The organism is Parapedobacter sp. 2B3 (genome assembly GCF_041925275.1).
GTDB classification, from domain to species: Bacteria; Bacteroidota; Bacteroidia; order Sphingobacteriales; family Sphingobacteriaceae; genus Parapedobacter; species Parapedobacter pyrenivorans_A.
Map to the genome: position 1 here is coordinate 1 of NZ_JBHEUZ010000004.1, position 115,343 is coordinate 115,343.

General features: G+C 48.6%; 99 protein-coding genes, 4 tRNA genes and 1 pseudogene (1 of these 104 running past the window's edge). 59 read left to right on the top strand and 45 right to left on the bottom strand.

Annotation, left to right across the window (positions count from 1 at the left end; genetic code table 11):
- Nucleotides 1–150: 150 nt before the first annotated feature.
- From ACEVG1_RS05845 to ACEVG1_RS05870, 6 genes are all read left to right on the top strand, one after another.
- Nucleotides 151–223: transfer RNA gene (locus ACEVG1_RS05845), tRNA-Thr, on the top strand.
- 358 nt (nt 224–581) lie between these two features.
- Nucleotides 582–1,496 carry a helix-turn-helix transcriptional regulator gene (locus ACEVG1_RS05850; RefSeq protein WP_374742648.1) on the top strand — a complete coding sequence of 305 codons (915 nt, stop codon included), beginning with the start codon at nt 582–584 and terminating at the stop codon, nt 1,494–1,496.
- Between the two features lie 181 nt (nt 1,497–1,677).
- Nucleotides 1,678–2,136, top strand: coding sequence for a MauE/DoxX family redox-associated membrane protein (locus ACEVG1_RS05855; RefSeq protein ID WP_374742649.1), 459 nt, complete (start codon nt 1,678–1,680; stop codon nt 2,134–2,136).
- A gap of 1 nt (nt 2,137) precedes the next feature.
- Entirely contained in the window at nt 2,138–2,404 is a 267-nt protein-coding gene (locus ACEVG1_RS05860) for a hypothetical protein (RefSeq protein WP_374742650.1), read from the top strand.
- 219 nt (nt 2,405–2,623) lie between these two features.
- A complete protein-coding gene (locus ACEVG1_RS05865; protein WP_374742651.1) occupies nt 2,624–2,845 on the top strand; it encodes a DUF6520 family protein in 222 nt (73 codons plus the stop codon).
- Between the two features lie 130 nt (nt 2,846–2,975).
- Nucleotides 2,976–3,947: a hypothetical protein gene (locus ACEVG1_RS05870; RefSeq protein ID WP_374742652.1), complete on the top strand. Its 972-nt coding sequence runs from the start codon at nt 2,976–2,978 to the stop codon at nt 3,945–3,947.
- A 3-nt stretch (nt 3,948–3,950) separates the two neighbouring features.
- Here the strand turns inward: ACEVG1_RS05870 and ACEVG1_RS05875 are convergent, their stop codons facing one another.
- The 6 genes from ACEVG1_RS05875 to ACEVG1_RS05900 form a co-directional block, all read right to left on the bottom strand.
- Nucleotides 3,951–5,117: a TlpA family protein disulfide reductase gene (locus ACEVG1_RS05875; protein WP_374742654.1), complete on the bottom strand. Its 1,167-nt coding sequence runs from the start codon at nt 5,115–5,117 to the stop codon at nt 3,951–3,953.
- A 104-nt stretch (nt 5,118–5,221) separates the two neighbouring features.
- Entirely contained in the window at nt 5,222–6,502 is a 1,281-nt protein-coding gene (locus tag ACEVG1_RS05880) for a RagB/SusD family nutrient uptake outer membrane protein (RefSeq protein ID WP_374742655.1), read from the bottom strand.
- Between the two features lie 127 nt (nt 6,503–6,629).
- Nucleotides 6,630–10,211, bottom strand: a complete 3,582-nt coding sequence (locus ACEVG1_RS05885) for a SusC/RagA family TonB-linked outer membrane protein (RefSeq protein ID WP_374742656.1) — start codon at nt 10,209–10,211, stop codon at nt 6,630–6,632.
- Between the two features lie 131 nt (nt 10,212–10,342).
- Nucleotides 10,343–11,464 (bottom strand): FecR family protein, encoded by a 1,122-nt coding sequence (locus ACEVG1_RS05890; protein ID WP_374742657.1) that lies wholly within the window; start codon nt 11,462–11,464, stop codon nt 10,343–10,345.
- A 72-nt stretch (nt 11,465–11,536) separates the two neighbouring features.
- On the bottom strand, nt 11,537–12,115 hold the full coding sequence (locus ACEVG1_RS05895) for an RNA polymerase sigma factor (RefSeq protein ID WP_374742658.1): 579 nt from the start codon (nt 12,113–12,115) through the stop codon (nt 11,537–11,539).
- A 308-nt stretch (nt 12,116–12,423) separates the two neighbouring features.
- A complete protein-coding gene (locus ACEVG1_RS05900; RefSeq protein ID WP_374742659.1) occupies nt 12,424–13,974 on the bottom strand; it encodes a YifB family Mg chelatase-like AAA ATPase in 1,551 nt (516 codons plus the stop codon).
- Between the two features lie 140 nt (nt 13,975–14,114).
- Here ACEVG1_RS05900 and ACEVG1_RS05905 point away from each other — a divergent pair, with 140 nt between their 5' ends.
- The 7 genes from ACEVG1_RS05905 to ACEVG1_RS05935 all read left to right on the top strand — a co-directional run bounded on the left by ACEVG1_RS05905 (nt 14,115) and on the right by ACEVG1_RS05935 (nt 18,414).
- A complete protein-coding gene (locus tag ACEVG1_RS05905; protein ID WP_374742660.1) occupies nt 14,115–14,474 on the top strand; it encodes a hypothetical protein in 360 nt (119 codons plus the stop codon).
- Between the two features lie 241 nt (nt 14,475–14,715).
- Nucleotides 14,716–15,309: a hypothetical protein gene (locus tag ACEVG1_RS05910; protein ID WP_374742661.1), complete on the top strand. Its 594-nt coding sequence runs from the start codon at nt 14,716–14,718 to the stop codon at nt 15,307–15,309.
- A 250-nt stretch (nt 15,310–15,559) separates the two neighbouring features.
- Entirely contained in the window at nt 15,560–15,796 is a 237-nt protein-coding gene (locus ACEVG1_RS05915) for a hypothetical protein (protein WP_374742663.1), read from the top strand.
- A complete protein-coding gene (locus ACEVG1_RS05920; protein WP_374742664.1) occupies nt 15,781–16,173 on the top strand; it encodes a type II toxin-antitoxin system VapC family toxin in 393 nt (130 codons plus the stop codon). The genes ACEVG1_RS05915 and ACEVG1_RS05920 overlap by 16 nt, the downstream gene beginning before the upstream one ends.
- 36 nt (nt 16,174–16,209) lie before the next feature.
- Entirely contained in the window at nt 16,210–16,371 is a 162-nt protein-coding gene (locus ACEVG1_RS05925) for a helix-turn-helix domain-containing protein (RefSeq protein ID WP_374742940.1), read from the top strand.
- A gap of 181 nt (nt 16,372–16,552) precedes the next feature.
- Nucleotides 16,553–17,038 (top strand): MauE/DoxX family redox-associated membrane protein, encoded by a 486-nt coding sequence (locus ACEVG1_RS05930; RefSeq protein WP_374742665.1) that lies wholly within the window; start codon nt 16,553–16,555, stop codon nt 17,036–17,038.
- Between the two features lie 299 nt (nt 17,039–17,337).
- Nucleotides 17,338–18,414, top strand: coding sequence for a hypothetical protein (locus ACEVG1_RS05935; RefSeq protein ID WP_374742666.1), 1,077 nt, complete (start codon nt 17,338–17,340; stop codon nt 18,412–18,414).
- A gap of 58 nt (nt 18,415–18,472) precedes the next feature.
- On the opposite strand, the gene ACEVG1_RS05940 is transcribed toward ACEVG1_RS05935, so the two are convergent.
- From ACEVG1_RS05940 to ACEVG1_RS05965, 6 genes are all read right to left on the bottom strand, one after another.
- Nucleotides 18,473–19,999 (bottom strand): TlpA family protein disulfide reductase, encoded by a 1,527-nt coding sequence (locus ACEVG1_RS05940; RefSeq protein WP_374742667.1) that lies wholly within the window; start codon nt 19,997–19,999, stop codon nt 18,473–18,475.
- A gap of 18 nt (nt 20,000–20,017) precedes the next feature.
- Complete coding sequence (locus ACEVG1_RS05945) at nt 20,018–21,388, bottom strand: RagB/SusD family nutrient uptake outer membrane protein (protein WP_374742668.1); 1,371 nt, start codon at nt 21,386–21,388, stop codon at nt 20,018–20,020.
- Nucleotides 21,389–21,396: 8 nt separating this feature from the next.
- On the bottom strand, nt 21,397–24,738 hold the full coding sequence (locus tag ACEVG1_RS05950) for a SusC/RagA family TonB-linked outer membrane protein (RefSeq protein ID WP_374742669.1): 3,342 nt from the start codon (nt 24,736–24,738) through the stop codon (nt 21,397–21,399).
- A gap of 130 nt (nt 24,739–24,868) precedes the next feature.
- The gene (locus tag ACEVG1_RS05955; RefSeq protein WP_374742670.1) at nt 24,869–25,975 is read right to left on the bottom strand and encodes a FecR family protein; all 1,107 of its coding nucleotides are present in this window, start codon (nt 25,973–25,975) and stop codon (nt 24,869–24,871) included.
- A 65-nt stretch (nt 25,976–26,040) separates the two neighbouring features.
- On the bottom strand, nt 26,041–26,628 hold the full coding sequence (locus ACEVG1_RS05960; RefSeq protein ID WP_374742671.1) for an RNA polymerase sigma factor: 588 nt from the start codon (nt 26,626–26,628) through the stop codon (nt 26,041–26,043).
- 905 nt (nt 26,629–27,533) lie between these two features.
- The gene (locus ACEVG1_RS05965; protein ID WP_374742672.1) at nt 27,534–28,577 is read right to left on the bottom strand and encodes a PLP-dependent cysteine synthase family protein; all 1,044 of its coding nucleotides are present in this window, start codon (nt 28,575–28,577) and stop codon (nt 27,534–27,536) included.
- A 192-nt stretch (nt 28,578–28,769) separates the two neighbouring features.
- Here ACEVG1_RS05965 and ACEVG1_RS05970 point away from each other — a divergent pair, with 192 nt between their 5' ends.
- A complete protein-coding gene (locus ACEVG1_RS05970; RefSeq protein ID WP_374742674.1) occupies nt 28,770–29,231 on the top strand; it encodes an Lrp/AsnC family transcriptional regulator in 462 nt (153 codons plus the stop codon).
- A 50-nt stretch (nt 29,232–29,281) separates the two neighbouring features.
- Here the strand turns inward: ACEVG1_RS05970 and ACEVG1_RS05975 are convergent, their stop codons facing one another.
- On the bottom strand, nt 29,282–29,611 hold the full coding sequence (locus tag ACEVG1_RS05975) for a YnfA family protein (RefSeq protein WP_374742675.1): 330 nt from the start codon (nt 29,609–29,611) through the stop codon (nt 29,282–29,284).
- Nucleotides 29,611–30,060 (bottom strand): hypothetical protein, encoded by a 450-nt coding sequence (locus ACEVG1_RS05980; protein ID WP_374742676.1) that lies wholly within the window; start codon nt 30,058–30,060, stop codon nt 29,611–29,613. Before ACEVG1_RS05980 ends, ACEVG1_RS05975 begins: the two co-directional genes overlap by 1 nt.
- 94 nt (nt 30,061–30,154) lie before the next feature.
- Between ACEVG1_RS05980 and ACEVG1_RS05985 the strand changes: the two genes are divergently transcribed.
- The gene (locus tag ACEVG1_RS05985) at nt 30,155–30,556 is read left to right on the top strand and encodes a MerR family transcriptional regulator (protein WP_374742677.1); all 402 of its coding nucleotides are present in this window, start codon (nt 30,155–30,157) and stop codon (nt 30,554–30,556) included.
- 68 nt (nt 30,557–30,624) lie between these two features.
- Here ACEVG1_RS05985 and ACEVG1_RS05990 read toward each other — a convergent pair whose 3' ends face one another.
- The 7 genes from ACEVG1_RS05990 to ACEVG1_RS06020 form a co-directional block, all read right to left on the bottom strand.
- Nucleotides 30,625–31,227 (bottom strand): hypothetical protein, encoded by a 603-nt coding sequence (locus ACEVG1_RS05990; protein ID WP_374742678.1) that lies wholly within the window; start codon nt 31,225–31,227, stop codon nt 30,625–30,627.
- Between the two features lie 79 nt (nt 31,228–31,306).
- Nucleotides 31,307–32,002, bottom strand: coding sequence for a hypothetical protein (locus ACEVG1_RS05995; protein WP_374742679.1), 696 nt, complete (start codon nt 32,000–32,002; stop codon nt 31,307–31,309).
- 88 nt (nt 32,003–32,090) lie between these two features.
- Entirely contained in the window at nt 32,091–32,708 is a 618-nt protein-coding gene (locus tag ACEVG1_RS06000; protein WP_374742680.1) for a hypothetical protein, read from the bottom strand.
- A 356-nt stretch (nt 32,709–33,064) separates the two neighbouring features.
- Nucleotides 33,065–33,319, bottom strand: a complete 255-nt coding sequence (locus tag ACEVG1_RS06005; protein WP_374742681.1) for a hypothetical protein — start codon at nt 33,317–33,319, stop codon at nt 33,065–33,067.
- Between the two features lie 56 nt (nt 33,320–33,375).
- Nucleotides 33,376–34,314: a helix-turn-helix domain-containing protein gene (locus ACEVG1_RS06010; RefSeq protein ID WP_374742682.1), complete on the bottom strand. Its 939-nt coding sequence runs from the start codon at nt 34,312–34,314 to the stop codon at nt 33,376–33,378.
- A 257-nt stretch (nt 34,315–34,571) separates the two neighbouring features.
- Nucleotides 34,572–37,970 (bottom strand): hypothetical protein, encoded by a 3,399-nt coding sequence (locus tag ACEVG1_RS06015; protein ID WP_374742683.1) that lies wholly within the window; start codon nt 37,968–37,970, stop codon nt 34,572–34,574.
- Nucleotides 37,971–37,977: 7 nt separating this feature from the next.
- Complete coding sequence (locus tag ACEVG1_RS06020; protein WP_374742684.1) at nt 37,978–39,999, bottom strand: hypothetical protein; 2,022 nt, start codon at nt 39,997–39,999, stop codon at nt 37,978–37,980.
- Between the two features lie 138 nt (nt 40,000–40,137).
- On the opposite strand from ACEVG1_RS06020, the gene ACEVG1_RS06025 reads away from it, so the two are divergent.
- Genes ACEVG1_RS06025 through ACEVG1_RS06035 form a run of 3 tightly spaced genes read left to right on the top strand, consistent with a single transcriptional unit; the run spans nt 40,138 to nt 42,935 of the window.
- On the top strand, nt 40,138–41,508 hold the full coding sequence (locus tag ACEVG1_RS06025; RefSeq protein ID WP_374742685.1) for a sensor histidine kinase: 1,371 nt from the start codon (nt 40,138–40,140) through the stop codon (nt 41,506–41,508).
- Nucleotides 41,509–41,515: 7 nt separating this feature from the next.
- A complete protein-coding gene (locus ACEVG1_RS06030) occupies nt 41,516–41,899 on the top strand; it encodes a response regulator (RefSeq protein ID WP_374742686.1) in 384 nt (127 codons plus the stop codon).
- A complete protein-coding gene (locus ACEVG1_RS06035) occupies nt 41,892–42,935 on the top strand; it encodes an adenylate/guanylate cyclase domain-containing protein (RefSeq protein ID WP_374742687.1) in 1,044 nt (347 codons plus the stop codon). Before ACEVG1_RS06030 ends, ACEVG1_RS06035 begins: the two co-directional genes overlap by 8 nt.
- Before the next feature lie 19 nt (nt 42,936–42,954).
- Here ACEVG1_RS06035 and ACEVG1_RS06040 read toward each other — a convergent pair whose 3' ends face one another.
- The 3 genes from ACEVG1_RS06040 to ACEVG1_RS06050 form a co-directional block, all read right to left on the bottom strand.
- The gene (locus ACEVG1_RS06040; RefSeq protein WP_374742688.1) at nt 42,955–43,839 is read right to left on the bottom strand and encodes a YitT family protein; all 885 of its coding nucleotides are present in this window, start codon (nt 43,837–43,839) and stop codon (nt 42,955–42,957) included.
- 4 nt (nt 43,840–43,843) lie between these two features.
- On the bottom strand, nt 43,844–44,413 hold the full coding sequence (locus ACEVG1_RS06045; protein ID WP_374742689.1) for an HD domain-containing protein: 570 nt from the start codon (nt 44,411–44,413) through the stop codon (nt 43,844–43,846).
- Between the two features lie 113 nt (nt 44,414–44,526).
- Entirely contained in the window at nt 44,527–46,068 is a 1,542-nt protein-coding gene (locus ACEVG1_RS06050) for a CotH kinase family protein (RefSeq protein WP_374742690.1), read from the bottom strand.
- Nucleotides 46,069–46,281: 213 nt separating this feature from the next.
- Here ACEVG1_RS06050 and ACEVG1_RS06055 point away from each other — a divergent pair, with 213 nt between their 5' ends.
- Entirely contained in the window at nt 46,282–47,646 is a 1,365-nt protein-coding gene (locus ACEVG1_RS06055) for a Gfo/Idh/MocA family protein (protein WP_374742691.1), read from the top strand.
- Nucleotides 47,647–47,734: 88 nt separating this feature from the next.
- Here ACEVG1_RS06055 and ACEVG1_RS06060 read toward each other — a convergent pair whose 3' ends face one another.
- Nucleotides 47,735–48,343 (bottom strand): YdeI family protein, encoded by a 609-nt coding sequence (locus ACEVG1_RS06060; RefSeq protein WP_374742692.1) that lies wholly within the window; start codon nt 48,341–48,343, stop codon nt 47,735–47,737.
- Nucleotides 48,344–48,441: 98 nt separating this feature from the next.
- Here ACEVG1_RS06060 and ACEVG1_RS06065 point away from each other — a divergent pair, with 98 nt between their 5' ends.
- A complete protein-coding gene (locus ACEVG1_RS06065; RefSeq protein ID WP_374742693.1) occupies nt 48,442–48,663 on the top strand; it encodes a hypothetical protein in 222 nt (73 codons plus the stop codon).
- A gap of 203 nt (nt 48,664–48,866) precedes the next feature.
- On the opposite strand, the gene ACEVG1_RS06070 is transcribed toward ACEVG1_RS06065, so the two are convergent.
- The 4 genes from ACEVG1_RS06070 to ACEVG1_RS06085 form a co-directional block, all read right to left on the bottom strand.
- Nucleotides 48,867–49,253 carry a type II toxin-antitoxin system VapC family toxin gene (locus ACEVG1_RS06070; protein WP_374742694.1) on the bottom strand — a complete coding sequence of 129 codons (387 nt, stop codon included), beginning with the start codon at nt 49,251–49,253 and terminating at the stop codon, nt 48,867–48,869.
- The gene (locus tag ACEVG1_RS06075; protein ID WP_374742695.1) at nt 49,253–49,465 is read right to left on the bottom strand and encodes a DUF2281 domain-containing protein; all 213 of its coding nucleotides are present in this window, start codon (nt 49,463–49,465) and stop codon (nt 49,253–49,255) included. Before ACEVG1_RS06075 ends, ACEVG1_RS06070 begins: the two co-directional genes overlap by 1 nt.
- A 696-nt stretch (nt 49,466–50,161) precedes the next feature.
- Entirely contained in the window at nt 50,162–50,329 is a 168-nt protein-coding gene (locus ACEVG1_RS06080; RefSeq protein WP_374742696.1) for a hypothetical protein, read from the bottom strand.
- A 4-nt stretch (nt 50,330–50,333) separates the two neighbouring features.
- Nucleotides 50,334–50,861, bottom strand: a complete 528-nt coding sequence (locus tag ACEVG1_RS06085; protein ID WP_374742697.1) for a hypothetical protein — start codon at nt 50,859–50,861, stop codon at nt 50,334–50,336.
- Between the two features lie 94 nt (nt 50,862–50,955).
- Between ACEVG1_RS06085 and ACEVG1_RS06090 the strand changes: the two are divergent.
- Together ACEVG1_RS06090 and ACEVG1_RS06095 are read left to right on the top strand one after the other, a co-directional pair.
- A pseudogene (locus ACEVG1_RS06090) lies at nt 50,956–51,599 on the top strand (DNA helicase); the annotation flags it as partial.
- 108 nt (nt 51,600–51,707) lie between these two features.
- On the top strand, nt 51,708–53,924 hold the full coding sequence (locus ACEVG1_RS06095) for a DEAD/DEAH box helicase family protein (RefSeq protein ID WP_374742941.1): 2,217 nt from the start codon (nt 51,708–51,710) through the stop codon (nt 53,922–53,924).
- Nucleotides 53,925–54,320: 396 nt separating this feature from the next.
- Here the strand turns inward: ACEVG1_RS06095 and ACEVG1_RS06100 are convergent.
- Nucleotides 54,321–54,408, bottom strand: a tRNA-Ser gene (locus tag ACEVG1_RS06100).
- Nucleotides 54,409–54,593: 185 nt separating this feature from the next.
- On the opposite strand from ACEVG1_RS06100, the gene gldG reads away from it, so the two are divergent.
- From gldG to ACEVG1_RS06135, 7 genes are all read left to right on the top strand, one after another.
- Nucleotides 54,594–56,990: a gliding motility-associated ABC transporter substrate-binding protein GldG gene (gene gldG / locus ACEVG1_RS06105; protein ID WP_374742698.1), complete on the top strand. Its 2,397-nt coding sequence runs from the start codon at nt 54,594–54,596 to the stop codon at nt 56,988–56,990.
- 47 nt (nt 56,991–57,037) lie between these two features.
- A tRNA-Arg gene (locus tag ACEVG1_RS06110) sits at nt 57,038–57,114 on the top strand.
- Between the two features lie 85 nt (nt 57,115–57,199).
- Nucleotides 57,200–58,207 (top strand): NAD(P)H-dependent glycerol-3-phosphate dehydrogenase, encoded by a 1,008-nt coding sequence (locus tag ACEVG1_RS06115; protein ID WP_374742699.1) that lies wholly within the window; start codon nt 57,200–57,202, stop codon nt 58,205–58,207.
- A gap of 7 nt (nt 58,208–58,214) precedes the next feature.
- Entirely contained in the window at nt 58,215–59,930 is a 1,716-nt protein-coding gene (gene ggt, locus ACEVG1_RS06120; protein WP_374742700.1) for a gamma-glutamyltransferase, read from the top strand.
- 12 nt (nt 59,931–59,942) lie between these two features.
- The gene (hemF, locus tag ACEVG1_RS06125) at nt 59,943–60,845 is read left to right on the top strand and encodes an oxygen-dependent coproporphyrinogen oxidase (protein ID WP_374742942.1); all 903 of its coding nucleotides are present in this window, start codon (nt 59,943–59,945) and stop codon (nt 60,843–60,845) included.
- A gap of 23 nt (nt 60,846–60,868) precedes the next feature.
- Nucleotides 60,869–62,116 carry a M16 family metallopeptidase gene (locus ACEVG1_RS06130; protein WP_374742701.1) on the top strand — a complete coding sequence of 416 codons (1,248 nt, stop codon included), beginning with the start codon at nt 60,869–60,871 and terminating at the stop codon, nt 62,114–62,116.
- Nucleotides 62,106–63,410 (top strand): M16 family metallopeptidase, encoded by a 1,305-nt coding sequence (locus ACEVG1_RS06135; protein WP_374742702.1) that lies wholly within the window; start codon nt 62,106–62,108, stop codon nt 63,408–63,410. The genes ACEVG1_RS06130 and ACEVG1_RS06135 overlap by 11 nt, the downstream gene beginning before the upstream one ends.
- Here the strand turns inward: ACEVG1_RS06135 and ACEVG1_RS06140 are convergent.
- From ACEVG1_RS06140 to ACEVG1_RS06155, 4 genes are all read right to left on the bottom strand, one after another.
- Nucleotides 63,407–64,690, bottom strand: coding sequence for an anthranilate synthase component I family protein (locus ACEVG1_RS06140; RefSeq protein ID WP_374742703.1), 1,284 nt, complete (start codon nt 64,688–64,690; stop codon nt 63,407–63,409). The genes ACEVG1_RS06135 and ACEVG1_RS06140 overlap by 4 nt on opposite strands.
- A gap of 7 nt (nt 64,691–64,697) precedes the next feature.
- Nucleotides 64,698–65,972 (bottom strand): adenylosuccinate synthase, encoded by a 1,275-nt coding sequence (locus ACEVG1_RS06145; protein WP_374742704.1) that lies wholly within the window; start codon nt 65,970–65,972, stop codon nt 64,698–64,700.
- A 199-nt stretch (nt 65,973–66,171) separates the two neighbouring features.
- Nucleotides 66,172–66,678 carry a Fur family transcriptional regulator gene (locus tag ACEVG1_RS06150; RefSeq protein WP_374742943.1) on the bottom strand — a complete coding sequence of 169 codons (507 nt, stop codon included), beginning with the start codon at nt 66,676–66,678 and terminating at the stop codon, nt 66,172–66,174.
- A gap of 215 nt (nt 66,679–66,893) precedes the next feature.
- Nucleotides 66,894–69,101, bottom strand: coding sequence for a bifunctional (p)ppGpp synthetase/guanosine-3',5'-bis(diphosphate) 3'-pyrophosphohydrolase (locus ACEVG1_RS06155; protein WP_374742944.1), 2,208 nt, complete (start codon nt 69,099–69,101; stop codon nt 66,894–66,896).
- Between the two features lie 202 nt (nt 69,102–69,303).
- Between ACEVG1_RS06155 and ACEVG1_RS06160 the strand changes: the two genes are divergently transcribed.
- On the top strand, nt 69,304–69,912 hold the full coding sequence (locus ACEVG1_RS06160; RefSeq protein WP_374742705.1) for a DUF4294 domain-containing protein: 609 nt from the start codon (nt 69,304–69,306) through the stop codon (nt 69,910–69,912).
- A 5-nt stretch (nt 69,913–69,917) separates the two neighbouring features.
- A complete protein-coding gene (bshB1, locus tag ACEVG1_RS06165; RefSeq protein WP_374742706.1) occupies nt 69,918–70,652 on the top strand; it encodes a bacillithiol biosynthesis deacetylase BshB1 in 735 nt (244 codons plus the stop codon).
- Between the two features lie 11 nt (nt 70,653–70,663).
- On the opposite strand, the gene ACEVG1_RS06170 is transcribed toward bshB1, so the two are convergent.
- Nucleotides 70,664–70,990 (bottom strand): HesB/IscA family protein, encoded by a 327-nt coding sequence (locus ACEVG1_RS06170; protein WP_374742707.1) that lies wholly within the window; start codon nt 70,988–70,990, stop codon nt 70,664–70,666.
- Between the two features lie 223 nt (nt 70,991–71,213).
- Here ACEVG1_RS06170 and ACEVG1_RS06175 point away from each other — a divergent pair, with 223 nt between their 5' ends.
- Together ACEVG1_RS06175 and ACEVG1_RS06180 are read left to right on the top strand one after the other, a co-directional pair.
- Nucleotides 71,214–72,521 (top strand): sensor histidine kinase, encoded by a 1,308-nt coding sequence (locus ACEVG1_RS06175; RefSeq protein WP_374742708.1) that lies wholly within the window; start codon nt 71,214–71,216, stop codon nt 72,519–72,521.
- Between the two features lie 109 nt (nt 72,522–72,630).
- Nucleotides 72,631–75,990, top strand: coding sequence for an SNF2-related protein (locus ACEVG1_RS06180; protein ID WP_374742709.1), 3,360 nt, complete (start codon nt 72,631–72,633; stop codon nt 75,988–75,990).
- Between the two features lie 28 nt (nt 75,991–76,018).
- Here the strand turns inward: ACEVG1_RS06180 and ACEVG1_RS06185 are convergent, their stop codons facing one another.
- Complete coding sequence (locus ACEVG1_RS06185) at nt 76,019–76,717, bottom strand: NUDIX domain-containing protein (protein WP_374742710.1); 699 nt, start codon at nt 76,715–76,717, stop codon at nt 76,019–76,021.
- Between the two features lie 406 nt (nt 76,718–77,123).
- Here ACEVG1_RS06185 and pfkA point away from each other — a divergent pair, with 406 nt between their 5' ends.
- From pfkA to gap, 3 genes are read left to right on the top strand one after another with little or no spacing between them, the layout of a single operon-like run.
- A complete protein-coding gene (gene pfkA, locus ACEVG1_RS06190) occupies nt 77,124–78,110 on the top strand; it encodes a 6-phosphofructokinase (protein WP_374742711.1) in 987 nt (328 codons plus the stop codon).
- Entirely contained in the window at nt 78,107–78,955 is an 849-nt protein-coding gene (locus tag ACEVG1_RS06195; RefSeq protein ID WP_374742712.1) for a hypothetical protein, read from the top strand. Before pfkA ends, ACEVG1_RS06195 begins: the two co-directional genes overlap by 4 nt.
- Nucleotides 78,956–78,962: 7 nt before the next feature.
- Complete coding sequence (gene gap, locus ACEVG1_RS06200; protein ID WP_374742713.1) at nt 78,963–79,958, top strand: type I glyceraldehyde-3-phosphate dehydrogenase; 996 nt, start codon at nt 78,963–78,965, stop codon at nt 79,956–79,958.
- 67 nt (nt 79,959–80,025) lie between these two features.
- On the opposite strand, the gene mnmA is transcribed toward gap, so the two are convergent.
- Nucleotides 80,026–81,114, bottom strand: coding sequence for a tRNA 2-thiouridine(34) synthase MnmA (mnmA, locus tag ACEVG1_RS06205; RefSeq protein ID WP_374742714.1), 1,089 nt, complete (start codon nt 81,112–81,114; stop codon nt 80,026–80,028).
- A gap of 186 nt (nt 81,115–81,300) precedes the next feature.
- Between mnmA and ACEVG1_RS06210 the strand changes: the two genes are divergently transcribed.
- From ACEVG1_RS06210 to ACEVG1_RS06225, 4 genes are all read left to right on the top strand, one after another.
- Nucleotides 81,301–81,373, top strand: a tRNA-Phe gene (locus ACEVG1_RS06210).
- Between the two features lie 703 nt (nt 81,374–82,076).
- Nucleotides 82,077–82,424: an ArsR/SmtB family transcription factor gene (locus ACEVG1_RS06215; protein WP_374742715.1), complete on the top strand. Its 348-nt coding sequence runs from the start codon at nt 82,077–82,079 to the stop codon at nt 82,422–82,424.
- On the top strand, nt 82,421–83,377 hold the full coding sequence (locus tag ACEVG1_RS06220) for an SRPBCC domain-containing protein (protein ID WP_374742716.1): 957 nt from the start codon (nt 82,421–82,423) through the stop codon (nt 83,375–83,377). Before ACEVG1_RS06215 ends, ACEVG1_RS06220 begins: the two co-directional genes overlap by 4 nt.
- 5 nt (nt 83,378–83,382) lie before the next feature.
- Nucleotides 83,383–83,781 carry a VOC family protein gene (locus tag ACEVG1_RS06225; RefSeq protein WP_374742717.1) on the top strand — a complete coding sequence of 133 codons (399 nt, stop codon included), beginning with the start codon at nt 83,383–83,385 and terminating at the stop codon, nt 83,779–83,781.
- Nucleotides 83,782–84,025: 244 nt separating this feature from the next.
- Here ACEVG1_RS06225 and ACEVG1_RS06230 read toward each other — a convergent pair whose 3' ends face one another.
- Nucleotides 84,026–85,063: a LacI family DNA-binding transcriptional regulator gene (locus ACEVG1_RS06230; protein ID WP_374742718.1), complete on the bottom strand. Its 1,038-nt coding sequence runs from the start codon at nt 85,061–85,063 to the stop codon at nt 84,026–84,028.
- Nucleotides 85,064–85,321: 258 nt separating this feature from the next.
- On the opposite strand from ACEVG1_RS06230, the gene ACEVG1_RS06235 reads away from it, so the two are divergent.
- The 11 genes from ACEVG1_RS06235 (at nt 85,322) to ACEVG1_RS06285 (ending at nt 101,299) form a co-directional block, all read left to right on the top strand.
- Nucleotides 85,322–86,815, top strand: a complete 1,494-nt coding sequence (locus ACEVG1_RS06235; protein WP_374742719.1) for an FAD-dependent oxidoreductase — start codon at nt 85,322–85,324, stop codon at nt 86,813–86,815.
- Nucleotides 86,815–88,080: an MFS transporter gene (locus ACEVG1_RS06240; protein WP_374742720.1), complete on the top strand. Its 1,266-nt coding sequence runs from the start codon at nt 86,815–86,817 to the stop codon at nt 88,078–88,080. The genes ACEVG1_RS06235 and ACEVG1_RS06240 overlap by 1 nt, the downstream gene beginning before the upstream one ends.
- 37 nt (nt 88,081–88,117) lie before the next feature.
- On the top strand, nt 88,118–91,315 hold the full coding sequence (locus ACEVG1_RS06245) for a SusC/RagA family TonB-linked outer membrane protein (protein ID WP_374742721.1): 3,198 nt from the start codon (nt 88,118–88,120) through the stop codon (nt 91,313–91,315).
- Between the two features lie 12 nt (nt 91,316–91,327).
- On the top strand, nt 91,328–93,211 hold the full coding sequence (locus ACEVG1_RS06250; protein ID WP_374742722.1) for a RagB/SusD family nutrient uptake outer membrane protein: 1,884 nt from the start codon (nt 91,328–91,330) through the stop codon (nt 93,209–93,211).
- Nucleotides 93,212–93,247: 36 nt separating this feature from the next.
- Nucleotides 93,248–94,462, top strand: a complete 1,215-nt coding sequence (locus tag ACEVG1_RS06255; protein WP_374742723.1) for a DUF5000 domain-containing lipoprotein — start codon at nt 93,248–93,250, stop codon at nt 94,460–94,462.
- A 23-nt stretch (nt 94,463–94,485) separates the two neighbouring features.
- Nucleotides 94,486–95,751, top strand: coding sequence for a DUF4998 domain-containing protein (locus tag ACEVG1_RS06260; RefSeq protein WP_374742724.1), 1,266 nt, complete (start codon nt 94,486–94,488; stop codon nt 95,749–95,751).
- A 33-nt stretch (nt 95,752–95,784) separates the two neighbouring features.
- The gene (locus tag ACEVG1_RS06265; protein WP_374742725.1) at nt 95,785–97,383 is read left to right on the top strand and encodes an alpha-L-arabinofuranosidase C-terminal domain-containing protein; all 1,599 of its coding nucleotides are present in this window, start codon (nt 95,785–95,787) and stop codon (nt 97,381–97,383) included.
- A gap of 333 nt (nt 97,384–97,716) precedes the next feature.
- The gene (locus ACEVG1_RS06270) at nt 97,717–98,085 is read left to right on the top strand and encodes an ATP-binding protein (protein WP_374742726.1); all 369 of its coding nucleotides are present in this window, start codon (nt 97,717–97,719) and stop codon (nt 98,083–98,085) included.
- 659 nt (nt 98,086–98,744) lie between these two features.
- A complete protein-coding gene (locus ACEVG1_RS06275; protein WP_374742728.1) occupies nt 98,745–99,953 on the top strand; it encodes an aminotransferase class V-fold PLP-dependent enzyme in 1,209 nt (402 codons plus the stop codon).
- A gap of 7 nt (nt 99,954–99,960) precedes the next feature.
- Nucleotides 99,961–100,746, top strand: a complete 786-nt coding sequence (locus ACEVG1_RS06280) for a carbon-nitrogen hydrolase family protein (RefSeq protein ID WP_374742729.1) — start codon at nt 99,961–99,963, stop codon at nt 100,744–100,746.
- A gap of 145 nt (nt 100,747–100,891) precedes the next feature.
- A complete protein-coding gene (locus ACEVG1_RS06285; protein ID WP_374742730.1) occupies nt 100,892–101,299 on the top strand; it encodes a VOC family protein in 408 nt (135 codons plus the stop codon).
- Between the two features lie 70 nt (nt 101,300–101,369).
- On the opposite strand, the gene ACEVG1_RS06290 is transcribed toward ACEVG1_RS06285, so the two are convergent.
- Nucleotides 101,370–102,143: a hypothetical protein gene (locus ACEVG1_RS06290; RefSeq protein ID WP_374742731.1), complete on the bottom strand. Its 774-nt coding sequence runs from the start codon at nt 102,141–102,143 to the stop codon at nt 101,370–101,372.
- A 75-nt stretch (nt 102,144–102,218) separates the two neighbouring features.
- Here ACEVG1_RS06290 and ACEVG1_RS06295 point away from each other — a divergent pair, with 75 nt between their 5' ends.
- Both ACEVG1_RS06295 and priA read left to right on the top strand, forming a co-directional pair.
- The gene (locus tag ACEVG1_RS06295) at nt 102,219–102,608 is read left to right on the top strand and encodes a DUF423 domain-containing protein (RefSeq protein ID WP_374742732.1); all 390 of its coding nucleotides are present in this window, start codon (nt 102,219–102,221) and stop codon (nt 102,606–102,608) included.
- 27 nt (nt 102,609–102,635) lie between these two features.
- Nucleotides 102,636–105,119, top strand: coding sequence for a primosomal protein N' (priA, locus tag ACEVG1_RS06300; RefSeq protein ID WP_374742734.1), 2,484 nt, complete (start codon nt 102,636–102,638; stop codon nt 105,117–105,119).
- Here the strand turns inward: priA and ACEVG1_RS06305 are convergent.
- A complete protein-coding gene (locus ACEVG1_RS06305) occupies nt 105,113–105,853 on the bottom strand; it encodes a hypothetical protein (RefSeq protein WP_374742735.1) in 741 nt (246 codons plus the stop codon). The genes priA and ACEVG1_RS06305 overlap by 7 nt on opposite strands.
- Before the next feature lie 99 nt (nt 105,854–105,952).
- Between ACEVG1_RS06305 and ACEVG1_RS06310 the strand changes: the two genes are divergently transcribed.
- Together ACEVG1_RS06310 and ACEVG1_RS06315 are read left to right on the top strand one after the other, a co-directional pair.
- Entirely contained in the window at nt 105,953–106,609 is a 657-nt protein-coding gene (locus tag ACEVG1_RS06310; RefSeq protein ID WP_374742736.1) for a protein-L-isoaspartate(D-aspartate) O-methyltransferase, read from the top strand.
- Between the two features lie 20 nt (nt 106,610–106,629).
- A complete protein-coding gene (locus ACEVG1_RS06315; RefSeq protein WP_374742737.1) occupies nt 106,630–108,438 on the top strand; it encodes a DNA mismatch repair protein MutS in 1,809 nt (602 codons plus the stop codon).
- 5 nt (nt 108,439–108,443) lie between these two features.
- Here the strand turns inward: ACEVG1_RS06315 and smpB are convergent, their stop codons facing one another.
- Nucleotides 108,444–108,899 carry an SsrA-binding protein SmpB gene (smpB, locus tag ACEVG1_RS06320; protein ID WP_374742738.1) on the bottom strand — a complete coding sequence of 152 codons (456 nt, stop codon included), beginning with the start codon at nt 108,897–108,899 and terminating at the stop codon, nt 108,444–108,446.
- A gap of 49 nt (nt 108,900–108,948) precedes the next feature.
- Complete coding sequence (locus ACEVG1_RS06325) at nt 108,949–109,611, bottom strand: metal-dependent transcriptional regulator (RefSeq protein ID WP_374742739.1); 663 nt, start codon at nt 109,609–109,611, stop codon at nt 108,949–108,951.
- Between the two features lie 87 nt (nt 109,612–109,698).
- On the opposite strand from ACEVG1_RS06325, the gene ACEVG1_RS06330 reads away from it, so the two are divergent.
- From ACEVG1_RS06330 to ACEVG1_RS06340, 3 genes are read left to right on the top strand one after another with little or no spacing between them, the layout of a single operon-like run.
- A complete protein-coding gene (locus ACEVG1_RS06330) occupies nt 109,699–110,796 on the top strand; it encodes a carboxylate-amine ligase (RefSeq protein ID WP_374742740.1) in 1,098 nt (365 codons plus the stop codon).
- A 29-nt stretch (nt 110,797–110,825) separates the two neighbouring features.
- Complete coding sequence (locus ACEVG1_RS06335) at nt 110,826–111,674, top strand: type 1 glutamine amidotransferase (protein ID WP_374742741.1); 849 nt, start codon at nt 110,826–110,828, stop codon at nt 111,672–111,674.
- 16 nt (nt 111,675–111,690) lie between these two features.
- A complete protein-coding gene (locus ACEVG1_RS06340) occupies nt 111,691–112,887 on the top strand; it encodes a hypothetical protein (RefSeq protein ID WP_374742742.1) in 1,197 nt (398 codons plus the stop codon).
- 81 nt (nt 112,888–112,968) lie between these two features.
- Here the strand turns inward: ACEVG1_RS06340 and sucD are convergent, their stop codons facing one another.
- Both sucD and ACEVG1_RS06350 read right to left on the bottom strand, forming a co-directional pair.
- Nucleotides 112,969–113,847 (bottom strand): succinate--CoA ligase subunit alpha, encoded by an 879-nt coding sequence (gene sucD / locus ACEVG1_RS06345; protein ID WP_374742743.1) that lies wholly within the window; start codon nt 113,845–113,847, stop codon nt 112,969–112,971.
- 68 nt (nt 113,848–113,915) lie between these two features.
- Nucleotides 113,916–114,455 (bottom strand): RNA methyltransferase, encoded by a 540-nt coding sequence (locus tag ACEVG1_RS06350; RefSeq protein ID WP_374742744.1) that lies wholly within the window; start codon nt 114,453–114,455, stop codon nt 113,916–113,918.
- A 168-nt stretch (nt 114,456–114,623) separates the two neighbouring features.
- Here ACEVG1_RS06350 and rpsT point away from each other — a divergent pair, with 168 nt between their 5' ends.
- Entirely contained in the window at nt 114,624–114,878 is a 255-nt protein-coding gene (gene rpsT, locus ACEVG1_RS06355; protein WP_374742745.1) for a 30S ribosomal protein S20, read from the top strand.
- A gap of 78 nt (nt 114,879–114,956) precedes the next feature.
- Here rpsT and ACEVG1_RS06360 read toward each other — a convergent pair whose 3' ends face one another.
- Nucleotides 114,957–115,343, bottom strand: partial view of a DUF1080 domain-containing protein gene (locus ACEVG1_RS06360; protein ID WP_374742746.1) — the 3' portion only. It continues 450 nt past the right edge of the window; the window shows 387 of its 837 coding nt (coding positions 451–837); its start codon lies off the right edge, out of view; the stop codon is at nt 114,957–114,959.

Genomic DNA, 115,343 nt, shown 5'->3' on the forward strand with positions numbered 1-115,343 from the left:
TTCATATCAATAATATTTGGGCGTAAAGCTACAGCGGATCAATTACTCAGAAAATATGCAGTTGGTCGGGCGGATACGTGAGCACCATCGGAAAACACTTGTAAGAAAAAGCAAGTTTATGTATGTTTGCATCGGCAAAATTTTGCCGATGCCGACGTAGCTCAGCTGGTAGAGCAACGCATTCGTAATGCGTAGGTCGTAGGTTCGAATCCCATCGTCGGCTCATAAATAGGTTTATGATTACCTGATAAATCATGTTGAAATGACAGCGTCATTCGTGCGTCATCTGAACAAATAAGCTTGAAAACCGTATTGGAAGGGCTAAAAACAAATAGGTTCGAATCCAATCCGGATCACAGAAAATGCTGTCAAAAGCTTGAAATGCCTGCAAACACTGGTTTTGCAGGCATTCTTTTTTGATGGGAGAAAGCCAAAATTTGCGAGAATAGCTAAAAAGAATGTGCGTCATCCGTGCGTCCTTAACACGTCAGGAAAAGACGCAGGAATTTTTGAATAACTGTTTGTTATTCAGTGTGTACATAAGGTGTACATCCTGTTTCGGATGCCATGAAACAAGATGCATGGATGCGGAAGAAATTCCGCACCAATACAAGCACCTGCTGATCCCCGGTGCCAACGTATACCTGACTGAAGGGAATTTTGGTTCCGTACTGACACAGGAAGTGAAGGAAAAGGAGTTCACCGTGTGGCAGCACCATTTTTTCATCGTACGGCCCTGTGTGCTGACCGCGAAAAACGATACGCCATCGGTCGTGGTGAATTACATGCTGCAGGGCAGCCCGTATGCAAAATTAAAGGGCAGGCATGAACCGTTGCTGGAAGAAAATGCCTATCGGTTATTCTTTGTCCCCACAGTTACACATCCCGTATCCTTTCTCGAAGGCGAATATTGGTGCATACATGTGAACTACGATGTCCCTACGCTCCGGGAGTACATCCGGCGGAACCAGCGGCTTACGCAATTGCTCGATTACATTATTCAAGATGAAAGTGAACTACTGCATTACCTGTCTGGTGAGATCGATGATTATATGAAGACAAGTCTGCTTGACCTATTGTGGTACAACCATACGGACAGGCGCCAATACGTCCGGCAACAGGCATACCGGTTGCTGTTCCTGTATGCCCGCAGGCATCATGCAATCAAAGATGATCTGTCCGGGCTGGAAAGCTACATCACACGGAACCTGGATAAATGCATAGAAATCGGTTACCTGATAAAGTACTGTGCCATGAGCAGTACCAAATTCCATAAAAAATTCCGCGCACAATTTGGAACCTCGCCTCACCAGTATATTCATTCCCAAAGAATGGAATTGGCACGCACAAGACTATTGGAGTCCGATATGCCGATATCAAGGATAGCAGATTTAGCAGGATATTCAAGCCTGTCAAGTTTTAGCACAGCCTTTAAGAGATATTGGGGAAGCTCTCCCAAGCAGATTAGAAATCCTTTGCCGGTTCTGTCCGCGTAGAAATGGTAAACTCAAAAATGTAGAAATGATAAACTGAATAATGTAGGAATGGTAAACCAACCTACCGAGCATACGGCTTACCTTTGTTTTGTCAATCGGTTAATAGACAGGACATCACCAACACACCGGAATAAGAACCACAGGCAGGCACGGAAATCAGAACCTCAAAAATTTCTTGCTGATGCAAACCAGAAAAACAACCATCGAAATCATCTCCGCACTTTTCGTTTTGCTATGGTGCTATGCCGCCATCAGTAAACTGCTGGATTACGGAACGTTCAGGGTACAGTTGGGCAAGTCTCCCCTGATTACGGAATTTGCGGGATTTGCAGCGATAGCTGTGCCGCTTTTGGAGTTGGTGATTGCGGGGATGTTATTGACAAAGCGTTTGCGGTTGCAGGGCATGTATGCATCCCTGTTTCTGATGACGTTATTTACGGCATACATCATCGCCATCCTGAATTTCAGCTATTACATTCCTTGTTCATGCGGTGGTATACTGAGTTCATTGGGTTGGACAGAACACGTGATATTCAACCTGGCTTTCGTGGTGATGGCGATTGTGGGAATCATATTGATGACCAAGAAACAGAATGTAAATAATACACCAACCTATATCCCCTTCTTAAAAACCGGATGATATGGAACGATGCAGTGCAACGGGTAAATCCATATTCCGTTCATTATCGGATGCCATGGAACGGGTAATGGATTTTAGAAAGAACATTCAACAACTCCGGAATGGGAGGAGACGGAAACACCGGCAGGGAAAGCCGAAGCAGAAACGGGTGTACTTGTGCGAACATTGCAACGGGTATCACCTAACGAGTTGGGAACGGTACATAAGGAAACGGAAACAAAACGATGCCGCTGTGCGTACACTGATTGTCCGCAGGCGGCCACGGTGAACATATTTTTTCAGGAACGTAGTCTTACAGCTTCAAGCCGGTTCAGGCGCCAGTAGGTATAAGTAAGCGGGCCTTCCTGGGAAGACGGCTGTTGAGGATAGAAAAACCCGCCTACCTCGTCAGCCGGAGGATAAGCGGGCATTCATTAACCGCCGCAATGCTTAAAACTCGAAGCATTGGGCCACATAACTAATTTTAAAATTACAAAATCTAATTATTATGGCTACAATAGCTAAAAAATTGAAAATATCGCTGACAGCGATAGCCTTTGTATTAGGCATTGGTGCTGCTTTTGCGACAAATACCAATATACAGAACGCATTGGCGGACTGCCAAACGCAAAACCCCGATGTTGATCGGCTTCCAAACGGTCAAATTGAATGTCCCGGGGACGGTCAATTGTGTTGTACTATAGGAACGACTGAGTACGAAAAAAATTAGTTGTCACAAGCGGTAGTTTCCTTTGAAGCTACCGCTTATATTCATAATTAATATGTTTAAGCATAAACTTATCTTAATTCCATTTACAATTCTCTTTAGTGTTTTATTGGTTTACTTATTGTTTCTTTCAATGGATAAACCCAACACGACAAAAAATGGTTTCAGCAGGAAATTTTCGGTGACGATTACACCGCTGAGGGTCGCTACTATGGATATTAAGAACCCAAGAATTGCAGGTATTTCAGCTGATGATTGTTTTTTGTATACAATCGATCAACCAGACATTTCAGTTTTTGACAAGCGGTTAGAGAAAAGTTCTTTCTTACGAGTACCGTTGACAAAATCTACTTTAAAACTTCGTGTATTTGTGGACTTTCCTAAAATTTATATATCCAATTCCAAATCATCTGATTTTTATATCTATGATTATAACACCGAAGAAAAGATTAGTTATTCACTAAAATACCGTACGGGCGAATATTCTGTCCTGCCAAATAAGACGATTGTAGGAGTTTACCTAAATGCTTCAGAAATGGGCACATATAGGGAAATAGGAATTTTCGACTTGAAAACGGACTCTTTTTATATGAATAAAAAGGGCGGTCTAAGTAAAGTTTACGACGGAGGGTTTTATCAGGATGGCATGTTACATTATGATGTATTTAATGATCTTATTGTTTACATTTTTCGCTTCAGGAACAAAGTATTGGCTTTTGACTCAGCATTAAACATAAGCTTCTCATTTTCAACTATTGACACTTTTAGTACCACTCAACTGAAAATATTGAAGGAAAGGAATAAATCTGACAATAAACTTTGGAACTATACTTTAGCTAAACCACCAAGGTCAGTAAACAATAAATCTTGTGTTGCGGATGGCTATGCTTTTGTTTGTTCGTACGTTAAAGCCGACAATGAGAATTTATCAGCCTTCGATAAAAACTCCGTAGTCGATGTATACCGTATAATTGATGGTGAATATGCCGGCAGTTTTTATATTCCACATCATGAAGGTAAACCTTTGTCTGACTTTATAGTTACCGACAATAAGCTACTCGTTGTATATGATAATAATTTGTCATTATTTCAGGTAATAATATAGTATTTAATGCAGTACCAATACTTCTATTTCTCTTTTAGCTCGGATCAGTTCCAAACCAGCTGTATTTAAATATTCATTTAAGATTTTTACGTCTTTCAAATCCACATTTAGCTCAATATCAATGTTTTTTGTCCAGTTTGTTTCATTGATTACATCTACATATAAATCTGAAGTTAGATACTCTCTAAGTATTTCGACCAATTTATCCAAAGGCTGATTTGATAGCTGTACATTGAATTGATTATATGTTGCATTAGGAGTCGAATCATTTGTCACAGGTAGTTGCGAATCATGACAGCGTTTCAATATATAACAGTTCATAAGACGCCTTTCAAATTTACACTTAATACTGAAATATCTTTTTAGATCCTTTCTCATAGTGCTATAAAGTAATGTTGTATCTGGAAAAGGAACGATAAGTTCATAGCAGTAGTAATTTGATATTCTTTTATCCATTGTCTCAACAATTACTTTATGTTGAGGATAATTATGAAAACGATGTGCGGGTGTACCGAAAGCAATCCTATATAGTCCCTTCAAGGATAAATTTGTAACGACCAACCTTCTATTCATATAATCTCCCGAAGACGATCTTGAAATCACAGAGCTTGCCCCCTTAAGATGGCTTGTAAGTAATGAGTTATGTTCAATATGCAACCTATTATAAACCTGGCTGTCTGAGAGTAATGTCTGAGAATAGTTGATTGGTATACGTTTCTCGTCTTGTTTTGCAGGCAGGAAAAAATTCTTATCGTGCAAAAAAGATTGAATATTTTGTGGAGTTACATGCTCAGAAGTGGTTTGAGCTACCACGATACCCGAAGAATTTAGCCATATATAGTGCGGTACAAACCTTATTTCAAACAGTGATATGAGTTGGGAATTACTATCTCTTAATACCGGTATCCTAAAGTCGTTATTGAACGGATTTTTTTGAATTGCATTTTTAAGTATATCTTTTTTTTCATTAGATACCATTAAAAATTGAAGGCTATCTGAGAACATCTTTTGTAAATCATTATTACTGGATATATCTGAAAGGCATGCTCCACACCAAGTGGCCCAAAGTTTGATTATCATCGGTTTCCCTTTAAATTCGGACAACTCGACATTGTACAAATTATTCCCAGAAATCCCTTCAAAAGACAAATTTGGGATTGTATCGCCCATCGAAATGTGACTATTTTGCCCATGCACCGAAAAAGTACTGAAGCACAATATGATTGCGATAATAAAAAGTCCTCTAACTGTTAAAGGGCCGACTATATGATTCATTACCATTTATTTTGCTCAATTCCACTTGCAATTATCTCAGAGGCAGGGATAGGTAAAGTGTACCTAAGATCATTGGGAGGTAACATATAGTGGTCACCCAACTCTCTGACTAAAATCGTGGCAAAGCCATCTTCCTGATTAAGACGACGTAAATCGCTCCATCTTATTCCTCTATACAATAATTGCTTCCTCCTTTCAACGAGTATTTTTGTTAGTGCATCGTTGTTGTCCGAGGTCTCAAAAGGAATATATGTGTCGGTCTTCCATCTTTTGATTAGTACCGCATTGAGGTCTTGCAGTGCGAGTTGTGTATTCCCAAGTCTTGCGTTACTTTCAGCTCTTATAAGATATATTTCATCAGTGGCTATGCCGGAGAAATTTGACAAAGCACCGGAATACATTCCTTTCCAAGTAATATTTTCACCATTTACATTAAAGAACGCAACTTTTCTAATATCATCGCTCTCGTAAGAATCGTATAATTCTCTACTAACTAATCCTTGAGATAAAGGAGAATAACTAATCATTGTATGGTAGAAAATTGTTTCATTATTAAACCTTTGGAAAGGTCTGCCGGTGCCGCTTGTGTTTAATGAATTATAATCTATAAGGTGGTTATATATCTGCAAGCATAAGTCTGCATATTCTCGTGCTTTATCATGATTACCGAGTATTAACATTATTCTCGCCAATAACCCATAACTTGAAGTTTTTGAAGGCCGTGTTTTATACAACGGTATTGGGGGAAGCAATGAAACTGACTCGATTAGGTCATTGATAATTTGGTTATAACATTCCGATACAGTAGAACGTTCGTACGTGTCCCAAACATCTGAAGTAGTTTTAAGTACTATCCCTAAATCAGTATTAGCCGTAGCATCAGTATATGGTACTCCAAACACTTGTAGTAGATTATAAAAAGCATGCGCCCGATAAAACAATGCACCTCCTCTAAGATTGTTAAGCGCCTCTGTATTTTCATTGTTTAGTGGTAGATCTTGGATACCATCCAATACGACATTCGCATAAAACACTTGTTGATACGGAAAATTCCAGTCAGATGTTACATCAGTGAGCGTTTGGCTTCTATCCCACACGTATATATTTTTCAAGCCTGCTGCGGTTGATTGCCATCTTGTTAAATCGAGGAAAATATTGTCGCCACTGATTTCACCAATTGCTGGACTTCCTGTGTTCATCACATTACTATTATCTAGAATTGCCTGAAAATCTTCTATTGTTGAGGGGACAACCAAAGCTTTATCAGGTCTTACGTCCATGAATTTGTCATTGCAAGACTGAATTAATAATATTATAATTGAACACAACGCTATTAATATTTTGTAAAGAGTACCGAAAGCGCTCGTGAGTCTGTATGTATCGAAGTGTAGTTTCATTGTGTTTTGATTAAAAATTAGCTGACAAACCAAAAGAATACGTTCTTGGATTAAGATAGGCTCCTGCATCTGGATCAAGTTTTTGTTTGTTTGCACGCCAGATTATCCCAAGGTTATTCATGTATACTGACAATCTGATATTCTTGATTGGATAATTTTTGAATGTAGAACCAGTAATCTGATAGTTCAAGGAAATATCCTGAAAGCGGATATGATCTCCCCTTTCCACAAGTATTTCTGAGAACCTATAAAAACTACTCCGATTGGCTGGTTCTGGGTAAATTAACGATGGAACATCAGTTTTCAACTCATCTCCAGTTTGTTTCCAACGATTCACAAAATCTTTATGGCCTATCCAAGAACGGAACAAATCATCATAGGATATTGAATTTCGTCTAAAATAATAGCCTGCTTTATAAACGACATTGAAAGAGAAAGAGAGATTTTTTATGAGTAGACTATTTCTAAATGATCCGAATACCGTTGGTCTGGCAGCACCATGATAAACTAAATCACTTATTTCCGAAGAAACGTATATGCTTGAATAATCTGTACTGACTTGACCGTCAAAATACCCTTTTGGATCTCCGGTTTGCGAATCCAGTCCAGCCCATTTATAACTGTACAGTGAAAACACAGGACGATTTTCAATTGGAAAGATTTGTAAACTTCTTACCCCATCAGAAAAGTTTACAAGTTGAGATATTATTGGTGAAGAATTATATTTTGTAACTTTATCAGTAGCATAGCTAAATAAAAAAACACTTTGCCAGCCAAAATTTTCTTTTCGGAGGGGATTTAATGTAAGGTTTAAATCTATACCATTGCCCTTAGTTGAGGCGACATTACCTCTAACGCTTGTAACTCCTGAAGCTGCTCCTGTGAGCATATTTCCTATTAAATCCAATCCACGTTTGGCATAGTATTCTATGCTGCCATAAGCCCATTTCCCTTTAAACTCGAAGTCTGCTCCAAAGTTCACCATATTAACCCGTTCCCATTGAATATCTGGGTTAGCCGGGTTAATGATAAATGCAGCTTTTGCCCCTGTAGATGAGTCCATTTGATACCGGGCGGTTGTATAGGCAGTCACACTTTTATCGATGTTACCGCTATAACCATATGTAACCCGAAATTTCAGGTGAGGAAGGATATTAAGAGCATAGAATTTCTCTCTTGAAATATTCCAACCTCCTCCAATTGACCATAATGGAACAGATTTTTGATTTGCATTAACACCAAACAGATTGGAAGCATCACTTCTGCCACTAACAGTTACTGTATATCTATCAAAAATAGAATATGATGCATTTGCATAAAAAGACCGAAATCTATCTTTAAGCTCTGAAAGTGTATTAACATCAGGTATAAATTGATTATTTAAACTATATGGATATACTAAATTATATCCCATAGCATAGTCCACTCTATCGGCTATTGCGTATTGGTCATCATAGCCATACTGACGATTTGTATTAGCTTTGATGTTTATCTCCTTAATCTCTATACCAGCTAAGGCATATAATGAATTGTTATTTCCCCATTCTTTGTCTATGTTTACCTGACCCCTCAACACATTGGATTGTAGGTTTCTCGATGATAGATCGAGTATGCCTCCGTTGGGTATTTTGTTTGAACCATCAGACAACGTAAATCTGTTTACTAAATCTCGGGTAAAATATGATGATGGGTTCATGAAGTTTCTCCCTGTGGTTATAGCTGTTTCATGTTGATATCTTAGCTCAGCTGTAACATCTTTTAGGATCGAATACCTAATCGCAGAATTAATGCGAAAATCATTGAGCTTTTGGGTCTGGTCAGAATAATGTAATTCTTCGTACGGTTTGTAATTCCAGTTTAGAAGACCATTTTCAATTGTAATTTCATCTTTATATTGCTGTCTGATGTCCTTGATGATGGCCAAAGGATTCCCATTATCATCCATAAAACTCGCATATGGATAAATATTATAATTTAAACTCCCCCCGGTATTAATAGCACTTGAACGCTCGTCGTTTCCCCAACCTGAATTGTTATTGTTAGTATTACTTTGGGCAAAATATACTGAAGCTGTAACCTCTAAATTCTTTGTCGGCGTAAATGTATCATACGCATTTAATGTTATTCTGTCAAATCCATTGTTGATGATGTTGCCTTGATTTTTGTCCAATCCTGCTGAAAACATATATGATGATTTTTCATCACCACCTTTGAAATTCAAAAAATACTGTTGATTCATACTGTGTTGGTACACGAATTTTTGAAAATCGTTTCTTATATCTACGGTTTTTAACGAGCTTAACTCTTCCTCAACGGCATTTGAGGTCAACAATCCGTCTCTTTGTTTTATCAATAATTCTACAACCGGTGAAATCGGCAACTTGTTAAATGAACCCTCGATTGAATTGTAGTAGCCGTTGCTGAATAGCATCCTTTCTATATCGATAAAATCGGATGAGTTTAAATAGTTGGGGTTGTAAAAAATATTCGGCTTCTCCCCATAGGTGAGATTTGAAGTGAAGTTTACGCTTAAATTTTGATTGAATGTTCCTCTTTTGGTAGTTATTACTATAACCCCATTCCCTGCTCTTACCCCCCAAATTGAAGCTGCCGCCGCATCTCGAAGTACAGTTATACTTTCTACGTCATTGGGGTTGATATTATTAATATCACCGTCATAAGGGAAGTTGTCAATTACGATCAATGGTTGATCATTTGCAAAAATGGTTGAACGACCACGGATATTAACATCCAGTTGATTTCTGAATTTCGTATTCACAGTATTTTGGTTGAAAATTAATCCGCTTGTGATTCCGTCAAGTCTGCTCATTATATCGCTACTAACACTACGGTTGATCATCTCGTTGTCAACTTGAACAAAAGACCCTGTTGCTCTTTCTTTTGGTATATTTTGGTATCCGGTACTAAGCGTTACTTTAACTTCTTTAATTTCACTATATAATAATCGAAGTATAACATTGATTTCCGGCCTGTTGGCTTGTGTTTCATAAGGCTCATAGCTAAGCAAACGGAAGTGTAGGGTCTCTGTTGGATAAACGCCTGTGATTTCATACTGTCCATTCCGATCTGTGATTGTTTGCCATCCACTTTCCTTGACCTGCACAGTGACACCTTGCAAGGGATTACCTAATGAGTCGGTGACTCGTCCACGGATGGTTTGTTGGATAGGCGTAACCTCTTTTGAAGATATCGGTTCCCCGGGCTTAGGCTTGATGATAACAGTCCTTTGGTCAATGACGTACTGTAGCGCGGGCTGTTTACTGAATATGCTTACCAATGCATGCTCAACGGGGACATCGTTCAGCGTCACGGTGACCCGCTCTGCGTTGGTCTTCAACAATTGTGGGTTGTAGATAAAGTCATAGCCGGTCTGGTTGCGTATTTCTTTCAGTACCGTTTCAAGAGTTTGGTTCCTGACATCGATATCCAGATTTTGTGCGGAGGCTTCCCGCGCATCGAGGTTAAAGAAGAGGAGGAAAATGCCGGCGATGATAAGCTGGATTCGCATCGCTACCTGCTTAATAGTTGTCACGGGATACAAATTCCCCATGACATCATGGTGAAAATTCATATATTTGAATCGTTAGGTTAGAAATTAACTTACTGTTGAACGTAATGGGATTTTTTTGCCTGGCAATCGCTGGAAGTGCTTCGAACCACTTCCAGCTTTTTTACATCACCAGGGCAAACACATGAAAGTCGTTATCTGCTGACCATAATCCTCCTTCCTTCTGTTTTGAACCGGACGCTTTCGGTTAGCTCGATTTTGCGGAGCACGTCGTGGATGTCATCGAACCGTGATACGGAACCGGTGAATGTGATGCCTGTAACGTCTCCTGTGTATTGTACATCGACGTCGTACCAACGGCTGATCCGGCGCATGATACTCCGGATGTCGGAATCGTTGAACATGAACTTGCCGTCCTTCCATGCAACGGTCTCCATCGCATCGACGGGAATGACTGTGATATCGTCTTGCCCGAGTAGTGCAGCCTCACCGGGTGCTAATGTGACGCTATGGATATGGCGACCTTGCTGTGGACGTACCAACACGCTTCCTTCCACCAATGTGGTCCGCACCGAGTTTTCATCACTGTAGGCATTGACATTGAACTTTGTACCCAGGACTTCGACAGTTTGTAGGGGATGGCTCACCACGAACGGATGCTTTTTATCGGGGGAAATTTCAAAATACACTTCACCTGTAATTTCCACCTCCCGCCTGTCTACATCGAATATTGCTGGATATCGCAATGTTGACGCGGCATTCAGCCAGGCGATGCTTCCATCCGGCAGGGTAATCCTATACTGACCGCCACGTGGCGTAGCAAGCGTCAGCATTTCAGTTGTTGCGGCCGCATCTACTTTGCTCAACATGGCTACAGATGAATGGTCTTCGTAAAGGATATTTTTATCGTTGACAATGATTCCTGCTTGCGTTTCGTCCAAGGCAATCGTCCGGCCGTCGGTTAGTGTAAGTGTCGCACGGTTTGTACCCGGTAGTATAGGACTGGTTACTTGCTCCGGGCCTCCTTGTGTTTGGATGCTCCAGATAACATACCCTGCTGCGATAATGGGCAGGACTACGGATGCGGCAATTGATGCCGTACGGCGCAATCGATGCAATTTCCGCTTCCGCAGGTTTTGCACCAATCGGTGGTGTACAGCGGCAAGGTCTGCTTCGGCAAGTGCCTCATTCAGTGAAAACGGTACTGTATCCTGCTGTTCATACCAAGACTCTACCCAACGCTTTTCCTCTTCGGTGGCAACACCGTTCGCATAGCGTTCAAGTATCTCTTTGGCGTTACCTCGTGGCTGTTCCATTTACCGCTGCATTTTTGGTAAGGATAGACAACTGAAAGGGAAACAGGGGGGTAAGAAATAGGGATAAAAATATCAAACGGCTGAAAACAAGGCGAATAAAATCACCGTCCCTAACCTAAGTCGCAGGATTTTGAGTGCTCCCTTGATGTGGCTTCTTACACTTTGCTCGGTAATGTTGAGCTGTCCGGCGATTTCTTTGTGGCTCAATCCATCCTGTCTGCTGAGTTCAAAAACCTCACGCATCCTTGGTGGAAGCGAGTTGATTTCTGTTTCGATAAGCGACATCATCATCCGCTCACGGACGAGATAATCGGTATTGCCCAGGTAATCATGCAGGAAGCCATCGAAAGACCGGATATATTCTGTTGCCCGTTTGTCCTTAAGTTGTCGGTTGATGATGGCATTCCTGACGGCACGGTAGAGGTATACGCCGAGGTTCTCTTTGATGTCAAGTGTTTTCCTGCTTTCCCAAAGGTTGGAGAATATATCGTGTAGGATATCCTGCACATCCTCCCGGTTGTTCAATCGTTTATAAGCATGGACGTACAGCAATCCTTTGTATCGGTGGTACAATACATCAAATGCTGTTTGATCCCCATCCCGCAATTGTTGAAGCAGTGCCTTTTCATCGGTGGCGTTCAGGGTTTTCACGTGAGTGAATAGTTAGTGGGTCAAATTTATTGATTTTAACGTAAAGTTGTATAATTGTTACGGATGTTTTAACAGAAGTCATCCATTTATTCCTGTAAGTTGTGCGTGCAGGGACATTTTTGTACCTTTCAGTAGATTTTTTGCAAGTATTTTTTTCGATTGTGAGTACTTTAACAGTTTCAATTGTAGTAGCCCGGTTGTCCAATCGGGCTATTTTCATATTTTTATGTTGGCATAATGAGTATTGTTCGGCATATGGGCAATAGCTAAACTAACGTACAGTCCGGTTTTTCAATCGGACTTTCAATTCAACGCTTTCTCGCATACATACGAGCTTGGTGGCGGTTGGTACCGGAAACATTGGCCGCTGCCGTATCTATCGAGCGGTAATGGATGGCCTCCGCCACATGTGGCAGTTCGATGGTGTCGCTCCCGGCCAGATCGGCAATGGTACGGCTTACTTTCAGGATGCGGTCGTGTGCGCGTGCGGACAGCCGATATTTTTCCATATGGTTGTAGAGCAGCCGCTTGCAATGCATATCCAACTGGCAGATTTCGTGTACCAACTTTCCGTTCATATCGGTATTGGTGCGTGTGCCGGGATGGTCGGCGAAGCGCCGATTCTGTGCCGCACGTGCGTTCAGCACGCCTTCCCGCAACTCTCCGGACGATAGGCCGTTGGGTGTGCGCTCCAGTTCATAAAAAGGCACGGGTTCTACTGCCAATTGGATATCGATGCGATCCAACAAGGGTCCCGATACACGGTTCATGAATTTGTCGATACCGTTGGCTGGACCGTTGTAGGGGTTCATCGCTGCCACCAACATGAAGTTGGCCGGAAACACAAGGCTCATTTTCGCACGGCCTATACATACCTTTCCTTCCTCCAACGGCTGTCGCATCACGTCCAGCACCGACCGGCGGAATTCGGCTAGTTCGTCGAGGAATAATACCCCGTTGTGTGCCAGCGAAATTTCGCCGGGCTGCGGAAAGCTTCCACCCCCCACAAGCGCTACGTTGCTGATGGTATGGTGGGGCGTTCGGAACGGTCGGTTGGCAATTAATCCTTCCAAATCACCGGGGGTGTTAGAAACGCTGTGGATGCGGGTGGTTTCCAAGGCTTCGTGCAACGTCATCGGTGGCAGGATAGTGGGCAGGCGTTTGGCCAGCATGGTCTTGCCGGATCCGGGCGGCCCTACCATCAACAGGTTGTGGCCTCCCGCCGCCGCAACCTGCAAGGCGCGCTTTGCTGATTCCTGTCCGCGGATATCACTGAAATCTGCGCCATGGCTATCCTGCATCCGGTAAAAGTCATCCCGCGCATATACCTGCACCGGTTCTGCCGCCTGCTGACCGTTGAAAAATGCTACCGCGCCTTTCAGGTGACTGAATCCATACACCGACAGCTGGCTTACCATTCCTGCCTCACGGGCATTGCCTTCGGCCACCAGCATACCGGCATACCCATCCGCACGTGCGCGGATGGCCATGGGCAGGGTACCCTTGATCGGCAGGACCGAACCATCCAGGCCCAGCTCCCCCATGATCACATAATCTGCCAGTACGAAGGGTGTCGCTAACTGGTTGGAGGCAGCAAGGATGGCCAGTGCGATAGCCAGATCAAAGCCGGAACCGGTTTTGCGGACGTCGGCAGGAGCCAAGTTGATGACGATGCGCTGCCGGGGCATGCGCATACCGATGGACGTGATCGCCATTTCGACCCGCTGCAGGCTTTCCTTTACCGCATTATCCGGCAGTCCAATGACCGTGTACCCGATACCGCACCCCACATTGACCTCGATGGTGATGGGGAAGGCATCCACCCCGTGGACGGCACTTCCAAATGTTTTTATAAGCATTTTATTCCGTTGTTGATGGAACCACAAACCTACGATCCGTCGTGGCATACAGCAGTGTATTATCCGGATATAAGCGTTTATAAACGTTTATTCGTGTTTTTATTCCAAGAATCTTACCTTAGTGATTGAAACATCAATCCATGGAACGCTATTGCCTGCATTGCAACGCGGTGCTACACGGTCGGGCTGACAAAAAATTTTGCGATGACTCCTGCCGCAGCACGTATTATTTCGAACATGGCCGGAGCGAAACGGACATCGTCCGCTCAACCCATGCCATCCTGAAAAAGAACCGGAAAATCCTGCTGGAGTTGAACCCTGATGGCAAAGTGACCGTTGCCATGCACCAGTTGACGGAACGCGGGTTCAACTTCGACTTCCATACCAGTATCTATGAGACCGCCAAGGGAGATCGGTATCACTACTGTTATGAGATGGGTTACCTGGTGCTGAGTGAACGCCGGGTGCTCCTGGTTGTAAAAGACCGGTACGACAATTAGCCGTCGCAGCACCGTGCTCCGGCATAGAAGCATGTAGTGTACAGGACATGTTGATTCATTGGGAAGTAGGGTTTCATAGCAGAAAAATCTTTGGTGTTGTCATGTCCTTGCTAATCTAGGAAGACGACTTGTATAAACTATGAAATTAAACGTTTATATTCGTTTATAAATGCTTAATAAATAGGTTGTTTTCCGTGTTTTTCAGATTTTTGGGTATTGACATAGTTAAAACCAGGTAGTTATGGAGGATCTAATCAAAGAAGAAAAGCAATCGGCGATACGTATCTCACGGGCGCTGCAAGCATTTTTTAATGAAAACCCGGGTACGACCGTGCTGCGTTCCGATGACGCGTATGATATTTTGGTGACCAAGGGACTGGTTGAACGCGACCGGCATCACGGCATCAAGTTCAGGGATTTCCTGCGTAGGCTCAAGGAAGCGGGGGCACTTTCTTTTATTCCGCAATGCCAGCCCGAACCGGGAAACGGCCACTACACAAATTGGTATTTCCGATCGGTATCGGCCGTTACACCGCTCGTTAAATCGCCTATCCGACAAAAAATCAGCACCGATGGATACGCAGCACTCCGCGCGGAAATTGACACCTTCGATAAGGTCCCAGAAAGTAGGCTTAACTACGTTGCAAAAGAAATCAGGAAAACCTACCCCCGGGCATACGAGCATTGGACCCTTGCCGAAGTGAACCTATTGCAGGAAACGGCTAAACAGATTGCCTGTACCCTTGAGTTGTCGAAAATTTTCGGAAGACAGCCAAGTGCGATTAAGCGGAAGCTGAAGGAGTTGGATTGCATCGGCACCCTGAATATACTGTAGGAGCCGCTTCTAAGTTGCCCTTCACCGAGATGAGGTAATCAGCACCGCCCCTATATCATTCCATGTATCCGCCTCGCGGATCACCGCAGAAATGGGGACGAAAACGATAGCCTCTAGAAGGTGCTCCTTGGTAGGATTAACGCGGGGGTCGGGATTTAGATGCGTTTGCCCTAGCGGGTTAAGGGGAAGTTTTTTCGGTTTGGGGGATTTTGGTTATCTTTGAACTTAAAGAAGCAAGTATCAAACAGCTATGGAAGTAACAGTAGATATCAGGTTTGACCAATTATTGGATACCATCAAAAAATTGCCAGCTGCCAAAATCAAACAATTGAAATCGGCGTTGGATGAGGGGTATATAGAAACAAAGGCAAACGAGGAACTATCCGGCTTTCAGAATTATCTCCTTGATGGCCCGGTAATGGATGCTGATCAGTATGCTCAATTCAAAGAAAACAGGAAACATTTCAGCACATGGAGGCAACAGTAGCTTGTCTGGACACATCGATACTCATAGATTATTATCGGAAAAAAGATAAACGGAAGAGCACTTTTTTCCAACTAACCCATCTATACAAACTATTCGCTGTTTCAATAGTCACTGAATATGAAGTTTTGATTGGCTCCAGACCGGAACAAGAAGAGTTTTGGAGAGGATTCTTTGATAAGGTTACCGTCCTCCCATTTAATAAACCGGCCAATGATGCGGCTATTTCAATTACAAAACAACTAAAAGCTACCAATAAACTTATTGAAGTGCCAGATATATTCATAGCCGCCACTGCGTTAACTCATAATCTGCCATTGGCTACGTTAAACTTAAAGCATTTCAAACGCATAGACGGCTTGAATATTATTCATATTTGACGCTAAAATAGTGCATTCTTTTTCCTTCCGACAATAATAGCAGCACGCACAAGACTATTGGAGTCCGATATGCCGATATCAAGGATAGCAGATTTAGCAGGATATTCAAGCCTGTCAAGTTTTAGCACAGCCTTTAAGAGATATTGGGGAAGCTCTCCCAAGCAGATTAGAAATCCTTTGCCGGTTCTGTCCGCGTAGAAATGGTAAACTCAAAAATGTAGAAATGATAAACTGAATAATGTAGGAATGGTAAACCAACCTACCGAGCATACGGCTTACCTTTGTTTTGTCAATCGGTTAATAGACAGGACATCACCAACACACCGGAATTAGAACCATAGGCAGGCACGGAAATTAGGACCTCAAAAATTTCTTGCTGATGCAAACCAGAAAAATTGTTCTTGACGTAATTATAGGATTGTTCGTACTCCTGTTTTTATATACAGCAGCAAGTAAATTATTTGCGTACGACAATACCTTTTTACAGATGAGCAAATCTCCGATTATCACCGATTTTGCGCACATTTTAGTTTGGTTGGTGCCATTGATTGAATTTGTTATTTCGGCTTTGCTACTCATTAATCGTACCGTTCTGTTGGGATTGTATTTGTCGTTTGCAATGATGTGCCTTTTTACAGCATACATATACGCAATACTTAACTATAGTGACGTTGTTCCGTGTAGCTGCGGCGGTGGTATTGAAAATATGACCTGGGAGCAACACCTGGCTTTTAATATCGTGTTAGACGTTTTAGGTATGGTAGGTATTGTTTTGGAGTCTAAGAAAATTAAACACCAGTACCCACAAGGTATTTCAAAAAATATTCATTGGCCGATAGAATCAGGGGAAGCTGAAAACCTGTAAAAACGAGTAAGCATTTTATCAATCCAAAAATACACGCAAAATGAAAAGAATACTTTTTGCAGCATTTCTGGCAACATTTGCCATAGGAGGCGCTATAGCTCAGGTATACGCGCCCGGAGGAACATCTCCAATACCATGTAATACACCAGGTACAACTTGTGCGGTGTTTTACGGATCCACAGGTTACACAGATGCCTGGCCTAATCAAAGTGAAGAGAATCAGGTTGACCTAACAGAGCTCAACCGCGATTTCTAAAAGTACCGGGACTGCCAATTACGGCAGTCCCGTTTAAAAAAATATGATGAAACAAAAAGTACTTCTTATACTTGCCATTACATCTGTTGTACTTATACTTAGCTATGGGACAATCATCAGGATAAGAACAAATCCTAAAAATGGATTTGAAAGACTGATTAAACCTGTTAATCTTACCGTCAATAAAGTTCTGAAGCTCCCATCCGATATATGCTTTTTCGCAGGTGAATCAGAAGGGTTACTACATTTAAAAAACTTCAAGGATTATACATCTATTTTGAATGTTGACATTAGAGATGGATTTTCTATGTCTATTTCGGATATATGGAAGATTCCTAATCTCCCTAATGAAATTATGTCACAAAAAGCGGTTTGTTCAAGTGTAACAGATAGTACTATAGGTATTGTTATTAATGATTCGGGTTATATGTTTTCCATTGATAAATCAAACAGTAATCTCTCATCGGGGCATGGACCAAGGACAAGGTTCGACAATGTTGTATTTTTATCAGGGAAAACAGTTATCGGTAGAAACACTGTCGTGAAAGGCGAGGCACTAAGTAGAGAGTATGTGAAGATCGACTATTCTAATGGAGCAATACAGAAATCATACTCGCTTAGAAAGCAAGCAGATGGATTTTTTTGTACTGACGGGAAATCAAGATTCAATAAAACGTTGTCAAGGATATTTTATATGTATGCTTATCGAGGCGAGGTGGATTGTTTAGACAGCAATTTAAATCTACTCTTTACCATTAACACCATTGACACGATAAGTCAGGTTGTAATACCATTAAAAGAAATTAGAGCTCACGGGAAATTAATCTCAATAACACCATCTACTACTCCCAGTCCAGTGAATAGAGGTATTGAGGTATCAGGAAAAAATCTTCTTCTTTCTTCAGCCCTAAAAGCCGATAATGAAAGTGATGCTGATTTTAATAATAATCAGGTTGTTGATACCTATTCCGGAATAGATGGGAAGTATTTGTTTAGCTTCTACATTCCAAAGTATCGGGGTATAAAACTAAGAGAGTTCATTATTCATAAGGATCAAATTTTCGCCATCTATGGTCAATACCTGGTGCGGTTTACCTGTAAGGATAATCCACTGTACTAGAGTATTTTGATTTGTCAATAGTAATTACAATTTTGAATATTCATAATATTCAGATGTTTTATTGAATAATAGCTTGATGTATCAGCTCTGTCATTGCTTGTGGTGTAGGGACAATCGCGGATGAGAAAATTTTGCCATCCCGGTCTACTAATAGGAGAAATGGGAATGTCTTCCGTTCATAATACTCAACAAAAGGATCCTTTTCTCCTAAAGGTGAATTCACGTTTAGGTAATCAGGTGATGAGTAGACTCCATTGTTAATGCCGTTCATCCATGTACTACTGTTTTTATCCATGCAAACGGAAAGATAAACGAAATCCTTCTCATCTTTCAATGCAGGGAATACGTCATTGTGGAATATTCTGTGGAATGTTGCACATGCACCACAGCCTGTAAACCAAAAATCAATAAAAACGACTTTGCCTTTAAGATTGTCTAATGTTACGTTCTTTCCTTCGGTGTCGACAAATTTTCCATTAAACACCTGGTTTCCAGGTGACAACTTCAACAAGTTATTGAACGACATTTTTACATTATCTGTCAAGATATACTGCTCACTATCCTTAAGCAATGAATCTACTACATTTGGTGATATAGCTTCCTTCCCTAACCATCCTGTTCCAGAACAAAATAGATTGCCTAACAATTGATCCCTGATTAATCCGTCATATTTTTGGCAGAACAAATTGTATATATCGTTATAACTTACTTCCTCAGGATATATATTCATTCTTAAGAGACGAAATTCTGTAGCGGCTATATTCTTAATGAAAGCAGGACATAGACCCATTGAAGTATTAATAGGGTATGAAAAAAGCTTAACATTACGATTAAGATACTCTACAATAATTTTTCTTGCTTTATCATTCTCCTTTAATCGGTTGAAAATCCCTTCCGTCATCCACACCCAGTCATTATAGATAGGGGCTGTATTATAAGCCAATAAATATTGATCGAAATTACTTAGATCAAACTTTCCTATTATGGCTGTTTTTTTGTCTAAAAGTTCCTGCGTCAGCAATTCATATCTAATCAATACATTTTTTAACCCGGAAATATCGTCCATGTCAATTTTTCTGAACCCGATTTTTTTGAACCGCTCGCGATATTCTCCAAAACCTAGATCGTAACTGCAAATTTTTTCAAGCTCGTAAGTAGCTTGATACCTTTCACTTCCATACCCACTAAATATAACATAATCAGTATCACTATTGCCTGTTTTGATTACCTCCATGAATATTCTATCCGTTGACTTTACCAGCTGGTTTACTGCAATTCTTGAAACGTTTATCCTGCCATTGGCATAGTACTTTAACGTGATGTATATTAATTGGGGATCCGGGAAGTAGGGTAATGAAAAAGCAAACGCCCCATCTTTATCTGAAATAACTTTGAAACTCGTGTCGTTTCTGCTTTGGGGGGCAAATGGCTCCCTATAGTGAACATAAAATGTGTCGCTTTTACTTAATTCGCCCGTTGATAGCCTTACAATTCCTTCGAATGCGGGTTGCGCATCTTTTGATTCAGCATAGTTTAGATTTGAAATCAATATTATGCCGATTGCAATTAGTTTTGTGAATCTCATAGTTAACGCCTGAATTTGTTAATAACCCTGGTTCGGGTAAATATTGGGGTTTCGTTCTGTCTCTGACCTGGGTATGGGAAATAGAATGAAATCGGGGCTCCAGTTTAATTTTACGCTACTCAAGACGTCGTTTATCCTGTTAGTCCTTTTTAGGTCCAGCCATCGATGTCCCCATTCTGAAAACAATTCCACATGTCTCTCTTTGTGAATTGCGACAAGTAATTCTTCGTCGGAAATATCGGGGTTGTGGTCTAATATAGTGGACAGGCCTGCTCTCGACCTGATTTTGTCAATGTCTTCTATCGCACCGTCTCTATCATTCAGGTGCACTCTGGCTTCTGCCCTAATCAGATATTGCTCGGATAAACGGAATATGGAATGGTATTCTGTAACAATTGAGGACGCCCGGACCTTATATTTGAAAGGATAGTAAAATGTAGATCCGCCATTTGTTACGCTATCTACCCAGAAAACTTTCCTTTTATCCTCAGACTCGACTGTGTCAGATATAAATTCCGGCCTTAAAGCAACCTGAGTACCCAGTGGTGGAGCTGTCAAAATAAATAAGGACCCGGAAGGTGTATTTTGACCAACCATTGGCTGAATCTGCCAAATAGATTCGAGACTGTTTTTTAGAAAAACCTGGTCGAGGGGCAATAGTTGGTAAACGTCTACTTTCCCTAATACCAAGTTCGAATAATGTTGAGCGTTATCCCATTCCTCTAAAAAAAGATAAACCCGAGCTTGTAAAGCATGTACAGTGGACTTATTTGGTCTTATACGTTCCGCGGAGGGGTAATTGTCAGTTAATAATGATTCGGCCGCATTTAAGTCCACGAGAATTTGGTAATAAACTGAATCCAGTGGAGTACGGGTTGCGTTAGTATTTAATTTGTAGTCAGTCGTTAAATGCAACGGTACAGGTCCAAAAATATTTCCCAGATAGAAATAATGGAATGCCCGAAGGAATAGTAATTCGCCTGTTAATTGACTTTTTAGGTTGTCAGAGATATTGTCACTATTCCTTAACCCTTCCAGTATGGCATTTATGTTATATATCCGTTTGTACATTCCCGACCATAAACTGGATATGTAATTGTTATCTGTAGTTAATTCATGGTGTAAAATCTGCAGGTTTTCCTGTCCGTAAGCTAAAAACTCATCTGCTGACAGCCCCAGTGCAAGTGTTATGCTTCGTAATCCTCCGGAGGAGTACCCGGTTCTCGACATTTGCTCATATTGGCCGAGGACAGCAGAAAGGGCGAGTTCATTGCTCGAAAATATCTGTGCAGGGACAAGACTATTTCTCGGCGGTCCAGTTTCCACGAATTGACTGCATGAACAAAAGACTATGAGGCAAATGGGAAAAGATATTCTATAGTATTTCATGACATTTCCTAAAAAGTGGTTTTTATTCCAAGAGTAAATACTTGCAGGGGGGGAAGCTTATATGCTGTCGAATTAGTGCTTTCAGGGTCAAGTCCTTTATAGCTTGTTATAGTAAAGAGGTTTTGTCCTTGTGCGTAGCACGTTAGGTTATCAAGATGTAAGGTCTGAGATAACTTCGAGGGTAGATTATAGCCAATTGAAATGTTTTTCAGTCGTAAAAAAGAACAGTCTTCTATGGACTGTGTTCCATCCCGAACACTTTGGTTCCAACTATTAATCCCGGAAAGCGTCGGGGAAAATTTCGGCCAGTCCTTTTCATCACCTTGCTGTTTCCACACGTCTAAAAAAGAGGCCGGCAGATTTCCAATAGGAAGTGCATTTAAAAACGAACCGGGTGGCAATATTATACTTGAAGCAACACTGTTGCCCCTTTGCTTAACATAAGATATGTGAAAATCAACATTGAAGTTCTTATATCGTATTGAATTTTGGATACCGCTATGTAATTGTTGTCCGACAGTTCGTGTTAAATACCGATCATTAAAGTCAATAATTCCGTTACCATCATAATCTTCGACGACAAACATACCTGTAGCAGGATCAACAGATGTGTTATATAATCTACGGATATCCAGAGGTTGTCCTATGATGTATATTGTGCGATTCGTGGATGTGGCTAAATCAGGGTAGGCGAGCAATTTGTTTCGAGGAACGCTCAAATTGAAATTAGTAGACCAATGCCAGTTTCCCTTTTGAATAAATGTTAGTGAGCCGTCAAATTCCCACCCTGTATTTTGGACTACCGCGGGTAGATTAGCGATAATATTGTCTGCACCAACGCTGGGAGGCAAAGGATTTCCTAATAATTGATTAGATGATTTGTTCCTGTAATACGCAATCTGAAAATTAAACCTGTTCTCCGCTATTCCTATTTCTACCGCTCCTTCTATTTTTTCATTTGTCTCCCATGCAAAATCGGGATTTGCTATTCGGTTGATATAGAGTGAAGGTATTCCGCTATAGGAAGAATTACCGACATACAAATCCATATATTGATAATCGGGTATTTGATCATTCCCCGTAATTCCATAACTACCTCTTAATTTCCCGAAACTAATTAGCGGTAGGTAATCTTTAATAAAACGTTCCGCGGAAAACAGCCACGCACCCCCCAGGGCGCCAAAATTCGCAAATTGCCTTCCCGGACCAAAGCGGGAACTACCATCTCGTCTTCCGGTTAAATTGAGAAAGTATTTATTTCTCAGGCTGTAATTAATCCGTGCGAACCCTGCGGTATATCTGTATTTTGTGTAGCTATCTTCAATGATACTTAACAAACCTCCGGAGGAGATATTTTCCAGCAATTCGTCACTATTGAAATTTGATGCCTGGATATTTTTATAGGTCAATACAGATTGTTGGAAACTTAAACCAATCAATGAATTTATTTCTCCCTGACCAACCGCTACATTATAACGAATTTGTGGTTCGAAAATATATGAATTTCGGGACGTATTTCCGAACTGGCTCTGACGATGGATGTTATTAGGATTAGTAGCAGGATTGCGTGCAATATTGGGCATTTTACTTAATTCCTCACGACTGTTTTTATTGTAACCAATGGAACTACTTAAATGAAAATGCTCAAAAAGTTCGAAATCAATATTTGTATTTACCAGAAGTGTGTTCGTAGATGCTGAAGTTGTATTGAGTAACGAAGCCATAGGATTAGTACCTATGTCGGCATCGTTATAATACCAAACTAGATTGCCTTCCTGATCCAATGGTGCGGGAGCGTTGGGTGCACGAAAAATATTAAACGTAGGGTCATCGAACGGCAAATCATTTTTCTGATCTGAATAATTAGCAGTGAAATTTGCTTGAAATCTATCCAGTCTGTTTCCAAAGCTAATATTGGTATGTATACCGCTACGGCTTAAACGAAAATTTCCGGGGAAGACAGTCCCTTCAACATAATGTGTGCCGGTCAACATATATCTGGTATAGGATGTTCCACCTGTTATTCCGGCAGATGCATTGGTAATATTTGAAGTACCTCCGATTATTTCCTCTTGCCAATCTATATCATTATTTTCATCCCAAACTGTCAAATCTAAATCAGCGGCTGTAGGTGACAATTCGTAGTTTTGGAAAGATTCAAGTCTCATTGCCAGGTAATCTTGCGTATTAAGTAGATCCATTTTGTTCCCTACACGAGCAACACCTTGGGAAAAATCAATATTTATTTGTGTCTTATCACTTATTCCTTGCTTCGTTGAAATTAAGATGACACCGTTAGCACCCCTGGAACCATAGATTGCTGTGGCGTCAGCATCTTTAAGCACGACAATGCTTTCAATATCGTTCGGGTTTATCATACTCAGAGGGCTTGCATTTCCGAGTATTGTTGAATTTGCCAGGTTTATTCTTTCAGAAGGAAATATTACCCCATCAATGATATATAGAGGATCGTTTCCAAACAACATGCTATTCCTTCCCCTGATCTGAACTTTGAAGCCTCCGCCAGGAACGCCTGTCAACTGCTCAATTTCAACTCCCGGAATTCTGCCTTGCATCGCTTGCAAGAGATTATTGACAGGTTGTATTTCTATTTCCTTTGCTGTTATTCTGGATATACTTCCGGTACGCTCTCTATCCTTTACGGTATAATAACCTGCATTGATTTCCACTTCTTCAATTTCAGTGCGAAGCAGACGGAGCGTTACATTGATTTCTGGTCGGTTGGCAGGAGTTTCATAAGGCTCGTAACTAAGCAATCGGAAATGCAAGGTCTCCGTCGGGTAGACACCTTCGATCTCGTAACGCCCCTCCCGGTCTGTGATGGTCTGCCATCCGCTTTCCTTGACCTGTACGGTGACACCGATTAAGGGATTGTTCAGAGAATCGGTAACCCGACCTTTGATGGTGATTTGTTGTTCTTCCGCTGACTTTGAATTAGATAAGGATTTAGGTACAACTTTAATCAGCTGCCCGTCAACTTCGTAAGAAAAGGGTTGGCTACTGAAGAGTACCGGTAACACTTCGGTAATCTCTTTTGATTGAATATTGAGTGTCACGGGGCGGGCTTGCTGCATCTGGTCATTGCGGATAAGAAAAGAATATCCCGATTGACGTTGGATGGACTGCAGCACGCTTTTGAACGAAGCCTCCTTGACGCTCAGCGAAATGCGCTGTCCGAGTGCATTCGCACTTACCTGCAGGCTGAATCCGATAGTGAGGAAGATAATGAGCTTCATGATGAGCAGCTTGATAATTGGGTGACTGCCCCTGCCATGCAAGGCCGTTATGTTTTTTGACCTGATTGCATGGGCATGAATGTTTAAATTCATACTTTTGTTCAGTTAGGTGAAAAATATGTTGCTTAGTACGCGATGAATTTTGAGAACGCCTGGCAATCGCCGGAAGTGGTTCGAAGCACTTCCGGCATTTTTATATTACCAGGGCAAACACATGAAGTAGTTATTTGCTTACGATAATCCTCCTTCCTTCTATTTTGAAATTTAAACCGTAGTATTCGTGTAGGGCATTAAGTATCTGTGATAAGTTGACATCCCTGTTTAATTCCCCGAATACCTTATATGCCGCTGTCGTCTCCGGCATAATAAACTCAACATCGTACCAGCGTTCGATCTGCCGGATGATGGTGGAAAGGTCAGCATCATTCAATACGATCAGGCCATTTTTCCATGAAGTATAATCTCCCACATCCACTTGCTGGACTTTGAATGCTTCTCCCCGCAATACGGCTTGCTCCCCGGGTTGTAACAGTTGTTCTTTGTCGGAACGGCTTTGATATAGCTTTACGCTGCCGCTGACCAGTGTAGTGGTAACGATATTTTCATCCGTGTATGCATTGATATTGAAACTTGTCCCCAGTACCTGTACAGATTGGTCTTTGCTTTCGACGATAAACGGATGCTGCTCGTCATGTGTCACTTCAAAATACCCCTCACCGGTAAGTTCTACTTTTCTTTCACCAGCATTGAAGACAACAGGATACCGCAACGATGAAGCGGCATTGAGCCATACCTTGGTGCCATCAGGTAATGTGATTTGGTATTGTCCGCCACGTGGCGTGGTCAAAGTTGCATACTCCGTCTTTTTTAGTGTTGCAGACACCGGTTCGCCGTCGGTATAAGTATATTGTTCCGTAGTCGTTACGATACCATCCTTGTTTTCATTTAAGGTAATGCTGTTGCCGCCTGAAAAACTCAATGTAGCACGGTTGCCACCGGGTAATACATCCCCGCCGTATTGGCTTGTAAGACTGTGGTCTGGTTGTTTCTGTTGCTGATACCTGTAAATCAAAACCCCGACGGAAAGCAGGACCAGGATGGCGGCGGCTATGCTAAGTAACGTCCGGTTGAATGGATTCTGTTGCGGGATGTGGTCCAGTTTGGCTTTGAGTGACGCCAAGTCATCCGCCAACTCAGTATCGGTAAGATCAGTAGCCCCGTCATGAAGTTGGGTATACCATTTTTCTACCCACGCTTTTTCATCAGGGGTACAGGAATCTTCCCGGTATTTCCGAAGCAGCTCTTTTGCTTTGTGTAAGTTTTCGTCCATGACAGCGCGGATGATCCCGTTTACTGTATGTGACGGATGAACGCGACGTATGGGGGTGGAAGAAATTAAAATAATTTCAGCAGCAGGTAAATGGTGAGGAAAAAATACGCACCGAATTTAAGCCGTAGGGTGCGCAGCGCGTTTTTGATATAGCCCCTCACTGTTTGTTCTGACAAGTTCAACTTCGCTGCTATCTCTTTGTGGCTGAGGTGCTCATTGCGGCTCAATTCAAATACAACACGCAATTGGGGCGAGAGCCCGGCGATTTCCTTTTCGATCATTGCAGCAAGCTCCTGTGCTTCTACTTTCAGGTCGGGTGTATCCGGGTTTTGTTCCAGAAAGTTTCCGAGGGATTGTATGTAACGTGAGCTGGTTTCCTGCCGGGATACATAATCAATGATGCGGTTGCGCACAGCGGTATAGAGATAGGAGGACAATCCTTCGGAGATGGTTAGCTGTGTTTTTTTTGACCAGAGATTCGTGAATAGGTCATGGACAATGTCCTGTGCGATTTCGCGATTGCGGAGTCGGTTGTAGGCATGAAGGTAGAGTGTACCGTAGTAAGTATTGTATATGGCTGTGAATGCTGTTCCGTCCCCATCCCGCAATTGTTGAAGCAGTGCCTTTTCATCGGTGGCGTTCAGGGTTTTCACGCGGGTGAATAGTTAGTGGGTCAAATTTAGTGATTTCAAGTTAATGTTGTATAATTGTTATGGATGTTTTAACGGAAATCATCCATTTATTCCCGTAAGTTGTGCGTGCGGGGACATTTTTGTACCTTTCAGTAGATTTTTTGCAAATATTTTTTTCGATTGTGAGTACTTTAACAGTTTCAATTGTAGTAGCCCGGTTGTCCAATCGGGCTATTTTCATATTTTTATGTTGGCATAATGAGTATTGTTCGGCATATGGACAATAGTTAAACTAACGTACAGTCCGGTTTTTCAATCGGACTTTTTCATTATCTTTAACGTAAGTAATCAACATTCTGTTCATTCGATGATAGATGGGCAGAAATCATAGTCATACAGCCTGATTTTCCAGTCGGGCTATTTTCAAAGAACCTCATATCGTAATGACCGTTGGTTTCCACCGACAATCATTGCTTGTTTAATATTAGTACGAATCAACTACAGGGCTGTCCTTTTCGCAGGGCGGCCTTTTTATTCGGCTGTCTCGTTGAAATTTCATATTTTTATGTCAGTTGATATGGTGCCGGTCACTACCGGTCAACTGCTATTTTTAGACAACGCTGCTTCGGCAGCAAATTTCAATCAGGATCCCGCCACTGCCAGGTGGGATTCTGGTTTTTAGCCCTTTCCGAAATTTTGTATCTTTAGTGCAGTAAGTGTTTAATCATCTATATGGATTTAAGAAATAACATCCGTTATGTCTATACCGGATGTCGCGTGAAATTAAAGGCTCAAGTAAGGTCTGATTGTTATGTGAAAAAAAAAATCAGGATGATACAGGGAGAACGTTTTAGAACCCTCTAAAATAAGCAGCCCCCCGCCTCGCGCCGGGGACTGCTTGCAAACACCGAAAACAGCCGTTACAATTACCGGCTGTTTCCCATGAACGTATTGTTTTCACTAAGGATGGTGTCGTATCCTGTAAATTCCAGGGCAGAACTGACATAGTGGGGAATGGAAGGTTCCTTCCCTGTTAGTGCGGTACTCAGGTACTTTTTATTACTGTCGCAAAGGAGTGTAACTACCACCGCTTCCGGCCCCAGTTCGTGCTGCAACCGGATAGCACCGGCGACGTTCGCACCGGACGAGATACCGACACCCAATCCTGCCTGCACAGCGAGCTGCTGTGCTGTAATGATGGCATCACCGTCATGCACACGGATGATATCATCCAGTTCATTGAGTTGCACAATGCGCGGGATAAACTCGTCCGAAATACCCTGTATCCGGTGTTCCCCCACTTTATAACCTGTGCTGAGCGTAGGACTTTCAGCAGGTTCCAACGGGTGTATTAGCGCAGAGGGATAGTGTTTGCGTATTCCACGTCCCACTCCCATGATTGTTCCGCCGGTGCCCACACCTGCAACAATCGCATCAGGTTTCAGACCTAATGTTTGTAACTGGTCGATGATTTCAGGGGCGGTGGTATGTTCATGCACAGCAGGGTTGGCTGGGTTGCTGAACTGGCTGGGCAGAAAGACTGTCCCTGATTGTGCCATATCTTTAGCGAGGTCAATACTCCTTAAAAAACCTCCTTCGGCTTTGCTGATTTTTGTGACGGTAGCGCCATAACTGCGGATGATGTCAAAACGCTCGGTACTTAACCAGTCGGGCATGATGATGTGCACCGGATGTCCAAGTGCCCTGCCTATTGCAGCCAGCGAAATTCCGGTATTTCCGCTGGTGGCTTCCACGAACTCATTTCCCGGTTGGATGGCTCCCCGCCGGTAAGCGGTTTTGAGGATATTCAATACCATCCGGTCCTTCACGCTGCCGGTGAGGTTGTATTGTTCGCATTTAACAAAGATACGGCCGGGTTTACCCCTGTATACGTATTTGAGTATCAGCATAGGTGTATTGCCGACAAGACGTTCCAGGTGGAGGAATCTGTTCTCAGTCTCTGTATGCATCCAATAATTAGTTCTTTGCCGTTTCATTTGTTTCATGCCAACGGGACAATTTTCGGGTTTGCTGTAATAAATAACAATGCATCTGCATAAAAACCATCATAATGCCGGAGTATTTAAAGTATAATGATATTTTTGCCGGAAATCTTTTTTGAAAAAAGGATATTACCGATTATTCCACTAAAGCACCATGTAATGGAAAAACTTGACCCTGTTGATATGAAAATGCTGGACATCCTTCAGCATGATGGAACACTGACCAATAAGGCACTATCGGTCATGCTGCATCGCTCAGTTGCCACTATCCAGGAACGCCGGCGTAGGCTCACAGAGCAAGGCTACATAGAAAAGGTGGTAGCGATTCTTAATCGCAAAAAGATAGACCGTAGCCTGATCGCCTTTTCACATGTACTGCTTATATCCCACTCGGCGGATACATTGGGAGCGTTTGAATCCGAAGTAGTGAAGTTTGATGAAGTGATGGAATGTTTGCAGATGACCGGTGCGTATGATTTCATACTGCGTATCGCCGTCTGTGATATGGAGGCTTACAACATTTTCCTGCGGGAGAAATTAGCGAAACTGCCGAACATCAGTACCGTGCAGAGCTTCTTTGTGCTAAGAGCACCTAAAAGCGACACAGCTTATCCTTTATAATCTCTTTACCTTGCATAACAAGCCTTTTGATACAATAGGGTGATTAGCCTTTATTGTCTGGGTGCATAATAAATGATACAGACACCCAGTAAAGCAATCAGAGCTCCTGCAATGTCGTATTTATCCGGTGAGTAATTATCGAATTTCATGGACCACAGGATGGACATAACAATAAATATCCCGCCATACGTCGCATATACGCGTGCGAAATTCGAGGTCTGCCAGGTTGCTACCACACCATAAAATGCAAGTGTCACGGCACCTATAGCCCCGTACCACCAGGGTTTATCTTCTTTAAGCCAAAGCCAGACTAAATAGCCTCCCCCGATTTCGCAGAGTCCGGCAAGTATGAATATTGGCAACGACCTGATTACATCCATTAAAGACCAAGTTCTGTTACAATAAATTCTTTTACACCGTCAGCGCCCGTTAATTCAAGCCAAGCCTCACGTTTGTCTCCGCTTACGGAAAGGCCAAATATAAAGAAATCACAACATTCCCTTTCCGTTTTAATGAACTCCGTTAACTCATCCAGCATACGGTCAGAACCGGGAAAGCGGAATGCATAACCGTTTCTCAGCTCCCGCTTTTCCAGCATTTGTTTTTTCAGCCTCCAGATGACACTTTCTTTCCTTTCCCGCAACTCTGGGCTTGTAAGTTTGCAAACCATTTCCGAAGAACCGTTCTTTGCCGTACAGCTAACGCTGCATCCCTTTTTTTCCTGTTTGTTCATAACTACCGTTGTTGATTCCTGTTGCCCTTTGCTGTTGAACACTGATATGCAAAAAAGTGAGCAGAGCAGGGAGGTCTTTAATGTGCCGATTGCCATAATCATTGTTTTCGATGTTATACTTATATTTACCCTTGCAAATGTAAACGGTGGAGTATAGTCCACTGTCAAGTGAAAAATCAAAAAAAATACGATGCTGATCGGTCAATTGTCGAAAGCTTCCGGACTGTCAAGAGATACTATTAGGTTTTACGAGAGACAGGGACTAATAATTCCGGGCAGGGGCGATACAAGGTTCAATAATTACAAGGAATATTCCAATGATATTCTGGAAAGGTTGCTTTCTATTAAGCGCCTGAAAAATTTTGGGTTTACGTTGAAAGAAGTATCCGGTCTATTGGATATGCTGGATGCCCAAACGGCAACCTGTGGTAATCTATCACATAAAATCGACGAGAAAGTGCTGTTGATTGAACAGAAGATCAGTGAGCTGAAAGCAGTCAGAAAGCAGTTGTTGGATGGGAAGCGCGGATGTCAAGACGAATCAGGCAATTTGAAAACGCCGGGTGCGACATGTCCGGTATTCGTCCATTGAGCAGTTAACTGAATATTCTTACAGGATGCCACGGATTAAGGTAGCGGACGGTCCAATCGGTTTGAAATTCATTTGGTATTAAGGTAACCGTCATGGTAGATGCTGTAGAAATAACCTTCCTTCCGTAATTGATAGGTTATTTTATCCTTGTGTTTTTTCCGATGGTCATAGTCAACACCCTTAAAGTCAAAAGCACCAAGCAGTTGGATAGAGCCGTTATATGCCGGGTAAATGTTCCCGAGTTCGTATTGTTCCATTAAGAACTCCGATTTAAAACGTATCTCCCTTTTCGCTGAATTAGCCGTTTGCAGCTTGTCGCAAACAGCCTGTAGCTTGGCGATTAATTCAGGGTCTTCCCAATAATTCGGGATGGATTGCAAGTGGTAACCTATGTATTGCTTCAGGTAATCGTCTTTATCACCATGGATAATTGCAAACGGGGCATTGAAAATCCCCTCTCTTATTAACGGGTTCAATTTTGCCATTTGTCTATCCGAGAGGTTTCCCCCGGCATGAAAATCCTCCATATTGTTCCGCACCACAATGGCGATTATCTTGGTAATTAGTTTTAGTGCTGCCGTGTCATTCGTGGCGCTTTTTTTCTTTCCATATTGTAACAACTTATAATAGAGCGCATTTAGGCGTAGGTTCGAATCCCATCGTCGGCTCATTACATCATGATAAAAAGCGGCCATCCCGAAACGAGGTGGCCGCTTTTCTGATGGAGCGCGGTAGGAAGCGCAATGCCCGCTACAAGATGTTCTTATCAATATGATCATTGATCCGCTCTGCCCTGCGGTAAACCTTTTCCGACCGTTCATGCAGCGTGGTGTACATGTTGAAAATGGTTTCACCGTAGTCAAAATATTCGTTCTGAAGTTCGGTTACCTCACCCACTGTACCGAAGAACTCCTGCTGGTCGCGATCCAGTGAAACGATGTCTACCGACACCTCTTCGTAGTGGCGGAAGACTTTATGAATCAGTTTGTCACCGATATCATCCGCTTCATCAAACCAGTCTTCGTTTTCGTAGATGAAGTCTGCCCATTCGTTGAACCACTCCTGTTCGGCCACGACCAGGCCGTGCAGTTCCACCAGTTCGCGGTTGTGGTAAACGACGCCTTGGTTGAAATCGCCCACATCGATGGTAAACTCTTCTTCAATAAAAGGAAGCTCGTTTTGGTCCGTGAGCTGGAAACCTGCTTCCAGGAAGTCGAGCTGCTGCTCGGTGGGCAGGAGGAGGTATTCCAGTTCGGTGATTTTCACTTCCAGCTGGAAAAGCGCGTCTTTGTGCTGAAGCAACCGCTGCTTGGTCTCCCAGGTCCGGTCGTGCTGCCGGTAATAGGCGGCAAGCGCGTCGGTCTCGAAGTCGAGCGCCGGCTTTGCCATATCAAACTCAAGGATGATGGGGCGTAGCGGGTGTTGTTTAACAATCTCTTTCATCATTGTACGTGTTCAAAGTTACGAATCATTCTGGTTTTAAAACCATCCCTCCCGGGGCGCCCCGGGAGGGATGGTTCAGTTCACGCACGCCTTAGAGTGCGAACGTCGACACGACGTCGCTGTAAACGGGCGTGGTGCTTTTACCGAGGTACGATGCCCGGAATTCGTACTCCTGGAAAGGTTCCAGGTTTTCGATATCCAGCGTAGCCGTGGGGCTGAGTATGGTATTCCACTCGGCTCCAACTTCCTTCTTCCGGTATTCGAACTGGTAATAGCGGGCTTTTTTCCAGGGCGCTACCTTAGCCGCGATCTTTAGGGAACCCAGTCCGTGGGCCTGCACCGCAAGCCTTTCCACTTTGGGGTTCACCCCCGCATCGGGCGAGGAATCTTTGGTGGGCAGGAAGCCTGCGCTCAGGATAACGGTCTGGTTTCCGCGTGCAGTGATCTCCACGTATTTAGCCAAATCACTGATTACGGTTTCCAGTTCGCCGCGCTTATCATTGCGAAATGATATGGCGCGGCGGTCGTTGAAGGCCGCCTCGGTCACCGCATCTCGGTAGGCAGTGGTGGCCGTAGCCAACGTGGCCAGATCGGGGGTCGGTGTGGCGAAGATGTCGATGTTGTCCGTCATCTTGTTGTGGATTTCTTCTGCAAACTGCAACAACTGCGCAGCATCCAGATTTTTGAAATTCATTGTTGGTTTCTTCATTTCTTTTACATTTAAAAGTTAAAAAATCTTGTTTATTTACAATTCCTGTTAGCTAACAGGAACAAAGGTGAGGTTCAAATTGTCGGAAAACGAAGAAAAGTGTGCCATTTTTCAGGGTACCCCGAAAATCTTTTTGGCACACTTTTTTTACCAATGTGGTCTGATGATATCAGGAATGCCGATTATTGCGGATTTCGCAAAGAGCTTACCTAGGTAAAGTCAGAATTTGCCTAGGTTAAATCGAGATTTACCAAGGTAAAACAGGAATTTACCTTGTTCAAATCAAAACTTACCACGGTAAATTTTCCTTCTACCACGGTCGAACAGGAAATAATCGTGGTCAAATCAAAACTTACCTAGGTCGGGCGGGAAATGACCACGGTAAAAATGGAACTTACCATGGTAGATTTTCCTTCTACCACAGTCGAATCGGAAATGGCCACGGTAAAATCAAAACTCACTAGGGTTAAATCGGGAATTACCATGGTCAAATCAGGATCTACCAAGGTAAATTTTCCTTCTACCACAGTCGAATCGGAAGTTGCCACGGTAAAATCGAAACTCACTAGGGTTAAATCGGGAATTACCATGGTAAAATCAGAATCTACCACGGTAAAATCCAAACTTACTTTCGGAAAATCAAATTACACCCAGGTCGAATCCCGATTCACCTAGGTCGCTTCCGTTCCGCTCCCGGTGCAACCTTAAACAACTCCGTATAACATTGGATGAAATGCTGCGTATCCGGGAAATGCAATTCGGAAGCCACGTGTTCGATGGACTCATCGGGCTTATTACGGAGCAGCTCGCGTGCTTTGTGCAGACGGACCAGCTGGATGGCCCTGCTGATGGTTAGCTGTTTCCCTTCAAATGCCCGGTAGAGCGTGCGTACCGAAACAAAAAGGGCGTCAGCAATCTGCTTTCGCGTTAATTTACGCTCCATATAATGTTCCTGAATGTAGGCCGCTGCCTTATGGTACAAGGCAATATCGGCATTGTTTACCGCTTTTAGGTGGGCGGTTAAGTCTTTTTGATACTGCTCGATGAGTAAAGCGATGCGGTAATTCAATTTAACGTTTAGCGAGTAGACACCTCCTTTGAGTTCCTGTATCTTCCCAAACAGGTTGTTCTGCCGGTAGCCGATGGCCAGGGGCGAATGGGGGGCTTCGGCAAGTGTAGGAAACTCCGAATGTACTGAGCGGAGTGCCTTGCCGGATACGCCAATGAGCAGCATCCAGGTTTTTCCACGGTCTATGCTACAAATCAACTTTTCACCCAGGGCGGCATGGCAGCCGATGTGCTGGCCCGATTTGAGCTGCCGGGAGCCGGATGCGGCGAAGGCGCTTTTGCCTATAAATTGGTAAACAATAAAAAATCTTTCTTCTTCCTGCGGAAACTCGATCACCTGCGCCGAATCGCTCGCACCTTTGATTTCCATGATCTGTATATCGCCTATCGCCCGAGCTGCCGCATACAGCGTTTCGGATATCGGTAGGTGTGTTTCCCGTTCAAGAAAGCGCAGATGCAGGCCTTTTAAAACAGGTTTACTATCAATCGATCCATTGGCAACGATGGTAAATGATCGGAAAAAAGGGTTTATGCTCATTGGTAGTCAAACTGGTTATATATATGGATAAGGTGCTCATGGCCCGTTATTGAAAGGTATGCCAACCAGGATTTGCGCAAGATAGCAATTTAACGCTTCGATACTGGCAACTGGAACTAGAAAAGGAAAAAAATAGAACTCCGCCAAATCGAGTAAAAAATAAAAAAAGAAACAACGAAAAAGGCAAAAATCCCTTTAAACGACGAAAGAGCAGCTTCAAAAGCGGCTCTTTCTTGTGCGGAGAGTGAGGGATTGCTTTACCGGTCCCTATCGATAGCGAATCCGGGCGTAGCTTCGTCATCCACGGTAATCACGTCGCGTGGGATGTCTACCGTAATCGTGCAGGGGTCGCACTGCTGGCCACCGCAAATCGGCGTGAACGTGATGTGGTACCGGCCAACCCAATCGAAATAGTGGGATACGGAAGAGCCGCTACCCGACAGGGTAGTGCCATCCGGGCGCGTGATTTGCCATTGGAAGCTGACCTCGCAGCCTTCGGGTGCGCACGCATACGCCGGAGCATTGAATACATAGGTTTTATGTCGTCTCAGCCTGATTTTGTCGCCGCAATCCACCTGATAACCGGCATCGGGCGACACGTTGATCCGCTGCCTTGGATCGCGAGGGGGAACTACTTCATGTTCGAAAATGTTTACGGTGTGGTCGAGCCACGTTCCGCAGCCGCAATCGCTGGTCTGGCAGCATACTACCCGAAAGCGATTACTCCGGGCCATGCAGTCGCCGTGGGAATCTTTTACCACAACGATCCACGGGCGCGGTGGATCGCAGGGCAGCCCAGCAGGCAACGTGAAGGTGTAACTTCCATTGTCGGTGACGCCGGAAGCTACAACTTGATAGGGCGTGCCAGTTTGCCCATCAATTAGGATAATATCCACTTCGCCCGAAGGGACACCGCCAGTCCAGTTTACGGTTATCGTACTGTCGGCACAGAGCGCTTCCGTTTGTCCAATCGGTTCGATCTGGATGTCGCAGGGTTTCTCGGCATCATCAGGCGAGAAGCAGATCCTGCGCTCACAAACGTTACAGTTCACATCTTTCACCCGCACGATGAGGCAGAACGCGAATTCCACCTCGCAGCATTCAATGTCCAGTACATTGGGTTGCGATACGTCAAGTTGCACCGTTGTATGGAGTACACTTGGCGATCCGGGCGACCAAACCAAGGACGTGCTGTTGTTGCTGCCAGCTTGCAGCGTGAGGTTACCCAATTGGTTGGTATTGGTGGTGAGCAAACCAAAGATACCCATGTCGGCCGGTTGGCAATCGGCCGCCGAATAAGCCACATGGTAGTCGGCCATCAGTATTTCCACTTCCTGTATGGGAGTAGCACCACCTTGCAGCTGTAATTCGTACTGGCCGTTTCGGTACACGAGCGTCGCATCGAAATCGGGTATTTCGCAGCAACCCGTGCTGGTTACGCAGGCAGCGGGGGCTTCTTCACTGCCATCATTGGCGTCGAGCAATGTGCCGTTGGTCACCATATTGCCCGTTGCCGATACGGCCACGTTGCAGCAGGTGCCGAGTCCCTGTTTGGTCACCGGTACGGTGATAATGAATTTGCCGCCCGGTTGGATGGCCGCCGTGGCGTTCACCTGTATTTGCAGGTTGCCCGACGAAGTGGCGGCGATGGGATTGCCCAGGTCGTCGACCACCGAGATCGCTCCCCGCACCACGGCACAGTCGGGCAATGGGTCGGTCACCGTCACGTTGTCCAACGGTACGCTGCCGTTGTTGATGACCTCGATGATGTAGTTGAACGATGCGCCACTTTCGACAGTTTCCGCGTCTGCGTACTTATTTACATCAAGGTATCCCCACTGGTTGATGGTATACGCTGCACTGGAGGTATACACCAGTCCGTCATAAGTGAGGCTTGCCGTATTGGTCCGGTTGCCGTGCAGCTGTGGTAAAATCAAGGCATCGAAGTAGATGACCAGGTAGTTGCCCGTATTCCATTGGCAGGTACCCGGCATGCCCGTCACGGTCCATGAGGGGTGTTGCAGGTCGGCCGTATTGGCCACCACGCTGAAAGGCGGCTGTTCGGGCGTGCCCAGAAGCGGCGTGCTGCATTTGGTTATCTTTCCGTGGTTCGGGTAGTATGCGTACTGGATGGAGCCGGGTATGAGCTGCAATTGCTGGCCGTTGGCATTCAATGCATCGGCAACCACCGCATCCATGTCTGCGGATCCGAGGTTGCCGACCTGCAGCCTGAAATGGATGACGTCGCCCACCTGGTAAATGGGCGGGTTTACCGCATTGGGCGGATTGATGATGCATTTGCGTATGGTGGGTACCGGCGCCGGTTGTTCCACAGTGAAATCGACAGTGTATTCATCTGTTTCAACGGTTCCGTCAATCTCCGGGCAATCCACGCCCGGACACGGCGACGGTCCGCTGGTGCCGCCGTCGGGATTATTGCCGCCGCCGAAGCCTTCGGGCTGGTAGCTGAGGTGGGCCGTGTTTGATACGACCGTTCCCAACGGTGTATTGGCATTGATGGTAAAGCGGAAGCGGAAGGTTGCCTGTCCGTTTACCGGCAGCGGACCGTCGGTTTTGGTGAAGGTGTACACACCATTGTTGTTTACCCAGGTCCAACCGGTGGCAATGGTGTTAGGTGCGTCAACGGTGATGCCGGGGATGTTGATGTTATCGGTGATTTCGATGTCGGCAAGCGGTACGTTGCCGAGATTGGTGACCGTAATGGCGTACTCGCCTATGCAGCCGGGTGCAAAAGGACCGCTGTTGGCACTGGTCACGGTTTTTTCAAAGTTGGCTGCCACATTGGGCATGGCCAGCACCGGCGACTCGGCCTGCACGCTTCCTGTCATCGTTTCGCAGCCGTTGCCCAGGGTGAAGTGGTAGTCGGCCGTATTGATGAGGGTGCTGCCCACCTCGCCGCAGTTCTGTATCTCCACGATGTAGGGAAAACTACCGTTCGAAGTGGTTTGCAAGTTGTCAATCGTGGTGGTGGCACCGCTCACGACGGTCATGGCCGGGTCTTCGGTAAAGGTGCCGCCGATGCTATAATCGCCCAATCCGGGAGGGTTGGGGTTGTTGTGGGTGAGCGTTAACTTCCAGACCGAAACGCCGCAAGCCAGGTTGCCTCGGACGAACGCCTTCTCGGCGGTCCAGTAGTTGGCTGCACGACCGGTGACGGACAATGAAGCCGTACACGAAAGCTGTTCATTGCCGGTATCCACGGTTACGGTTACCGTTAGCGTGCCTACGCTGCCGTTGCAGGTGATGTATGGCGGGAAGCGGTAAAACATATCGAACGTCTGTCCGTCGTTGCCGATAATCGGGTTGACATTGGTGTGCGACAGCGGATCGCCGGGAACAGGAGCAACCGGTACCGCGCCCTGCGCCTGGAATTGCAGGTTTGACGACCGTGTGATGGTGATGCTGCTGGTGGAGCCTGGCGGCAGGCTGCCCGGCAATACGGTAGTGAGCGTGATGTTGTCGCCTGTCAGTACTTCACGGGGCGCACTGATGACCACCGTTCCGTATCCGCCTAGGTCGCATGACGCCGTTACGGGGCTGTCGTCGATCACCAACTGGCCGAAGCCGGTGGTTGCTTTAACAAGCATCAGTACGAGTAAGTAACTCTTAAGGGTATATATAATGGATTTCTTCATGACTTGTTTATTGGTTGTCGAATTGGAAACACTGGATAAATGAGCAGGCCTTGCAGCTGCCGTCTTCGTACAATACATTCACTTTAAGGCAAACCTCGTAGTTGATGGCGCAGCAATCCGCGTCAAAACCGGGCAGCGTGCCGGGCAGCCCGATGACGAGGTGCAGCGGTATGGGCCCGGTAATGGGGGAGGTGCTGAGGTAGCGTACCACCTTGGTGGCCGCCTGCAGATTGCCCGAGCCATTGATGGTCGACATGCCCGAAAGGATCATACCCGATGTTTCGACGCTGTTGACACCCGTAGTACACCCGCCCGGATTTGCCGAATACTGATAGGAAAGTACTTGTACCTCGATGCCGTATACCGCTTGGTTTACCGAGATGCTGCCATCGAACAGGTACTGTGTACTTGTAGCATTGTGTGGGGTGATCTCCATGTCGTCAAACGATACTTCCATCGTTTCACAGTCGTTGCAAAGGCAATCCGGCAGGCTGTCGATGGAAAGGCTCACGCCCGGCTGGCACAGCACGGGTGAAGGGTCGAGGTCGTCGCCCTGCAGTGCCAGCCCGATGGCATTGACGGTCGATGGGACCGTCACTTCCACGCAGTAATGCACCGTTGAAAGTGAGGCCCCGGCCTGGCTGACCAGGCTGGGGTTCTGGCCGACCAATGTATAGGTAAGGGGATTGTATTGCTGGTCGTAGACAAACAATCCGGATGTAGGGTCATTGTAGGTGAGGTCGCCCGAGGCCGCTACATACGAGGCGTCGAAGCAAATGCGGTATTTGCGGTCGTTGCCTTCATAGCCGAGGCACTCGATGCTGTCGTTTTCAATGGCGAAGTCGACCGCGCAATTGGAGATAGCGAACGCCCGGGTATCGGAAACCAGCCCGGTAGTGGTTTCCGTAACGCGCCACAGGTACTGGCCATCCGTTAGGTCGGCATTGGCAAATTCGGTGATGGCGATGGTCGGCGTGGCGGACTTGCCGATGTGCGTGCGCTGCGGTTTGCGGCGGCTATCCAGCCGGATGAGTTCCACCACGTATGCAGGGGCCGGCATCGGCGTACCCACAAGGCGCCACTGCAAGGATTTAATTTCCGATGCGTTACGGTACTGCGCGTTATTCTCGGGCGCCAGGGTTACCAGTTTACGTAATTGGGTCTGCGATTCCGCTGTCGGGGATTGTGCTGTTGGCCGGTTCGGCACCAGGCTGTTTCCCGTATTTTGAGATACGGGGGGTTGCCCCGCTTGCTTCGGTTTATCCAATGCGAATGACAGGCCCGCCCGTCCACCCGGCGTGTTCCACGCGTCGGAAAGCCGTTGCTGTTGGGGTTGTGCCTCCACCCACGTGCCAAAATCATAGCTGCCATTTTCATCGGGCCGTGAGGCGAACCGGAGTGTGCGCGTGTCTACGACGGCGCGCTGGAAAGTATAGTTGACTTCGCCCCATACGGAAAGCCGCTTTCCAATGGGGACCGACAGGCGGAGTTTGGGCGCATAAAAGAGCCCGTTGGAAGCCACGCGGTCCTGACCATAGATTTCTTTCTCGAACGTCTCCTTGCCGTATTCCACCCGCTGGCGCACGGAAAACCCATCGCGCCGCGTTTGGGCATAGCCGATATGGAACTTTGGCGAAAGCGTAACACTGTTTCCTAACTTGACGTTTAATTCGGGGCCTGCGCCAAGCCGCAACTGGCGTTGCGCCATTTCAGCGTTGCCCAGGTCGGTCGATAGCGTGATACCGTCAACCACCGATATGGGTTGCCATGAGGCGGTAGGTGTCCGTTTTGCCGATAGGTAGTCGCCCGCGACCCCGATGCCCAACGAAAAGGACTCACGCTTGAAAACGGGCATGGAAAGACCCACGGTCAGTCCCGACGTGCCGAAAAGATGAGTGGAATCGCTACGGCCGTCCTTTGCGGCGAGTGCGGCGCCAAGCGATACCGTGGGACGGTGCTGGGCAAAGCCCGCACCCGCGTAAAGCATCGTGGCGACCATAAGGAATGTTAAATAGTTCAGCTGTTGCATAGTCATACGTTTAACCTATTGTTTATCCTGATTCTGTATGCGTATATCAACAGGCGGAGGGAATTGTTACCTGTTCGCTTCCTTTATTGTATGTAAACCCAAATTTTCCTATGTTTGAGTCCCAAATCCGATGGCTGCATGATAATAGAACCCCTTTTTGCACTCCTCCTTGTCGACTATCTACGCAAGAAGGTTGATCCGCGTCAGGCGGACTACGATATCCGCGGCTATTTGCTCAAAGGCCGTTACGTGGCGATTGGACTGTTGATACTGGATGTGGTCACCAATTCGTTCATCATCGATGTAGGTATCAGGGCCTGTGTGGTTGCGCTGATGTGGCTTATCTATACCCGCAAGGAACTCGGCGTAGGGAAAAGCCTGATGTACTCGATCATTCCCTACATGGTGCTTTCTTTTGCAGGAGACTTGGTGGAAGAGGTAGCCGCGGACTTCTACGACTCCTATGAGTACGTGTTTGAGAGCGCCAACTTGTTTGGGGTATTGTGGTTTGGCGCGATGTGGTTCGTTAACCGCAGTCAGCGCAAGGCATTGGAACGTGAGCGCATTAAGCGGGAAGCGGAAGAAACGCGGGTACGTGTCATGGCCGAACTGAAGGTAAACCTGGAAGCCGAGGTAGCCCAGCGTACGGCCGAGCTACGGCAGCAAAAGGAAGAGTTGGAAGAGGCGTTGGAGGAACTGAAACATACGCAGGCACAGCTTATCCATTCCGAAAAAATGGCATCGCTGGGTGAGCTGACAGCGGGCATTGCCCATGAAATACAGAATCCGTTGAACTTTGTGAACAACTTTTCGGAGGTGAGCATCGAGCTGCTCGATGAGCTGAAAACCGGCCCGCTTGCGCAACTTCCGGAAGACGCCGCCGACGAAGTGGAAGAGCTTATCGGCGACCTCACCCAGAACCTCGAAAAGATTACGCTGCACGGCAAGCGCGCTGACGGTATCGTGAAGAGTATGCTACAGCATTCGCGGAGCAGCACCGGTGAGAAGACCGAGATCGATATCAATGCGTTGGCCGATGAATACATACGGTTGAGTTACCACGGGTTGCGAGCCAAGGACAAGTCGTTCAATGCTTCGATGGAGACCGATTTTGCGACGGACCTACGCCGGATCGCGGTGGTACCGCAAGACCTTGGGCGTGTGTTGCTCAACCTATTCAACAACGCGTTTTACTCGGTTAGTGAAAAGAAGAAAAATAATGCGCCGGAAGGCTATGAGCCGCTGGTAGCCGTGGCTACGCGGAATGTACAACTGCCCGATGGGCGCGAGGGTGTGCAAATTACCATACGTGATAATGGTACGGGCATTCCGAAAGCCATTATTGATAAGGTGTACCAGCCTTTCTTTACCACGAAGCCCACCGGCCAGGGTACCGGGTTGGGCCTTTCGATGAGCTATGACATCATCCATAAGGTGCATGGAGGCGAGATGCGGATAGATACCGAGGAAGGGCAATATGCGGCATTCACCATTACCATACCAGCATAAGATGACCATGAATATATTAGTTGTAGACGACGAAGCCGATATCCAACCCCTTTTTAGGCAGCGGTTCCGCAGGGAAATCAAAAGTGGTGAGGTGACGCTCCATTTCGCCCTTTCGGGCGAAGAGGCGGTAGCCTACTTGGAGTCGGGAGCATCGGAGGTGGTGCTCATCCTGTCTGACGTGAATATGCCGGGTATGAGTGGGTTGGAGTTATTGCAGCACATCCGTGAATCTCACGGCTCGGCACCGCCCTTCGTGATGATGATTACGGCTTACAGCGATGAGCGCAACTACCGCCAGTCGATGCAGCTGGGTGCGAATGATTTCCTCACCAAGCCGTTAGATTTCAGGTTATTGAAAGAAAAGTTAAAAGACCTTGATGCACATGGCTAAGTTATTGGTAGTAGACGACGAGGCAGATCTGGAAATACTCATCCGCCAGAAATTCCGCAAAAAAATCCGCGAAGGCATTTATTCGTTCGTATTTGCGCGCGACGGAAATGAGGCACTGGCCTTATTGAAAGAGCACGACGACATCGATGTGATCCTGACCGACATCAACATGCCGGGCATGGACGGCTTGACGCTGCTCACCAAATTGCCGGAGGCCAATCCGGTCATCAAGGCGGTAATGGTGTCCGCCTATGGCGATATGGACAATATCCGTACGGCCATGAACCGGGGTGCGTTTGATTTCGTCTTCAAGCCGGTCAATTTCGACGACCTTGATACGACCATCGAGAAGACGCTCCAACACGTGGCCCAATTGAAGAGCACCTTGCAGGCCATCAAAGAAAATAATATCCTGAAAATGTACGTTGACGAGAACGTACTTAATTTCATGACCCACCAGGAGTTTGAAAAGAGCTTGCTGGATAATGAGACCGTGGAAGGGAGTGTGTTATTCATCGACATCTGCGGGTTTACGGCGATTACGGAAAATGCGGAGGCCGATCTCGTGGTGAAGATGCTCAACAACCTTTTCGATGTGATTGTAAAAGAAATCATCAATCACCGTGGCCACATAGACAAATTTATGGGCGATGCGGTCATGGCCGTGTTTAAGGGCGATTACCACATGGATAGAGCCATAGAAGCGGCGCTGGCTGCTAAGGAACGTATTGCCGGAATCGAATCGGTCGATTTGGGGGGTGATGCATTCAAGCCCCGGGTCTCTATCGGCATCAATTCGGGGGAAATGATTTCGGGTAATATCGGGTCTGTCTCGTTGAGACGGCTGGACTACACGGTCATCGGGGATACGGTCAACGTGGCCCAGCGCCTCCAGGGGGTTGCTAAGCCCGGACAGATCCTTGTAAGCCAACAGGTGTATGAGCAAGTGAAACAATCGTTTAGTCTTCAGGAAATTGGACCTGTTCAACTGAAGAACAAAGCGAAGCCCGTTTCCATCTACGAAGTACTGGCGTAGCCTTGGTTTATCAACGGGCTCAATGTTCGCGGGCACGTCGTTTCAGTACGCCCCCAGCCACCTCTTTGATGGTGTGGGTATACACAAACGCCTGCGGATCGATGGCCCTCACCATGGCTTTGAGCCGCCTCACTTCAAACCGTGTGACCACCGTGAATACGATGTCGACCGGATGGCTTACATCAAAACTCCCTTTGAGGAATCCACGTTCGCCTTTATAAAGGGTAATGCCTTTGCCCATCTCGTTGACCAACCGTTCTTTGATGACATCGCTTTTCGAAGAAATAATGTTCACGGCGGTATATTCCTCCAGTCCTTCGATGACAAAGCTGATGCTCCGAGAGGCCGTGTAATAAGTCAAAATAGAGTACAAAGCAGTGGGTAGTCCCAACTGGACGGCGGCGATAAGGAAGATAACGATGTTGATGCCGAGGATGATCTCGCTGATGGTGAAGCTGCTCCGCCGCAACGTGTAGAGCGCAAGCACTTCGATCCCGTCCAGTGCACACCCCCCGCGCATGGCAAGGCCGACACCTAACCCCATCAATACACCACCGAATATAGACACCAACAGTTTATCGGAAGTAATGGGAGGGTAGGGCACATATAGCAGGCAGATGCCCAGCAAGACAACGCAGCCCAGCGTTTTCCACGCAAATTGCCTGTTTACCTGGTAGGCACCCATGATGATGAGCGGTAAATTGGCCAGTACAATGACGTAGGCAATGTTCACGCCGTATATTTCGTGGATAAGCAGTGCGATACCGGTCATGCCGCCATCGAAGAAGTGGTTGGGTATGAGGAAACCTTTTAAGGCAAACCCGCAGCACAGTACGCCGCAGACGACATACATGACATCCCGGGCGATGGCCCGCCATTGGTTATTCTTTATGGTTATTTCCATTCGGTTAAGCAATTAGCTTGTTGTAATTCTCTTCTTTTTTTTTGTTCCTGAGCCCCCTGGATGTCGCCGTGAAATACCGGTGATTTCCCAAAAACGAACGTTGGAGTTCGTCGTATGCGTGCTGCGATTTTACGGTGCCCAATTTGCGCATTTCTTCGTAAAGCAACTGGCTGCGATCGAAAAAGTCGTCGCGGCCCAGGTAATCCAGGTCGGCATCACAGATGATCTCTTCCAGGTGCCGTGTGGGCCGTTGGGGTATTTCGGTGGCCATAATCAGTTTGCAGATCAGTGAAATATCGGCATCCGTGTAGCCGAATGAAGGCAATACCCGCTGGGCAATCGCACAGGAATGGATTTCGTGGCCCTTTGCGCTGATGAGGAAACCTACATCGTGGAACAGGGCGGCGGTGAGCAGCAACTGCAGGTCTGGATGGCGGATACCCTCTTGTGAGGCGATCCGTTTCGTTGCCGAATATACATCTTGCGTATGGGCAAGGTTATGGTAGGTCAAGTCGGGCGAAAGCTCGTCCGCCAACCGCTTCATAACGTACCGTTCAGCCAAGTCGAGTTGCATATTGGATTTTTTCGGTCGCTAATATATCAAATTAATCGGATTGCACCTGAGCCGAACCGTATCACGGTAACGCATAGCGATTTGATTAACGTAAAAAGAAAAGAGGCATTCATCTAATCGGCAAACCCGCTGCCATTATACACCGTATCCAGCCAAGCGATACGCTCGGTCAAATAGGTTTTGATGAAGTCCACGTAGTCTTGATACGTATTTCCTACATACCAGTTGAAATGGATGTTCGGCTCTTGCAGGATATCCCAGCGTTGGAAGTTGCCGACCTGACTATACGATAAAAGGTTGGCCTGACGATCGACGTATTGATTTATCGTAGCAAGATCGGCCTTCACGGCATTCCAGCGCGTACGCACTGCGCGGCGGAAATTTGGGTCTTCCGCTATTCTTGCTATCCACTGTTTCGGGGCGTGCGCATCCGTCAGCATCAGTTTCTTCACCGCGTCTCCTATCCGATTGTCATTGTTGAAGCCCAAATCGACGTCCCACACAGGCCCGATATAAATCAACGGATCCGAAGCGCTTTTCTTATACATCCGCATACTCCAATATAGATCGCTATTTCCGGCAATTTCGTTGGCGAGGTAGTAGTTCACGAATGTGGTAAGGTCCAGGTACCGTTGATAGCCTGCCTCGGGATCTGCAAAGTTGTCAGCGAAAAGTGCGTCCTCAAAGGCCGTGAAGTAATCTTTTATGTAGTCAAATTGTAATGCCGTGATGTCGCCGTCTCCGGGGTATTTGACCGTAATGGGCATTTCCCGGGGCGTTTCAAAGAATACGGGTTCTGAATATCCAAATCCATCAGCCTCCAGCATGTAGCCGCCATTTTCTTCGTCGATATTCACGCGTTGCTCCCCTTCCCGGATGTGCTCGGTGACATTGTAGTTGCCCATGTACTCCCCGTTCAGAAAAAAATCGGCGTATTGCTGGCGTGGCGTGTATTCCAACCCCAGCCGCCGGCTGATCTCAAAGGCGACGTCGTTGCGTATCAGCGATCGGTCGGCGTAATTCGCCATCAGCGCCCAATGGCGGTTTGAGGGCATCCCCAACAATTCAGCGGCCGTACCGAGCCGCAGCCGGTACGGCTTCTTGGGCATGTTCCAAGTCGAATTCCCCCGTCCCCTTACATCCGCGTCCCCTTCGTGCAGGGCTTCACCCGTAAACCCCCTCACTACGCGATACGTACCCTTTACGTAATTTTCCTTGTCGAGAATCTCCTGGCCTCCTGTGGAGAGGTAAAACGCAGGTAACCCCGTGTCGGAGAATTTAACCGTGTAGGAATGTTCCCCGCCGCTGGCGTGGCGTACCACGTACTTCACCAGACTTCGAAAGTCTTGCTGCGTCACGCCACTTTGCTGTACAACCCCGTTGACGGCCACGTCTTGTCCGTCGTGCGTAAAATCGGCCACTAGTTTGCTGATGTCCGTTCCCGCGAACGTACGCGCGTAGATCGTATCGTCCTTGATCTGTGTGCCGATAGTAAAGGCAAGGCCGGGATTCTTGTCTTTCGGGAACGAAAAAGACAAAAGGTCTTTAACCTCTATCGGTGTGTCGGGTTCGGCTGGACCTTTGGCGCAACCCTGCCAGCACCAAGTGGCCGAGACGAACAATAAGAATAGGGCAATGTTCTTGTGTTTGGTCATGATTTTGTTACAATTAATTTTATGCGAATCTCAACACAGTTTTTTGCAAAATGTGTGACCGGACGTGACTATATTTTCTTTTGTAGTTTTTTAATTACAACAATTATGCCCGCTCCCGAAATTCGGTTACGTTGGGCATAAATAACATTAAAGGTGTACCTTTACGGTTTAAGCGAAGTGCAACTAACTCATTTCATTAAACCTGATTAATCTATGGAAAGAAGGGAATTTATCCGCAAAGGTATGATTGGCGCCACCGGTGCGGCATTGACAACGGCTGGCATGAGTGCAAAATCCTACGCCTCAATTCTTGGGTCCAACGAACGGGTCAACGTGGGGGTCATTGGCATACGCGGAATGGGCCAATACCACATCGAGGGTTACTCCAAGCTCAAAAATGCGCGGGTAACCGCGCTATGCGACATCGATCAGCATTTGTTTGAGCCCCGAATCAAAAAGCACTTTGTGGACAAGGGACTGGAAAAGCCAAAGACATATACCGATTTGCGCGTCTTGTATGAAAATAAGGAGGTCGATGCCGTTTCCATTGTGACACCGAACCATTGGCATGCGTTGGCCGCGATATGGGCAATACAAGCGGGCAAACATGTTTCTGTCGAAAAGCCGTGTTGCCATAACATCTACGAAGGCCGTAAGTTAGTGGAGGCCGCAGAAAAGTACTCGGTCATTGTACAAGATGGGGCGGAGCAAAGGAGCAACCCCTGTGCGGAAAGCATGGCCGATTTTCTGCATAGCGGGAAACTGGGTGAAGTGTACATGGCCAAAGGCATTTGCTATAAACGGCGCAATACCATCGGGCGCACGCCAGACGAACCGATCCCTCCGGGCGTAGATTATGACCTGTGGTTGGGGCCGGCGCCCGAACGCCCGTTTTCGAAAAACCGCTTTCACTATAACTGGCATTGGAACTGGGATTACGGAAATGGCGATATCGGCAACCAGGGGGTTCATGAGATCGATATTGCCCGGTGGGGGCTTCATGTTACGTTGCCTACGAGGATCAGCTCAATTGGCGGCCATTTCATGTTTGATGATGATCAGCAAACACCCAATACGCAACTCACCGTCTTTGAATTTCCAAACGCCCGGGGTGGGGGCGACGCGAAAAAGCTCCTGCAATTTGAGGTTCGCCATTGGCTTTCAAATTCCGAAGGAATAAGCGGGGAAAACCCGAATGACAACACGTATATGGTGAGTTCGGCTAATGAGGTAGGCAACTTGTTTTTTGGATCGAAAGGCTACCTGACTAAAAACCTCAATCAATGGCAAGCATTTATGGGCGATGAGAAGGAGCCAGGGGAAAATGGAAAAGGTTTCGGTAACCACTATGCGAATTTTATCGATGCAATCCGGTACAACGACCAGAAATTGGCAAAAGGAGACATCAGGGAAGGATTCTATTCCTGTGCGCTCATCCATCTTGGCAATATTGCGTATCGCGTGGGGCGAACACTGGATTTCGATCCGGTAGCCATGAAATTCATCAACGATCCGGAAGCCGACGCGCTGCTAACCCGCGAATACCGGTCACCTTTTATCGTTCCGGAGGTGGTGTGAAAACAATATCGGTGCCTATAGCTCCGATTTGCGTTCCTTCTAGGGACCGCAATTCCGGTCTATCGTTGTCGCTATCTAGCCAAATCATTTATTGGAATTTTTCACCCCTTGCCAGCATTTCGATGATTTCTTTCATGCGCTTTTCCCTCGTCTCTTGTTTTTTTGCCGTCTGGAGGCGAAACCCGATGGAGAAAAGATTGGTCTTATTGAGGCCCCTAAAAAACGCTTCCGCTTTTTTGTTTTTGCTAAGTTCTTTCAGGAAATCTTCCGGTATAACCATTTTGCTCGGGGAATCGTATGCGTTTTCCCAACGACCGTCCGCTTTTGCCTCTTCGATGGCTTTTAACCCCGAAGGCCGCATTCTCCTTGCATTGATCAATCTCTCGACATGCCCGATATTTACTTTGGACCAAATACTTTTTGCTCTCCGTGGGGTAAATCTTTGCAGCCAGGCCTGTTCGTCATATGCCTTCCTCTGACCATCAATCCAACCGTAGCAAAGCGCTACATCAAGTGCTTCCGCATAGCTGATGGTTTTTTTCCCGGAATCCTTCTTGAATATTTTAAGCCAAAGCCCGTTTGGGTCATGGTGATGTTTTGCCAGCCATGTTTCAAATGCGTCGGCTGTTTGAAATTCCACAATCGGAATAATATTTGATTCAGTCATATCATGGTGCTTTCCGCGCTGTATGCTCACAGCGTATTCCCAAATATACACAATAATCCTATACGGAGGACCTTACCTTTCCGGGCCAGACCGGGTCTCAAGCGAGGGCGTAAAGCATCCAATGGCTGATGGCTAAGGCCAGGGATATCGGGGGTGGCCACCCCGCCGGGTCGGAACAGCTTCCGGCCGTTCCCATCGGTTGGGACGGCGGCATCCCAGGCCCACCGCCCTCCAAACAACCAGTAGATATGGACAGCCGCCAACAGGACCAATACCATCTCGGTTTCATTTTCTGCTTTTTTCTGAGCAAGCTCACGAAAGCCCGAAAACGAAAAACCCCCTCGTTTTAAACGAGAGGGCTTTATTTTGGGTGGTGGGGTGAGGGATTCGAACCCCTTGTTCGTTTATTGATGCTTTTTGAACATGACTAGAATTTTTTGTCAAAATAGTTTTTTGCTGTATCGGATGCAAACCCCGGGGGGTGTTATTGTCGCTTAATTCCCCTATCAGAGCTGAGTAACTCAAAGTATCCTAAGTCAACGCTTTACAAGTTTTACCAAATCACATTAACCGGATATTCGGTGAAGTATTGATCTTTTGAGATGACTTGCAATCTATTGGTAATAGCTTGGGCGATGATTAGACGGTCAAATGGATCTTTGTGAAAAAAAGAGAGTGCTGTAACCTGTAAAACGTCTTCAAACCCAATAGGCAAAAGCTGAAAGCCGTTTTTCGTGATTTCATCAGCAATCTTGGAAAATGGTTGTTTGATGTCTAATTTGCCCAGGCTGATTTTTACAGCAATTTCCCATAGACTGGCTATACTGACGTAATTTGAGTCTGGATGCTTTTCAATGGCTTCCAGTCCCTTCGAGGATAACGCTTCGTCTCCATTGATGAACCAGATAAATGCATGGGTATCCAATAAATTACCTGCCATTACATGTAATCTTTGAAATCTTCCAGCGGCTCATCAAAATCATTGTGCATCACAAACAAGCCCTTAGCGCTGCCAAATTTGGGAACAGGTTTATCGACCTTCTTCTTTCCTTTCTTAGCCTTTTGTTCAAGGAACTCAATAAAATCTGCTACCTCGGCCTTCATGGTATCAGGCAAATGGTTCAATTTTTTATATAATAACAAGCTATCCATCGTATAATGATTGTGCTATGAATACAAATATAAGCTTTTTTAGCTTGCTGAAAAAGAATCTATTAAGCATAACTACTGATCGTCTCACGAAAGACACAAACGTATAATTTTTTCTGAACGTGTTTGTGTTCATCGGCCATCAAGAGCTTTCTTGACTGTGCGTCATGAAAGTTTTATTACCTTGTTCCCGCAAAAAAGGCTTCAACCCAAATAAAGCCATTCGCTTTGCTCATTTCTTTTTTCATCTAATTATTTTTCTTTATCGGCTGATGAGAGCTCGATGTAAATAATGATTGCCCTGTGGGTCAATATTATTTACATCTCGGTTTCATTTTCTGCTTTTCTCTGAGCAAGCTCACGAAAGCCCGAAAACGAAAAACCCCCTCGTTTTAAACGAGAGGGCTTTCTTTGGGCTGGCGGGGTGTCAGGGACTCCAATCGAACCCCTTGTTCAATTATTGATGCTTTTTGAAGGGCAAAAAACCACAATTGCCATCAACGATATAACAACGAAAGGAAAGAAATAGGGAAAAAACATGCCAGAATTTCAACCAGATTATGCCTCTTTTTCAACTTTGGTAAGTTGAGGAAAGTCAAACACTCATCGAGGATTGTGAAGTTATTTTAAATGTCAAAGTCTTCTTTGCACAATCAAGAAAACAACTATTTCATCGCTCAATTTGCAGCGTATAATGCCCTAAACATGCGTTTTTAATGCCGTTTTGATTTTCGAGGCGCGAGTGGTCACCTTCTTTTTCAGTTTCTGTTGCTTAATATATTCACTAATTTCTTTTCTTTCCGTATCCGAAAGCGGCTTACTTTCGATAACGAAATCGATACCTTTGGGTTCCTTAATTAAACTCATCACGCTACGTTTTAAAATATTTGTCCACTAAAAATTTTGCCGGCTCACTATTTATAATCATCCGCTGATTTTTAAAATGGTATGCCCTAAGTGTTTCTTCGTAATGCTTTATCAGTTGCGTCTTTGCCGTAAATGCCACAAAACCTTCATATCCTTTCTGGAAAGACACTTTACACGCATAGGCCACCAAGTTCCCAGCCACACCCTCGTAGAGCTTATTCTTGCCGATGTTAAACGGAGCACTTTCCAACAAATTCATAAAGACATGGTCTTGCTCTATCGTTAGACTTAACATCCCCTGGATAATTGAAGGATTATTGACAATTGTCAATTTATACACTTCTTTCTTCATATCCCTGAATTCCGCCTTCCAGTCAAAATTCCATCCATTCTTTTTGGTCAAGATTTTCAAGTCAACCAAACTCAATTGTGCTACTTCCGTTTGGAAACTATCACCTGAAATCGTATTCAGTATCGAGTTCGTAAGCCTATCAATGATAAAACTTTGTTCAATATACTCCTTGTCGGCCATATACAAATTTACTTAAAATTGCTGTTATACACAAGATTCGCAGAATCCCATAAACGTATAATTTATTACCTTGTTCCCGCAAAAAAAAAGTAACATGAACTTCATACCCGAGGATATAGATGTTTTTCGTGCACTTTTTAAGGGGCGGGAAGATGTGTTTGCGGTGCGTTGGGAAAAGGGCAATAAAAGCGGTTACATGCGGGCCTATAGTTATGATCCCTACCATTATCGCCTGCATAAGACAAATGGTGGTTCGTTCCAAAGCTATCAACACAAGACCCATCGTCTGTTGTCCGATTCAGAAATAGCCAGGCATTTGGAAGGCGAACAGCAGATCGGGATTTATCCATTACTTAAGGATAATACTTCTTGGTTTTTGGTGGCTGATTTTGATAAAGCGGATTGGCAACGGGAGGCCTTGAGATTTCTTGAAGCCTGTACGACGAGAGCCATACCGGCATACCTGGAGCGTTCACGTTCCGGAAACGGTGGCCACGTCTGGATTTTTTTCGACAAACTCTACCCGGCGGTAAGAAGCCGGAAGCTGTTTATTACTGTTCTAGAAGAATCAGGGGCCTTTTCCAAATTTGACAAAGGGTCAAGTTTCGACCGGTTGTTCCCTAACCAGGATTTCCTGTCGGCCAAGGTTTCGGAAATTTAATTGCGTTGCCGTTGTTCAAACCGGCTTTCGAAAAGGGCAACAGTTGCTTCCTGGATCCAGCAACGCTAGCGCCGGTTGCAAATCAGTTTGGTTTTCTGAAAACTGTAAAGCGAATAGCCACCAGCCAGTTAGATGATTTGCTGGCGCTTTTGAAAACGGAAAATGCCAGCGATACAATTATTCCGATGCATTCCGGGAAACTGACCATTACGCTGCAGAATACCGTTCGATTGAACCGCCCAGCGATTCCCCAGCCGTTGGTCAGCTTTTTGAAAGATGAACTTAACTTCGCGAATTCCGCATTCATCGTCAAAAAGAAAAGTGGTAAAAGTACATTTGAAACACCACGTTTCTTTAAGTTGGTCAACGAAACGGAGCATGAAATCATCGTGCCGAGAGGTTTCATCGGAAAGCTGATCCGGTTTTGCAGGGAGATGCAGATAACACATGATTTTATCGATAACCGGGTGGAGCTGGCTCAGGTAGAATTCGTGTTCCAAGCGAGTTTGCGAAAGCACCAGCGGTATGTTGTCGAATCGGTGAGTAAGAAAGACATCGGTGTCATCGTCGCGCCGCCCGGAGCCGGTAAGACCGTCATGGGGCTTAAGATTGTCGCGGACAAAAAACAGCCTGCGCTGATCATTGTCCATCGTAAACAGTTGTTGGATCAATGGGTTGACCGTATCGAAGCTTTTTTGGGAATCCCGAAGAAGGAAGTCGGCATTATTGGACAAGGAAAGATGAGGCTTGGCGCAAAGGTGACCGTGGCCACTATACAAAGTTTGCCCAAGTATCTGGAAAATATCTGGGAAAAATTCGGAACCATTATCGTGGACGAGTGCCATCGTATTCCCGCGGAATCCTATCGGAATACGGTTGAATCCCTGAATTGCAGGTATTGTTATGGGCTGACAGCTACACCATTCCGAAAGTATAATGACGATGAATTCATCTTTGCCCATCTGGGAGAAATCATCGCGGAAATCAGACCGGAAGAGATTGAAGAATACAAACGGGCGTACGTCGTTATCCGGAACACGGACTTAGACGTACCTTACAATTCCAAGACCGATAGCTTTGAAACGCTTTCCCAAATTCTGATCCACGATACGTCAAGGAATACCCTTATAGTCAGTGACGTGGCCGCGGAGCTGAACCGGGGTAAGAAAGCAGTAATCATTACGGAGCGGAAGGAACACATCGATAGTCTCCATTTACTGTTGAAGCAATATTATGAGACGATTACATTAAGCGGCGACGATTCGGACAGCGGCAAAAAGTCGAAATGGAAGACATTAACTGCCGGTGATTTCCAGGTACTCATTACCACGGGTCAATATTTTGGAGAAGGATCGGATATCCAACATATCAGCACGTTGTTCCTGGCTTATCCATTTTCATTCCATGGGAAATTGATCCAGTATATTGGCCGTGTGCAGCGGTCGGAAATCAACCCGACGATCTATGACTACCGGGATCATCGGATTGATTACCTGGATAAGCTCTTTTTGAAGCGGAACACATACTATCGGAAAATCGATAAACAGGCTACGCTTTTCAGTGAGCCGCAATCCGATTACCAGCCGCAAACCAATAGGGTGTTTACATTGGAGAAAACCATCAGGGTAGCGATCGCCGATTTAACTTTCCATTATGGCCATGCAGCTTTTAGCTATGAAGTTGCCGATATGCATATTATATTGGAATTTCAAGTCGAAAACATGGAAATGCGACCTGAATTTGATGTGCTGAAACCTTATTTCGTCAAAGCGCTGAAATCGAAACATATCGTGGTGCATCTGTTTGCCGAATTTGAATACGGTAAACTGGTTGCTCAATCGGCGGCTTCTGACGAAGTTGAACGGATCAACAAGGAAATCGTAGAAGGGGTAAAATTTCAATTCCTAAACAAAGGATTGCTGGGTAAACCTCCGTTTCAGAAGCAAAACATACTGACTTCCGACCAACTTCAGGACGGTCAAAATATTTATTCCAATGCGCAGGATTTGCTGAACGACATCCTGAAGCAGCGGACATATAAACATTCCCGGCAGGTACAGTTTTTGGCGGACCTTCACGAAAGCCAATTGATGAAGATACGTTTTGTACTCAGTCCGTTTTCCTTCGTATTTCTTCTTTCCGGCGATAAGCAATACCATATTGTGCTTGAGACGTTGGATACAGAAGAGGCAAGCTACGTTTGGCATACGGATAAAAACAGAAACTCGCTTATTGAAACCGTTGGCAAGATTGATAAAGATCTGCAAATCATTCGGGAAAAAGGGAGACAGTCCTTTATTGAAAACGCACCGCAAAATTTCAGTCGCATCCTGCATGATTATGCTGACCCTGACAAAGGGTTTGTAGGTTGGAAATCATTGTTGGAAGAACGGCTTGTTTAGCAGGGAATCTGTTTGGCCCCTCCCTCCAGTCGGTTCATTCGACCGCTGCGACACTCGCTAATCTCATTCACCCACTTCCGGGAACCCACGGCAAGCGTATTCGCTCAATCAACCGTCCCTCATCCTTCGGGAAGCTGCTTTCGCTCATACACATGCCTTTTTTAACCTAACGTAAACCTATCTTTCGATGAAGGTTTTTCCGCGGACGGGGAGGGATTGGCTGCATCGCTCACACCCGCATCCAAAGGCTGCAGCCATCACTTAAGGGGGGCTTCACCCAAAAATGAAGCCATTCGCTACGCTCATTCCTTTTTCTGTTTAACTGGCTTCGCTCAAGCACGCTTGGCTCGCCTCTTTAAACAGAAAAGCCCGGCAATAGCCGGGCTTCATTTTGGGTGGCGGAAGGTGAGGGATTCGAACCCCCGGACCTTTGACAGTCAACGGTTTTCAAGACCGCCGCATTCGACCACTCTGCCAACCTTCCGGCGCAAAAGTACGAACTCTTGTACATTTTGCAAATTCAATTGTGCTTTTTTCAGCAATAGCTACATTATCAAGGGAATATAAATGATAGGTAATAGCACCGGCCATTGCTTGCCGACGGTTTGCCATACTTATTTGCGATGTCGCCTTGTTTTCCTATTTTCGAACCATCAAAAGTCAACGGGTTTGCGCAGCATCTATATAAAAGAAATCGCTACTTTTTTCAATTCATTGACCGGCTACCTCGCCATCGGGTTGTTCCTGTTAGCTGCCGGTCTACTGTTGTGGGTCTTCCCGGACACCAGCATTTTGGCGCACGGCTATGCTTCGCTCGACGGGTTTTTCCAGTTGACCCCCTACCTTTTCATGTTCTTCATCCCGGCCATTACCATGCGGAGCATCGCGGGCGAAAAAAATGACGGCACCTGGCAATTGCTGCTAACCCGGCCGATACGGTTGTACCACATATTACTGGGTAAATTCCTGGGCGGACTTACCGTCGTGCTATTTGCGCTGATACCCACTGTGCTCTACTATATAACCATCTACCAACTCGCTACGCCCGTGGGAAATGTAGATGCCGGTGCGGTTATCGGGTCGTATATGGGCTTGTTTCTATTGGGTGCCGCTTTTTGTGCAATAGGTGTTTTTGCGTCTTCGCTCAGCCGGAATGTAGTCCTGGCCTTCCTAACCGCCTTTTTCGGTTGTTTTATACTTTTCTACGCGTTCGAATCGGTAAGCGGGCTATCCCTGTTTTCAGCGGTTGCCTACCATATCGCCCTGCTTGGTATCCAGTCTCATTTTGATGCCATCAGTCGGGGTGTGCTGGATAGCCGCGACCTTGTTTATTTCGCAAGTGTGGTATTTGTTTTCCTGGCGGCGGCTTATGTGTGGTTGTTGCGCGACCGGTACGCTGCCAAATGGATGGCCACGCGCATCGGGCTGGTTGCGGCCGTGGCACTCGTTGTTAATCTATTTGCCTCGTGGTTCTTTGGCCGGATCGATTTTACCGCAGACAGGCGGTTTACGCTCTCGCCGCTTGCCATCCAGACTGTAAGGGCGCTTGACGAGCCGCTACACGTTACGGTGCTCTTGGATGGCGATTTACCCGCGGGCTTTGAGCGGCTGAAACGGGCGACTACCGATATGCTACGCGACTTGAGGGGGTATTCCGCCGGGCAGTTGAGCTTTGCGGTGGTCGATCCCCTTGACGGAAACGCACAGCAGCAGCGCGAAAATACGGAGTTACTGGCGCAACATGGTATCATGCCGACGAACTTGAGTGTGCGCACAGAGGCGGGCTTCTCGCAACGGCTGGTTTATCCCGCTGCATTGGTGACGCATGGAGACACCGATATCCCCGTGAACCTATTGCAAAACCGGATGGTACACGCGCACGAAACGGCATTGAACAATTCGATTCAAAATCTCGAGTATGCGTTGGTTTCGGCCATTCGGAAGGCCACCAGCGGTGGAAGACCGCTCATTGGTTTTACCGAAGGGCACGGCGAGCCGGACAATGTGGTGCTTTATGATGCCATACAAAGTCTGATGAGCAGTTATGAGGTGGGGTTTGTGAATTTAGACAGCATCTCCATAGACGGGCTCGACAAATTGAAGGCGCTAATCATTGCCAAACCTATTGAGCCGTTTTCGGAAGCGGAAAAGTACAAGATAGACCGTTACGTGATGGGAGGCGGCAGTGTGCTGTGGGCCATCGACCAGTTGGACGCCAGCTTAGATAGTTTGCGGACCAGCGGGCAGCAAACAGCGGTAGCCCGGCACCTCCGTCTCGATGACCTGCTTTTTACCTATGGTATGCGGTTTAACTACGACCTGGTTGCCGATCTGAGCAGTGCGAAGATACCCCTCACCGTGGGAGGAACGGCGAGTCAGGCAGCCATTGAATTGGCTCCATGGCCGTTCTATCCTGTTTTTATACCCAATGACAACCAGCCGATTGTGAGGAAGCTGGATGGCATACGCAGTGAATTTGCCGGTACCCTGGATACCATTGCCGTGCCGGGCATAAAGAAAACGGTATTGCTCACATCCTCACCTTTTTCGCGCATACTGCCCGTGCCGGCTACCATATCCTTGCAGATGGCGGCCGAGCAGCCCGATCCCGAATCGTTCAGAAACCAGCCGCGGGTGGTGGCGGCCTTGTTGGAGGGCGAGTTTCCATCGGTTTTCGCCGATCGCCCGGTTCCCGCGGGGATCCCGGAGGGAGGCACCGCACCCCGGATCGGAAAACATGCCAAGATGATCGCCATCGCTGATGGCGATGTGCTCAGTGGCCAGGTGAACCCCACCGACGGATCGCCCTATCCCCTGGGGTGGGACCGGTATACCGAGCAGCAGTATGGCAACAAGGTATTCCTGTTGAACGCCGTCGACTACCTTACCGATGACGGCGCGATTATCGACCTACGGGCAAAGGAATTGAAACTACGGCTATTGAACGGGGTGCAGGTGCGGGAGAACCGTGTTTTCTGGCAGGCTGCCAATGTGCTGGCACCCTGCCTGCTGTTGCTGCTGGTGGCGATAGGCCAACACCGGGTACGGAAACGGAAGTATTTATAGTTTATATATTCTAACAATTTTGACTAAATTTGCACCGGAAATTGGATGCGCCAATAGCTCAGCTGGATAGAGCAACGGTTTTCTAAACCGTCGGTCTCAGGTTCGAATCCTGATTGGCGTACCATCGAGCCTCTTGATGTTGAATTGAGGGGCTTTTTTGTTAACGGCCGGCAACTGTAGCATTTGCCGAAACCGGATGATAATCGCTTATGGAATCTAAAAAACGAGTGGTTGGCGTAATAGGGAGTGGGAGCTGGGCAACGGCCATGGTGAAGATGCTGGGTGATAACGAGGCGGATAAGACCGTGCACTGGTGGGTGCGCAACCGGCAAACGGCCGAATACATCCGTACCTACCGCCATAACCCCAACTACCTGAGCGCTGTTACCGTGAAAATACCCAAACGTCATATCCATGTAGATGTGCGTACCGTCGTGGAACACGCCGATATCTTAATATTGAATACACCGGCCGCTTTTTTGAAAGATGCGTTACACGGCATTACGCCGGAAATGCTGCGGGGTAAGGTTGTCGTATCGGCTATCAAGGGAATCGTGCCCGACGAGAATCAGATTGTCGGCGACTATCTCCAGGAGCATTTCCACGTACCCATTGGCAATATTGCCGTGATTGGCGGTCCGTGCCATGCCGAGGAGGTGTCGCTCGAAAAACTTTCGTACCTCACGGTGGCATCGCAAAACGTGGATGTTGCAGCCGAGGTAGCCTCATTGATCGGTACGCGTTATATCAAAACCAATGTATCTGACGACATCTACGGCACGGAGTATGCCGCGGTGCTGAAAAATATCTATGCAGTGGCGGGGGGGATATGCCGTGGTGTTGGTTTTGGGGATAATTTCCAAGCAGTACTGGTATCGAATGCCTTACGGGAGATGGCGCAGTTCGTCAATGTGGTTCATCCGATTGCACGTGACATCAAGGAATCCGTTTACCTGGGTGATCTACTGGTAACGGCTTATTCGCAATTCAGCCGGAATCGTACCTTTGGAAACATGGTTGGCCAGGGTTATTCCGTCAAATCTGCCCAATTGGAAATGAATATGGTGGCCGAGGGTTACTACGCCTCCAACTGCATCCAGCAGATATGCCGTAAGCATGTGATTGAACTGCCCATCTGTAACGCGGTATACCGGGTGCTGTATGAGCAACAACAACCAGCTGCTGAAATGAAACGATTAGCCGACAAATTAACGTGATTGAACCATGAGGTATACCCTAATCCCGAATAGCCCACAGGCCTGCACCCTAATTGCGGCATTCGTTTGTTCGCTCGCCATATCATGCGACAAACCGAGCGATAAAACGGCACCGGCATCGTACGAGCATGCTGCCGTGGTAACCGCACACCCCGAGGCGTCCGCCGTGGGCTTGCAGATCCTTAAAGACGGTGGCAATGCGGTAGATGCGGCGGTGGCTGTGCAGTTCGCATTGGCAGTGGTATATCCCAACGCGGGAAACATCGGAGGCGGTGGCTTTATGGTATACCGTAGCGCCAAGGGCGAGTTTGCTTCGCTGGACTTCCGCGAGGCGGCACCGGGGGCAGCGACAACCGATATGTACCTCGATGAAGCAGGCAACCCGATCGTGGACCTGAGTTTGCGTGGTCAGTTGGCTTCGGGCGTGCCGGGATCTGTTGACGGGATGGTAAAAGCCCATGATCGGTACGGACTACTGGATTGGGTCACTTTGCTGCGGCCGGCCATCCGCTTGGCACAGGAAGGATTTGCCCTAACGGAAATGCAAGCGGGTGAGCTTAACCGCAGGAAGGAGAACTTCGAAAAATACAACCCCGAAGGGACTGCTTTCGTAAAAGCAACGGCCTGGCAAGCGGGCGATACATTGGTGCAACCGGAGCTGGCGCATACGCTGGCGTTGATCAGCCAGCACGGCAGGGCAGGTTTCTATGAGGGCGAGACGGCAGATCGCATCGTTGAGGAAATGGACAATGGCAATGGCATCATCAGCTATGAAGACCTGAAAAACTACGAGGCCAAGTGGCGGGAGCCGGTCGTATCGACCTACCGGGGATACCGGGTGGCATCCATGCCCCCTCCATCCAGCGGCGGCATCGCACTCATATCCATGCTCAAATCGGTCGAAGACTATCCACTTTCGCAGTGGGGATTCCAACGCGACTCGACCATGAGGGTGATGATCGAGGCCGAGCGCCGGGTATATGCCGATCGGGCCACACATTTGGGCGACCCGGATTACTATGACGTGCCACGGGAGATGCTTATCGACTCGGCTTATAATGCAGAGCGGATGCGTAATATGAATTTCCGCCATGCATCGTTCAGCAGTGATATCTATGCGGGCGAGCTGCCTAAAATGGAACGTGAAGAAACGACCCATTTTTCCATTGTGGATGAAAACGGAAATGCGGTAGCCATTACAACGACCATCAACGGCTCATACGGCTCGCAGGTAGTGGTGGCAGGCGCGGGTTTTTTGTTGAACAATGAAATGGATGATTTTTCGGTAAAACCGGGCGCACCGAATATGTTTGGACTTACCGGCGGTGAAGCCAATGCGATCGTACCGGGCAAACGGATGTTGAGTTCCATGACGCCTACCATCCTTGAGAAGAACGGGCAGCTGTTTATGGTGGTGGGTACGCCCGGCGGGTCTACCATCATGACCTCGGTGTTCCAGACCATCCTCAATGTGGTGGATTTTGGGATGGATATGCAGGAGGCGGTATCGGCGCCAAGATTCCATCACCAATGGTTGCCTGATGAGGTGGCAGTAGAAAAAGAGGCCGTGAGCAAGCCGGTACGCCATGCCCTCACAACCACGGGCTACCAATTGGTCCATAGACAAGCCATCGGCCGGGTGGATGCGATCTTGGTGTTGCCGGATGGTACCCTGCAAGGTGGGGCAGACCCCCGTGGAGATGACGTGGCAGTAGGTTATTGATACAGTACAGGGATTATGGATAAACAGCAGATAGCCGAGCGGTACAGAGCGATACAGGATGTGATTTGCAGCGGATTGGAGGCGTTGGATGGCGGTGCTACCTTCGCAGAAGAATTGTGGCAGCGCGACGGTGGGGGTGGTGGCCGTACCCGGATTATCCAACAGGGGAATGTGATTGAGCGGGGAGGGGTGAACTTTTCGGCCGTGCATGGTGTATTGCCAGCAGCGGTGAAGCAAGCCTTTAAGGTGGATGATGAACAATTCTTCGCAACGGGGGTTTCCATTGTGATCCACCCCTACAATCCCTTCGTGCCGATTATCCACATGAACATCCGCTACTTCGAACTGAATGACAACGTCCGCTGGTTTGGCGGTGGCATCGACCTGACTCCGCATTATATACAGCCGGAAGATGCTTCGTATTTCCATCGATCGCTGAAAAGTGTCTGCGATGCCTACAGCCCAGCATTCTACCCTGCGTTCAAGGCGCATGCCGATCGATATTTCTACATCAAGCACCGGCAGGAAACGCGCGGTATAGGAGGGGTTTTCTACGATCGGCTTACGCCTGAGAAGGCAGCGGTGCCCTGGTCGGATATTTTTGAATTTTCGTGCGGTTTGGGCAATGCTTTCGTGCCCATCTATTCGGAATTGGTGGGCAGGAACCGCCATAAGACATTTACGGAGCAACAGAAACAGTGGCAATACCTGAGACGGGGCCGGTACGTGGAGTTTAACCTGGTTTATGACGCGGGGACGAAGTTCGGACTGGAAACAAACGGTCGCATCGAATCCATTTTGATGAGCCTGCCCCCACAAGCCCAATGGGTGTATGATTTCAAGGCAGCTCCGGGAAGTGCGGAGGCGTTTACCCTTTCCATGCTGAGGCAGGGTGTGGATTGGTTGGAACAATAACAATGTATTATATAAGATAACGGATGGTTTCTTTCGACCGATTTACACTGGCCAATGGCCTGCGCGTATTGGTGCATCAGGATAATGCTACGCCCATGGCAGTGGTTAACATACTATACGACGTGGGTGCGCGGGATGAGAACCCCGACCGGACCGGCTTCGCGCACCTGTTTGAGCACCTGATGTTTGGCGGCTCCATCAATATACCCAACTTCGACGGCCCATCGCAAGCTGCTGGGGCACAGAACAACGCGTTCACCACCAACGACATCACCAACTATTACATCACGTTGCCGGCGGCTAATCTCGAGACCGCATTTTGGCTGGAAAGTGACCGGATGTTGGGCTTAGCTTTCAGTGAGAAGAGCCTCGACGTACAGCGTAATGTGGTGTGCGAGGAGTTCAAGCAACGTTACCTCAACCAACCCTATGGCGATGTGTGGCTACGGCTACGGCCCATGGCCTACCAGGTACACCCATACCGCTGGGCTACCATCGGTAAAGAACTCGCCCATATCGAGCATGCGGAAATGGACGATGTAAAAAACTTCTTTGCTACCTACTACACGCCGTCAAATGCTTGTTTGGTGGTGGCGGGAAATGTTGAAACAGCTGAGGTAAAAGAGCTTGCCGAAAAATGGTTCGGCCCGATCCCTTCTGCGAAGAAGCACCGCCGCTGCCTGCCGCAGGAGCCTGAACAGCAAGCGGCCCGCCGCGAAACCGTACGCGCTGACGTGCCGCAGCATGCTATTTACATCGCTTTCCACGGCTCGGCGCGGCACGATGACGGGTATTATGTGGTCGATCTGATCACCGACCTTCTTTCGCAGGGACCATCATCCAGGCTGTACCGCCGCTTGGTAAAAGAAAAGGAACTGTTCAGCGAGATCAACGCTTACCAAACAGGAAGTATAGATCGCGGTCTATTGGTGGTAGAAGGGAAGCCATTGCCGAATGTATCCATGGAAGTGGCCGAGGAGGCTATCTGGCAGGAGCTGGCATTGCTTTGCACCGACCCGATAGCGCCTTATGAACTGGAAACGGTGAAAAATAAGATGGAGTCGACCATGGTCTTTGCAGAAATGGCCATCTTGGAAAAAGCCATGAACCTGGCTTATTTTGAACTGCTGGGCGATGCCAACTGGTTTAATGACGAAACGGCGCGCTACCTGGCGGTAACGGAAACAGACATCCAGCGGCAAGCCCAGCAACTGTTTAGGAAGGAAAATTCATCTACCTTGATTTATTTAGCCGATAACCATGCTCAATAGAACGAACGCGCCCGCGCATTTTGCCACCACCGGGTTTGATTTGATCAGGCCCCAACAGCTCACGTTTCCGAATGGACTGAAGGTTTTTATTTTCGATTCCGGCGAACAGGAGCTGGTACGGGTTGAGTGGATTTTTGATAACATTTTTACGGGCGAAAACCAAACGTTGTTGAACAACTGTGTCTGCGATATGTTGTTGGAAGGTACTTCTACCCACAGCAGTGCCCAACTTGCTGAGCAAGTGGATTTCCATGGTGCGTTCCTGATGCCTTCGTTTGGTTTCGATCAGTCTGCATTGACGCTATTTTCACTCAATAGGCACCTTCCTAAACTACTGCCCCTGGTGAAGGAAGTCCTCACGGATTCGATCTTCCCTGAAAAGGAATTGGCTACCTTTATACGTAACGCCGTACAGAAGCTACAGGTATCCCTGAAGAAGAACAGTTTCGTGGCGCGCAGGGAGTTTCACCGTGCGGTATTCGGTGCCACCCGGTATGGGTATGCGCCGAGCGCCAAGGATTACGAGGGCATTGACCGCAGCAGGCTGCTGGATGTGTTTGGCCGGCAGTACCGGCCGGAGAACGGCACATTGGTGGTGGCCGGGAAAGTAACGGACGAGGTGGTGCGCATGCTGGAACAGTTGTTTGGCGGGCAGTGGCAGCAAACGGGCGAAAGCCCCATGGCTGTGGATGTGATACCCACGATGCCGCCCGTTTCGGCAACGGAACCTATTTTCGTAGAGTGGGCGGATGCGCTCCAATCTGCGATCCGGCTTGGCGGTCCGGGTATTAGACGATCCCACCGAGACTACCCCGGCTTGCACGTGGTCAATACGTTGCTAGGTGGTTATTTCGGCTCCCGGCTGATGGCCAATATCCGTGAAGATAAGGGATATACCTACAATATAGGCTCAGGTTTGGCGTCGCTCAGGTACGGAGCCTTTTTTACCATCGCTTCGGAGGTAGGCGTGGAGGCGACGGAAGCGACGCTGGTGGAGATTCAAAAGGAAATACAACGATTGCGTGATGAGCCGGTGCCGGAAGCCGAATTGACGCTGGTGCGCAATTATCTGATGGGCTCCATGCTCGGCAGCCTGGAAAATGTGTTTTCACACGCAGACAAATTCAAAAACGCTCTTTTTTCGGGACTGGATCTGGATTATTACGATTATTATACGGATGTGGTCAATGCCATTACGCCAGCGGAAGTACAGCGACTGGCGAATGCCTACTTGGATTATAACGGGATGGTGAAGGTGATTGTTGGGAAAATGGCTGACAGAATTAACCATTAAGAATTGCTCTTAAGCACCTCAAACAACGCTTTCCCTTTCAATAAGCACTCGTTGTACTCCTTCTCGGGGTCTGCATTGTCGGTGATGGCTCCACCTGTATGGAACGATAGATAACCGTTTTCGGCGTTGTATAACAAGGTACGGATAACCACACTGAAATCGTAGTTGCCCTGCGGGCTGAAGTAGCCCAATGCGCCCGAATATACGCCCCGGCGGCTGTTTTCATACCGATCGATCAGTTTCATCGCGCTGATTTTGGGAGCGCCGGTCATCGATCCCGGCGGGAACGTATGCTGAAGTGTTTCCAAGATACCCACGCCGTCGCGTATCTGGCAGGTGACGGTGGAAATCAACTGGTGGACTTGCTTGAAGCTATGGACTTGCAGTAAGTGGGAGGCCTTTACCGTGCCGGGCGTAGCGCTCCGCGTCAGGTCGTTGCGTACCAAATCGACGATCATTATATTTTCGCTGATTTCTTTGGGGTTGGCAGCTAGCATGGCTTTTATCCGCTCATCCTCGGTGGCGTCCTTTCCCCGTGGCGCCGTTCCCTTTATCGGTTGGGAGAGCAAGGTGTTGCCGTTCTTTGACAAAAAGCGCTCTGGTGAAGCGGATAGGATATAGTGGTGCCCGAATTTGAAAAAGCACGAAAAGGGGGTGGGCGAAACCTCATTGAGCCGGCGGTACGTAGCGAGCGGGTTGAGTTTCGCTTTTTCTGCATAAAACTCTTGGCAGAGGTTTACCTCGTACGCGTCGCCCTGGCGGATGTGGCGCTGTAAGTCGGCAAACGCAGCAAAATACGCCGTTTTGTTCATCCGGTATTTCAACCGCCCCTCAAACCCGGGTGGTTCTTCTACCAGTTGGGTTTGATGGATTTGTTTGACAATACGTTGGGGGTCGTTCCCCTTGATCTCTGCATTGAACTGACCGATAAGCAGCGTGTACTCAGGTACAAAGAAACAGGCATCCGGAAAGCCTGTACGGTTAGGGTGCTGGGAGTGGAGGTCTTCTAATTCATTCTTTAAGTCGTATCCTAAGTAGCCGGGTACCCATGTATTTGGGTAGCCATCGAGGAATTGCTGCAATGAACGGAACGTTTCTTTGCCGCCATCTGATACAAAAGATGCGACGGCACCCACGGCGATAAACACATTGATGTTACCATAGTTATCGCGGTAGCCGTTGGAATCGAGGTAGCAAACGTGGTCAAACCGCGCCGCCCATTGCAGCGCTTTTTGTATGAAAACCTCACTATCGTCCAGGTGGCACGCTAACGATACCATGGTGCTGCTAACTCAACACCAGTGTCTGCATACGATCGGGGCCTACCGAGAGGTACCGGATCGGTATACCGAGGTGACGCTCCAAATAGGCGATGTAATCTTGGAGCGTTTGCGGAATTTGGCCGGGCTCGGTAATATGGCATAGATTTTCATGCCAGCCGGGCAGCGTTTCATATACCGGTTCGGGTGGAACGCTGATGATATCGTAGGGCATGTAATCTATTTTTTCGCCATTTTGGAGGTAATGGGTGCACACTTGGATGGTGTCGAATCCGCTCAACACATCGGCTTTGGTCATCACCAACTCGGTGACACCATTGAGCATTACCGCATATTTGAGCGCGGGTAGGTCAATCCACCCGGTGCGTCGCGCGCGTCCGGTGGTGGCTCCAAACTCATGGCCTAATTGTCGTAGTTTTTCACCGGTTTCATTCGCTAGTTCCGTTGGGAAGGGGCCGCCGCCCACGCGGGTACAGTATGCTTTGAAGATACCGATGACCCGCCCGATTTTGGCTGGTGAAACGCCAAGCCCGGTGCAAGCACCGGCCGTGGTTGTATTGGACGAGGTGACAAAGGGGTAGGAACCGAAATCGATATCCAGTAAGGTGCCTTGTGCACCTTCTGCAAGGATGCTTTTTCCATCGCGCAGGTACTGATTCACTAAGTGTTCGCTATCAACATGCGGAATGGTCTTGAGGAACTCAATGGCTGCGAGAAAAGCCTGTTCACGTTCACTGAAATCAGGGATTTCTCCGTAATGGGATAGAATGGATTTGTGCTTCTCGACCAACCGTTGATAGCGCTCCATGAAGTCGGGTAGGGTGGTGTCGCCAACGCGTAAGCCGTTCCGTCCGGTTTTATCCATGTAAGTCGGGCCGATCCCTTTCAGCGTGGAACCGATTTTACCGGCGCCCATTTTGCTTTCCGAAGCTGCATCTAGCAATTGGTGGGTGGGCAGGATAAGGTGGGCTTTGCGGGCGATGACCAGTTTACCATCCGCTACCGGATCGAAGCCATTTTTCTTAAGGGTATCCAGTTCCCTCTTCAGCGTTATCGGATCGATAACCACACCGTTGCCGATGAGGTTGAGGGTGCCTTTGTTAAAAATGCCCGAGGGGATCGTGTTCAATACATACTTTTGGCCATCGAACTCCAGCGTATGCCCGGCATTGGGCCCCCCTTGGAAGCGGGCGATCATCTCGTAGTTCGGACACAGTACATCCACAATCTTGCCTTTCCCCTCGTCGCCCCATTGCAGGCCCAGAAGCACATCAACTTGCATAGTTTATCAGCGTTGAAAAATTAAAAACATTATCGAATGAATCGGCAGGCACTCCATACGCTGCGATGCGGTTGGAAAGCATACCAAATTTGAGGCAAATCTAACATTATTTTGAAATTCTAGCCCCCTAAAATCGAAAAGGTAAGCACCGTGCGTCAATTCGCCTGGTTAGGGGGTGTGATAGCACCACACCCAGCAGTTAATGGATGGCTACCAATTCGTTTTTGGCTGCGGAGGATGCTGATGGTTCGGTTCCCTTCTTTTCCGAGCAATCGCTGCAGACCCCATATAAATTCAGCGAATGGTGCTTGATTTCGAACTTCAGGAGTCCGCCCACCATACTTTGTATCTGGTGGATGCGCGGATCGCAGAACTCCACAACCTTACCGCACTCGATACAGATAATATGGTCGTGTTGTTTGTAACCATATGATTTCTCAAACTGGGCCATGTTTTTGCCGAATTGGTGTTTGGTCACCAGATCGCAGGAAACCAGCAGCTCGAGCGTATTGTATACGGTAGCCCGGCTTACGCGGTATTTTTTGTTTTTCATGTGGATATAAAGCGATTCCACATCAAAATGGTCATTCCTGGAGTAAATCTCCTCCAGAATGGCGTAGCGCTCGGGGGTCTTGCGTAGACTCTTGTTTTCCAGGTACGCTTCGAAAATTTTTTTTACCGTTTGGTAGTTTTCCGTTTGAGTCATCATCCGAAAGTTAATTCTACAAATTTAGCTAAAGTTGCCTTCATATGCAAGTTTACATCCACGGCATATAAAGCAAGTTTATTCGCAGCAATCTGCTTTCATCGGTGCTCATGATTGCTTTGCAGTTAGCGACCTCTCATCTGCCGCTGGCGAAAAAGTTATTACAGATGAAATTTACGCAATATCGCCTTGATATACAAACATCCTGCTCAGCATCAATTGTTGGAGTCGAAGCGGGTAATGCCGGTGATTCCTTTGATTTGTTTGAGGTGTTTGATGAGGTTTTCGAGGTGGGCGGTGTCATTGACGAATATCATAATAGACCCTTCGAAAATACCATCGTTGCTCGAAATGGTGATGGAGCGGATATTCACCTTAAAATCGTCCGAAATCACTTTCGTGATTTTATTGACGAGACCCACATCATCTATACCGACAATACGCAGGCCGGTAAGGAAGGCAAGTTCTTTTTGCGACGTCCACTTGGCCTTGACGATGCGATACCCGTAATTGGCCATCAGTTTGGCTGCGTTGGGGCAGTTGGTGCGGTGTATTTTGATGCCATCATTGACGGTGATGAAGCCAAATACATCGTCGCCCGGTATCGGGTTGCAACAGGGAGACAAGGTGTAGTCGATTTTCTGCAGGTCGTCTCCGATCAACAGGGTTTCGTAATCTTTTTTGTTGATTTTATCAACCAACCCACTGATGTGCGAACTGAATTGTTGTCCGTTTTGATGCTCGGCCGACTTCTCGTTGAGGGCAAATTCCTTGAGATTTTTGATGTCGATATCGCCTTTTGCGACATTGTAGAACAAATCCTGTGAGGAAGGGAACTTGAAAAATACCGTCAGTTTATTGATGTTTTCCGTATTGTAGGTGATTTTCAATGATTTCAGCTTCCGTTCGAGGATTTCTTTTCCATCTTCGGCTACCCGTCTTTTCTCTTCCTTCAGGGCGGATTTGATTTTAGACTTGGCCTTGGCGGTAACCACGAAGTTGAGCCAGTCTTCTTTGGGCGTCTGTTTGCTTGAGGTGATGATTTCCACTTGGTCTCCATTTTGCAGGTGATGGCTCAGTGGCACCAATTTATGGTTCACTTTGGCGCCGATACAGCTGGCGCCAAGGTCGGAGTGTATTTCAAATGCGAAATCGAGTGCCGTGGCATTGTGTGGAAGTTGGATAAGCGCACCCTTAGGGGTGAAGATGAAAATCTCATCCGAGAAAAGATTCATCTTGAAATCGTCGAGGAAATCCATTGCATTGGGTTCCGGATTGCTAAGGATTTCCCGCACTTTCTGTATCCATTGATCCAGCCCGCTGTCCGAATTGGATTCCTTGTATTTCCAGTGCGCGGCAAATCCTTTTTCGGCGATTTCATTCATCCGGATAGTCCGTATCTGCACTTCTACCCATTGGCCTTTGGGGCCCATCACCGTGGTGTGCAACGACTCGTAGCCATTGGCTTTCGGTGAGGATACCCAATCACGCAGGCGGTCGGGGTTGGGGCGATATAGGTCCGTCACAATGGAATAGGCTTTCCAACAATCCGCTTTCTCGTTTTCCTGCTCGGAATCAATGATGATGCGGATGGCGAACAAATCGTACACCTCTTCGAAGGGGATCGATTTTTTGCGCATTTTATTCCATATCGAATAGATGGATTTCGGCCTGCCGAAGACGGCTGCATTGACGCCCTGTTCTTTGAGTATTTCGTTGATAGGATCTACAAAGTTATGGATAAAGCGTTCGCGCTCGGCCTTTTTTTCGTTTAGCTTTTTGGCGATGAATTTATACGTATCTGGGTCGGTATACTTCATGGAAAGGTCTTCCAACTCAGACTTGATCGCATACAAGCCCAGTCGGTGGGCTAGTGGTGCATACAGGTAGGACGTCTCGGATGCAATCTTCAATTGCTTGTCGCGCGGCATGAAATCCATGGTACGCATATTATGCAGCCTGTCGGCCAGCTTGATGAGGATGACACGGACATCATCCGCCAAAGTCAACAGCATCTTGCGGAAGTTTTCGGCTTGCATGGAGCTGTTGGGGTCAAATATGCCCGAAATCTTGGTCAGACCGTCGATGATCCGCGTGACCTTCTTGCCAAAGGCACGTTCGATATCTTCCAACGTGATGTCGGTATCTTCTACCACATCATGGAGCAATGCGCACACAATGGAGGTTGTGCCCAATCCGATCTCTTCTGCCGCGATTTGAGCCACGGCAATGGGGTGGTATATATAAGGTTCGCCCGATTTGCGGCGCATATCCTTGTGGCTCTCCAGCGCCATGTCAAACGCCTTGCGTATCATCTGTTTGTCGCCGCGCTGCAGCGTTGGCTTGCAGGCGCGCAACAGCGCACGGTACCGTTTGCGTATTTCTTTGCTCTCTGCTTCTAAGTCAATCACCAACTCTTTCATACATATCGCCTTGTCTCTATTTCCATTGTAATCGTTGTCGCCTTTTTTGTGCCACACGAATATAATTGCATATCAACGCAACTTTATCTAAGTTTGTATATCCGTATGATGGTATCGGTGAGCCGCGGGCGGCCCACCTGATCAACCATATAAATGTACGGATAATTATTGGATATTGCATAATATGGCTCACTTCCGACTGATGCTTTTTATAGGTGCTGTATTGCTGGCGGGGGGGGCGTATGGACAAGATACGCTTTCGAACCGACCCGATAGCCAGCGGCCGCAGCGACGCATGGTGGCCACGACGCTGGTGGAAGGCGAGCGGTTGCCGTGGATGTTGGTTCCGGAGGTAACCGTTACCCGTACCCGGGTGTTCAAGAGCCCGGAAGACAAAGCACGCTACCTCCGGTTGCGTTACAACGTCATTAAGGTATTGCCATATGCCAAATATGCACAAGAAAAGTACCAGCAACTCTACCGGGACCTAGCAGTGACGGGCAATCGGCGTGAGCAAAAACAGCTGGTGAAAGCGTGCGAAAAGGAAATCAAGGATATGTTCAACCGTGAGGTGAAGAAGTTGACCATTTCGCAGGGTGAAATACTGATTAAGTTGATTGACCGCCAAACGGGCAATTCAAGTTATGAAGTAGTAAAGGATTTGCGGGGTGGGGTTACGGCATTTTTCTACCAATCGATTGCCCGGGTGTTTGGCCATAACCTCAAAAACACCTACAGTGCCGAAGACGACTTCGAAATAGAAAATATTATACGCAGCTTGGAGCGCCGCCCGGGTTACGGGTATTTTTAATATATATGAACAACAATAAACTGGATATACTGGTCATCGCTGTGCATCCGGACGATGCCGAATTGGGCTGTGGGGGCACCATTATTAAGCACGTGCAACTGGGGAAGAAGGTAGGTGTTGTCGACCTCACCCGTGGCGAGCTTGGCACACGCGGAACGGCCGAATCGCGTGATGAGGAGGCCCGCAGGGCTACCGAAATAATGGGATTGTATGTGCGGGAAAACCTAGGTATGCGTGATGGCTTTTTCCGCAACGATGAGACCCACCAACTGGAAGTTATCCGCTCTATTCGGAAATACCGTCCGGAAATCATCATTTCCAATGCACTGGTAGATCGCCATCCCGATCATGGCAGGGCAGGTGATTTGGTCAACGATTCGGTTTTTCTCGCGGGGTTGCGGAAAATAGAAACCCGTGCCGATGGTGGGATGCCTCAAATGCCCCACCGCCCGCGGTTGGTGTTGCAGTTGATCCAGGACTATTACATCAAGCCGGACATTGTATTGGATGTGACAGACCATTGGTCGGATAAAATCCGGGCGATCAAGGCGTACAGCTCGCAGTTCCATAGTGATGCATACCGATCGGACGAACCAGAGACTTACATCTCAAAACCTGACTTTTTGGAATACATCGAAGGGCGGGCGAGGGAATACGGCAAGTATATCGGGGCAACGTATGCCGAAGGGTTTACTTGCCGGCGGTTGCTGGGGGTCGACGATCTGTTTGTGTTGAAATAACGGCTAGCCCGCTATACCGCGAAACTTTCTCCGCAGGCGCAGGTGCGCGATGCGTTGGGATTATGGAACTCAAAGCCTTTGCCATTAAGGCCGTCCGAATAGTCTAATTCGGTGCCCGCCAAATACAGGTAGGATTTGATGTCGAGGCATATCTTGATGCCGTTGTCTTCAAACACTTGGTCCCCCTTTTTTTCTTCGTTGTCGAAGTTGAGGCGATAGCTGAGCCCGGAACAACCACCGCTTTCAACGGCAACCCGGATGAAATAGGTTTCGTCATAGTTCTCCTTGGCCCAAATGTCGAGGATACGTTGCTTTGCTTTTTCTGTTACCGTTACCATACCTTACTTAATTAAGTACATGGCGGACCCCGCGATGCGGCGGTCCGGCCCTTCCACCCGGGGCGTTTGCAAAGGCACTCATCCCGGCGGATATGCAAATATCGGAATATTTGTGGAATGCCCGCGCCCATTAGGTTTGCTCCGTGTCATATTCTGTAAATGCGCGAATATAAATTAACCTTTAGATTAAAAATTTCCTCGATTAGTTTAGTACTTTTGCGCCATGACCACTGAACATCCTAAAAACGGCCGGGAAGTCGCGCGGCGATGGCTGAGTTTCTTGATCGGTGGTCAACAATTGCCGTTAGAGACCCGACTGTTGAATTCGGTTTGTTTGATTGCCATCTTTATCATGGTTTTCAATATCCCCTTCAATTATTTTTTAGGGTTGGAAACGACGTCCGTTATATTCGTCGTCTTCACCGGTTTGATAGGTGTTGCTTATTACCTGGGGCGTTTTCGGCAGCGCTTGGTCCCCGGGGTGATTATGGCATCTAGCGCAGGTATTCTCCTGTTTTCAGTTAATTATTTCTTCAGTGCCGGGGTGCGTGGTGCTTCGTTGCTGTCGTTCTTGCTGTCGTTCATCCTCATCATCATCATGTCTCCCAAAAGACTGTATGGACTGTGGCTGGTACTTTTTTTGTTGGTGGGCATCGGCTTATTGTTGGTGGAGTACCATTATCCGCAAACCATCATGGTCACCTACGCCGATAGCGAGGCCCAGTTTGTCGATATGGGCGTGGCGTATGCCACCGGTATTTTTGTCTGTTTTTTCGGCCTGGCATATTTGAAGGAAGCCTATAACCGGGAACGGCGTTCGGCCGAACGGAAGTCGATCGAATTGGCGAAGATGAATGACGAAAAATTAAAGCTGTTTTCGATTATCTCCCATGATTTACAAGCTCCCCTGTCATCGTTGCACAGCTATGTGCGGTTGGTCGCCAGCGACCGCCTCACGCCCGACGAGCGTAAGCAGGTCGAAAGCGGGTTGGCAAATGCGCTCCACGGTTCACAGGAAATGCTCTCCAATATGTTGGTATGGTCGCAAAGCCAGTTGAGCGGATTTCGGTTGGCCTTGGTGCGAAATAATATCCAACAGGTGCTGAAGCCGGTCATTGACGTGCAAAAGATTTACGCCCATCAGAAAGATATTTCGCTGGAAGCGGATATTGATGATTCGTTGCACGCCTTGGTAGACCGTGATATGCTACAGCTGATTGTCCGCAATCTTGTGGCCAATGCCATTAAATTCACGCTGCCGGCCGGTCGTATCCGCGTGACGGGAATGCGGGTAGGCGAGGAATGCGAGCTCGTGGTGGCAGATAATGGCATCGGTATTGACGAGGAACAGCAGGCGGAACTGTTTTCGCTGAAAACCCGGTCGACCTACGGTACCAATAACGAACGTGGGATTGGCTTGGGATTATTCCTGTGCAATGAGTATGCCCATGCATTTAAAGGCACGTTGACATTTGAGAGCGAGAAAGGAAAGGGCACCACTTTCCGCCTCAGGTTGCCGGTTGCGGACTGATACCGCCTATAGCGATTTTATTTCTCCATAAAAGTTGGTACGCCAATTTATGTGTTATTAGCTCTGTGTGTTTTACTATCACATAAGCAGATTTTGCCTAAGTTTGTGGATGCTCGACTCGCCCCGTCTCCATGTTTTTGTTTTTGCCGATACCACGTTGGACCAGCTGACTGAAGTGGCGGTTGCGTTAGCCAGTGCAGACCAGGCTCCGATCGAAGCACGGATGGTACTGGCTGTCCGGCCCCTAGAGCTTTCGGTCAATAGCGGGGTGTTTGACTGCCTTGCGGTGGACGGTGAGCGAAAGCGGGTTGCGGTGGTTCAGGAGGACGGCGGCCTAACCATTTCGAGTGATGCACCTGTTGAAGGGACTACACTTACAACGCTCGAATCTACTGTACTGACGGCAATCATGCGACGTGATGAACTGGGTGTGTTTTATCGGCCGGCGTTGCGCTACCAGCGGATGAAACAAGCAGCCGCTGCCTATGGGCTGGAACATGAAGCCGACCTCGAACGCTATTTCCTGCCAGTGCTTGTTGAAGGTCGGTTGGTTGTGCAGCCTCGTTTGCCTGGATTGCTATCGCTCCATTCGGTAAAGCAACGGAGCTGGGAGGACCCTGCCGAAAAACTACACCGGCAGCAGGAAACGTTGCACCCATCATCAGAGCGAATAGTAGTGATCAGCAGGCACAAATATTACCGGCATATCCGGGTGGATGTGATGCAGGCGGGACGTACGAAAACGGGAAAAGTAAAACCGCCGTTTACCCGCTTGCAACCACTTGACTTGGTCTCGGTGGCCGAGGACGTAGCGGAGGCTAAATTTTATGCAGCGATAGCGTCGATCCAGCAAATTAACGAGGGCGAACGCGAAGCGTCGGATTTGGCGGCATTGCGTACCATTTTGAAGCATGGACACAAATACCCCTTTTATTGCCACGAAGATCAATTGGGCGAAACGTTGTCGTCCAAAACATTGGTGGCGGTGGACGTATCCGTTGTGCCGCGCATGGTAAGTTTGTCCGTCCGGGCTTCGGGCCCTTTTTATGCCATCACAGGCATTGTTACCCTAGACGGCTGTGTGTACCCGTTGCATGAGCTACCGCTTTATTTCGGATACTTCTTGCGTGTGAAAGACACGTTGTACCTGTTGGATAACACGCCTTTGTTAGGTATAGTGACGTTATTGAAAGAGCAGGAAGGGCGGTTGCTCATCCACGCAAGCAAATACAAGGAGTTCCGGCGCGAACTACTGGATAAGTTGTCGGCCACGATCCGGATCGAATATGCCGACGTGAAGCCCGGTACGCCACGGCAGCTTGCCGAAGGGGGCTTTTCTGATTTGCCGGCGCGGCTGCTTTATTTATCGGACTTCGGCAATCACGTGATGATCATTCCGGTTGTCCGGTATGGAGAGGCCGAGGTAGCAATCCGTACCGAAAGGCAACTAACGGCCATCGACGGGAAGGGCAGAGACTTCAGTGTACCCAGGGATGCCGATTTCGAGCTGGCGTTTATTTCGTTACTCATCAAACAACACCGGTACCTGCCCGAGCAACTGGACAATCAACTGTATTATTTTTACTTGCATAAGAAGCATTTTCTCGATGAGACATGGTTTTTGCCCGCATTTGATGTGTGGCGCGAAGAAGGCATTGAAGTATACGGATTTAATGAGCTTACGGATAACAAGCTGAGTCCGTACAGGATTTCGATCGATATAAAGGTGATAAGCGGAATCAACTGGTTTAATGCGATCTACGATGTCCGTTTCGGTAAAAAGAAGGCCTCCTTGAAGAAAATCCAAGCAGCGTTGCGCAATAAGCGCAAGTACGTGGCTCTAGGCGATGGTACGATGGGTATCCTTCCGCAGGAATGGATCGATAAATTTTCGACTTACTTTAATGCGGGGGAAGTGGTAGACGATGATACCGTCCGGTTTGCTAAAGCCAATTTCGAAAAGGTGGCGGCGCTGTACGACCGGGCGGCGCTGGATGCATCCGTTGATGCCGAAATCGAAGAGCTCCGCAAACGGGTGGCAGGTTTCGATGCCATGCCCGAGGTACCGGCACCGCAGGGAATCACCGTGGCGCTTCGCCCTTACCAGCAGCAGGGACTCAATTGGCTCCACTTTCTGGATACCTTCCGGTTCGGAGGGATATTGGCCGATGAAATGGGTCTGGGAAAAACCGTGCAAATCATCGCGTTTATGCTGTCTCAACGCGAAGGTGGGCGGTTGGGTACCGATCTGGTGGTGGCGCCCGCCACACTGATCTTCAATTGGGAGCGGGAGCTGAATACCTTGGCGCCGTCTTTGCGGGTACTGACGAGGTATGGTTCGAACCGGGTGAAAGACACGGCGTCCTTGGATCGTTACGATGTGGTGCTGACGTCTTACACCACCTTGCTATCCGATATAGGTTTCCTTAAAGGCTTTTCGTTCAATTACGTGTACCTGGACGAATCCCAAAACATCAAGAACCCGGAGTCGCAGCGATATAAAGCCGTGCGATTGCTGCACGCCCGCAATCGCATTGCCATCAGCGGGACACCTTTTGAAAATAGCTCATTTGATTTATATGGGCAGTTGTCATTCGCTTGTCCCGGTTTGCTGGGCGATAAACGGTATTTCCGGGACGTATATGCCAAGCCTATTGACAAGTTTAAAAACCAGCCGCGGAGGAAGGAATTGCGCCAGAAGATACAACCGTTTATACTTCGGCGTACCAAGCAGCAAGTAGCGGCGGAATTGCCCGGAAAAGTATGCCAAGTACTATACAGTGATATGGGCGACGAACAGCGCAAGATATACCATGCCTATGAGAAGGAGTTCCGCGACTTCGTATGCGCGCTTTCGGGCGATGAATTGGATAAAAGTCCGATGCATGTGCTGCGCGGGCTTACCCGCCTGCGGCAAATATGCAATTCGCCCGCGTTGCTACCGGATGGCATGTTGAATACGGCCGTTTCTGCTAAAATCGAGCTATTGAAGGAACAGGTGACTGATAAGGCCCCGCATCATAAAATGGTTATATTCTCTCAATTTGTGACGATGTTGCAGCTGGTGGGGGAGATGTTGACGGAAATCGGGGTGTCTTATGTAAGTCTTACCGGTGGTACGCGGCAACGTGGGGAGGTGGTACGCAAATTTCAAGAAGACCCCGAAGTGCGGGTTTTCCTGGTTAGTCTCAAGGCCGGGGGCACCGGATTGAACCTTACTGCGGCCGAAGTGGTGTACCTAGTGGACCCCTGGTGGAACCCGGCCGTGGAAGACCAAGCGATCGATCGCGTGCACAGGATCGGCCAAGAGAAAAGCGTAATGGCCTATCGGTTGGTTACGCCCAATACCGTCGAAGAAAAGGTGTTGGCATTGCAGGCAACCAAAAACATACTGGCCGACGGCCTGCTTAGCGAGGGTTCCTCGTTTTTCCGGACGTTGGACCGTGAAAGGCTATTGACCCTCTTGTAGTTAGCTGGTCAGGGCCGCATTTGCCAATCTACCGGCTGAATGTTAATTCGTTCTGGAAGACCTTGGCATACTTGCGCTTATCGAGTTTATATAGCCGGGCGGCACGGTAGGAGACGCCGCGTTGAAATTCAGACAACTCCTTTAGGATGTCATAATTCAGCATTTTTTTGCGGAAATTACGTTTGTCCAGCTTCCGGCCCCAAATGGCTTCGTAGAGTTGCTGCAATTGCGTGAGTGTGAATTTCTCTGGCAACAGCTCAAAGGCGATCGGGCTGTAGCTGATTTTCCGGCGTACCTTCTGGATACTCTTGTCGATGATGTGCCGATGGTCGAAACCGAGCTCGGGTAGGTTATTCAACGGGTGCCACACCGCTTGGCGGGCGTAGTCCGTTATCGGCTCCGGCTGGCTTTTCAGGTCGTCTAGCCGAAGTAGGGCATAGTACGCAACGGTGATGATACGCCCCTGCGGATGGCGTTTCAGGTCGCCGAAGGTGTACAATTGTTCCATGTAAATTCCCCGCAGGCCCGTATGTTCATAAAGGATCCGCTTCACGGCATCATCGATGTTTTCGTTGTGTTGTACGAAAAAACCAGGCAGGGCCCACCAGCCCTTAAATGGGTATTCATTACGTTCAATCAGCAAAACTTTCAACTCTCCCTCGTGGAAGCCGAAGATAACGCAGTCAGTGGTAAATGTCGATTGTAAATGTGGTAAATTTGATTGCAAAGCCGCTCGTGTTTTGTTTATGAATTGATTTTAATTAGCTAAGTTTCCTCTTTTTTAAATTCGATTTTTCACTTACGTTTTTTCCAACCGCGTTCAAGAGGTCTCCGCCATCATGCATGCATTACGAAGTATAAACTTATGGATGTTTCCTTGTATATGCCGTGCAATTTTATTGCATATAAAAGCAAATTTATCTAAGTTTGTTCACTTTAGACCTTTCAAGTAAAAAAAAATAATTCTTGAAAAATTTAATAGTGTAACAAATACACACTATATTCGTGCTGCTAATTTACAAAAGATTATTAGAAAAGTGCAAAGCATAATGAACCCGACATGAATAAAATAATCATTAAGCACACAGGGCAATGATTATTTTATTCATCGAAGGCTCCATCTGACAATTGAAATGAAAAGTAAACAGATGAAAGTAGGGGTTTTTACCTCAGGTGGTGATGCCCCGGGGATGAACGCCTGTATCCGGGCGGCTGTCCGGACCGCATTGCACGCCGGTAAGTCGGTAGTGGGCATCTATCAAGGTTATCAAGGCATGATAGATGCCAACTTCCAAGAGATGACCAGCCGTTCTGTGAGTAATATCATCCAGCTTGGCGGCACGATTCTCAAGACGGCAAGGTGCGCGGCGTTCCGTACCACCGAAGGTAGGCAACTGGCGTATGACCATATTAAGGCGGCGGGTATTGATGCGCTTATAGCCATTGGAGGGGATGGGACGTTTACAGGTGCGGAAGTTTTTTCCCGTGAATTTGATATCCCCGTGGTATGCATACCGGGCACGATAGACAACGACCTATATGGGTCTGATTTCACGTTGGGCTATGATACGGCCACGAATACGGTTATCGAGGCAATCGATAAGATACGCGACACCGCGGCCTCGCATGATCGATTGTTCTTTGTGGAGGTAATGGGTCGCGACTCGGGCTGCATTGCGTTGAATGCCGGCATAGCCGGCGGAGCGGAAGCAATTTTATTGCCCGAGAAGGCAACGGGTATTGAGACGCTGTGCAATCAACTCGAAGTTGCCGCAAAGAGCAAGAAATCGTCAACCATTGTTATCGTTGCCGAAGGAGAGGAAAATGGGGGGGCATACAATGTGGCGAAGGAAGTGAAGCAACGATTCGATTTTTACGACACAAAGGTAACTATCTTGGGCCACCTCCAACGGGGTGGTTCGCCCAGCAGTTTCGATAGGGTGTTGGCGAGCCGTTTGGGGTATGCCGCCGTACAACAACTGCTTGCCGGTGAAACGCGGATAATGGTTGGCCTGCGCGGCAACGAAATAAAAACGACCCCCCTTGATGAAGTGCTCAACAAGAAGGCGTTCAAATTGAGCAAGGATATGTTGGAAATGATGGAAGTGTTATCGATATGATTGCGGTTGTGTTCAGCGGCTCGAGGTTTTCCGATTGGCGATTGGCCGAGCGCGGGAAGATTGTGACCGGTTTCCGGATGATGGGGATTAACCCATACCTACACGAGGAACGGTTTGTTCTCCAACTGCTGAATAAGAACAACAACCTTATCAATTATGCTGAAAAGATCAGGCGGATCTATTTTTTCGGTGCCGGTTCTTCCTCTCCCGAACGGAAAGATAAGATTGCTTCGGTTTTCAAACAGTTCTTCAAGAACGCGAAAGTGGCGGTTGACCACGATGTGAAGGCGTCGGCCATTGCTACATTCGGCGACGGTAAAGGGCTCATCGGTATTTTGGGGAGCGGATCGAACGCAGCTTATTTCAACGGTAAACGGACTGCCGACAATAATTTTGGCTTGGGATACATCCTGGCCGACGAAGGGTCTGCTAATTGGATAGGCCGTATGCTATTGAAAGGTTTTCTCAACGAGGCCATGCCGGAAGATTTAGTGGAAAAATTCGTGGCGCGGTATCCGATAGATCGTAAGATCATTATGGATAAAGTTTATAACCAAGCGAACCCGACATTGTTCCTGACGTCGTTTGCTGATTTTGTAATGGAAAACCACAAGCATCGATTTGTAAAGAAGACCATCTATCATGGATTGAAATTGTATGTCGAGACGTACCTCTTGCCGCTTACCAAACAATACCCCGGTGTGACCGTTAACTTTACCGGAAGTGTAGCTGCGGGGTACGAGGAATGGTTGCGGGAGGTAGCCGGCAAGTACGGCATCACGATCGGTACGGTCATCAAAGAACCGATACATAATTTGTTGAAATACTATTTAAATAAAAATTAATACAAAAATGAAAATTGGAATCAATGGATTCGGCCGGATCGGCCGTTTAGCATTCAGGGCAGCGGTGAATCGCCCGGGTATCGAAATTGTTGGGATAAACGACCTCGTCGAACCGGATTACTTGGCTTACATGCTGAAATACGACTCTACCCACGGAAGGTTTGACGGTACGGTCGAAGTCAAAGATGGTCATCTCGTTGTAAACGGCAAAACGATCCGTGTTACGGCAGAGCGGGACCCAGCTAACCTGAAATGGGGCGACGTGGGTGCTGAAGTGATCATCGAATCGACGGGTTTCTTCCTCACGCAAGAAACCGCACAAAAGCACATCGATGCCGGTGCGAAGAAAGTGGTCATGTCTGCTCCGGCAAAAGACGATACCCCTACATTTGTAATTGGTGTAAACCATAAGGAGCTGAAAGCGGACCAGACCATCGTGTCCAACGCTTCCTGCACAACCAACTGTTTGGCACCGCTCGCCAAAGTACTCAACGACAATTTCGGCATTGTTGAAGGATTGATGAGCACCATCCATGCCGTTACTGCTACGCAAAAAACGGTTGACGGGCCATCGGTGAAAGATTGGCGCGGCGGTCGCGGTGCTTACCAGAACATCATTCCGTCTTCTACGGGTGCTGCCAAAGCGGTTGGGTTGGTATTGCCCGAGTTGAAAGGAAAGCTTACCGGGATGTCATTCCGCGTACCCGTGGCTGACGTGTCGGTGGTAGACCTCACTGCCCGGTTGGAAAAGCCAGCTACCTACGAGCAGATCAAGCAAGCGTTTAAAGCGGCGTCCGAGGGCGAACTGAAAGGTATCCTCGGCTATACCGAAGATGCGGTGGTATCGGAAGATTTCCGCGGTGATGCGCGTACGTCGATCTTTGATGCAGAAGCAGGTATCTCCCTCAACGATAACTTCGTGAAAGTGGTGTCGTGGTATGACAATGAATGGGGCTACTCGAACAAATTGGTTGACTTGGTAGAACTTGTCGGCAAGGCGTAAGCGAATAAGTAACGTTAACCGAAGAGCCCGTTTCGTTTAAAACGAGACGGGCTCTTCTATCTTTTCCTTACATCAAAAAGCCACCGCCAAGCAGATCGTCCCCTTCATAGAATACAGCCGATTGGCCCGGGGCGATCCCTTTGACTGCATGGTGGAAATCCACTTTCATGTTGCCGTCTTGCTGTACGATGGTACTGGTCATGCCGGCATCTTTGTACCGTATCTTAGTCACCGCCTCCAACGGCTGCTCAATGGTAGCGTATTTGACAAGGTTCACGTTTTTTACCAATGCTTCGCGCCGTTGTAGCTCGTGCTCGTCGCCCAGCACCACGGTATTGCTCTCGGGTAGTATTTCGGTAACGAATATAGGGCGTCCTAAGGCGATTCCCAGCCCTTTCCGCTGGCCAACGGTGTAGTAGGGGTAGCCTTGGTGCCGACCCACTACGGTACCATCCGTAAGTACGAAGTTTCCAGGGCCGATTCGGTCGTCGATATCTTCCACCCGGTGGCGCAAAAATGCACGATAGTCGTTGTCGGGAACAAAGCAAATCTCGTAGCTTTCAGACTTGTTGGCCAGTTCCAGCTGACCCATTTCTGCTGCCATTTGCCTGATTTCCGCTTTGGTATACGATCCCAGTGGGAATTGGGTGCGGGCAAGGTTTTCCTGTGAGACCCCCCAAAGTACGTACGACTGGTCTTTGTGGGCGTCCTTGCCTTTGGAAATCACGTAACGTCCATTCTCCTGCAAGCGGATATTGGCATAATGGCCCGTGGCAATGAATTCGCAGTCCAACTTATTGGCACGCTTCAGCAGCGCTTCCCATTTGATGTGGGTGTTGCAGAGCACGCATGGGTTGGGTGTTCGGCCGGCTAGGTATTCATCCACGAAATTATCGATGACCGAGTCGCCAAATTCGCCGCGGATATCCAGTATGTAATGGGGAAAGCCAAACGAGACGGCCAGCGCACGGGCATCGTTGATGCTATCGAGGCTGCAGCACCCGGTTTCTTTGGCTGAGCTGCCCGACGAGGCGTAATCCCACGTTTTCATGGTTAGCCCAATCACTTCATACCCCTGTTCGTGGAGCATCACAGCCGCCACAGAACTGTCTACCCCGCCGCTCATGGCCACTAATACCCGTCCTCTTTTGCTCATTTGCTTGGATTAAAAATGCAAAGGTACAGCTAATTTTTATTTCGCTATGTTTCCACCCTGTCATTTTATCGCTAACGCAATCAGCCGCTTGCCGTAGGGCATTGAATAATTTTCAAAAAAAGTTTTCTTAAACGAAAAAAGGCGCTACATTTGCATTCCCAAAACGGCGGTAATCGCTGTAAAAAGGGTACCATAGCTCAGTTGGTAGAGCAAAGGACTGAAAATCCTTGTGTCGCTGGTTCGAATCCAGCTGGTACCACTCAGGAAGGGACATTCTAAGAAGGGTGTCCCTTCTTTTTTGTCGTAACCATGGCGTAAACTTTTCCAACAAAGATACGGTTCACCCCATATTCAAAGAACCATTTTCGAAGAATGTTCCACATTCTTGGTGTGATAATGGTGTTTTTACGTAATGCTCGGATGTTCATGTCTTCTTTTTTTCCGTCAAAGAAAGCCGCCTGCGGCCGTTGGGCGAAATTTATTCGTTGAACAGGCCGTTCACTTCGACAAACACGGCGATTGGCTGTGCTGCGGTAGTGAACTAAAACGTAACTTCGTCACCATGAGCGCGAAACTACATCAGCTGTTCGGGGTCTTCGTGGCTTTCGCCATACTGAGCTACCTGATGTCCAGGATGCCGCAACTGGCAAGGAGGGATTTCCAGATACAGTGAATCCACGTGAACAGGCATCGATAAAAGCCGATTAGAAAAGCCAGCGGAAGAGCAAGAAGCCGTGATCGGATACGATTTCTTTCCGATAAATGGCTGCCTTCGTTTTTCAACGGATGTCGCGGCGCCTCTTTTGATTACACACCCCTCATGCTCAATCGTTACCGGAAATACAGCATTGCCTGTATGGCGGGTATCTTGGCCGATGTGAGCCATAATTGCTATAAAATGGAGGAAAAATTTGCGCAAGCAAATACTTGCTCTTATATTTGCAAGTATATACTTGTGTATTATGGAAGCCCGAAGAGATGTTTTCCAGGCCATAGCCGACCCTACACGCAGGGCAATCATCGGTATGATCGCCAAGGAGCCGACGAATGTGAATACCATCGCCGAACAGTTCGACGTCAGCCGCCAGGCAATCTCGCTGCACCTGAAAATACTTGCCGAATGCGGCCTGCTGTCCATGAGGCAACAGGGACGCGAGCGCATCTGCGAGGCCAGGCTGGAAAAGCTTGGTGAGGTAAACGAATGGATTACCCAATATAAGAAATTCTGGACACAGAAACTGGATGCCTTGGAAAGTTACCTGAACAATTTTACCGACAACACGGCAGACAAAAAACATATCCAATCATGAAGAATCCACTGGGAAAAATAACAACGGAAGATGACGGCTATAAAGTCGTTTTCGAACGGGTGCTGCCCCATTCCATCGAAAAGGTCTGGAATGCCATCACGAGTCCAGAAGAACTGAAATTCTGGTTTACCGACATCGAAATGGATTTCCGGCCAGGAGGCACCATTACGTTCCAGTTCAGGGATAAGGACAAAACCAAATCCTACGGTGAGGTCGTCGCCATCGAGCCACCCAACCGGTTTGCGTGGACGTGGGAGCACGAATTGGCCGTTTGGGAGCTGACAGCCTTGGATGAACAGACCACGCGGCTGGTTTTCACCTACAGCAAGCTGACGGATGATTACGCCATCAATGCGCCGGCGGGTTTCCACGATATGCTTGACCTATTGGTCGAACGGCTTGCCGGCAGCGAAAATATATCCCCCTTCGGGGCGGAAGATGACGGACCGGAACAGCTCCGGACTCCGGTACACTATGCGGCGGCCGTTTACGAAACCTATCCTACACTCGTCAAAAGCGCTCCGGTTGTGGTCGAGAAAACCCTGGATTCACCCATTGGGCGGGTGTGGCGAGCCATCGCCAATAAGGAACAATTGAAGCAATGGTACTTCGATCTGGATGATTTCAAACCCGAGGTCGGTTTCCGTTTTTCGTTCGCCGGCCAGGGGCATAAAGGCGCGCAGTACATCCACCGATGCATCGTCACCGAGGTTATTCCACAGCAGAAGCTGCAATACAGCTGGCAATACGAGGGCCATCCCGGTTATTCATTGGTCACATTCACGCTTGCCGAAATGGGCATGCAAACGAAGCTGATACTCACCCATCATGGGTTGGAAACCTTCCCGCAGGACACCCCGGATTTCGCCTGGAAGAGCTTCAACGGCGGGTGGGGCGAAATCATCGGAAAGATGCTGCCGGAGTTTTTGGACAACGAAATGTTGGATAAATAATTGACATGGAAAATCAGATCACAACATTCCTGACCTTCCAGGAAAGCAATGCCGAGGAGGCCATGAACTTTTACATCGGATTGTTCGATAATTCCAAAATAACCGAGGTCCAGCGTTATGGAGCGGGCGGACCCGCTAAAGCGGGCACGATCATGATGGCCAAATTCGAACTGAACGGGAAGCCATTCATGTGCAGCGATACCTATGTAAAACACGAGTGGACGTTCACACCGGCGATTTCCTTGTACGTCGAATGCAAAACCGACAGCGAACTTGAACACCTATTCCATAGACTGTCCGAAAGCGGGAGAATATATATGGCGTTGGATGACTACGGTTTCAGTAAAAGATTCGGTTGGGTGGGCGATAAATTTGGTGTCACGTGGCAGCTGAACCTCCAATAAATAGCCCAATGGCAGAAAACATCACCTGATTTCTGTTGCAATGCGATGATCAGGTATCGGCTGGACAAACCACGACTGATCGACCCCTTTCTTCCAATTTCAAAATAGCCTCATTTGTTGCTGCAGGACAGATGGTTATGTGCGTAATAAAATTCGGTGGAAAGGGGTCAGTACTTATGGTTTTTCGGTGAGGAGGGGTATGATCCGCATAATGCAAACGGCAGTATGCTCAAAATAGGGCAAGCTAGAGTCCGGTACCTTCAACCGGTCCGGTAGAAGCCCGCACTACTAAGCTGCCTGGAGAAATGGTAGTCTCTGGGGGGGTATCCACATACTTTCTCTTCAGGATATCCAACATCTTTTTCCCCGCCAGTAGGCCAATTTCATAAGGTTTCTGGCCGAAGGTCGTCAAACCGGGCTCCACAAAGCCCGCCGCCGGGTCATCCCCGAAGCCAGTTACCGCGATATCGTCCGGCACCCGCAATCCTCGCGCTTTCAGCAACTGCATCACCTGTATGGCACCAGCATCATAGATGGTGCAGATGGCGTCAGGCTGCACCGGAAGGGCCATCCACCGGTCCACTGCAACGGAAACATGCTCAGTTGTAAACCGTGTATGAGCCACCAGGTCACCATCAAAAGAAATACCGTGCTGCCGCAGCGCATCCATATACCCTTGTTTTCGCAACTTGCTTGCTTGGAGGTGTTTGGGCCCCGCTAACAACGCGATGCGTTTTCTGCCCTGCTCGATCAGGTGCCGAGTGGTAGTATAGAGCCCATTGAAATCGTCTTCCACCACTTTTGGTATTGGAAGTTCCGGACAGGTCCGGGCAAAGGACACCAGCGGGAACCCTTTTTGATACAGCATCTTGATCTGGTCAAAATTACGCGTGTCTCGCGTGTGGCAGATCAGGAAACCATCCACACGACTCAGCATCAGGGCCTGGATGTTAGCCTTTTCAACTTGGGGCGACTCGTCAGACTGCGCAATAATTGTCCGGTAGCCCATACGATCAACTGCGTGCTGTATTCCACTTACAATCGCCGCAAAAAAAGGCTTCTGGATGTCGGGGATGATGACACCCAACATCCGGGTTTCATTTTTTATCAAGCCAAGCGCCAGCATATTGGGTTGATAGTCCAACTCTTTAGCCACTTCCAGCACGGCCTTTCGCGTTTCCGAATTTACATTCGGGTTGTTTGTCAGCGCCCGCGATACCGTGGATTTAGAGATGCCGAGCTTCTTGGCGATGTCGATGATTGTTACTTGATGACTTTTCATAGTGGCTGCTTCAATATCCGTACAAATGTGGAAAAAAAATAATAAAAAAAAGCTTATATGGGAACGGTTGCGGGAATGTTCCCAAAATTATATTGGGACAAATGTACTCATATCACCTTGTTTTTCAGTAGTAAATAATATACTTTCGTCAACGAATTGCATGACTAATGCAACTTTTATAAACTTAATTTATAAATCGTATACGACTTAAATCTGGATAAACATGCACTTAACAGACACTATATTTTAATAAATTTTATGCAGTATATTAAAGAAGAAGCGAGAGAATTGCCTGTATTTGCAACACCCGAAGTATTGGTCGTGGGTGCCGGACCTGCCGGTATCGGCGCGGCCATATCTGCAGCTCGAAATGGGGTTAAGGTAATGTTGATGGAACGGTACGGATTCCTAGGTGGCAACTTGACCATCGCCATGGTCAATCCCATGTTTACCTTCCATGATGTGAAAGGCAAACAGGTGATCCGTGGCATTGCAGGTGAGCTAGTTAATCGCTTGGTATCGATGAAATCCTCACAAGGTCACGTGTCCGATCTCACATTTGACAATGCCTCAATGACCCCTTTCGACCCCGAAGGCATGAAGTATCTCCTGTTCGAGATGGTCCAGGAAGCCGACGTTGAGCTGCTGCTCCATACCTGGGCAGTGGGGGTTACCCGGGAGGGCGGTCGCATTTCGTCCGTTATTATCGAAAACAAATCAGGCAGGCAGGCCATCGTTCCCCGATACATCATCGATTGTTCGGCCGATGCCGATATCGCCGCATCGGGCGGAGCCCCATTTATCAAAGGACGGGAAGGCGATGGTGCGATGCAGCCGGTAACACTATTTTTCCGAATCGGCGGTATCCAGATGGACGCGCTCCGCGAATGGATGAAAAGAAACCGCGATCTACTCAAAGACTCGCCTACTGACGCGGAAATCGACTCGAGCAAGGCCATCGCCTTCCTTGGCTTGAAGGAGTTGGTGAAGAAGGGGATGGAAACGGGCGAATTTCCCAAGGACGCTGCGCCACGTATCCTGTTTTACCAGCTTCCTCAAGAAGGGCAGATAGCGGTAAATGCCACGCGGCTGCAAGGTATCGACGGCACCAACGCGGCAGACCTCACCCGCGCCGAAGTGGAAACGCGTGTACAGGCCTGGCAGATTCATAAGTTTCTGCAACACAACGTCGGCGGTTTTGAGACCTCGTATATCGTAGACACCGGTGCGCAGGTCGGCGTACGCGAAACCCGTCATATCCGTGGCGACTATCAACTCACCGAAGACGACGTGCTGGCCAACCGCGCATTTGAAGATGGCATTGCTTGCGGCACCTTCGCCATCGACATCCATCCGCCCGAAGGTGAACAGCAGGTGTTCACCGGCTCGGGCAAGGCAGTGTATGAAGTACCATACCGCACTTTGCTTCCCCAAGGGCTGGATAACGTACTGGTTGCAGGGCGTAGCATTTCGGCAACTCACGCGGCCTTTGGCTCATCGCGTGTGATGGCTACCTGCATGGCCATCGGCCAAGGTGCCGGCTTGGCGGCAGCTATGCTGGCGAAACAGGGGGGGGATATCCGACAGGTAGAAGTGGCCAAAATCAGGGCGCAGCTGATTGCCCAAGGGCAATACCTGCTCGGTATGCCCGATGACCAACCTGCCGATCCGGGCTTGGTGTTGGACAAAGGCGAGGGCTCCGGCGCCACGGCGTCACACCACAATCCATTCAAAGACAAAACACACGGTTAATGGCCAAGCATGGAAATATCCGATGGACGGTGGCGTTGATGCTCTTCTTCGCATCGGCGCTTAATTACCTCGACCGGCAGGTACTCTCGGTACTCGCCCCCACCATCCAAGCCGAGCTGGGGCTCGATGATGTCGATTACGCATTTATTACTTCTTCCTTTTTGCTCAGCTACACAGTGATGTATGCCGTGAGTGGGGTGCTGGTAGATCGCCTGGGCACACGCAAGAGCTTCCTCTGGGCAGTAAGTGGTTGGTCTATTGCCAACATTCTCCATGCTTTCGCAAAAACTGCCATGCAATTTTCGGCATTCCGGTTTCTGTTGGGCATCGCCGAATCAGCCAACTTTCCGGCCGGGGTGAAGGCCGCTTCGGAATGGTTCCCCCTGCGCGAAAGGGCATTGGCAATCGGCATGCTGAATGCAGGCTCTTCGGCAGGAGCAGCCATTGCAATCCCTCTGGTCTCGGTCATCGCCATCCAATTCAATTGGCAGGCCGCGTTTGTGGTAACCGGCCTGCTGGGCTTTATCTGGTTATTTTTCTGGCAGCGCCACTATTACCTGCCACAAGACCATCCACGCGTCAGCCAGGCTGAGCGTGGATTGATCCTCGAAGACCAGCTCCCGGACGACGAACAGCCCAAGCGGAAAGTCGGCCTCTTGCGGCTGCTACGCATGCGTCAGGCGTGGGGCTGCCTGTGTGCACGCATATTCATTGACCCAATCACCTATTTCTTGATTTTCTGGATACCGAAATACCTGCAAGAGCAGCAGGGGCTCTCGCTCGACCAGATGGGTTATTTTGCATGGATACCCTTTGTTGTGCTGGCAGTGGGCACGTTGCTTGGCGGGATTATCCCACGGTGGCTCATCAACCGGGCCGGCTGGTCGCTCAACCGCGCGCGAAAAACCGTTATGCTCGCTGCCTCGCTGCTCATCCCGGCATGCTGCGCAGCGTTGTTCAACGCCGGCAACGCCGCTATGGCGTTGCTGGCTATCGCCGGTATCATGCTGGGGCACGGGCTGTGGGGCAACATCACCATTCCAGCGGAAGTATTCCCGAAACAGGTGCAGGGCACATTAACCGGTATCGGTGGTACTTTGGGCGGCATTGCGGGTATCCTATCGCAATTGTCCGTCGGGTGGACTGTGCTGCACTTCTCTTACGTGCCTATATTCATCGCCATTGGGGCAGCCTACTTATTCACGTTCTTGTGTGTTCATGTTATGACCGGCAAGCTGGGTCACCTCGTTTCCTTGGAAGACTAAGGGAATGATATCAATTTAATCAAAACCAATAACAATTATGAAAAAAGCTACGTTTAAACCAATTTTACTTCTCTGGGATATACCCATATCCCTGCAAGTATTTTTATTCGTCATCTGCGCAGGTCTTCCGGTGCTTGCCGCAGGGGCATCTTCGCACCCATCGCCCACAGCCCATGGAACGGGTATCCGATCGTTGCTAGACCATGAGATCAGCGGCACAGTACTGGATACTTCCGGTGTTCCCTTGGCGGGGGTCTCGATTGTGCTAAAGGGATCGCCGTCCACGGCTACCTCCACCGATGAGAATGGCCGGTTCATCCTCGACCTTCCCGCCAATCAGGGGGTGTTGATGTTTTCTTCCGTCGGATACGAACCGCATGAAGAGAACGTAAAGGGCAGGACGCGTATTGAGGTCCGCCTGATACCATCATCTACGGTGATGGACGATGTGGTGGTTGTAGCCTTCAGCCGGCAGAAAAAGACGGACCTTGTCGGTTCAGTGACTTCCGTGAAACCTGGTGACCTGAAAATTCCGGGCAGTAACCTCACCACCGCGTTTGCCGGCCAGATTGCCGGCATGATCGCTTACCAGCGCAGCGGGGAACCAGGTGAAGACAATGCCAGCTTCTTTATCCGAGGGGTTACCACTTTCGGCTATAAAGTAGACCCTTTAATCCTCATTGACGGGGTGGAACTCACCACGTTGGACTTGGCCCGGCTCCAGCCCGACGACATAGAGAGTTTTTCAATCCTCAAAGATGCCACAGCGACGGCCTTATACGGTGCGCGGGGTGCAAACGGCGTAATCCTGGTTGCTACCAAAGAAGGAAAGGAAGGAAAGGCAAAAGTATCGGTGCGCGTGGAGAACTCATTCTCGGCTCCAACGACCAATGTCCAACTGGCCGACCCTGTGACCTATATGAAGTTGCATAACGAAGCCATTCTTACGAGAGATCCCCTTGGCAGACTACCATACCAGCAAAAGAAAATCGACGCTACCGAGGCTGGTGGCGACCCGTACCTGTATCCCGCCAACGATTGGCGTAAGATGCTGTTCAAAGACTACACCATGAATCAACGAGCCAATTTCAATGTTAGTGGCGGCGGAGCCGTGGCACGGTATTATTTTGCAGGAACCTATAACCAAGACAATGGGATGCTGAAGGTAGACAACCGCAATAATTTCAACACCAATATCGATTTAAAAAGCTACTTGATTCGGTCAAATATCAATGTAAACATCACAAAGTCCCTCGAAGTGGGTGTAAGACTTTACGGATCGTTTGACGATTATACAGGTCCCATTGATGGCGGAACGGGCATGTATAACAAAGTGATGCGGTCCAATCCAGCACTGTTCCCGGCATACTACCCCGTTTCAGAAGAATACCAATACATCGACCATATCCTTTTCGGAAACACAAGCCTTTCCAACGATTACATCAATCCATACGCAGATATGGTGCGTGGGTATAGGGACTACTCTCGATCACTGATGATGGCCCAGTTTGAGATCAAGCAGGACCTTCAGTTCCTAACGCCCGGTCTGTCATTCCGGGCGCTTGGAAGCACCAACCGGCGATCATACTTCGATGTGACGCGTTCCTACCTTCCTTTCTTCTATACCGCAGATCCTTTCTTCAGCTCACCCGGCGACTACCGGCTGTCTGCCCTGAACGAAAATACCGGTACAGAATACCTCGACTACACACTGGGCGATAAAATCATATCGTCGACCTTCTACTTGGAATCGGCAATCGACTACCAGAAAACATTTAATGAGAAACACGGTGTGAGCTCGATGCTGGTGTATATCATGCGCCAAAGTTTGGATGCCGATGCTGACGACCTGCAACAGTCGCTTCCGTCGAAAAACTTGGGCTTATCGGGCCGGTTCACCTATTCGTACGACAGTCGGTATTTCGGTGAGTTTAATTTCGGCTACAACGGGTCCGAGCGGTTCCATGAAAAACATCGGTTCGGATTTTTCCCTTCTGCCGGTATCGCCTGGAACATCTCAAATGAAAAATTCTGGAGTCCGATTAAGCCGACATTCAACATGCTGAAGATCCGTGCAACATACGGTTATGTCGGCAATGACGCTATAGGCAGCCCCGCAGACCGTTTTTTTTACCTCTCCAACCTCAACATGAGGGACGCGGCCCGAGGGGCCAGTTTCGGTTCAGATTACGAATACTACCGGGACGGAATCTCGATTTCCAGGTATGACAATCCCGATATCACTTGGGAGATTGCCGAAAAACTTAATCTGGGCATTGAGCTGGGTCTGTTGAACAAGATTGATATTCAAGCCGATTTCTTCACGGAAAAACGGACCAATATCCTCATGACTCGCGAATCCGTTCCCACAACGATGGGCCTTTCATCGGCCGTCCGGGCCAATGTGGGTGAAGCTTCAAGCAAAGGAATGGACCTTTCGGTAGACTATCGCCACAGCTTCGGGCCGGATTTCTGGTTGTCAACACGGGGTAATTTCACCTACGCGACGAACAAATACCTGGTTTTTGAAGAACCACAGTACCCCGGCCAGCCTTATTTATCGCGGGTGGGTTACGGTCTCTCACAGCAGTGGGGGTATATCGCGGACCACCTTTTTGTCGACGATAATGAAGTGAAGAATTCGCCAAGACAGCATTTGGGCCAATACGCCGCCGGGGACATCAAGTACCTCGACATCAGTGGAGATGGGCAAATCACTACCTTAGACCAAGTACCCATAGGTAATCCCACGGTCCCTGAAATCGTTTACGGATTCGGATTTTCGCTGGGATATAAGCGGTTTGATGTATCGTGTTTCTTTCAAGGACTCGCCCAGGAATCATTCTGGATAGACCCCCAGGCGACGGCACCGTTTATTGGGCACAAGCAGCTGCTTAAGGCCTATGCAGACAACTACTGGTCTGAAAACAACCGCAATTCGTATGCCCTATGGCCACGGTTGTCCACACAGGAGAGCGACAATAATATGGTGCGGAGCACCTGGTTTATGCAAGACGGCACCTTTTTGAGGTTGAAGTCTGCCGAAATCGGTTATACGGTCCGACCCAAGGACACAGCCAAACGACTTGGCATTGACAACCTCCGAATATATGCCAGCGGAACCAACTTGCTGCTGTGGAGCAAGTTTAAGCATTGGGATGTCGAGATGGCTGGAGATGGGCTGGGATACCCTATCCAGCGGGTCTTCAATATGGGCATAATGGTATCACTCTAACAGCTATACATCATGAAAAAATTTATGCTGGCACTTTGCTGCCTGATTACAATAAACGGATGCAGTTATCTGGACGTAGTGCCGGATAATGTAGCGACGTTAGACAACGCGTTCGCCCTCCGGTCTACCGCCGAGCGGTACCTCTTCACCTGCTATTCCTACGTGCCGCTCGATGCCTCCATTTACACAGGCACACCGGCACTTGCGGGTGGCGATGAGATCTGGTTTTACGAAAGCATTGAAGGGGTTAGCGTCTGGAACATTGCCCGTGGCGGGCAGAACGTCGTAAACCCTTACATGAATTTCTGGGATGGCCTCAACGGCGGTCGCGCAAACTACCGCGGTATCCGGGAGTGCAATATTTTCCTGGAGAATATCCAAGATGTACCCGATATGGACGACTTCGAGAAGCGCCGGTGGGCTGCCGAAGCGAAGTTCCTGAAGGCTTACTACCACTTTTGGTTGTTACGGATGTACGGCCCCATCCCATTGATCGACAAGAACCTGCCGGTATCGGCCAACACCGAGGAAGTAAAGGTAACCAGACGACCTTTTGATGAGTGCGTCGACTTCATTGTACAGTTGATCGATGAGGCCATCGAAGACCTACCTATGCGCATCGAATTCCAGGTTGAAGAGATGGGGCGGGTTACTAAATCGGCGGCATTGGCTATTAAAGCGCGCGTACTAGTTATGGCAGCGAGCCCGCTGTTTAATGGCAACTGGGCGTACGAAAACTTTACCTCAAAACAAGGTGATCCGCTTTTTTCCGCCACCTATGATCCCTCAAAATGGGAACGTGCAGCATCGGCCTGCAAGGAAGCAATTGAAGCCGCTCATGACGCTGGGCACGCACTGTATTATTTCAACGATGCATTCCTGGAGGCCGGAATCTCAGACGTTACGAGGCACGAACTCAACATCCGCGCCGCACTGAGCGAGCGGTGGAACCCCGAAATCATATGGGGGAATGCCAATAGCAGGGTGCACGAAATCCAATCGAGGGCACAGCCGCGGTTTTTTTCTTCAGAGGCACACCTCAATGCAACCGAGTCTACCCTAGCGCCGCCCATCAAAATGGCCGAATTGTTTTACAGCAAAAACGGGGTACCCATCGAAGAAGACATCGATTTCAACTATACCAACCGATACAACCTACGCAAGGCAGCCTCAGAAGACCGGTTATACATTAGGGAAGGGGTTGAGTCAATTAACCTCCATTTTGATCGGGAGCCCCGCTTTTACGCATCACTCGCGTTTGATGGGGGCCGATGGTATGGGCAAGGGCGCTTCAACGAAGATGACAATTTCTACGTCGATGCCAAGGCCGGTGGTATTGCGGCGGGACATGTCTACAAACATTCCGCCACCGGCTATTGGCCCAAGAAAATGGTCAACTTCCGTAACGTAGCGTCGACTAACGGGTATACCATCCAAAACTACCCCTTCCCGATTGTCCGCATGTCTGATCTCTATCTGCTGTATGCAGAAGCCCTGAATGAAGTTGGTGGAATGCAAGCAGAAGCCCTCAAATGGATCGACTTAGTAAGGGAACGCGCCGGATTACCGGGAGTGAAAACGGCGTGGGAAAACCACTCCGTAAGGGCCGATAAATTCAACAGCCAAGACGGGCTGCGCGAGATTATCCAGCAAGAACGGTTGATTGAGCTGGCGTTTGAAGGACATCGATTCTGGGATCTACGGCGATGGAAAAAGGCCGAGGAGGAACTCAATAAGCCGATTACTGGATGGGACATTACCCAGTCAGAGCCAGAGGCTTACTACCGGCCCCGAATACTATTCAACCAGTCCTTCGTTAGCAAAGACTACCTGTGGCCCATCCGGGAGCAATCGCTATTGGTGAACCCCAATCTGGTACAGAACCCCGGATGGTAAGTAATGTGAACGAAAGAGTCAATAAAAAATATGGTTATGAATACAATAAAAAACATCCTCATATTGCTGCTGGGCACTTGTTTAGGTCTATCCGCCTGCTCGGAAGACAAGTTGGCCCCGATCGTGGATGACAACAGGATACCCCAACAGGTTATCAACATCCAAGTGACCCCTTTACCCGGAGGTGCTAAGATTACATACGATGTTCCAGCAGACCCCGTACTTCATTACGTAGAAGCGCGCTACCAGCTGAAATCGGGCGAATGGCAAAGTGTAAAGGCAAGCCATTATGGCGATTCCCTGTTGCTGTATGGGTTTGGCGATACCACCAATTACGTGATACAGCTATCGTCAGTAAGCAAAAGTGAAAGGCGTTCGGAATCGCAATCCATTCACATAAAGCCACTACCACCACCTATCTGGGACATCTTCGAATCCTTCCAAATGGCGGCGGACTTTGGCGGGATTATGGTTAATTTTTCCAACAGCCGTGAAGCTGAGGTCGCCATCACGCTGCTGACATCCGATCAAAGCACGAACGGCGTGGAAGTGTCGGAGGTCTTTTATACTAAGCAACGCAGTGGTGACTTAGCATTTCGTGGACTGGACACCACCGCGCGCATATTTAAGGCCTTTGTCAGGGATCGCTGGGGTAACGTGAGCGACACGTTGGCCATGACGTTGACACCGCTGTTTGAGCAGAAGCTCGATAAAAGCAAATTTTCACCAGTCACCTCATTGCCCGGCGAGCCCGAGTGGTGGTCATACGGTCCGATGACCAACCTGTGGACAGAGAATCTCAGCGACGGAAATTATGTGGGGCAACAGGCCTGGTTCCGAACGGCGAACGGGGCAGGACTTGTGCACCATTTCACATTTGATCTAGGCGTCGTATCCAAGCTCAGCAGGTACCAACAATGGCAGCGTGGCGTCATTTCAGAACATAGCTTGCTTTACGCCAACGGGAATCCAAGACGATGGGAGGTTTGGGGCTCTACCGACCCCGCGCCGGACGGCAGTTACAATGGCTGGGTAAAGCTATTGGATTGCGAAAACGTGAAGCCTTCGAATCTGCCATTGGGCAGTAATTCGAACGAAGACATCGCCGCCGCACAAGCGGGCCAAGAGTTTAAAATACCCTTAGACGCCCCTCCTGTGCGGTTTATCCGGATAAAGATCCTAGAAACCTGGGCGAAGACAGATTTCAGCCACATCAGCGAGGTCACCTTTTTCGGTAGTGTAGAAAAGTAATGAATCATTTAAGCCAACGAATTATGAAATATGATGCTTATCACCGCGTTGCCATGTCGCTGTGTATTTTAGTTACCCTTTTGGTCGGCGTAACCGGCTGTCGAAAACAGGACGCGGTGTATCAGGAATTTTTGCAGCAGGGCGTAAAAATCTATATCGGACAGGTGGATTCGATTCATGTAGTGCCGGGTAAAAACCGGGTAAAAGTGCAATGGAAAGCACCATTGGACCCGAAAGCTACCCACGTGAAAATCTATTGGAACAACAAGCGCGATTCCACCCAAGTAGCCATCCCAGTTAATCGCGGCACCGGGTGGGGCGAGGCGACTATCGATCAGCTGGCGGAGGGGATGCATACGTTTGACCTCGTAACGGTCGATGCGCACGGGAATACATCACTGGTCTCCCAAGGTCAGGGCCGGGCATATGGTGCAGTTTATGAAAGTCAGCTGCAGGCCAAACGCATCGGCTCCATGTCCTATACCAGCGGCAACGTAACCCTTGGATGGCCTTTGGGTAGTAATAACTCCGTCGGTGGCGAACTTTTTTATGAAGACAGTGCCGAAAAAACCCATCGTCTGGAGCTGGGCGATGAAAACGCCGACAGCAGGCTGACGGATTACCGGATAGGGAGCACCGTTCGTTACCGCGAACGCTTCTTGCCAGCGCCCCACTCGTTAGACACGTTCTATTCCGCGTTTGTGGAACTAATATTACCCCTAACGCATTTCCAAGATAAGGAACTGGACAAGAGTCGGTTTGCTGAATACGCGCTCCCCGGGGATCCTTTGGCTTGGAACTCACCAGGCAATACCCTCTCCAACCTATGGAGCGGCGTACTGGCCGGTTGGCCACCCGAAAGAGCTTGGTTCCGTACCGAGAATGGCAGCGGCAAACCCCACCACTTCCAGTTTGATCTGGGGGTAGATGTTAAACCCACAAAACTCGCATTCTGGCAACGGGGCGTCATCACCGAGCACAGCATCGTTTACGCCAACGGAAACTTGAAACGGTATGAAATCTGGGGTGCAACAGCTCCCGACCCGGACGGGAGCTATTCAGGCTGGACAAAACTGCTTACGTGTACATCAATAAAACCTTCCGGTTTGCCGCTTGGCGAAAACTCGGCCGAGGATATCGCTTATGCCGCAGCGGGCGAGCGTTACGAGTTTCCCGACGACGTTCCGGCCATCAGGTATCTCCGGGTGAAAGTGTTGGAAACCTGGGCAGATACAGACTTTATGCACATGGCTGAAATCAGCATTTGGGGAGACTATTGGGGGTTTTAGGCATTTCATATTATCACATATTAACGAATAGCAATGAATATCATAAAAGCATTTAACTATCCAACATTTTGTCTCGCCTCTATACTGCTGATTGCAGGTTTCCAGGCGCAAGCCCAGGTCACCACCGTCCACATCGATATCCCACCTACACCTGTGCAGGTAGATCCCATGATTTACGGCCAGATGTTGGAGAATGTCAACGACAGCATGATTTACGGAGGGGTGGTCGATCTAGCGGGGGATGTACGTGACCACCTGATCCCTCCTTTGCGCGACCTCGATATCCCGGTGATGCGGTGGCCGGGCGGCACGGTGGTTCATGAATACCGGTGGCGCGATGGCATCGGGCCCAAACCCTTACGGCCTACCGTGACTACGCATAGCTGGAAGGGCGTGGAAAACTACCAGTTCGGTACCGACGAATTCCTGCAGTGGTGCAAGCGTATTGGCACCGAACCTTATATCAATTTCAACATGGGTAACGACCCAGCGTATGCCGGCTCGCTTTGGGAAGCACTTGAGTGGATTGAGTATGTCAATGGCGACCCTTCAACGAAAATGGGAAAACTTAGGGCACACCACGGACACGCCGCACCGTATCACGTCAAGTACTGGTGCATTGGGAATGAAAATTATGGCCCGTGGGGTAGGCATACCAAGGAGGCTGACACAACGTATGCCAAGAAATTAGCCGTATGGGCGGCGGCCATCAAGGAGCGATATCCCGAACTCCAGCTATTAGGTGTCGGACAGACCTTAAGATGGAACCAAACCGTTCTAGAGGCAAATGGGCATTTGATTGATTTCCTCACACAACATTATTACGTTACCTCAAGGGTTAAGGATGGAGAAATTCAGAACCCAGTGAGCACCTTGTTTGCGCCCGCCAAAATGGAAGCCCATCTCGTACAACTCGGTGCCCAGCTGGAGACCATGAATAAGCAGCTTGGACGAACCGACCACCCTATACGGCTCAGCGTGGACGAATGGAATAACCGCCATTCCATCAATCAGGGCGAGCACTTTGTGTTTTCACGACACTCGCCCCGGCGGCTGTTTGACGTAGCCGTAGTAAGCGGCATGCTGAATGCATTCATCCGGCAAAGTGCCCACGTAGGTATGGCCAATTACATCTTCCCCGTCAATGCTCACGGACTGCTCCGGACAGTTGGCAATACAGACGCCTACCAAACACCGATTTACCACGTATTCAAGCAGTTTCGTGCACAAATGATTGGCAATAGACTCCACGCTAGCGTCCGCGGTCCATCCATGGCCACCGATGCCATCAAACCCACAATTGATGGGGACAGCGGAGAAGCCGGATTCGTAGTCGAATCGCTTCCATACGTGGATGCTGCGGCTGTCCAAAATGAGGACGGCAATATCTATGTGTCCCTCGTCAACCGATCACCCGATGCCAAGCACGAAGTGGAGGTAGCGATACCGGCAGGATACACTGGTGAGTCCGTTTGGACTTTGGGCCATCCGGATATCAATGCGAAAAACAGCGAAGAAAATCGAACGGAAATCCTGCCTGTGGTTCAGCCCGTCAAATCCAAGAGAGGCAAAGTTACCGTTGAAATACCTGCTTGCGGCTTGTATATTGTTAAGTTGGTAACGGTTCGTTAAAGACTTTTCCGAGCCCCGTCTCGTTTAAAAAGAGGCGGGGCTCTCTTGGTGCGCCCGGCACGGGTGATAACTCTAGGGCGTAAGTCCCGAACACGCATGGCAGTAGGAAGTGTTAGCCAAGGGCAAGGGTGTCCATCGTGAGGTGGAACTCCGAAGGGCCCATCGCAGATAATCTGAAGGAAGCTTATCAACTACCAGCAATACGGTTTTGAAATAGGAACTAACCTCGGTTTGTCCAATTAATCGTGTAGCTGTTTTTAGGGGAGATTACAATTTCCAAAGATACCCGATTTGGATTGTCAATGATGTTGATTTTTTCCTTAACTTTATTCCATGAACCTACGATTATTGGTTAACCAATCCGAAAGCAGGCGTTTAGAATTAAAACAACAGTTGCCCAAACCTATGGAACTTGCCAAAACTATCGTTGCTTTTGCTAATGATGCGGGAGGGGAGTTGATTATTGGTGTTCAGGATAGCTCGAGGAAGCCGATTGGTGTGCCGGAGAATATCAAAGTGGCCATCTTTGACGACATGATGGAGATTACCAGTCCTGGTAAGTTGCTGCCTTCCATTGATCTCGATGAGCTAAAAGTGCACCAATCCGATATTCGGAACAAAGTAATAGCCCCGATATTCGAGAGAGTGGGGCTTATGGATCAATGGGGAAATGGACTATTCCCAATATACCTCAAAGTTTGAAGTAAAAATATCGCATAACGGAAAGAGGAATGGCCTTTTTACATCTCTTAGAGGCTATTTAGATAATGGTTTTTTGAATTCAGAAAACGGACAATTGATAAAAAACAGGACAACGATGAAGAAAGTGATATTTATACTGGTAACTTCATTTCTTGCGTTCAGTCATTGCTTTGGGCAGGGATTGAATAACAATTATGAATTTGACAATGAAGATGTAAAAAACATCTTCAAAATGCAGGGAATTGAAGTATTCAAATTCCCGTTCGAATTAAAAAAAGGCGAATATATATCCTTAAGTTGGACAAACCACGACTGATCGACCCCTTTCTGCCAATTTCGAAACGACCCCATTTGCTGTTGCAGGCCAGATGGTTATGTGGGGAATATAATTCGGTGGAAAGAGGTCAGTACGTATGGTTTTTCCACTTTGTAAAGAACTCCGTGGCGCCTGTCATACCTGTCCCTGATAATGGGACAGGCATGCAGGTCTTTATAGATATTGCGTTTATTTTTAATTTTGCAATACCACAAAAGTCGTAATTATTTATAATAATTATAAATAATAATCGGCTGTCTTGCGTTTATGACCTGCCGTTTACAATTTCAGACGGTGAAAAGAAGGAGAACCCAAAGGATAAACGTAGATTTAACGACGTTGTATGGAAGGGGAATTACATAAAGAAGAAGTCAACAGGCTTCGCGCGGAAACCAACGGATGCGCCAGGCGGCTCCATTTTAATAATGCGGGTGCCTCACTTCCACCGAATGTGGTGGTGGATACGGTAGTGGATTATCTGCGGGAGGAATCGCTTATCGGGGGGTACGAAACCGAGACCAAGTATCACGACCGGATCAACCGCGTCTATGAGGGTATTGCCCAATTGATCAATGCGTCGCACGAGGAGATTGCTTTATTTGAAAATGCCAGTGCCGCTTGGGGGACCGCCTTCAAGGGCCTTGGTTTTGAGGAAGGTGATGAGATTATTACCAGTGAGATGGAGTATGTGACCAATCTGATCGGGTTGGTTGATATCCAAAAGGTAGCCAACCTGAAAATCAAGGTGGTTGCCAATGACAACAAAGGTAATTTTTCCGTGGAAGAGCTGGAGAAGGCTATCACGGCCCGGACGAAGCTGATCGCTGTCACCCATGTGGCATCATCCGGGGGAAGTGTGCTTCCCGTCGAACAGATCGGGGAAGTTGCGGAAAGGCAGGGGATACTGTATCTGCTCGATGCCTGCCAAAGCGTGGGGCAAATGCCGCTTGATGTGAAGCAGATTAAATGCGACATGCTATCGGCAACTGGGCGTAAGTACCTGCGTGCACCCAGGGGGACAGGTTTCCTATATGTAAGGAAGTCCAGTTTGGAGAGGTTGAAGCCGGTATTGATGGATTTCGTTTCCGCGGGGAATGTCTCGTTAACGGGTTATACGCTGCGACCGGATGCCCGTCGGTTTGAACTTTACGAAAAGAGCCGTGCCCTTACCCTTGGACTGGGCAGGGCAGTGGAGTATGCCCTCGATATCGGGATAGACCGCATCTGGGGACGAATCAAGCATCTTTCACAGGTGTTACGGTACCGGCTTTCAGGAACTCCGGGTATAGCGGTCCACGATACCGGCGATCGGTTGAGCGGCATTGTCACCTTTTCGGTGGAGGGCATCGAGAGTTCTGTGATTAAAACCGAGCTGGAAATGCGTTGCATCAACGTGTCTGTGGGCGGTGCGCAGGCCACACCGATATACATGGAAAAGAACGGGATTACGGCAATGGTGCGTGCATCGGTTCATTACTACAACACGGAAGGCGAAATTGACCTCTTATGTCGCGAACTTTCTGCTATAATCGACCAACATGGAAGCCGGTAAACATACTATGAGAATTGCATTGGCTTCGCCACCTATCTGCCCGGAAGAGGCACAAAGATTCGTGTGGTTGGATCAGCTTACGGAGGCCGCCAAAACCAACGGCGCTACCATCGTTTGTTTTCCAGAATCGTTCCTGCCGGGGTATCCGGGTATGGGCTATCCGCCGAGCGATAGAATGCCCGTAGCGTTGAGTGAGTCATTGGCCCAGGCACAGGCGATTGCCACCAGGCACCGTATTGCTATCATCTTGCCCATGGACTGGTTCATCGGCGACCAGGTGTACAACGTAGCGCAGGTCATTTCTGCAGAAGGACAGCTACTGGGCTACCAGGCGAAGGTGCAACTGGATCCTTCCGAAGATGAAATATGGAGGCCGGGTGATGTGCGGCAGGTATTCGAAGTTGAAGGATTGGTGTTTGGCATCGCTATCTGCCACGAAGGGTTCCGCTATCCCGAAACTGTGCGTTGGGCGGCACGGCGGGGTGCAAAAGTGGTTTTCCATCCGCATTTTTCGGGAGGGAATAAGGAGGGTGTCATCCTTCGGGAATGGGGCCATAAGGATAATCCCTATTATGAAAAGGCCATGCAAATGCGGGCATTGGAAAATACGATTTATTTTGCCAGCGTGAACTACGCTACCACCTACCAGGAGTCGGGATCTGCCATCATTGCCCCCGATGGTACGTGCCTCGTCCATCAGCAATATGGCGAACCCGGGATTACGGTCAGTGACATCAACCTGGGGAAAGCCACCGGATTATTGGCCCACCGCTTCAAGCCGATAGGTCTGTAGGCTAGTGATCCCTGTTTTTGTCCCGGCATCCCCCGTCATATGGCCCGATTCACCTGTACGGAATAACAACCAACATACTATTTTTGTTAGGCTAATGGTCAATGCCGCTAGGCTTTATTATTCACAAATGTTAACTAACAGCGCAATGAGTCAGAATCCCAATGCAATCTGCTGGTTCGAAATCTATGTGGACGACATGGAAAGGGCCAAAACTTTCTACAGTGCCGTGTTAGGCATCACCTTCCAGGATATGGCGGTTCCCGGCGGGGCGAACGATTTCAAAATGTCCTCCTTTCCCGCCGACCCGGATCCGGAAAAAATGGGCGTGGGCGGCGCACTTATACAGATGGCGGGCGCAAGAACCGGCGGCGGAAACCCCTCCACAAGTACCATCGTCTATTTCCCCTGTATGGACTGTAGCGTGGAGGAAAGCCGGGTGGAAACGGCCGGCGGAAAAGTGCACAAATCCAAATTCTCCATCGGCGAATACGGGTTCTGTGCCATCTGCCTCGATACCGAAGGGAACACGTTTGGGCTGTATTCCATGCAGTAAGATACGGACAAAGGCGGCGGCGATTTCATCCGGGTAGTAGATTCTCAATCGCATGAGCGATGGTTGCGGTCTAATAGCGGAAGCAATATAGCTTCTGGCTACCCTTACTGCAAAGCAGGTAACGCTCGCCATCGTCGTACAACGGACCTATGTAGGCCAGCGGGTCACAATCGTGGGGCAGGTTGGCCTGCGTGTGTTCAACGTGGTCTGTGTTGCCGGGCGTGCCGTTGCGGCTACGGGCCTGCCGCCGCAGCAGTTTTCCCCGCCCATCGTATGATAAAACTTGCCTGCTGGTAGCAACTTCGATGCGGACGGTTCCTTGATTGCTGGTCGCCGTTGCACCTTCCGTAGCCTGTTGCGGAAGCGTGAGCGAGAAACCGGGCAGGGGATCTCCCGCTGTATCGATGCGGTAGAGCCGTTCTGCGGTGGTGAAAACCAAACTGTGGTCGGCCAGTTGCGAAATGCTGTCCACAATCGGCCCCGGCAACTGGGCGTTCCATAGTTTCTGCCCGTCGGGCGAAATGGCATGGAGGATGTGGTAGGCATCCTGTACGAGGATAAAGCGCGTACTATCGCTGTATAGATGTACGGATGGCTTGCCAATGGCGCCCCCGTTCAGGTCGAACGCCCACAGTGCCCCGTTGTTTGCCTGCGGTTCCGCCGGTTCCGGACCAACTTCCTCGGAAACAGTTTCGTGTAGTTGTGCCGGTACCTTTTCGTCTAAATTGGAAAAGTAGAAATACGAAACGGCAATGATCGCAACAAATACAACCGATATGACAATGACTAAGTTCCTCATCCCCCACAAACCTAATACAAAAAGTGCCATTTTCCAATCTTGCATATCAACCCAATTATAATTATGTTTGACAAAATATTGCAATCAGAAGTTGGCTCTGAAAAAATCACTGACATACCGATGAATAAAAGAATTATTCTCACCGCTTCATTCTTTGGCTTGGCGGCGGTGGTACTGGGTGCCTTTGGTGCACACGGTCTGGAAGATAAAATCAGCAACGATGACCTCGACGCTTGGAAGACCGCAGTGGATTATCAGTTTTACCATACATTGGCCTTGCTGTTTCTGGCGACCTTTTCGAGAGCGAAAAACACGTACATCCGGTTTTCCTTTGTTACGTTTACCTTGGGGATTTTGTTGTTTTCGGGCTCGTTGTATGTGCTGAGCACCCGTGTGATCACTGGTTTTGGGGCTGCTGCCATGCTGGGGCCGGTTACACCGGTGGGGGGGCTTTGCTTCATCTTGGGGTGGGTAGGGTTATTTGTGGCCACCATCAAGAACAAAGGGTAACACACCTGCCGTTTTTTTGAGTTTTGTATGCTGGAGTTTACTGACGGGAAGACAGAAGCACGTGTCACGCTGTTCGTCGAGGTGATATTACCTTTGGCTATCGCCAAGGCCTACACGTATCGGGTACCGTACGAATGGAATGCCGATGTCGCCGTAGGCAAACGCGTCATCGTGCAGTTTGGCAAAAGCAAAGTCTATTCCGCCATCGTCAGCCGGGTGGTAGATCGTTCCCCTTCGTTATATGAAGCGAAATACATCCTCGATATACTCGATGACTCACCCATAGTGGCAGGTGCGCAGCTCCGGTTATGGGATTGGATAGCATCCTATTACCTGTGTACGGTTGGAGAAGTGATGCAAGCCGCCTTGCCGGCCGCACTGAAGCTGGCTAGCGAAACCCGTATTATCGCTGCGCCCGATGTCGCCGCGGACCGCTCGGAATTGAACGACAAGGAATACCTTATCCTCGATGCGCTGGATGTCTCGCCTGAACTTAAGGTGAGCGATATCGTGAAGCTGTTGGGGCAGAAAAGTGTTTTTCCCTTATTGAAGCGGTTGCTCGACAAGGGGTTTATTTTGATTTCCGAAGAGGTAATGCCGAAATATACACCTAAAATGAAGGTGTTTGTAAGGTTGCATAGCGATTATACCGACAGCATAGGCCGTAAGACGCTGCTCGACTCGCTGGCTAAGGCACCCAAACAGCAGGACGCCGTGATGGCCTATCTCCAGCTAAGCCGCCAACAGACAGACGTGCCCAAGGCCGACATCATGGAGGCTAGCGGTTGCAGTTCGGCCATTATTGCCGCATTAGTCGAGAAGGGGGTCTTCCTCACCGAAGAGCGGGCAGTAAGCCGGCTGGCCGGCGAGGATGTGGAGGTGACGGGCGACTTTGCTTTCAATGAGGCCCAGTTGGCGGCATTCGACGGCATCAACCGGCAGTTTGCCGAAAAGGACGTGGTGTTGCTGCATGGCGTTACCGCCTCGGGAAAGACGCAGGTGTACATCCGACAGATGGAGGCGGCCGTGGCCCGGGGCCAACACGTCTTATACCTATTGCCCGAGATCGCGCTGACTACGCAGATTACCGAACGGCTGCGCAAGCACTTCGGCAACAAGCTGGGGGTATACCACTCGCGTTTCAACGACAATGAGCGGGCCGAAGTATGGCATAAAGTGCTCAACAACGAGTACCAGGTTATTGTAGGGGCACGTTCTGCCGTTTTCCTGCCCTTCCAGGCATTGGGGTTGATCGTGGTCGACGAAGAACATGAAACATCTTACAAGCAGTTCGATCCCGCACCGCGCTACCACGCGCGCGATACGGCGATTTACCTGGGCCACCTACATGGGGCCAAGGTATTGCTGGGTTCGGCGACACCAGCTGTGGAAAGCTTTTACAATGCCCGTGCGGGTAAGTACGGGCTGGTAACGCTTGCCCAACGCTACGGCGATGCCAAGCTGCCCGAAATCATAACCGTAGATATCAGCGAGGAGAGCCGTAAAGGCACTATGTTCTCCTATTTCAGCGCCACCCTGCTGCAGGAGATGGAAAAGGCATTGGCGGAAAAGCAGCAGGTAATCCTGTTCCAGAACAGGCGCGGGCATACACCGTTGTTGCAATGCAAAACCTGCGGCTATATTGCCAAATGCATCCATTGCGACGTGAGCCTTACCTACCATCGGAGCAGTAGCCAGCTGCATTGCCATTACTGTGGGTTTACGGAAGCACCCTTGCAGGTTTGTCCGGCCTGTGGCTCTACCCATATCGAAAGCAAGGGCTTCGGCACCGAACGGATAGAAGAAGAATTGGAAACGCTGTTGCCCCACGCGCGCGTTGGCCGCCTCGACCTCGACTCTACCAAGGGTAAATATGGTTTTGAGCGGGTGCTCACCGCGTTTGACGAGCAGCGGTACGATGTGTTGGTGGGTACGCAAATGGTAGCCAAAGGGCTCGACTTTGGCAAGGTCAGCGTAATCGGTATCATCAATGCCGATGGCCTTATCAATTATCCCGATTTCCGCGCCTATGAGCGTGCATTTTCGTTGCTGGCCCAAGTAAGCGGGCGCGCCGGGCGGCGAAACAGCAGTGGCAAGGTGGTTGTTCAATCCTATGCGCCCAGCCACCGCGTTATCCAGCAGGTGATTGGCAACGACTACGAAGGCATGTTCATGGCCGAGGTGGCGGAGCGGAAGAACTTCGGCTACCCGCCATTTTTCCGGCTGTTTAAAATCGATGTGAAACACAAGGAACAGCAGGCGGCCCACGAGGGCGCACTCCGCCTGGCAACGCAATTGCGGGAGGTGCTGGGACATCGGGTGTTCGGCCCGGAGGTGCCGCTTGTTGGGCGCGTGCGCAACTATTATATTTTCGGCATCCTACTCAAAATCGAGCGCGCAGGTACCAGCATCGCAAAAGTGAAGGAGCAAATCACCGCAGCATTGCTGCGGTTCGAAACCGACAAAGCCAATAGAGGCGTGCGGGTACAGGTGGATGTAGACCCTTATTGATTGATCAGCCCGAAGCTATATTGCAACGTAATGGCGGCAACAGGGGCGAAGAAATATTCCCATCGGTACCGCCGCACTTGGTCGGGCGCGCCGGTAAAGGTGTCGTCGCTGTAGTTATTTACCTTCTGGTAGGTATATGCAATATTGAAATTGGCCTCAATGCCTACTGCGACTCTTGGCACCACGTACACTTTTGCACCTACGAAAGGCGAGAATAGCAGCGCGTTTTTTGTGTCTTCGGCAAATACGGTAGCGTTGCCAAACCCACGTGTGTTGAGTTGCTGGAACATGAAACCCAAATCGCCCCCGAAATAAGGTTGGACACGGGAGTAGTTTACACTTTTTTCAACGCCCACTTTTAGCGCCGTATTGCGGAGTTTGCCGCTTACCTGTGGCAGGCAACCTTCGCACTCATTGTCAAACGCAATATCGTTTCGGAAATGGGCGGCTTGGAGCCGGTAACTGATTTGGTTGTCGTTTATTTTGAATAAAAGGCCGTTCAGATAGGATGTATGGTATTGCTGCTGTCCCGATGACTGGTTGAGCAATTGCGGAAACTGTTCGTATGCGTACGCGCGTACGGCGATGGTGTACCAGAAATCGGTGTTGAAATTGTACGTATTGCTTTTCGGGATAATCGGATCGGGATAGTGAACGGTATCGATGTTCGTCACCTGGGCTGACAATTGCACCGTTCCGAAAAACAGCAGAACAACCAAAAGTAAATACCTCATTCGTCGTTTCGTTTATACTGGGCGAAAATAATAAATAAAATCGGGTATCGATTCACCGCTGCGGTAATCTCGGCTAATCTGTGTATTTTTGGGACCATCATGGCATATAAGTTTATTGACAATTACCGTGAGCGCGGTGCACGCAAGCAGTTGGTGGAGCAGCTCAAGCGGCGAGGAATTGAAGACAAGCGGGTGCTGGCGGCTATTGGCAAAGTGCCCCGGCATTATTTTTTCGACGAAACCTTTTGGAACCAAGCCTACCGCGATATTGCTTTCCCGATTGGCGATGGTCAGACCATCTCACAGCCTTATACCGTGGCCTACCAAACCGAACTGCTGCATATCGAACGTGGTGACCGTGTATTGGAGATCGGTACGGGCTCCGGGTACCAGACCTGTATCCTGTTGGAGCTTGGGGCTGAGGTCTATACGATCGAGCGGCAGCAAAACCTCTATAACCGTACCATACAAGTATTGCCCTATATGGGTTACAAACCGCACTTCTTTTTGGGCGATGGGTCGAAGGGTGTTCCCAAGCACGCCCCCTATGATAAGATATTGGTCACGGCGGGGGCACCGTTTGTACCCGATGTGATGCTGAAACAGCTTCGCATTGGGGGGGTGCTGGTTATTCCGGTGGGCAGTGAGAAAGAGCAAAAAATGATGACCATCCTTCGGGTGGGTGAACAGGAGTACGAGCGGATAGAGCTGGATACGTTCCGGTTTGTACCGCTGGTAGGAGATAGTGCGTGGTGAAGTCGATTAAATTACGTGGAATGGAAGACATAGTGGGTGCCTACCGCAAAAATGTGGAAATGTGCGATGCGCGCATCGCACGTTTGCGTAGGTTGATAAATAGCAATTCGTTGCTGCGACTGGGGACCATTGTAGGTGGTGGCGCAGCGCTATTCGCTGCGGTACAGACCGAAAACGTATGGCTGGTTGTTGGCCTTTTCCTCCTTATCGTGTTGTGTTTCGTGGCGCTGGTGTGGCGGCAAAGTAAGTTGGAAGTGCAGAAGGCCTCGTGGGAGGATTTCCTTGCGGTAAACCAAAACGAGCTTGCAATGGCCGATGGCAAACCCAATAGGTACCCCGATGGCTCGGTCTATATGGACCGCAAGCACCCATATAGCGGCGACCTGGATATCTTCGGCCCGTCGTCTGTATTTGCCTTGATAAATAGGTGTGCCACGCCTCCGGGCAATCACCTGCTGGCCAAGTGGCTGTCTGCGCCAGCAGATGCGGATACCGTTGTAGGGCGGCAGGCGGTGGTCGATGAGCTGGCGGCGGATACGGCATGGTGCCAGCATTTCCAAACGGACCTGTTTTTCAACCTTGCCCAGCACAGTGATTTTAAGCAACAGTTTGCCGGCTTTCTGCAAGGGGGGCATACGTTGGAAAGTAAGTTCCTAAGACGCTACGTCGAAATCGTTCCTTGGCTGATGATATCCGTTGTCGGGCTAGCTATTTTCTGGCCACCGGCTACGGCATTGGCTATCTTCTTGGCGTTGGCCCACTTGCTGGCAGCGATGGCTTATGGCGGTAAAGTAGGTCGCATCGCCGGTCAGGTAGACCGGGCCGGACGGATTTTAGGCGCTTTCGCGAAATCATTTGAGCGGATTGAAACCCGCCGTTGGGAAAGCGGCCGGGCGCAGGCATTGATCGCGTCCCTGCAAGAACGGGACGGCGAAAAACCGGTTTCGGCGATTTTCGGAGAATTGGCCACGCTGATTGACCGGCTGGATTACCGGTTGAATATGCTGGTGGGGGGTGTGCTCAACATGGTGGCCCTGTGGGACTTCAGGCAGGTTTTTGCGGTGCTCGATTGGCGTGGGCGCTATGGCAGCCAGGTGTTGGCAGCGTTGGATGTGGTAGCCGCGTTCGAAGCGCTGGTGAGCCTGGCAACCCTCCGCCGTAACCATCCGCACTGGGCATTCCCGGAGGTGGTAGCATCAACGCAACCTTTTGTAACCGCTACCGACTTGTCGCACCCCCTCATTGCGCCGAAAACGGCCGTGCCCAATGACTACACGATGGATGGCCATCGGGTGGCACTCATCACGGGGTCTAACATGGCCGGGAAAAGCACGTTCCTTCGTGTCATCGGCACCAATGCGGTATTGGCTTTTTGCGGTGCGCCGATATGCGGCACCGGCATGCGGCTGTCGGTTTTCCATGTGGTGAGCTATATGCGCATTGCAGACTCGCTCAACGAAAGCACCTCTACTTTTAAGGCAGAGCTCAACCGGATCGAAGATGTGCTGAAGGCCGTGCGCACGCAGCCGGATACCTTTTTTCTCATCGATGAGATGCTGCGCGGTACCAACTCCAAAGACAAATACCTGGGGTCGAAGGCGATCATTAAGCGGCTGATAGCCGATGGTGGGGTAGGGATGGTGGCCACGCACGACCTCCAGCTAGCGAAGCTGGCGGAGGAGTACCCGGGCAGGCTGGCCAACTTCCATTTCGATATCCAGGTACAGGAGGGGGAGATGCTTTTTGACTACAAGCTCAAACCGGGCGAATGCACGATTTTCAATGCGTCGTTGCTGTTGAAGAATATCGGCATCGATGTGGTAGAATAGCGGCATCAGCGTTTCATCACCCGTGCCAGCTCCCGCTTCGAGTCGCGCTCCTTGATAGCATCCCGCTTGTCGAAATCCTTCTTGCCCTGCGCCAGTGCAATTTCCACTTTGGCAAAACCCCGTTTGCTGATAAACATGCGCAGCGGAACGATGGTGAAGCCACGCTCGTCGGCCTTCGTTTTTAGTTTTTTGAGTTCTTTTTTGGTGAGCAGCAGCTGTCGGTCGCGCTTGGCCTCATGGTTGTAAAATGAACCGTGTGAGTACTCGGCGATGTGCATATTGCGTATATACAGGTCGTTTTCAAAAAACGAGCAGAAGGCATCGTTGATATTGGCTTTGCCCTCCCGTATGGATTTGATTTCCGTACCAAGGAGTCGGATGCCAGCAATGTAGGTGTCGAGTACGTGGTACTCGAAGTATGCCTTTTTATTTTTGATATGGATATCTGAAGAGAGGGCCATGTTAGTCGTTCGTCTTAAGTCGTTCGTATCGTGCTGGCGGCCAAGACCGTTACACCGGTTTGCAATAAATGTTCTGTGCCACCTTATCCGAGATGTTGATTTTCGTGCCTTCGATTTCCAAGGCGATCGAGTGGTCAAAATCGTACCGGTGCAGCATGGCCACTTCGCTATGGATGCCCATCCCGATTTGGCTTACGTATTGGAGAAACGACGGACTGTTGTCTTTGACGGCGATGATGGTATATCGGTTGCCTACGGCCGTTTCGGCGAGCGTGAGCCGCGCTTCATGGATGTAATCGCCATCGGCATTGGGGATGGCGTCGCCATGCGGGTCGAATTGGGGGAACCCTAGGAACCGGTCGAGCCGCTCCACCAATTTTTCGGATTTGATGTGTTCCAATTGCTCGGCGATATCGTGCACCTCGTCCCAACTGAACCCCAGCTTGTCAAACAAGAACGTTTCCCATAGCCGGTGCCGCCGGATGATGGCCACGGCCAGGTTCCGGCCGGTGTCGGTGAGGGTTATTTTGCCATACTTCTCGTAATTGACCAACTGTTTTTCCCGTAGCTTCTTCAACATATCGGTAGCCGTAGCCGGGCGCACGTTCAGTTTGCCGGCCAGTTGGTTGGTTCCCGCTTCGCCCGCACCATCGTGCTCGGCGGTGATGCGGAGCAGCGCCTTCAAGTAATTTTCCTCGGTATCCGATAGCATAGCGGCAAAGGTAGGGAAATTGTTAAGAAAAAATATTTTTGGCTTTCCCCAAAAAAATGCAATATCTTACAGAAAAATTAGCACATCATGGATACCCATCGCTTTACCATCGGCATTGAGGAAGAATACATGGTGATGGACCCTATAAGCCGTGAGCTCAAATCGCACGACCAAAAAATCGTTGAGCTCTCTCAGAAAATCCTTAAAGACCGGGTGAAAGCCGAAATGCACCAAGCGGTTGTTGAGGTAGGTACGTCTATTTGCAACCATATCGATGAGGCACGTGAGGAGGTACGGCTGCTGCGTACCACGGTGGCCGATATTGCCGGCGAGCTTGACCTGATTGTAGGTGCTTCGGGTACCCATCCGTTTTCGGAATGGGAGCGGCAATTGATTACCGACAATCCACACTATTTCGAGATCATCAACGAGATGCAGGACGCTGCGCGGTCCAACCTCATCTTCGGGTTGCATGTGCATGTGGGCATGGAGAGCCGGCAGATGGCGGTACATATCGCCAACTCCGCGCGGTATTTCCTGCCCCATATTTTTGCGCTCTCCACCAATTCTCCCTTTTGGGAGGGGCGCAATACCGGTTTCAAGTCATTCCGCACAAAGGTGTTCGACAAATTCCCGCGCACGGGTATCCCCGATTACTTCGAATCCATCGAGGAGTACGATAGCTACATCAACCTGCTCATCAAAACCAACTGCATAGACAACGCGAAGAAAGTATGGTGGGACCTGCGCGTGCATCCGTTTTACAACACCATCGAATTCCGTATCTGCGATGTGTCGCTTACCATACAGGAAACCACCGCCCTGGCCGCCCTTTTCCAAGCGGTCTGCGTGAAGTTGCACAAGTTGCGTTCGCAAAACATGAGCTACATGATCTACAAGCGATCGTTGGTCAATGAAAACAAATGGCGGGCATCGCGCTACGGGCTTGACGGGCAATTGATCGATTTCGGTAAGGAGATGGAGGTCAACACGCGGATATTGATTTACGAACTGCTCGATTTCGTTGACGACGTGGTCGATGCCCTCGGAAGCCGTGAAGCCATCGCTTTCGTGCCCCGTATATTGGAAAACGGTACCGGGGCCGACCGCCAGTTGGCCGTGTATGAAGATACCAGGAACTTGGTGGCAGTGGTTGATTTCGTTTGCGACCAGTTCCTTGCCTAGGTTTTTATTCCTTTTATTACCTTTGCCGCATGAACCGACCCGGATGCGATATGCGGATAGCGCTGCTGGACTTCAACAACGGATACCCCAACCAGGGGATGGCCAATATACATGCTATTGTGCAGCGCTATGCTATGGAAAAAGGGCTGCGGCTCGATGTCGACGTTTTCGATGTGCGCCAGCGGCATGAAGTGCCCGATTTATCGTACGATGCGTACATTTCTAGCGGCGGGCCCGGTTCGCCTCTGGATGATACCGCAGGTGAAGCCCGGTATTTCAAGCTGATTGGCGACCTGATGGCCCATAATAGCAACGTCATATCCACTGCCGAACGGAAATTCGCTTTTTTTATCTGCCACGCCTTCCAATTGGCATGCAAGCATTTCGGGGTGGGCACCTTATGTAGGCGCAAGTCTACCGCTTTTGGCGTATTTCCTGTTCACAAAACACTCATAGGTAAGTCTGAGGATATATTTACGGGGCTGCCGGATCCGTTCTACGCTATTGACAGCCGCGAATGGCAAGTGGTAATGGCCGATACGGGCCGCCTGCATAGGGACGGCATGGCCGTGTTGGCCATTGAAAAGGAACGACCGCATGTGCCGCTCGAACGCGCGGTGATGGCTGTCCGGTTTTCACCAGAAATGATCGGTACGCAATTCCATCCCGAGGCCGATGCGGAGCGGATGTGCGCGCACCTGTTGGAGGCACGGCAGCGGCGGGCGGTGATGGAGCAGCACGGCGAGGCTAAGTATAACGATATGTTGCAATGTTTGGCAGATCCCAAGAAGATTGCGCTTACCCAGCGCGCGGTGCTGCCGGCATTTTTGGATGCCGCCCTGCATGCACGCATCGAGCTCCGCGATGCGGTGGTCTAAGTAATCGATATCCACCATGGTCCCATCCATCCGCAGGGCGTTTAATACCCGCTTTTCAGCAGCGAACTATCAGCGACTGTTGGCTTTATTGGATAGCCCGCATCCGGGAGCACGTGGTTTCCGTGTGGCAGAAACCCCCGTGTTCGTGCCCCGCGCGCTTACCGAAAGGCTGGTAGCGGCATGCGAAGGGATCGTGGATGAACTGATTGCTCCCGGTTTCTCCCGGCTTACCGATCGTGCCATCCCGCCCCATTTGCGCGTGCCGGGCCAGGAAAATCACAGCGAGGTGTTTTGTTTGGATTTTGCCGTCTGTCTTGATGACGCCGGGCACCCGCTGCCGCAACTCATCGAATTGCAGGGATTTCCTACCGTGCTCTTTTTCCAGGCAGCGCTAGCGCGTGCATACCGGCAATGCTACGACATCCCGGTTGGCTTTGACAACTATTTCAATGGCTACGATGATGAAAGCTACAAACGTTTGCTGGGGCGGATGCTCTTGGGTGGCCATGCACCCGAACATGTCATTCTATTGGAGGTAAATCCCCACGCCCAAAAAACCAAGCTCGATTTTTATCTTACGGAAGGTGCGACCGGCATACGGCCCGTCTGTATTTCGGAGCTCTTTCGGGAGGGAAAGGCCTACTATTATTTCCGCGACGGACAGCAGACACCCGTAAAGCGCATCTACAATCGGTTGATTGCGGAAGACTTGCAGTCGCAGAAGGGACAGTTGCCCCGGTTTGCCGACATCACCGGGCCGGCGGAGGTGGAATGGATTCCACACCCCAATTGGTTTTATCGCATCAGTAAATATACGCTGCCGGGCCTATCATCGCCCTACGTGCCTGAAACCCGCTTTCTCCATGAGGTGCCTGTGATTCCCCGCGATCTTGGAAATTATGTATTGAAACCACTATATTCGTTTGCCGGGCAGGGTGTAATCGTAGATGTGCGGGAGGCCGATATCGCCGCTATCGACGACCCTACTCAGTGGGTTTTGCAGCGTAAGGTTAGCTATGCACCGGTGGTTGATACACCGACCGGCAAGGCCATCTGTGAATTGCGGATGATTTACTGTTGGGAGCCGGGGGCCGCGCGCCCGGTATTGGTCAATAACCTGGCCCGTCTGAGCAAAAGCAACCTGATCGGTGTCCGCTATAACACGGATGTGGATTGGGTGGGAGCGGGGATCGGTTTTTTTGAGCAGGGCTAAGATAGGGATAGCGATCAAAAAGAAGCGCCGGGAGTTTCCTCTTCCGGCGCCGGCTTGTATTTCGGAATATCTCGTCCCTTCTTAGGCATTCACGCCAAGTTCTTCGGCCATGGCCTTGCCGATTTCGGCTGGCGATTCAACCACGCGGATACCACATTCGCGCATGATTGCCATTTTGGCGGCAGCGGTATCATCCGCACCCCCCACGATGGCACCGGCATGGCCCATACGGCGTCCCGGAGGCGCTGTTTGGCCCGCGATGAACCCAACTACCGGTTTGGTACCGTTTTCTTTGATCCAACGTGCAGCTTCGGCTTCCATGCCACCGCCGATTTCGCCGATCACAATGATGCCTGCCGTTTCCGGATCGTTCATCAGCAATTCCACCGCTTCTTTGGTGGTGGTGCCGATGATGGGGTCGCCACCGATACCGATGGCCGTTGTAATGCCCAACCCGGCTTTGACAGTTTGGTCTACCGCCTCGTAGGTAAGCGTACCCGACTTGGATACCACACCTACTGAACCTTTCTTGAAGATGAAGCCGGGCATGATGCCAATCTTCGCTTCATCAGCGGTGATGATACCGGGGCAGTTCGGGCCAATAAGTCTTGAGTTTTTATCGCTCAGGTACGATTTTACCTGGATCATATCTTTGGTGGGGATACCCTCCGTAATACAGACGATGACGCCGATACCTGCAGCCGCAGCTTCCATAATGGCATCGGCAGCAAATGCCGGCGGCACGAAAATAATCGATACATTGGCACCGGTTTTTTCGACGGCGTCTGCAACCGTGTTAAACACCGGGCGTTCGAGGTGCGTTTGGCCGCCCTTACCCGGCGTAACACCACCGACCACATTCGTGCCGTATTCAATCATCTGAGAAGCGTGGTACGTGCCTTCGTTGCCCGTGAAACCCTGTACGATTACTTTCGAATCCTTATTTACTAATACACTCATTGTTCTGTTTTTTGCACCGCAAACTTAGCTAAAATTGCGTGGATATGCAAGCTGGGAAAACTGTCGTTTTAGGTGTTGAGCTGGAGCTTGGCATAAAACTCCCACAGCACAATACCAACGGATACCGCGATGTTGAGGGAATGCTTGGTGCCCGATTGGGGAATTTCGACGCAGCTATCCACCATGGCCATCACCTCATCTGACACGCCATGTACCTCGTTGCCGAATACCAATGCATATTTTTCGGTAGAGGAGGGTGCGAATTGGTGGAGCGCGCAGCTGCCCCCGGCTTGTTCAACGGCCACGATACGGTATCCTTCATCCTGGAGTTGCTGGATGGCCCGTGCGGTGTCAGTGATGTGTTGCCATGCCACGGACTGGGTAGCACCGAGCGCGGTTTTTTCGATTTCGCGGTGGGGCGGGGTGCCGGTGATGCCGCATAATACGATCTGCTCCAGAGCAAATGCATCCGCCGTGCGGAACGCCGAACCGACGTTATGCATGCTGCGCACATTATCGAGTACCAACGTAACCGGAAGCTTCGTCTGGTTTTTGAACGTTTCGATAGAGGGGCGTTTCAACTCATCCATGGATAGTTTTACGTGCATGCGATTTGTCTTTTGTTGGGTCATACAGCATTCATGCATGAATTTTTTGCATGGGGCAAAGATAAGGAAAGTCTGCTTTCCAAACTTTCTCTAAGTTTGTTTTGAATATTAAAAAGAAGATAGTAAATTTGCGGACTGAAAATTGATAGGAAAATTTAGCTCATATAAATGGCAAATCATAAATCATCACTTAAAAGAATCCGTTCCAACGCTGCGAAGCGTCTGAGAAACCGTTACCAAGCAAAGACGACCCGTAATGCAATCAAGAAATTGCGGAACACCACGGATGCGACCGAAGCAAAGGCATTGTTGCCGCGCGTAGTTTCCATGCTGGATCGCTTGGCCAAGAAAAACGTTATCCACAAGAACAAAGCTTCCAATAACAAATCGAAGCTGACCAAACTTGTGAACAGCCTGTCATAATAAATACTACAGATACAATAAGGGAAAGCCGCCTCGTTTGAAACGAGACGGCTTTTTTCGTGTGCTTTAATCCGCCTTTCATTCCTTCTTCCGTGCAGCTTCCAGCACTTGCTGTAATTTTGCCTGGTCGTGCAGGTAAGGCTCCAAGTCCAGTAATTCCACTTTACGGAAGTCAATCGGGTGGCTCTCGCTCTGCAAGGAGATGTATCCGCTTTTCAGCACTTTCCCGTCCTGTTTTACTGCGGGGTCATAATTGGATACGCTACCGCCGCCTATCTGTGGTTTGTAATACGTCAGCACCGTATCGCCTTCGATGATGTGGTGCACCACGGAGTCGGCCAACACCAGGAACTCGGCGGTTACCCACTGGTCGCCATGGTAGGTCTTAGACGTGGAGTTGATACAGTGCGGGGTAAACAGCTCACCATCCTTTTCCATCACCACGTTGGTGCCCGGTGTGCACAG

Bases quoted from the DNA above. Each gene is read 5' to 3' on its own strand.
- ACEVG1_RS05850 (WP_374742648.1), top strand. From the start codon at position 582: ATGGATGCGGAAGAAATTCCGCACCAATACAAGCACCTGCTGATCCCC.
- ACEVG1_RS05855 (WP_374742649.1), top strand. From the start codon at position 1,678: ATGCAAACCAGAAAAACAACCATCGAAATCATCTCCGCACTTTTCGTT.
- ACEVG1_RS05860 (WP_374742650.1), top strand. From the start codon at position 2,138: ATGGAACGATGCAGTGCAACGGGTAAATCCATATTCCGTTCATTATCG.
- ACEVG1_RS05865 (WP_374742651.1), top strand. From the start codon at position 2,624: ATGGCTACAATAGCTAAAAAATTGAAAATATCGCTGACAGCGATAGCC.
- ACEVG1_RS05870 (WP_374742652.1), top strand. From the start codon at position 2,976: ATGGATAAACCCAACACGACAAAAAATGGTTTCAGCAGGAAATTTTCG.
- ACEVG1_RS05875 (WP_374742654.1), bottom strand. From the start codon at position 5,117: ATGGGCGATACAATCCCAAATTTGTCTTTTGAAGGGATTTCTGGGAAT.
- ACEVG1_RS05880 (WP_374742655.1), bottom strand. From the start codon at position 6,502: ATGGACGTAAGACCTGATAAAGCTTTGGTTGTCCCCTCAACAATAGAA.
- ACEVG1_RS05885 (WP_374742656.1), bottom strand. From the start codon at position 10,211: ATGAATTTTCACCATGATGTCATGGGGAATTTGTATCCCGTGACAACT.
- ACEVG1_RS05890 (WP_374742657.1), bottom strand. From the start codon at position 11,464: ATGGAACAGCCACGAGGTAACGCCAAAGAGATACTTGAACGCTATGCG.
- ACEVG1_RS05900 (WP_374742659.1), bottom strand. From the start codon at position 13,974: ATGCTTATAAAAACATTTGGAAGTGCCGTCCACGGGGTGGATGCCTTC.
- ACEVG1_RS05905 (WP_374742660.1), top strand. From the start codon at position 14,115: ATGGAACGCTATTGCCTGCATTGCAACGCGGTGCTACACGGTCGGGCT.
- ACEVG1_RS05910 (WP_374742661.1), top strand. From the start codon at position 14,716: ATGGAGGATCTAATCAAAGAAGAAAAGCAATCGGCGATACGTATCTCA.
- ACEVG1_RS05915 (WP_374742663.1), top strand. From the start codon at position 15,560: ATGGAAGTAACAGTAGATATCAGGTTTGACCAATTATTGGATACCATC.
- ACEVG1_RS05920 (WP_374742664.1), top strand. From the start codon at position 15,781: ATGGAGGCAACAGTAGCTTGTCTGGACACATCGATACTCATAGATTAT.
- ACEVG1_RS05930 (WP_374742665.1), top strand. From the start codon at position 16,553: ATGCAAACCAGAAAAATTGTTCTTGACGTAATTATAGGATTGTTCGTA.
- ACEVG1_RS05935 (WP_374742666.1), top strand. From the start codon at position 17,338: ATGATGAAACAAAAAGTACTTCTTATACTTGCCATTACATCTGTTGTA.
- ACEVG1_RS05940 (WP_374742667.1), bottom strand. From the start codon at position 19,999: ATGAGATTCACAAAACTAATTGCAATCGGCATAATATTGATTTCAAAT.
- ACEVG1_RS05945 (WP_374742668.1), bottom strand. From the start codon at position 21,388: ATGAAATACTATAGAATATCTTTTCCCATTTGCCTCATAGTCTTTTGT.
- ACEVG1_RS05950 (WP_374742669.1), bottom strand. From the start codon at position 24,738: ATGAATTTAAACATTCATGCCCATGCAATCAGGTCAAAAAACATAACG.
- ACEVG1_RS05955 (WP_374742670.1), bottom strand. From the start codon at position 25,975: ATGGACGAAAACTTACACAAAGCAAAAGAGCTGCTTCGGAAATACCGG.
- ACEVG1_RS05965 (WP_374742672.1), bottom strand. From the start codon at position 28,577: ATGCATACAGAGACTGAGAACAGATTCCTCCACCTGGAACGTCTTGTC.
- ACEVG1_RS05970 (WP_374742674.1), top strand. From the start codon at position 28,770: ATGGAAAAACTTGACCCTGTTGATATGAAAATGCTGGACATCCTTCAG.
- ACEVG1_RS05975 (WP_374742675.1), bottom strand. From the start codon at position 29,611: ATGGATGTAATCAGGTCGTTGCCAATATTCATACTTGCCGGACTCTGC.
- ACEVG1_RS05980 (WP_374742676.1), bottom strand. From the start codon at position 30,060: ATGGCAATCGGCACATTAAAGACCTCCCTGCTCTGCTCACTTTTTTGC.
- ACEVG1_RS05985 (WP_374742677.1), top strand. From the start codon at position 30,155: ATGCTGATCGGTCAATTGTCGAAAGCTTCCGGACTGTCAAGAGATACT.
- ACEVG1_RS05990 (WP_374742678.1), bottom strand. From the start codon at position 31,227: ATGAGCCGACGATGGGATTCGAACCTACGCCTAAATGCGCTCTATTAT.
- ACEVG1_RS05995 (WP_374742679.1), bottom strand. From the start codon at position 32,002: ATGATGAAAGAGATTGTTAAACAACACCCGCTACGCCCCATCATCCTT.
- ACEVG1_RS06000 (WP_374742680.1), bottom strand. From the start codon at position 32,708: ATGAAGAAACCAACAATGAATTTCAAAAATCTGGATGCTGCGCAGTTG.
- ACEVG1_RS06010 (WP_374742682.1), bottom strand. From the start codon at position 34,314: ATGAGCATAAACCCTTTTTTCCGATCATTTACCATCGTTGCCAATGGA.
- ACEVG1_RS06015 (WP_374742683.1), bottom strand. From the start codon at position 37,970: ATGAAGAAATCCATTATATATACCCTTAAGAGTTACTTACTCGTACTG.
- ACEVG1_RS06020 (WP_374742684.1), bottom strand. From the start codon at position 39,999: ATGCAACAGCTGAACTATTTAACATTCCTTATGGTCGCCACGATGCTT.
- ACEVG1_RS06025 (WP_374742685.1), top strand. From the start codon at position 40,138: ATGATAATAGAACCCCTTTTTGCACTCCTCCTTGTCGACTATCTACGC.
- ACEVG1_RS06030 (WP_374742686.1), top strand. From the start codon at position 41,516: ATGAATATATTAGTTGTAGACGACGAAGCCGATATCCAACCCCTTTTT.
- ACEVG1_RS06035 (WP_374742687.1), top strand. From the start codon at position 41,892: ATGGCTAAGTTATTGGTAGTAGACGACGAGGCAGATCTGGAAATACTC.
- ACEVG1_RS06040 (WP_374742688.1), bottom strand. From the start codon at position 43,839: ATGGAAATAACCATAAAGAATAACCAATGGCGGGCCATCGCCCGGGAT.
- ACEVG1_RS06045 (WP_374742689.1), bottom strand. From the start codon at position 44,413: ATGCAACTCGACTTGGCTGAACGGTACGTTATGAAGCGGTTGGCGGAC.
- ACEVG1_RS06050 (WP_374742690.1), bottom strand. From the start codon at position 46,068: ATGACCAAACACAAGAACATTGCCCTATTCTTATTGTTCGTCTCGGCC.
- ACEVG1_RS06055 (WP_374742691.1), top strand. From the start codon at position 46,282: ATGGAAAGAAGGGAATTTATCCGCAAAGGTATGATTGGCGCCACCGGT.
- ACEVG1_RS06065 (WP_374742693.1), top strand. From the start codon at position 48,442: ATGGCTAAGGCCAGGGATATCGGGGGTGGCCACCCCGCCGGGTCGGAA.
- ACEVG1_RS06070 (WP_374742694.1), bottom strand. From the start codon at position 49,253: ATGGCAGGTAATTTATTGGATACCCATGCATTTATCTGGTTCATCAAT.
- ACEVG1_RS06075 (WP_374742695.1), bottom strand. From the start codon at position 49,465: ATGGATAGCTTGTTATTATATAAAAAATTGAACCATTTGCCTGATACC.
- ACEVG1_RS06080 (WP_374742696.1), bottom strand. From the start codon at position 50,329: ATGAGTTTAATTAAGGAACCCAAAGGTATCGATTTCGTTATCGAAAGT.
- ACEVG1_RS06085 (WP_374742697.1), bottom strand. From the start codon at position 50,861: ATGGCCGACAAGGAGTATATTGAACAAAGTTTTATCATTGATAGGCTT.
- ACEVG1_RS06095 (WP_374742941.1), top strand. From the start codon at position 51,708: ATGCATTCCGGGAAACTGACCATTACGCTGCAGAATACCGTTCGATTG.
- ACEVG1_RS06115 (WP_374742699.1), top strand. From the start codon at position 57,200: ATGGAATCTAAAAAACGAGTGGTTGGCGTAATAGGGAGTGGGAGCTGG.
- ggt (WP_374742700.1), top strand. From the start codon at position 58,215: ATGAGGTATACCCTAATCCCGAATAGCCCACAGGCCTGCACCCTAATT.
- ACEVG1_RS06130 (WP_374742701.1), top strand. From the start codon at position 60,869: ATGGTTTCTTTCGACCGATTTACACTGGCCAATGGCCTGCGCGTATTG.
- ACEVG1_RS06135 (WP_374742702.1), top strand. From the start codon at position 62,106: ATGCTCAATAGAACGAACGCGCCCGCGCATTTTGCCACCACCGGGTTT.
- ACEVG1_RS06140 (WP_374742703.1), bottom strand. From the start codon at position 64,690: ATGGTATCGTTAGCGTGCCACCTGGACGATAGTGAGGTTTTCATACAA.
- ACEVG1_RS06145 (WP_374742704.1), bottom strand. From the start codon at position 65,972: ATGCAAGTTGATGTGCTTCTGGGCCTGCAATGGGGCGACGAGGGGAAA.
- ACEVG1_RS06150 (WP_374742943.1), bottom strand. From the start codon at position 66,678: ATGACTCAAACGGAAAACTACCAAACGGTAAAAAAAATTTTCGAAGCG.
- ACEVG1_RS06155 (WP_374742944.1), bottom strand. From the start codon at position 69,101: ATGAAAGAGTTGGTGATTGACTTAGAAGCAGAGAGCAAAGAAATACGC.
- ACEVG1_RS06160 (WP_374742705.1), top strand. From the start codon at position 69,304: ATGCTTTTTATAGGTGCTGTATTGCTGGCGGGGGGGGCGTATGGACAA.
- bshB1 (WP_374742706.1), top strand. From the start codon at position 69,918: ATGAACAACAATAAACTGGATATACTGGTCATCGCTGTGCATCCGGAC.
- ACEVG1_RS06170 (WP_374742707.1), bottom strand. From the start codon at position 70,990: ATGGTAACGGTAACAGAAAAAGCAAAGCAACGTATCCTCGACATTTGG.
- ACEVG1_RS06175 (WP_374742708.1), top strand. From the start codon at position 71,214: ATGACCACTGAACATCCTAAAAACGGCCGGGAAGTCGCGCGGCGATGG.
- ACEVG1_RS06180 (WP_374742709.1), top strand. From the start codon at position 72,631: ATGCTCGACTCGCCCCGTCTCCATGTTTTTGTTTTTGCCGATACCACG.
- pfkA (WP_374742711.1), top strand. From the start codon at position 77,124: ATGAAAAGTAAACAGATGAAAGTAGGGGTTTTTACCTCAGGTGGTGAT.
- ACEVG1_RS06195 (WP_374742712.1), top strand. From the start codon at position 78,107: ATGATTGCGGTTGTGTTCAGCGGCTCGAGGTTTTCCGATTGGCGATTG.
- gap (WP_374742713.1), top strand. From the start codon at position 78,963: ATGAAAATTGGAATCAATGGATTCGGCCGGATCGGCCGTTTAGCATTC.
- mnmA (WP_374742714.1), bottom strand. From the start codon at position 81,114: ATGAGCAAAAGAGGACGGGTATTAGTGGCCATGAGCGGCGGGGTAGAC.
- ACEVG1_RS06215 (WP_374742715.1), top strand. From the start codon at position 82,077: ATGGAAGCCCGAAGAGATGTTTTCCAGGCCATAGCCGACCCTACACGC.
- ACEVG1_RS06220 (WP_374742716.1), top strand. From the start codon at position 82,421: ATGAAGAATCCACTGGGAAAAATAACAACGGAAGATGACGGCTATAAA.
- ACEVG1_RS06225 (WP_374742717.1), top strand. From the start codon at position 83,383: ATGGAAAATCAGATCACAACATTCCTGACCTTCCAGGAAAGCAATGCC.
- ACEVG1_RS06230 (WP_374742718.1), bottom strand. From the start codon at position 85,063: ATGAAAAGTCATCAAGTAACAATCATCGACATCGCCAAGAAGCTCGGC.
- ACEVG1_RS06235 (WP_374742719.1), top strand. From the start codon at position 85,322: ATGCAGTATATTAAAGAAGAAGCGAGAGAATTGCCTGTATTTGCAACA.
- ACEVG1_RS06240 (WP_374742720.1), top strand. From the start codon at position 86,815: ATGGCCAAGCATGGAAATATCCGATGGACGGTGGCGTTGATGCTCTTC.
- ACEVG1_RS06245 (WP_374742721.1), top strand. From the start codon at position 88,118: ATGAAAAAAGCTACGTTTAAACCAATTTTACTTCTCTGGGATATACCC.
- ACEVG1_RS06250 (WP_374742722.1), top strand. From the start codon at position 91,328: ATGAAAAAATTTATGCTGGCACTTTGCTGCCTGATTACAATAAACGGA.
- ACEVG1_RS06255 (WP_374742723.1), top strand. From the start codon at position 93,248: ATGAATACAATAAAAAACATCCTCATATTGCTGCTGGGCACTTGTTTA.
- ACEVG1_RS06260 (WP_374742724.1), top strand. From the start codon at position 94,486: ATGAAATATGATGCTTATCACCGCGTTGCCATGTCGCTGTGTATTTTA.
- ACEVG1_RS06265 (WP_374742725.1), top strand. From the start codon at position 95,785: ATGAATATCATAAAAGCATTTAACTATCCAACATTTTGTCTCGCCTCT.
- ACEVG1_RS06270 (WP_374742726.1), top strand. From the start codon at position 97,717: ATGAACCTACGATTATTGGTTAACCAATCCGAAAGCAGGCGTTTAGAA.
- ACEVG1_RS06275 (WP_374742728.1), top strand. From the start codon at position 98,745: ATGGAAGGGGAATTACATAAAGAAGAAGTCAACAGGCTTCGCGCGGAA.
- ACEVG1_RS06280 (WP_374742729.1), top strand. From the start codon at position 99,961: ATGAGAATTGCATTGGCTTCGCCACCTATCTGCCCGGAAGAGGCACAA.
- ACEVG1_RS06285 (WP_374742730.1), top strand. From the start codon at position 100,892: ATGAGTCAGAATCCCAATGCAATCTGCTGGTTCGAAATCTATGTGGAC.
- ACEVG1_RS06290 (WP_374742731.1), bottom strand. From the start codon at position 102,143: ATGCAAGATTGGAAAATGGCACTTTTTGTATTAGGTTTGTGGGGGATG.
- ACEVG1_RS06295 (WP_374742732.1), top strand. From the start codon at position 102,219: ATGAATAAAAGAATTATTCTCACCGCTTCATTCTTTGGCTTGGCGGCG.
- priA (WP_374742734.1), top strand. From the start codon at position 102,636: ATGCTGGAGTTTACTGACGGGAAGACAGAAGCACGTGTCACGCTGTTC.
- ACEVG1_RS06305 (WP_374742735.1), bottom strand. From the start codon at position 105,853: ATGAGGTATTTACTTTTGGTTGTTCTGCTGTTTTTCGGAACGGTGCAA.
- ACEVG1_RS06310 (WP_374742736.1), top strand. From the start codon at position 105,953: ATGGCATATAAGTTTATTGACAATTACCGTGAGCGCGGTGCACGCAAG.
- ACEVG1_RS06315 (WP_374742737.1), top strand. From the start codon at position 106,630: ATGGAAGACATAGTGGGTGCCTACCGCAAAAATGTGGAAATGTGCGAT.
- smpB (WP_374742738.1), bottom strand. From the start codon at position 108,899: ATGGCCCTCTCTTCAGATATCCATATCAAAAATAAAAAGGCATACTTC.
- ACEVG1_RS06325 (WP_374742739.1), bottom strand. From the start codon at position 109,611: ATGCTATCGGATACCGAGGAAAATTACTTGAAGGCGCTGCTCCGCATC.
- ACEVG1_RS06330 (WP_374742740.1), top strand. From the start codon at position 109,699: ATGGATACCCATCGCTTTACCATCGGCATTGAGGAAGAATACATGGTG.
- ACEVG1_RS06335 (WP_374742741.1), top strand. From the start codon at position 110,826: ATGAACCGACCCGGATGCGATATGCGGATAGCGCTGCTGGACTTCAAC.
- ACEVG1_RS06340 (WP_374742742.1), top strand. From the start codon at position 111,691: ATGGTCCCATCCATCCGCAGGGCGTTTAATACCCGCTTTTCAGCAGCG.
- sucD (WP_374742743.1), bottom strand. From the start codon at position 113,847: ATGAGTGTATTAGTAAATAAGGATTCGAAAGTAATCGTACAGGGTTTC.
- ACEVG1_RS06350 (WP_374742744.1), bottom strand. From the start codon at position 114,455: ATGCACGTAAAACTATCCATGGATGAGTTGAAACGCCCCTCTATCGAA.
- rpsT (WP_374742745.1), top strand. From the start codon at position 114,624: ATGGCAAATCATAAATCATCACTTAAAAGAATCCGTTCCAACGCTGCG.